Here is a 113550-nt window from a genome sequence, read left to right on the forward strand (position 1 = left end):
CACGCCACAGGGCCCGATGGCGCTGCTGCCGTTGCCCGGCCAGGCCATGGAACTGGTCTGGACCCACCCGGCAGGGGCCGAGCAGCAACGCCTGGCGCTGTCCGACCGGGCCTTCCTCGACCAGTTGCAAGAGGCCTTCGGTGATCGAGTGGGGGCCTTCCTCAAGGTCGGCAAACGCCATGCCTATCCGCTGTCGTTGATTACGGCCCGGGAGACGGTACGCCCTGGCTTGGCCGTGCTGGGCAATGCCGCCCACGCGCTGCACCCGGTGGCAGGCCAGGGCTTCAACCTCGCCCTGCGGGGCGTCATGGATCTGGTCGAGGCGATCGAGGCCGGCCTCGCCGAGGGGCGAGCCCCGGGAGATCGCGCGACCCTGGCCGACTTCGAGGCCCGCCGCGAGGCGGATCAGCGCAACGTCATTCGCTTCAGCGACGGGCTGATCCGCGTGTTCGGCATCGATCAGCCGCTGCTGTCTCGCGCCCGCGCCGCCGGCCTGATCGGGCTCAATCTGCTGGGGCCGTTGCGACGCTCGTTGGCGCGTCGAGCCATGGGCCGTCAGCGCTAGCCTCGCGATACATTACGTAAATGGCTTTGCCGGGAGTACCAGCGTCGCGCCGATGAGCGTCTCCTCGCCCTTGGCGTCGCGTTGGAGTCGGCCCGCGGTGACGCCAAGGGCAGCGTGAACGGGGCGGGAACGGTACACTTGTCGGTGAGGCAATTGACGCTGGGAAATGGAGCGGGTGACGGACTTGGTGACGCACACGGCGAGACACAACGACAGCAGCAAAGCCACCCTCGACGGCGAGGCGACAGGTACGCCCAGCGCCCATGACGTGGTGGTGGTTGGCATCGGCATGGTCGGGGCCACACTGGCGCTGTTGCTGGCCCGAGAAGGGCTCTCGGTGGCCATGGTCGATGCGCGTCCCGGCCCGCTGTGCTGGGACAGCGTCGGTGAGGGACTGCCGGCACCGCGAGTCAGCGCATTGACGCCGGTGTCCCAGCGACTGCTGCAGGGGCTCGGGGTCTGGCCGACGATCCGCCAGCGCCGCGCCACGCCCTACACCGCGATGCGGGTGTGGGACGCCGAAGGCTCCGGCGAGGTCGGGTTTCGTGCCGATCAGGCCGGAGTGCCGGTGCTGGGCCATATCGTCGAGAATGATGTGGTGCTCGGCGCCATGGAGCGACGCCTGGACGGCCTGGCCGAGGTCGCGCGCTGGTACGGTGGCCGGGTGACCGCTCTCGAGCGGTCGTTACCGTCACCCGGCCAGGGGGCGGGCCTGAACCCGGACGCCGGCGGCGGTTACACCCTGGTGCTGGAAGACGGTCGCCGGCTGACCGCGCCTCTGGTGGTGGCGGCGGATGGCGCACGCTCCCGTCTGCGGGAGCTGGCCGGCATCGTGGCTAGCGAGCGTGATACCGGCCACCATGCGCTGGTCACCACGGTGCACACCGCGAAGCCCCACGGCGATACGGCTCGCCAGGCCTTTCTCGGCAGCGGGCCGTTGGCTTTTCTGCCGCTGACGGTGGCCGGCGACCCCCACCACTGCTCGATCGTCTGGTCGACGTCCCCGCAGGATGCCGAGCGTCTGGCTGGCCTGTCCAGGGAGGGCCTCGGCGACGCCCTGACGCGGGCCTTCGACGGACGCCTGGGGGCGGTGACGGTGCTGGACGAGGCCCGCACCTTTCCCTTGGCCCAGCGCCACGCAGCCACCTATCACCGGCCCGGCCTGGTGCTGGTCGGCGATGCCGCTCACAGCATTCACCCCTTGGCCGGCCAGGGGGTGAACCTTGGGCTGATGGACGCCGCGGTGCTGGCGGAGGAGGTGCTGGCGGCACGCCGGCGCGGCATGGCGCTCGGCGACGATGGCCCGCTGGCGCGCTACGAGCGCCGCCGGCGCGGCGACAACGCCGCCATGTTGGGGCTGATGGACGCTTTTCGTGGTTTGTTCGGTGCCCGGCATCCGGCGTTGACGCTGCTCCGCAACGTCGGGCTTACCGGCGTCGACCGCCTGTCGCCGCTCAAGCACCTGATGATGCAGCAGGCCACCGGCGAGCGCGGGCGCCTGCCGCTATCGTGTCGTTAGGGAAGCGCTGACGAGATATCGAGCACAGCGATTTATGCAGTGCTTCCTTAGGGTATTCGAATTGTCGTGGTACCCGGGCGGGTTAAATGCGCAGGCGAGCCGTGCTCAGGCCAGCGCTTAGCCTGGTAGGTGCAAATGACGAAGGCCCCAATAGCGAGAGAGGCCCGCCCCTTGCGGGGCGGGCCTCTCTCGTTACCGGTACGACCGCGAGCGAAAGCCGTTGGTGCAAATCCCGCCGCTTACCGGTAAGGCCAACTGACCCGGAAGGACGGTGCAGCCTCGGCGACGGCTAGCGCGGGTCGCGCTGGCTGATCACGTTGAGGGCCTTGAGCAGGTTCAGGGCCTCGCCGAGCTGGTAGTCGTCGGCCAGCCGCTCATTGCGCGACATCGCCGTCGCTTCCTCGTCGCCGCCCAGGTGACCTTCGAGATCGGCCTCGCGGACGCGCAGGCCGCTGGTCTCGGCGACTTCCAGGCGGCCACGCACCACCTCGACGTCGGGTTCGATGCCTTGCGCCTGGATCGAGCGCCCATTGGGCGTGTAGTACAGCGCCGTGGTCAGCTTCAGGCCCTCGCCATTGCCGAGCGGCATGATCTGCTGCACCGACCCCTTGCCGAAGCTTTCGGTACCCATCACCACCCCACGGCGCTGGTCCTGCAGCGCACCGGCGACGATCTCCGCGGCGGAGGCGCTGCCGCCGTTGACCAGAATCACCAGGGGCACGTCCGGCGCGGCGGTGCGGCGACTGGCGGAAAAGCTCATCTTGCTGTCGGCCAGGCGTCCATCGGTGTACACGATCAGACCGCTGTCGAGAAACGCATCGGCCACGTCCACGGCGGCCTGCAGCACGCCGCCGGGGTTGTTGCGCAGGTCCAGCACGAGGCCGGACAGCGGGCCGTCTTCGGTGAGCTCAGCGAGGGCCGACAGGACCTGGTCACCGGTGCGGGACTGGAACTGGCTGACCCGCAGGTAGCCGTAGCCCGGCGACAGCAGCTCGCTCTTGACGCTCTCGGTGCGGATGATCTCGCGAGCGAGGGTCACCGTGCGCGGCGCGCCGTCGCCGGCGCTGATGACCGTCAACTCGATAGATGAGCCTGGCTCGCCTCGCATCATGTCCACCGCTTCTTGCAGTGACATGCGGTCGGTCGGTGTCTCGTCGATGCGCAGAATGGCATCCCTGGCACGCAGGCCGGCGCGTTCGGCCGGGGTATCGTCGATCGGGGTAATGACGGTGAGCTGGCCGTCTTCCAGGCCGACCTCGATGCCGATGCCGCCGAATTCGCCTTGAGTGGTTTCGCGCAGACTGTCGTAGGCGTCGCTGTCGAGATAGCTCGAGTGCGGGTCGAGCTCGCTGAGCATGCCGCGCATGGCATTCTTGAGCAGGGTGGCGTCATCCACCTCCTCGACGTAGCCCCGCTTGATACGCTCGAATACCTCCGAGAAGGCCTGGATCTCGGACACCGGCAAGTCGTCGTAGATGCCGGCGGACTGCGCCCCCGCCGTTGCCGGCCAGGCGATGGCGAAGGGCAGCGTCAGGCACAGTAGCAGCGCCGCCGATTGACGTCTCAGGGGCCCGGGAGGAGCGGCTAGGGGGTTGGGCATGCTGACTCCGCGTCGCGTTGGTCAAGGCCTCCAGCATAGCCTGAGGCTGTGAACGTTGAAAATGGTGGCCGCGCTCTGCGGGCGAAAAACCGGCAGTTGCGTTCGATGACCTGTGTCGTGCGTTGTCCTGTGCGGATGGCTCGCGCGCCACTGGCGGTCGGCGGTCGACGATCCGCGTCTAGCGGCGTGCGATCCAGCTTTGCGGGTTGATCGGGTCGCCACGCCGGCGAACCTCGAAATACAGCCCCGGCGTGTCGCGTCCGCCGCTGACACCGACCCGGCCGAGGGGCTGTCCGCTGGCTATTCGGCTGCCCACCGAGACGTCGAATTGTTGCAGATGGGCATACAGCGTCATGACCTGATCGCCGTGGTCGATGATCAGCAGATTGCCGAAGCCGCGCATCCAGTCGGCGAACACGACTCGGCCGGCGTGCACCGCCGCGACGGCGGTGCCGGCAGGGGCCTGGATGAGGATACCGTTCTTGTGCACCCCGCGGGACTGCTGGTAGCGCGACACCATCATGCCCTGCACCGGCCAGGGAAGGTCCCCCCGGGTGCGCTCGATGGCGGTGGAAGGAGGCGGTTCGGAGAGTCGCGCCATGGCCTCCTGGACCTCGCGCAGCACACGCTCGGCATGGGCGCGGTCCTGGTTCAGCGTTTCCAGGCGCGAGGCCTCGCTGTCATAGCGCTGATCCAGATCGGCGACCAGCGTCTGACGCTGGTGAGACTGCTGGGCCAGCGTCTGGCTGCGTTCTTCGAGCTCATCGGCCAGGGTGGTGAGGCGCTCACCGCGTGAGTCGAGCTCGCGGCGGTTGTCCACCAGGCGTCGATCGAGCTCGGCCAGGGCGTCGAGGCGAGCATTGCGCGCCTCGGCAAGCACGTTCAAGTAGGCCTGCATGCGGTCGAGGTGAGCGGGATCGTTCTGATTCAGCAGAAGCTTCAGCTGTGGCGTCGACCCGAGGCGGTAGAGGGCGTCCAGCTGGCGGCCGAGCGCTTCACGTTGGGCGCTGCGTTCTGCCTGCATAGCGGCGCGCCGGTCTTCCAGCTCGGCGACCTGCTGGGCCAGCTCGCGGCGCTCGCCTTGCAACTCGTCCAGCCGCTGGTGCGTGTCGGCAAGCTCTGTCTCGACTTCCCGCAGGGCCGCACTGGCCTCGTCCCGGGCGTCGCCCGTGGTGGCAAGTGACTGGCTCGCGGATTGAATGTCCTGACCGATGGCATCGAGCCGGGCCTGTGCCTCGTTCTCGCTGGGGGCCGCCCAGGCCGCGGTCACGCCACCGGCCCATAGCCCCGAGGCCAGGGCGAGACAGCGGGCAAGGCGCCTCGCCGGGCCGTGACGGCGGCTGTGAGCACGGTCGTGCGCCGGGCGGGGGGGCCGGGTCTGAGCATCCTCGTTCGGCGTGTCACTCAGGCCGCGGCGTGCCCGAAACCCCCGACCCCGGCTGGGCGGGGGCGGGCTGGCTTCAGGCGTGTGACCGGTAGCACTGGCCTGGATAAGGCGGCGAAGGACACTCACGACAGCGAGATCAGCACCTCGCCGGTCATGTCGCTTGGCACCTCCTGGCCCATCATGGTCAGCAGGGTCGGCGCCAGGTCGCACAGGCGGCCGTCGTCCTTGAGGCGGGCGCTTGGCTTGCCGATGTAGATCAGCGGCACCGGGAAGGTGGTGTGGGCGGTCTGGGGGTTGCCCGTCACCGGGTGCACCATCTGCTCGGCGTTGCCGTGGTCGGCGGTGACCAGGCATGAGCCTCCGGCGCGCTCGATGGCCTCGACGACACGGCCGACGCACTTGTCGACCGCCTCGATGGCGGCCTTGGCGGCGTTGAAGTCGCCGGTGTGGCCGACCATGTCACCGTTGGCGTAGTTGCACACGATCAGGTCGAAGCTGCCCGCGTCGATCGCCTCGACCAACCGGTCGGTGAGCTCGAAAGCGCTCATTTCCGGCTTCTCGTCGTAGGTCTTGACGTCCTGGGGGGAGGGCACCAGCAGCCGAGTCTCGCCGTCGAACTCTTCCTCGCGACCGCCGGAAAAGAAGAAGGTCACGTGGGCATACTTCTCGGTCTCGGCGATCCTAAGCTGCGTCAGGCCGCGCTGCTCCATGACCTCGCCCAGGGTATTGTGCAGCTCCACCGGGGGAAAGGCGGACGGCGCCGGGATGTCGGCGGCATACTGGGTCAGCATCACCAGGCCGTCGGCGGCAAGCGTCGGCGTGGCCGAGCGGGTGAAGCCCTGAAAGTCAGGCTCGGTGAAGGCGCGGGTCAGCTCTCGGGCGCGGTCGGCGCGGAAATTGAGAAACAGCGCCGCGTCGCCATCGGCCAGGGGCACGGCCTGGCCGTCGGGACGAATGCTGGTGGCGGCGACGAATTCATCGGTCTCGCCACGCTCGTAGGCGGCCTTGAGGCCTTCCGCGGCGCTGGCGGCGACATGCTCGCCGGCCCCTTCGCTGATCACGCGATAGGCTTTCTCGACGCGGTCCCAGCGGTTGTCACGATCCATGGCGAAATAGCGGCCGATGATCGAGGCAACGAAACCGTTCTCCGCGCCCACCAGATTGGCCAGGGCCGCGTCGGCGCGCTGAATCGAGGCCTCGGCGCTCTTCGGTGCGGTGTCGCGGCCATCGAGGAATCCGTGCAGATAGATCTTCTTGGCGCCGCGTGAAGCGGCCAGCTCGGCCACCGCGATCAGGTGGTCTTCATGGCTGTGCACGCCGCCCGGTGACAGCAGCCCCAGCAGATGAACGGCCTTGCCGGCCGCCACGGCGGCATCGATAGGTGCGGTGAGGGTGGCGTTGGTGGCCAGCTCGCCGTCTTCGATGGCTTTGGTGATGCGGGTGAAGTCCTGATAGACGATGCGCCCGGCGCCGAGGTTCATGTGGCCGACCTCGGAATTGCCCATCTGGCCGTCCGGCAGGCCCACGTAGCGGCCATCGGTATGAATCAGGGTGTGCGGGCGCTGTTGCCACAGCGTGTCCATGTTCGGAGTGTCGGCGGCGACGATGGCGTTGGAGGTCGCGTCCTCGTTGTGGCCGTAGCCATCGAGGATGATCAGCGCCACGGGGCGCGGAGCCTTCGCAGTATCCGGCATTGTTAGGGGCCTCTAGGTCAGAGTGACGTCGCCCGGCATCCTTCTCCCTCGCCTGGTGAGGACCCTGGCATCGCCCTGCCCTCGGGTACGGGGGCGATGCGGTCCTGGCGATACCGGCGCGGCGGGAGAAAGGAGCCTCTTGCCGCGCACGGGATGTCCTGGGGTGTCATGGGTTAACGCTGGTGCCTGGTCGTCCAGGCGCGTCGCGAGTAGGGTCGCGAGTCGCGTCTGCTTGCGGCATCATATCGCACGGCGGCGCCAAGCGTCATTGCTCGCCATCGGCTCCTGGCAGCGTCGGTCGCTTCGGCTGACTTTCGGGGCGGGCTTGACCCGCTCGTTTATGCCATGTCGTGTATACTAGGCGCCCGGAGTGGAACGCTCGCCGCGACCAAGGCCGCGGCGGCCCGACCCGTTATTTCAGCACCCGACGAGAGTTTGCCGACCCCATGATCGATCAGCTGTTCGAATTTGTGCAGAATCACCCGCTTCTGGTGGCCGCCTTTGCTGTGGTGCTGACCGCCTGGCTCATCTACGAACTGCGCAGCGCCAACACCGGCGGCGTCACCGCCAGCGAAGCGACCACGCTGATCAACCGCGAAGATGCGGTAATCGTGGATATTCGCGACAAGAACGACTTCAAGGCGGGCCATATCGCAGGCGCCCGCAACATCCCGCAGAGCAGCATCGACAGCCGTCTCAATGAGCTCGACAAGTTCAAGTCGACGCCCATCATCGTGGTCTGCAAGCATGGCCAGAGCGCCGGTGCCGTTCACGCCAAGCTGGTCAAGGCCGGCTTCGAGCGCGTGCTCAAGCTCAAGGGCGGCATGACCCAGTGGCAGGCCGACAGCTTGCCCGTGGTGAAGAAGTGAGCCACATACGGTAAGCGCTTGAAAGTCAGCGCTCACCAACGCCAAGACCCCTAAATATTCGTCCTTTATCTACATCGACCCAAGGATTTTCTACCATGGCGGAAGACAACAACCAGAACGCCGGCGCCCAGGCGGCCGGAGAGCAGGAGAAGCCGCAACTGCAGTTCTCCCTGCAGCGCATCTACGTCAAGGATATCTCATTCGAGGCGCCCAACTCGCCCAGCGTCTTCGGCCAGCCGTTCAAGCCCAAGGTCGGCCTCGACCTGGACACCCGCAGCGCGAAAGTCGGCGAGGACATGTTCGAGGTCGTCATCAAGGTCACCGCTCAGGTCACCCACAGCGAGTCCGGCACCACCTGCTTCCTGGCCGAGATCGAGCAGGCTGGCCTGTTCCGCATCGCCGGCATCGAAGGCGACCAGTTGGATCACACCCTGGGTGCCTTCTGCCCCAACGTGCTGTTCCCCTATGCCCGCGAGTGCATCGACAACCTGGTCAATCGCGGTGGTTTCCCGCCGCTGATGCTGGCGCCGGTCAACTTCGAGGCGCTCTACGCCCAGAAGAAGCGGCGTGCCGCCGAGCAGGCGCAAGGTGAGCAGGCCCAGGGCGAAGCCGCCTCGGGCGAGCAGGCCCAGACCTCTCACTGATGGCCGTGGCCTTTACCGGTCCTCGCATCCACGTCGCCGCCGCGCTTGTCGCCGGCGGCGACGTCGTTCTGCCAGAGGGGCCGGCGCGTCATGTTGGTCGCGTGTTGCGGCTCAAGGTGGGTGACGCCCTGACCCTGTTCGATGGTCAGGGCTGCGAAGCCGCCGCCGAGCTGGTCGAGGTCGAGCGCAAGCAGGTGATGGCGCGGGTCATCGAGGTCCGCGCCGGGCGCGCCGAATCGACGCTCGCGGTGCACCTCGGCCAGGCGATCTCCAAGGGCGACCGCATGGACTACGCCATCCAGAAATCCGTCGAGCTGGGCGTCGCCGCGATCACGCCGCTGTACACCGAGCACGGTGACGTGCGCCTCAAGGGCGAGCGCGAGGCCAAGAAGCTGGCTCATTGGCAGGCCGTGGCGGTGAGTGCCTGTGAGCAGTGTGGCCGAGCCAGCGTGCCCGTCGTACATGCCCCCATGGTGCTCGGCGACTGGCTCGCCGCCCGCGAGGAGCCCCTACGCCTGGTGCTGCACCCCGGCACCCCGGGCATTCTCGAGCGGGTCGAAAGCGTCACCGCGGCCAGCGTGCTGATCGGCCCCGAGGGCGGGCTTTCGCCTCGCGAGATCGAGGGTGCCGAGGCTGCTGGTTTCGCCGCCCTGACCCTGGGGCCGCGAATCTTGCGTACCGAAACGGCGCCGGTGGTGGCACTGACGCTTCTACAGCAGCGTTTCGGAGACATGTGAGCGCTCACTGACGCTGGCGCCCGGGCGTCTGGCCACGGCACGCTCCTGGCGAGCCCTCAGACCTTCTCCCGACAAGGCCCGCCCCGTGACATGGATTACCGGGCGGGCCTTGTTGGTTGGGCTTCTCCCTGCGTCTGTCTCCGGTGACCTAGCCAGCGGCGCCTGAGCCTGACGCAGACAACGGCGCTATGCCGACCGGCATGGACTTGATCCAGCCGTGCAAGTCGAGATACACCGACCTCTGAGTGTCGACGGTGACCGGTCGACCCCGCTCCACATGACGGTAGTCGCCCAGCGGATAGCGCAGGGTGCTTTCGGCCCCGGCCCTTGCTGCCAGTGATGGCGTCTGCCAGTCCTTGGCCAGCAGCGTTGCCGTATCGATGACGCTTTCCTGCGCGGCAGCGCGCAAGGTGGCGGCGTTATCTTGGGTCCAGATTCGAGTGCACTCGGTACAGATCTGCGGCGTGGCGAAGGATTCTATTCGTCCGGCATACAGCAGCGTCGAGCCCCGGCCCAGCCTGGCCTCCGTTACCAGGCGCAGGCTCGAAAGGTCAGCGCTGAAGCGCAGCCAGGGCTTGATCCACAGCGTGGTTTCGCCATCGGGTGCCAGGCGAAACCCGGCATCGGCGAGGGAGCTTTCGAAGCGCGAGCGATAGAAATCTTGCCAGTCGTAAGCACTCAAGGCCGCACGCAGCGGTTCGACCCGTCGTCGGGCCTCCTCGAGTGCTGCCTGCTCTGCCGCGGTGGGTCCTGTGCCGGCGGCCAGCGCTGAGCCAATCGCCGCCCCCGCGAGGACGCTGCTGGCGCCAGCACCACTGTTGGCGGCCCCCTGGAGGGCACTGCTCATGCCCAGTGAGGCCCGCTCTCCGGCGCGGATCAGGGCATCGCCGTCGAGACGAGACGCGGCGCTTAGCCACCCCAGTTCTGACTCCTCGATACGCAGGCTGGTGCCCTGAGCAAGCGCTTGATTCAGGTCGCCAGTCCGCATCGGAGACAGCGAGCGAGTCGTGGAACAGCCGCTGGCTAGCACCAGCAACAGCAGCGTGGCGAGCAGCCGGTGGGGCGTCGAGAGCGGATGGCTACCCATGCTCAGTTGCTTGACAGGTGGTGGGCGATAAAGGGGGCCAGGGTGATCTGCTGTGACTCATCAAGCGCCTGGTAGAACGCGTTGGTCAGATTGGGGTAGTCCGGGGCCTCGTCCCAATCACCGCTGGCAGGTTTGATAACCTGGGTCGGTTCGAAATAGACCAGGCGGTTGTCGTCCAGGTCGACAACGACGGTGGAAACGCTGGAAAGGGCTACGGGATCACTCGTCGGTATCATGCCGTAGTAGGAGCGAGATGTACCGGCGCTGGATGACAAAATAATCAGCTTGTCGATATTGTAGCGCTGCTTGAGCGGCGTCACGTCTATCTCGAGATACCCCTCTTTCGCTCCACGATTCTTTTCGTAGTCGTTGTAGTTGAACGGCTTTTGTATGGTGACGACAGAAAACCCCTGTTGCTCGAGGTCACTGACGACTCTTTCCTTGAGTCCGTCCATGCTGCTCGCATCCCAGGTGGCGACCTTGGCCTTGAGCTCTTCTGCCATGGCGTTATTGAAGGCAATGTCCAGAAAGCCCTGCTGCCCCACCATCCGGACGCTTGGTGTGGGTGTTTCGTCCATGGCGACGCCGATGGTGTCATTCTTCTCGTTCCAGAAATTCTGGTCCATGGCGACCGGGGGCTGATTCGTTGCGCAGCCGGCCAATAACCCCACGGCGAGCATTGCCAGAAAGCGTAGTCCCCACTGCAGATTGATCATGATAGCGTTCCCTGCCTTTTGATGATTGAATCCCTCTTTAATTCAGAGGGCATGCTGCCAGGAAAATTTACGATAATTGTCGACTATCTAACATCATGAGAAGGCGGGTGTTGTCTTTTTAGCACAAAGTTATTCTTCGTTTTTGGTGGGTGGGTGTTGTTCTCAAATTAAGAGTTTTTAATGCGTTTTTATACGAATATTTTCTTGTAATGGTTCAGGGGACAATATTGTTCATCGCAACCAGTATATTGCCGAGTAGGCGGGGCAGGGGCTTGCGAAGACCTCTCGACAGGTGCCTTTGTCGGGTGGCGTGAAGCGTTGCGCCAGGTCAAGAAGGCAGGCGTTGGTGTCACGAGGCGGGACTGCTCGCCACGGCGCAGAATGGCGAGACGACCTGGTGATGCCGAAGCGCACATGGCGATGATGCGTGTCCGTCGAGGGCGCAACTCAACGCAGCCGGCGGCCCGCGTGGTCGATCGGGTGATGAAGGCGACTAGCCGGAGCGATCGTTCTCTTACGTCGCCGACGTACCCAGCTTGGCCCGGGTGGTGCGATAGACGCTGTCCAGGTGGGCGAGCATGGCGCGCTCGGCGGCGTCCGGGTCGCGGCGCTTCAGCGCCTCGACAATATGCACGTGCTCTCGGTAGCTGTGCTCGATGGCGCCTTCCTGCAGCATTACCTGACGGCGAACCTTCAGGCCGTAGGCGTACAGCTCCTCACAGTAGCCGGCCAGGATCTCGTTGTTGGCGTACTCCGAGATCAGCTTGTGGAAGTTCTGGTCCGACAGCTGGAAGGGCACCGGGGCATGGAACATGTCGGCCTGGGCCTCGAGCAGGCGTTCGAGTTTGCCGATGCCGTCATCATCGATATTGATCGCGGCGCGGCGCGCGATGGCGGCTTCGACCACGATGCGGCTCTCGAACACGCTGTCGATATCGAAGTGGTTGACCTCATGGCTGTCGCCTCGAGCGTGGTAGCGGCGGAAGGCCTTCAGATCTTCGTCGCCGGCGCGAATGCGCGTCTTGCTGCCATGGGACACGCTGATCAGTCCATACCCACCGACCTGAGAGATGGCGCCACGCACGGTTTCCCGGCTGACGCCGAACAGCTGCGCCAGATCGCGCTCGCTGGGCAACTCGTCGCCGTCGCGCAGTAGACCATCCAGAATCATCCCCACCAGCTTGTCGGCCAGAATGTCTTTCTTGGTCTTGTTCTTCAGCGTTTTCTCGAAGGCGAAAGCCGAGCTTTCCATGAGGATTCTCCGTTGCCTGACTGGTATGAATGCTAGACCAGAAGATGAGAATCACCAACATCTGTTTCGACAACTGTCTCTTTTTCTCAGACAAAGGTCTAATTTTTTGCCGATTCAGTTGACTGGTCTGGACTCTACTGCCTAGATCTTACTCCAACTGGTCTGGTAGGCCAACCACTAGACCAGCTAGGCGTCCAGCCGAATGTCGCCAGCGGCATCCTGGCTGGTAGTGCCGAGAGCCCCCCCTCGAAAAAGGGCAACCCAGTTCGCCGCTATAACAACGACACAGGAGAACCTCCATGAAAAAGCGCACGCTCGCCCTCTCCGCCCTGGTGTTGGCCATGGCTTCCAGTGTGGCCCAGGCCGACAAGATCGTCTTCGCCATCGGCGGCCCGCCCGGAAGCTTGCAGGGCCTGACGTCCCAGCACTTCGCCGATGCCTTGCAGGAGCGCCTCGGTGACGCCCATCAGGTCGAGTACTACCACAGCGGCCAACTCGGCGATGAGCGCCAGCTGATTCAGAAGATGCGTCTGGGCACCGTAGACCTGGCGGCGATTTCTTCGATCATGTCGTCGGTGGCGCCGAGCTTTGCCTTGTTCGATATGCCGTTTCTGGTCAAGGATCGCGACCACCTCAAGCGCATCGATGAACAGATCGTGATGACCGATCTGGCCGACGATGCCGAGGACAAGGGCCTGCACATCGTTTCCACCTGGGAGAACGGCTTCCGTCAGATCAGCAATAACGAGCGTCCCATCGATGTGCCCGCGGATCTCGATGGACTGAAGCTGCGTACTCCTCAGAGCGAATGGCGCACCCTGATGTTCAATACCTGGGGCGCCAATCCCACCCCGATGGCGTTTTCCGAGGTCTTCGTGGCGCTGCAGACCGGTGTCGTCGACGGCCAGGAGAACCCGCTCTCCAACATCGATGGCGCCAAGTTCCAGGAGGTCCAGGATTACCTGTCGCTGTCGAATCATGTCTATTCGCCGATCTGGCTGACCGCCGGCTCCAGCGGCTGGGCATCGCTCCCGGAAGAGGTCCAGAGCGCCATCGCGGAAGTCGCCGCCGAGACCCAGACCTGGGCCCTGGCCAAGGGCCTGGAGCTCGACAACGAGCTGGTGTCGACCCTGGAAGAGGGGGGCATGGCGGTGAATAGCGTCGACCGTGCCGCCTTCGTCGAGGCAAGCGCTCCGGTCTACACCGCCTTTGCCGAGAAGGTCGACAACGGCCAGGAACTGGTCGATCGCGCCATGGCGCTGGCCGAGGAGTGAGCGCGATGACCACTCAGACGGGCGCCACGGCGGCGCCCCTCTTAGCGTCGGTCTCAGCGTCGGTCTCAGCGTCGGCTACGGCGTCGCCCTCATCGCCCACCTCCTGCGTGTCGGGATCCCCCAACCATGAGGCTATCTGCATGAATTCCCTGGACCGTCTTCGCGTCCCCCTCGAACGCCTGCTCGAGGTCTTCACCGTCGGCCTGTTGCTGGCGCTGACCGTGATCGTGCTGGCGGCGGTGGCGCTCAGGACCTTCGGTGGGGCGCTTCCCTGGTATGACGAAGTGGCCTCGATCAACCTCGCCTGGCTGAGCTTCTACGGCGCCAGCCTGGCAGCGCTCAAGCGTGCCCATATGGGCTTCCCGGGCCTGGTCGCGAGGGCGCCGGCGGGCCTTAGAAGTGCGCTGTTTGCGGTCTCGGAACTGATCGTCATCGGCTTCTTCCTGGTGGTCGGCTGGTACGGCTATCGGGTCCTCGAGGTACTGGCCTGGGACAGCCTGGTGGCGCTGCCGTCGGTGGGGCTGGACGTCACCCAGTCGGTGATTCCGATCAGCGCAGCGCTATTCATCCTGTGCGAGTTGCTCAGCCTGCCGCTGGCCTGGCGCAAGATGCGCGCCGGCGTCGATAGCGAAGAGGAAGCCATCGAAGAGGCGATTCGCATCGCCGAACAAGATCTCAAGGAGCATCGCACATGACGCTTTTGATCGTGATCGCTGCGCTGTTTGCCCTGGTGTTGATCAATGTGCCCATCGCGGTCGCCATCGGTACCGTCGGTGTTGTCGGCGTGGTGGTCTACATGGGCGTCGATGCCCTGGTCAATGTGCCGCTGACGCTGTTCAACGGCGCCACCAAGTTTCCGCTGATTGCCATTCCACTGTTTATCTTCGCCGGCGCCTTGATGAACACCTCCGGGATCTCCCTGCGCCTGATCAACCTGGTCTCGGCCATGGTCGGCTTCGTGCGCGGTGGGCTTGCGATGGTCAATGTCGGGGTGTCGATGTTCTTCGCCGAAATCTCGGGCTCGGCGGTGGCCGACGTGGCCGCCACCGGTTCGGTACTGATTCCGGAGATGAAGCGGCGCAAGTACGACCCCAATTTCTCGGCGGCCATCACCTCATCGTCGGCGTCGCTGGCGATCATCATCCCGCCGTCATTGTCGATGATTCTCTACGGCGCCATCGCCGATACCTCCATCGTCAAGCTGTTCGTGGCGGGCATCATTCCCGGCATTCTCGGCGGCATCGGCCTGGCGCTGGCCTGCTACTACTACGCGGTGAAGTACGACCTGCCGCGGGAAGAGGCCTTTTCCCTGGCGCGGCTCGGCAAGGCGTTCAAGGAGGCGTTCTGGGCGCTGTTGCTGCCGGTGATCATCCTCGGCGGCATCTTCGGGGGGTTCGTCACCGCGACCGAAGGCGCCGGCATCGCGGTGCTGGCGGCGCTGTTGATCGGTGGCCTGGTCTATCGCGAGCTGAATCTCAAGATTCTCTACCGTGCGGTGATCGAGGGTGTTATCCAGACGGCGGTGGTGATGCTGCTGGTGGCCACGTCCGCGGTGCTTGGCCTGTTTCTGACCGAGATGCAACTGCCCCAGCAACTGGCGCGTGAGATCACCGCCATCACCAGCGACCCCGTCGCGGTGCTGGCGCTGCTCAACATCCTGCTGCTGTTGCTCGGCATGTTCTTGCACGGAGCCGCGGCGATCATTCTGGTGGTTCCCATCGTCATGCCGCTGGTCCAGCAGATCGGCATCGATCCGATTCACTTCGGCCTGATCCTGACCCTGAATCTCGCTATCGGTCAGCAGACCCCGCCGGTGGCCTCGGTGCTGGCGACGTCCTGCTCTATCGCCAAGACCGACATGTGGGCGACCACCAAGGTCAATCTACCGATGATCTTCGTGCTCTTTGTGGTGCTGATGCTGGTGACCTACGTCCCGGCGATCCCGATGAGCCTCGTCAATGTCTTCTACGGCTGATTCAAACCATTACGTAAGGAATCGAACATGAGTGCTAATCGTCCCGTTATCGCCCTGACCCTCGGGGATCCCGCCGGCATCGGTCCGGAACTCGTCGCCAAGCTCTTGGCCGAGAACGACGCCGTCAAGGACACCCATACCGTGCTGATCGGTGATCGCTGGCTGTGGGACGAGGGCCAGCGCGTGGCGGGGACCTCCCTCGAGCTGCCCGAGGTGGCAAGCTTCAGCGAGGCTCGCCAGCATGACTGCCCGGTGTTTCTGGCAATGGACACCGTGTCCCCCGATCAGGTGCGCTACGCCGAGGCCAACGCCGCCGGTGGTGCCTCGGTGCTGGCGGTGCTCGGCCGCTGCATCGAGGCCAACAAGGCTGGCGAGGTCGACGGCATCTGCTTCGCTCCGCTCAACAAGTACGCCATGAAGCTCGGCGGACTGGGCCACGAGGACGAACTGCACTGGTTCGTCGAGAAACTGGGAGTGACGACATTTTTCAGTGAATTCAACACCCTTGGCACTCTGTGGACGTCGCGAATCTCATCGCATATTCCGCTCAAGGACGCCCACAGCTACGTGACGGAAGAGCGCATCATTGCCGCCGCCAGCCTGATCTACGACACCCTGAAGAAGGCCGGTTTCGCCGAGCCTCGGGTCGGGGTGGCGGGCTTCAACCCCCACGCGGGAGAAGGCGGCACCTGTGGTCGCGAGGAAGTCGAGATCATCGCTCCTGCGGTGGAAAAATGCCGGGCTCAGGGCTATCCCATCGTCGGCCCCTATCCTGCCGATACCATCTTCCTCAAGGCCCGCGACGGTGAGCTCGACGCCGTGGTCACGATGTTCCACGACCAGGGCCAGATCGCCATCAAGATGCTCGGCTTCGATCGCGGCGTGACCATCCTCGGCGGCCTGCCGATGCCGGTGGGCTCCCCGGCCCACGGTACCGCCTTCGATATCGCCGGTCAGGGCAAGGCCAACCTGCCCCCGACGCGCAACGCCTTCAACCTGGTCAAGGCCATGTGTTCGCAGTAAATGGGCCTCCATACCGCGTGCTCGACGAGCGCGCCCGGCCGATAGGCGAATAACGATAACGACCTTTAGGAAACTGACACGATGAAGATCACCAAGGTTCGCACCCGCGTATTCGAGTGGAACGGCCACACCGTGGCGCCGCAGGCGCATTTTTGCGCCAACGCCATGGATGAGCTGTGGGACAAGGGCGACTCCATGGGCACCTTTCGCTTTCATGGCTGGACCACGGTCGAGGTGGAGACCGACACCGGCCTCGTTGGACTGGGCAACGTGGCGCTGGCCCCGCGCATCGCCAAGGCCATTATCGATCAGTATCTGGCGCCACTGGTGATGGGGCAGGACCCCTTCGACTACGAGTATCTGTGGCAGCGCATGTACCGCTCGACCCACGCCTGGGGCCGCAAGGGCATCGGCATGGCGGCGATCTCCGGCGTCGATATCGCGATCTGGGATCTGATGGGCAAGGCCGTCGGCAAGCCGGTCTTCAAGCTGCTCGGCGGGCGTACCAAGGAGAAGATTCCCTGCTACGCGTCCAAGCTCTACCGCACCGACCTTGGCGAGATGCAGCGCGAGGCCCAGTCCTATCTCGACCAGGGCTTCAAGGCGATGAAGATGCGCTTCGGCTACGGTCCCAAGGATGGCCCCGACGGCGTGCGCAAGAATCTTGATAGCGTCGCCGCGGTACGCGAAGTCATCGGCGAGGATATCGACCTGATGCTCGAGTGCTACATGGGCTGGAACCTGGAGTACACCAAGCGCATCTTGCCAAAGCTCGAGCGCTTCGAGCCGCGCTGGCTCGAAGAGCCGGTACTGGCCGATGACATCGATGGCTACGCCGAGCTCAATGCGTTGACCAGCATCCCGATCTCCGGCGGTGAACACGAGTTCACCCACTATGGCTTTCGCCAGCTGCTCGAGAAGCGTGCGGTGTCGGTGGTGCAGTACGACACCAACCGGGTCGGCGGCATCACGGCCGCGCGCAAGATCAACGCCATCGCCGAGTCCTTCAGCGTGCCGGTGATTCCCCACGCCGGACAGATGCACAACTATCACCTGACCATGTCGACGCTGGCCTCGCCGATGGCGGAGTTCTTCCCGGTTCACGACGTCGAAATCGGCAACGAGCTGTTCTATTACCTGTTCAAGGGAGATCCCGAGCCGGTCGATGGCTTCCTCGACCTGGACGATGATCAGCCGGGGCTAGGGTTGGAACTCAACGACGCCTATTTCGACCAGTTCACCATCATCGAGTGAGATCGCCATGCGCGTGATTCAGTATTTGCACGAGGGCATGCTGCGGGTGGCCCTGGTCGAAGGCCACGATACCGTGCGCCCGATCCGCGTCGAGGGCGGCCTCTATGCGCTTGCCCAGATCGCCATCGACAGCGACCAGTCGCTCGCGGCGGTTATCGAGATGCGACTCGATGACGAGCTGATCGATTATCAGCCGCTGGTCGACGAGCAGCGCCTGTTACCGCCGCTGACCCACCCCGACGCGGCCCATTGTCTGATCACCGGCACCGGCCTGACCCATCTGGGCAGCGCCGACGCCCGTAGCGCCATGCACGCCAAGCTAGAAGACAGCGACGAGCAGGAACTCACCGACTCGATGCGCATGTTTCGGCTCGGCGTGGAGGGCGGCAAGCCCGAGGACGGTGGTATCGGCACCCAGCCGGAATGGTTCTACAAGGGCGATGGCAGCTGGGTGGTGGCGCCGGAGTCGCCGCTGTCGTCGCCGTCCTTTGCCGAGGATGCCGGGGAAGAGCCGGAGCTGGTCGGACTCTACCTGATCGGCCAGGACGGTCGGCCATGGCGGGTCGGTTTCGCCATCGGCAACGAATTCTCGGACCACGTGACCGAGCGCCATAACTATCTGTGGCTGGCCCACTCCAAGTTGAGGCCCTGCAGCTTCGGTCCCGAACTCGTCATCGGAGAACTGCCCGATCACCTGGAAGGCGTGAGCCGCATTACCCGCCAGGGCGAGACGCGCTGGGAAAAGGCGTTTTTGACCGGCGAAGCGAACATGTCCCACAGCATCGCCAACCTCGAGCACCACCACTTCAAGTACGCGGGCTTCCGTCGCCCCGGCGACGTCCACGTGCACTTCTTCGGCACCGCCACCTTGAGCTTCGCCGATGGCATTCGGGTGGAAGAGGGCGATCGCTTCGAGATCGAATTACCGGCCTTCGGCCGCGCACTGCGCAATCCGCTGACTCAGGAAGAGGGTGCAGGCTCCGACGAGTGTCGGGTCACGGCGATCTGATCGCCAGGTCCGCCTTGCCCGGCTCGGGAAGAGCAGGGCATGGCTACTTCCGCTAGAGGAAAAAATAATGATAAGCCCCTATGTCCGCTCAACTGTCTGTTCGATTGGCCGCGCCGCCACGGCACGCTCCCGGGCCATCGCCGGTATTCCGCAGGGGATGGCCCTCGGCGCCATGCTGCTGCTTGCTCCGTGGTCAGCGTCGGCGGCGACCCAGTTGACCTTCGCTCATACCCATCCGGTGGAGGATGCCCAACATAAGGCTGCCGAGCACTTCGCCGAGCGCGTCGAGGCCGGCAGCAATGGCGAGATCAAGGTGCGCCTCTTTCCGAGCGGCCAACTCGGTAGCGATACCGCCATCGTCTCGGGGGTGCGTAGTGGTACCATCGATATCGCTCTGACCGGCAACCCCTACTACACGGGCCTGGTCGGTGAGCTCAACGTGCTCGATCTCCCATTCTTGTTCGATGATTATGAACACGCCTACGCGGCACTCGATGGCGACGTCGGACAGTCGCTGCTGGACATGCTCGGCCAGCACGACCTCAAGGGGCTGGCGTTCTGGGAAATCGGCTTTCGCAACCTGACCAACTCGCGGCGAGCGGTCGAAACCGCAAGCGATATCGAAGGCCTGAAACTACGCACTACGCCGAACCCGGCGCATATCGCGGCCTTCCAGGCACTCGGGGCCAACCCCACACCCATGCCGTTCACTGAGCTCTTCACTGCGCTCGAGACCCGCACCGTAGATGGCCAGGAGAATCCGGTCAGCCTGATTCGCTCGGCGGCCTTCTATGACGTCCAGGACTACCTGTCGTTGACCGCCCACGCCTACACGGCAGCACCGTTGGTGATGAATCAGGCCAAATTCGAGGGACTCTCGGCCGAGCACCAGCAACTGTTGGTCGATGAGGCCCGGGAGGCGGCACGCTTCGAGCGAGAACTGCTTGCCGAACGCCTGGCCGGAGACCTCGGCTTTCTCAAGGAGCAGGGCATGCAGATCGTCGAGTCGCCGGACCGCGAGTCGATGCGGGAGGTGGTTTCCGGCCCCGTGCTTGCGTCTTTTACCGAGCAGTATGGCAGTGAGCTGATCGATGCCATCGAAGCGGCAAGACCGTCTGCCGAATGAGCGTCGCCTCCTTCGCCTCCTCGCCGGGAGATTGAGCATGCCGTATACGTCAACTTCGTCAGATGGGCTTGGCTGCGTGCTGGAGTCGCTGCGTCAGCGCTTTCTCGATAGCAGTGACGATCGCGATCTGCCGATCATCGATGCCCATCTGCACTTCTGGGACCCGACGTGCAACTACCACCCGTGGCTGTGCGACGAGCCGATGATTGCCTTTCGCTATGGCGATTACAGCGCCATCCGCCGGCCCTTCCTGCCCGGCGACTACCGGGCGCTGTGCACCGCTGAGCATCGAGTCGTCGGTTGCGTCTACATGGAGGCCGAGTGGCATGGCGAGGGCGCAGAAGATGAAGCGGCCTGGATTCACGAGCTGGCGACGACCAGTGGTTGGCCGAACGCGATGATCGCCCAGGCTTGGCTCGACCACGATGATGTCGATGAACAACTGGCCAGGCTTGCCTCTTGGTCACGGGTTCGGGGCGTGCGCCACAAGCCAGCAAGCCTTGCTCGCGAGGACTATCGGCCGGACCACGGACTGGCCGGCTCTCTGACCTGTCCGAACTACTGGCGTGGCGTCGAGGCGCTGGAGCGGCAAGGCTTGATCTTTGAACTGCAGGTGCCGTGGTGGCACCTGCACGAGCTTGTGCCCTTGCTCGAGGCACATCCTCGTGTCGCCGTGGTGATCAACCACGCCGGCGTACCCGGTGACCGCGATCGGGCAACGCTGGCCGGGTGGCGCAGGGCTCTTGGCGAAGTGGCAAGGTTCCCCCAGGTGATGCTCAAGCTGTCGGGTATCGGCCTGCCCGGGGTGCCTTGGCGCATCGAGGACAACCGCGAGCTGATCGCGACGGCTGTCGAGCTGATGGGGCCGGAGCGCTGCATGTTCGCCAGCAACTTCCCGGTCGACAGCCTGGTCACGGACCTCGACGAGCTGTGGACGGCGTTCAAGACCCTCAGCGCCGGCTTGTCGCCGCGAGAGCGTTTGGCGTTGTTCTGTGACAACGCTGTGCGCTGCTATGGCCTGTTGCCGAGTGATGCTTCGCAGGCCCTTGAACCATGATCGGCAAGATGAGGGTCGCTCTTGGCAGGGGGCCGCAGAACGGCAGGTGACGCCTCTTTAAAATGGCAGGTGACGCCTCTTTAAAATGGCAGGTGATGCCTCTTTAAAATGACAGGTGACGCCTCCTCCTCAGGATCTTTAAAACACAAATAAAACAAAGGATTACTCTGATGAAACTCGTATCTCGATGGTTTCGCTCTCGTGCCCTGCTGGCCTGTTTCGGCGTCGGTATCGGCCTGAGTTCTGGTCTTGTTGTCGGTACGGCCCAGGCCGAGGTCAAGGCGCGTATGGGCACTAGTTTGCCCGATACCCACCCCCAGACCCTCGGCGCCAACAAGTTCGCCGAACTCGTCGCCGAGAAAACCGGGGGGGAGGTGACGGTGCAGGTGTTCGCCAATGGCATCCTCGGTAATGACGTCAACATGACCTCGATGCTGCAGGCGGGCACCCTCGATTTCACCGCACCCTCCACCGCGACCCTGGCTAGCCTCAACCCCGACTTCAGCATCATCAGCCTGCCGTTTATGTTCGATGACAGCGCTCATGCCGATGCCGTGCTGGATGGACCGGCGGGACAAGCCCTGCTGGCTAGCCTCGACGACAAGGGCCTCGATGGTCTCGAATTTTGGGAGAACGGGTTCCGTCATATCACCAATAGTCGCCGCCCGGTGACCAGCGTGGAAGACATCGAAGGGCTCAAGATCCGCACCATGCAGAACGAGCTGTACATCGACATGTTTAATGGCCTCGAGGCTAATGCCATTCCCATGCCGGTGAACGAGCTGTTCACGGCGCTGGAGACGCGCACAGTGGATGGCCAGGAAAACCCCTACACCGTGATCGACTCCAAGCGGTTCTTCGAGGTGCAGCGTTACCTATCCCAGACCGCCCATGCCTACGACGCCCAGGTGCTCATCGCTTCGCGGAAATTTATCCAGCGTCTGGATCCTGACCAGCGTGATGCGGTGAGAGAGGCAGCCCGTGAGGCGACGCTGTATCAGCGCGAGGCCAGCCGCGAGCTCAATGACAGCCTGCTGGCCGGGCTTGAAGACAAGATGGAGGTCAACAGTGTGGCGCCGGAGGAGCGTCAGCGCATGCGCGAGCGCTTGGCTCCGGTGATCGAAGCACATCGCTCGGCACTGGACGCGGACTTCGTCGCCAGCTTCGAGCTGGCGCTGTCAGACGCGCGCTAACCCTCAGTCGGTGGTGCCGAGCCCCTGGTGATTCACCCGATCCGCGGCGTCGATGCATTCGGCGCCGCGGTGAGCGAGAGAGGATTCTTGCCATGCCCCATTCGCCTCAACGGCCAACGACCGAGGCCATCGATGCCTCGAAGACGGCGCAAACACAGGCCTCCACGGTACCGACTTCGGAGGCGCCAGACTGGGTTCCGACGACGCTCGACCGCGTGGCCCTGGTGCTGGAGACGTTGCTCAATGCGCTGATGGTCGTGGCTCTGGTGGCCATGAACGCGCTGGTGTTTACCAATGTGGTGCTGCGCTATGGCTTCAACAGCGGTATCTCGGTCAGCGTGGAGTTGTCTCGCTTCCTGTTTGTCTGGGTGACATTTCTTGGTGCCGTGGTGTGTCTGCTGCGCCATGAGCACCTAAGCGTCACTACCTTCACCGATCGTATGCCGGCGCCGGTGCAGGCTCTGATCGGCCGCCTGGTCACGCTGACCATGCTGGGGTGTTGCCTGATGCTGCTCAAGGGTAGCTACGCCCAGACGGTTCTGAACTGGCAAAACCTGTCGCCGATCAGCGGTATTCCGGTGGGAGTCTTCTACCTGGCGGGTCTGGTGGCCGGTGTGCTGATGTCGCTGGTGCTGGTGCTGCGGCTAGTGTCGCCACGGGCGCTGACGGTCACTCCGACAGTGGAGGTGCTGCCATGACGATTGGTCTGTTTCTGGCGTCGTTGCTGGCGTCCATCGGCCTGAGCCTGCCGATCGCTTTCGCCCTGTTGGTCAGCGCCGTGGTGCTGATGCTGCACCTGGACCTGTTCGACTCTCAGATCCTGGCCCAGAACCTGGTCAACGGCGCAGACAGCTATACCTTGCTGGCCATTCCGTTCTTCCTGGTGGCGGGCGAGGTGATGTCCCGTGGCGGACTGTCCAAGCGTATCGTGGTGCTGGCCATGAGCATGGTCGGGCATCGCAAGGGAGGGCTTGGCTTCGTCGCCATCTTCGCCGCCATCGTCATGGCCAGCCTGTCGGGCTCGGCGGTGGCCGATACCGCGGCGCTTGCCAGCATGCTGCTGCCGATGATGCGAGAGGCCGGCTATCCGCTAGGGCGCTCGTCGGGGCTGATGGCAGCCGGTGGCATCATTGCGCCGATCATTCCGCCCTCGATTCCGCTGATCATCATCGGCGTGGCTGGGAGTATCTCGATCACCAAGCTGTTTCTCGCGGGGATCGTGCCGGGCTTGATCATGGGCGTGACGCTGGTGGTGATGTGGCTATTCATGACGCGTAAGGAAGACCTGGTAGTTGCCAAGAAGGCCACGAGCGGCGAGCGTCTTAAGGCCCTGCGCCAGAGCTTCTGGGCGATCATGTTGCCGGTGATCATCATCGGCGGTATCAAGACCGGTATCTTCACGCCCACCGAGGCCGGCGTGGTCGCCGCCGTCTACGCCATTATCGTCTCTACCCTGGTCTATCGTGAACTTAGCCTGGCGCAGCTTTATCAGGTGTTGGTCCAGGCGGCACGCAGCACCGCGGTGGTGATGTTCCTGATCGCCGCGGCAACGGTGGCGTCTTGGCTGATCAGCATCGCCCAACTGCCGCTGATGGTGGCCGATCTGCTGGCGCCGCTGGCCGATGATCCGCGCTTGCTGATGCTGGCGATCATGGCGGTGGTGCTGGTCGTCGGCATGGTGATGGATCTGACGCCGACCATTCTGGTGTTGACCCCTATCCTGATGCCTATCGTCAAGATGGCAGGGATCGACCCTGTCTATTTCGGCATCATGTTTGTGCTCAACTGCGCCATCGGGCTGATCACGCCGCCGGTGGGCAACGTGCTCAACGTCATCACCAGTGTCGGCCAGCTCAAGTTCGAAAAGGCGGTAGCGGGTGTCATGCCCTTCGCCTTGGCCTACGTGGTGATCCTGCTGCTGTTCGTGGCCTTCCCCCAGATCATCACCGCACCGCTGTACTGGATGGTGGGCTCCTGACCCCTGGCCCCCACGCGGGGGCCCGCACCGACTGCTATTGCGAGGCAACCGATGGAACAACCACAAGCGCTGATCGACTGTCACCACCACCTCTGGGCGCTGGATGGCAGCGTGCACTACCCCTGGCTCGAGGACGAGATCCTTGAGGACTTCTTTCTCGGCGACTACTCGGCTTTTCGGCGCCCGTTTCTGGCGACCGACCTCAAGGCCCTGGTGCCAGCAGGCTATCGGCTGGCGGGCAGTGTGCACTGCGAAGCCGAAGCGGCGCGCGCGGCGCCAGAAGTCGAGTCCGACTGGTTGACGGCCCACTCGGCGGCCCACGGGCTGCCGACGGCGCTGGTCGGCTGGGCCGCTTTCGGCACCCCCGACTGTGAGGCCCAACTGGAACGTCAGATGCGCTCGGCACTGTTTCGCGGCGTACGGGCCAAGCCGCGTACCGTACGACACGCCCAGCAATGTGCTGACCTTCATGGCCAGCCCGGCACGCTGCAGGACCCCACCTGGACCCGAGGCCTGCATCTGCTGGCCGAGCGCGAGCTATCCTGGGACCTGCGCGTGCCCGCCTGGCATCTGGAAGACGCTGCCGAGGCCCTGGAGGCGGTACCCGGGCTCGACGTCATCCTCAACCACACGGGGCTGCCCTGGGACCGCAGCGCGGCCGGGTTGGCGCTGTGGCGCCGGGGCATGTGTCGACTGGCTGAAAATCCCAGGGTGGTCGTCAAGCTGTCGGAGCTAGGTAGCCCCATGGCGGCCTGGGACAGGGCGCAGAACATCGAGGTGCTGAGCGAGGCGATCGGCATCTTCGACCCGTCGCGCTGTCTGTTCGCCAGCAACTTCCCGGTGACAGGGCTCAACGCCAGCTACGGCGAATGGCTATGCATGGTGGAAGAGGCCATCGCGGACGCCGCACCCCAAGCCCGCCAGGCGATCCTGCATGACAATGCGGCGCGCTGCTATCGCTTGCCGGTAGACGGCATTGGTGCTTGACGCTCGGGTCCAGCGGCCGCTCATACAGGGTCACGATAGCGTCCACTGGCACGCCTCGGCGTTGTCGAGGCCCGGGTCGACAAGATCGCAGCCAGCGGTGATGAGCTGCCCATTCGTGCCGTACAGGAAGGACGGCTTGGGAAAAACCGGCGCCACGCCATTGGCCTGCTAAGCTCGAAGAGGCACCTTCGCCTCTTGATGCAAGGAATCTGACCATGGCGCGACGCCGCACGGCCAACTTCGGAACTCCGGTTGGCTATTGGATGATGGGGATGAACCTGACGCGGATGATGGTCGAGACGCAGATGGTCATCGCGATGCGTTTGATGGGCATGCAAGGCGCCTGGTCCGTTGCCCCCAACGAGAACGTGCGCATGGTCAGCGAGAAGATGACCGCCTTCGCCCAGTCGATGATGGCCACCCAGCGCGCTGTGATAAGCGGCAAAAGCCCGGATCAGGTGCTCGGTGCGGCCATGCGTCCGCTGAGTCGCAAGACGGCGTCGAACCATCGACGATTGGGCCGTGCGGGGCCTAAGTAGCCTGACTCGACGGTCTGACGGAGGTGACCCGGTGACAGTACGGATCCGACACGAGATGCCGGGCGATGAACCGGCGATCTCGGACGTCACGACGGCGGCGTTCGCAGCGGTGCCCTACAGCGACGGAGCCGAGGCTTCGATCATTGCCGGCTTGCGTGCGGACGGCGATCTCGCCGTGTCTCTGGTCGCCACGGAGGGCTCTCAGATCGTCGGCCACATCGCGTTTTCGCCGGTCACGGTCGGCCAGGAGAAGGACAGCTGGTATGGGCTGGGGCCGGTTGCCGTGAGTCCCGAGCGGCAGCGTCGAGGGGTTGGCCGTCTGTTGATCGAGGCAGGAATCGCGCGGCTCGAATCCCTGGCGGCGAAAGGGTGCGTGTTGGTCGGAGACCCAGCGTTTTACCACCGGTTCGGCTTCGTCGGTGATGGCCGGCTGCGCTATGGGGACCTGCCTCCGGCCTACGTTCAATGGCTCGCCTTCGGCGCCGAGCCTGAGGGTGGCGAAGTGACGTTTCGTCCGGCCTTTGGCGCCTAGCGCCTGATGGTGGCCAGGGGGCTACCACGGTGCTGCCATGGCCTTTGGGGCTGAGCGCTCAGAGGCGCTGCGATGCACTCGGCTGCAGCCTGGCTGACGTCGGACGAGGGTGGCTCGGGTGGCGTGTTCACCAAGGCGGTTTCTTCCCCCGCCCGGCGGCGCCATAATGGGCGCCTTTCCTACCGGGAGCCGACCATGTCCGATACTCGCCGCCGCAGTGGCCCGCCGCCCTCCCGTGATCGCCGAGGCCCTCAGGGCGCCGACCGGCGTTCGGCCAGTCCGCGCCGCCACGCGTCACCCGTGGCCAATGTCGGTGACGTGGCCGATCTGACCGTGGTCACGGTCAATGACACCGGGGCCTTTCTCGACTGGGGACACCCCCGCGACCTGCTGCTGCCCTATGGCGAACAGCGCCTGCGTCCCGTCGAGGGGCGTCGGGTGCTGGTCATGATCACCGAGGATCGTGAAGGCCGGCCGGTGGCCTCTCAGCGCCTGGAGCGGTTTCTCGCCGACACCAGCGACGAGCATCGCGCCGGCGATGAAGTGGCCCTGGTGATCAGCGAGACCACGGATCTTGGCATCAAGGCGGTGGTCGACAGTCGCTGCTGGGGGCTGTTGTACCACGATGACCTGAGCCGCCCGCTGCGCCGTGGCCAGCGCCTGACGGGCTATGTGAAGCGGGTACGTGAGGACGGCCGCCTCGACCTGTCATTGTTGCCGCCAGGCGAGGCCAAGCTCGATGTCGTTGGCGAGCAGGTGCTCAAGGCGCTGCGCGAGTCCGGCGGCTACCTGGGGCTGTCCGACAAGAGCCCGGCACCCGAGATCAAGGCGCGGCTCAAGGTCAGCAAAAACGCCTTCAAGCAGGCCATTGGCCGGCTCTACAAGCGCCGCCTGATCGTCATCGAAGAGGCCGGTATCCGTCTGGCGCCGCGTGAGGGGGCTGCCCAAACCGGCGGCGCCGACTAGTGGCCTTGGTGGCCCGGGTTGCCCTCGGGCATACTGGCGTCATCATTTGACACTGCGGACGACGCCTCGATGAGCAATCGCCCCCTCCGGGTCGGCGTGGTGATGGACCCCATCGCCGAGCTGGCCTACAAGAAGGACACCAGTCTTGCCATGCTGTGGTCGGCCCAGGATCGCGGCTGGCAGCTTTCCTACATGGAGCAGGAAGACCTGTTCCTGCGCGATGGCAAGGCCTACGCCCGCCAGCGCGCGTTGACCGTCCACCGCGATCCAGACCACTGGTTCGATCTGGGCGACAGCGAGGCTCGCCCGCTCGCCGAGCTCGATGTGATCCTGATGCGCAAGGACCCGCCGGTGGATGGCCACTTCCTCAATGCCGTGCACCTGTTGGGCTTCGCCGAGCGGGAGGGCGTGCTGGTGGTCAATCCGACCCGGGCGCTGTTCGAGTGCAATGAAAAACTCTTCGCCCAGCAGTTCCCGCAGTGCTGCGCCCCGACGCTGGTGTCCTGCCGGGACGCCGAGATTCGCGCCTTCCAGGTCGAGCACGGCGATATCATCCTCAAGCCGCTGGATGGCATGGGCGGCAGCGGCATCTTTCATGTCGGGCCCGAGGGCCGCAATCTCGGCGCGGTCATCGAGACCCTGACCGAACGCGGCCAGCGCCAGATCATGGTTCAGCGCTATCTGCCGGAGATCAAGGACGGCGATACCCGCATCCTGCTGGTCGATGGCGAGCCGGTGCCCTTTGGTCTGGCGCGGATCCCTTCCGCCGGCGAGACACGCGGCAATCTGGCCGCCGGTGGGCGCGGCGTCAGCCGTGAATTGACCGACCGCGACTATTGGCTGGTCGAGCAGGTCAAGCCGATGGTGAAGGACAAGGGCCTGATGTTCGTCGGCCTCGATGTTATCGGTGACTACATCACCGAGATCAACGTCACGAGCCCCACCTGCGTGCGCGAGATCGACGACCAGCGCGGCACCGACATCGCCGGACAGTTGATGGACGCCGTCGAGCGTCGGCTCGCCGGCCGCTGAGGACCAGCGCCCTCGGTGTTACACTAGCGTCATCCCGCCGGGGGCGGCGTCGGGGTTGTCTCGAGGTGTTCAGGAGACGCCCTGGCGCCGCCCTGGCGATGGCCTCACGGCCGTACCGCCCGTGTCCGGTAACGAATCATCTTGGCGTTTGCTACCGCCCAGGAGTCCCATGGAAAGTTTGAAGAACCATTTCTTGATGGCGATGCCGCACCTCGAGGATCCGAACTTCGCCGGGTCCTTGAGCTATCTGTGTGACCATGACGACAACGGCACCATGGGTGTCATCGTCAACAAGCCCACCGAGTTGACGCTCGATGCGTTGTTCGAACAGCTCGAACTCGAGGCCATCGACGGGCCCAATCGCAACGCACCGGTGTACTACGGCGGTCCGGTGCACAAGGATCGCGGATTTATCCTGCATCGCGGCGACGCCGAGGTGTGGGATTCGAGCATCCAGGTGACCGACGATATTGCCCTGACCACCTCCATGGATGTGCTGCAGGCCCTCGCTGCCGGCAATGGTCCGGACGAGTTCCTGGTGTGCCTCGGCTGTGCCGGCTGGGAGTCGGGTCAGCTCGAAAGCGAGCTGCTCGACAACGCCTGGCTGACCGTCGAAGGACGCTCCAACGTGCTGTTCGACGTCCCCCCGGAGCAGCGCCTGTCGGCCAGTGCCGGCATTCTCGGGGTCGACCTGAACCTGATGACCCGCGAGGCCGGACACGGCTGATGGCAGCGACGAAGACAGCGCCGGGCTCGCGGTTAATCCTGGCCTTTGATTTTGGCACCAAACGCATCGGCGTCTCGGTGGGCAATGAACTGCTGGCCAGCGCTCGCGAACTCGAGCCGTTGGCCGCCCGGGACGGCATTCCCGACTGGCGAGTGATCTCGGCGCTGGTCGAGGAGTGGCGCCCGGACCTGTTCGTGGTCGGCCTGCCGCTAAACATGGACGGCAGCGAGAGCGAGATGAGCACCCGGGCGCGCAAGTTCGGCAACCGCCTGTTCGGTCGTTACGGGGTCGTCTGCGAGATGTTCGATGAGCGCGGCACCACCCGCGAGGCCAAGACCATCGCCCGGGACCAGGGCCATGCCGGCAACTACCGCCAGCAGAGCGTCGATGGTATCGCCGCGGTGCTGATTCTCGAAGGCTGGTTCGCCCAGCGCGAGGGCCTGCCCTCGCGTTAGCCCGCTCGTCGCTTCAGCGCCGCTACCTCCCGTATAACCACAGCGCCCGGCACCGAGGTTTTTTCGGTACCGGGCGCTGTCGTGTTGCGGGAGACGGATGCCGCGAGTCTTAGAACACCGCGTCGTCCACGCCGACCTTCGCAGGCACGAACCAGGGCACGTCGCGCAGGTCCTTGGCGATCAGGTCCTCGACCTTGAGCAGGGTGGCGAAGATCGCCATGCGCACCGGGATGCCGTTGTCGGTCTGGCGGAAGATGGCGAGTCGCGGATCACCGTTCAAGTCCACGTCCAGGTCGTTGGCCTCGGGGCGGCTGTCTCGGGGCAGCGGGTGCATGATGATGGTCGAAGGGTTGCAGCGGCTGTCCATGAAGGCGCGATGGACGGTGAAGTCTCGCGACAGGTTGAAGCCCTCGCTCATTTCCGCGGTGAAGCGTTCCTTTTGAATCCGGGTGGTGTAGACCACGTCGACGTCGGAGAAGTCGCCGGCGAGGCTTTCACGTACCTGGACGTCGAGTCCCTGGCGGCTGACGCGTTCGATCAGGTGGGCCGGCATCTCGAGCCCGGGGGGCGCCACCAGGGTGACGCGCATCGGGGCGTAGAGCGACAGCAGCTTGATCAACGAGTGCACGGTGCGGCCAAACTTCAGATCACCGGTCATCAGCACATGGGCGCCATTGAGGGACTTGCCCTGGCGGGTGAACTCCTTGTCGATGGTATAGAAGTCCAGCAGCGCCTGGCTCGGGTGCTCCCCGGGGCCGTCGCCGGCGTTGATCACCGGCACCTGGGTGGCGCTGGCGAACTCCGCCACCGAGCCCTGGTCGGGGTGGCGCATGACGATGGCGTCGCAGTAGCCGGCCATGACCCGGCTGGTGTCGTAGATCGACTCGCCCTTGGCCATGGAGGAAAAGGTGAAGCCGGTGGTGTCGCAGACGCTGCCGCCGAGTCGCGAGAAGGCGGTGTGGAAGCTGACCCGGGTACGGGTGCTGGCCTCGAAGAACAGATTGCCGAGCACCGCGCCTTCCAGCACCCGCGTGATCTTGCGCCGCTGGGCGATGGGCTCCATCTGCGCGGCGACGCGCATCAGGTGGTCGATGTCATCGCGGGACAGGGAGTCGATGGAGAGCAGGTGGGACATCACGGCGGCCTCGGCAATGAATACGGGCGAAGATTGGCGCGCCAGCGAGCGCGCGGGTTCGGGCGCTAGTGTAACGCTGCGGCACATCGGGATCAGCCCGAAAATGCTCGCTCGCCTGTGGCCAGTTGTCCTGGCGGGCGGTGTCACGGCGCTGCCACGGCGTTGTCACGGCGCTGCCACGGCGTTGTCACGGCGCTGCCACGGCGTTGTCACGGCGCTGCCGAGGGCTCTTCAAGCGGGCGTCGACGCCCGTGGTTCGCGGCGTTGAAGCTGCTCGCCGGCGAGCCGGCCGATGGTGCGTACCGCCGTTTCGATGCTATCGCTCATCGGGCTTGAAAAGTTGAGCCGCAGGCAATGGCCGTACTTGCCGCTCGCCGAGAACAGCGGACCGGGGGCGACGCCGAGGCCATGCTCCTGCAGGTGCGCGTTGAGCGCCAGGCTGTCGAACGCCTCGGGCAATTCTACCCACAGCATGAAGCCGCCGCGGGGGTCGCTGACCCGGGTGCCGGGGGGAAACGCCTGCTGCACCCAGCACCGCATGTGCCCGGCCTGGCGACGATACTGGCGACGCATGGCCGCCAGGTGGCGGGCATGGTGGCCGCGGACGATGAACTCGGCCACCGCGGCCTGGGCCAGGGTGGCGCTGCAGCCGGTCGACACGTACTTCTCGTGCAGCGCGCGGTCGCGATAGCGTCCCGGCGCCAGCCACCCCAGACGCAGGCCCGGCAACAGGGTCTTCGAGAAGCTGCTGCAGGTCAGCACTCGTCCGTCGCTGTCCTCGCTCGCCAGCAGTCTCGGTCGCGGGGCGTCGTAGGCCAGGTCGCCGTAGACGTCGTCTTCGATGATTGCCACGTCATGGCGCCGGGCCAGGGCCAGCAAGGCCCGCTTGCGCTCCTCGGGCATGCTGTAGCCGAGGGGGTTGTTGCAGGTGGGCGTGATCAGAATGGCCTTCACCGGCCAGCGCTCCAGCGCCAGCTCCAGTGCCTCCAGGCTGATGCCTCGCTGGGCGTCGGTGGGAATCTCCAGCGCCTGGAGTCCGCGGGCCTCCAGCATCTGCATGGCGCCGTAGAAGGCCGGAGAGTCCACCGCGATGACATCGCCGGGCTGACACAGGATGCGCAATGCGATGGCCAGCGCCTCCTGGGCGCCGGTGGTGACGATCACGTCGTCGGCCTGGCGCAGGGCGCCGCCCTGGCTCATCAGGTGAGTGATCTGCTGGCGCAGGGCGGGGTCCCCCGCCAGGCGGTCATAGCCAAAGGTGGCCGACGCCGAGTCGCGCTGGTGAGTGGCCAGCAGGCGCCTGAGCGGGCGCAGGGTCGGGGCGCGCAGGTCCGGCATGCCGTGGGCGATGACATGGTGTGAGGCGCCGCCGACGACCAGCGACTGCACCTGCTCCCAGCGTGAGACCCGAACCGGTCGCTGCTCGGGGCGAGAGACCCGCGGCGCTGGCGCGGCGGCTCTGGCCTCGGCGACAAAGTAGCCGGAACGAGGCCGCGCTTCGATCAGGCCATCGGCCTCCAGCGCCGCGAAGCTCGCCTGGGCAGTGGTCATGCTAACGCCTTGCTCACGACACCACTGGCGCACCGAGGGCAGGCGGTCGCCGGGGCGGTAGACGCCCTGGGCGATGCGCGCGGCGAGTAGGTCCTTCAGCCGTTCGTAGCGTTTTTCCCGGGTCATGGTGGGGCTTCCGATGTGGGAGGAACAGTTGGCTCGCCGTGGTAGCGGTACAGAGAGCCATGGCTTGCCACTGTACCGCATAAAATCTCGGTTTCTGAATCTGTATCGTATTTGTGCTTGGCGCGATGCTGGTCTCCTCGCTCAATCCTGTGAGGAGTTCGTCATGCCACGCCTTCTTCGTCGTATTGCTGCCCGAGCACTCCGCGCCTGTCGTCGCCGGCGTCGCTATCGCTGCGACTGGCATCACCTCGCCGAAATGGATGATCATTTGCTCAAGGATATCGGCTTGCACCGGCAGCAGTTGCGCCACGGCTGGCGCAGCTTGCGCCGTCGCGACGACTAGCCGTGCGCCCGACGCTTTGCTGAAAACACCTCGCGGGGTGCCGGTGATGGCGTCGGGTTGGCCTGTGCCTCTATGCTGAAAGTCGTTGCCGATGGCTGTGACGCGCAAGAAGCTGTCCGGTGCTTTCTTGCCCGGTCCTTCCCTCGGCGTTATCTGTGTGTCGTATCTTTGACTCGGAGTCACCATGCTGCCCTCGCTCAAGCGCTACTACCTGCTGGACGTGTTTACCGCTACGCCCTTGGCTGGCAACCAGCTGGCGGTATTTCTCGACGCCGATGGCATGGAGACCGAACGCATGCAGGCCCTGGCCTGTGAGTTGAACCTGGCCGAGACCGTGTTCGTCGGGCGGGCCCAAGGCGAGCATCGCTTTTCGATGCGGATTTTTACCCGCGAGCGTGAGCTGCCCTTCGCCGGTCATCCGACCGTGGGCGCGGCCCAGCTATTGGCGGCTCAGGGACTGGTTGACGCCAGTCAGATCAGCGCCGAGAAACCGCTGATCCTGCAGGTGCCCGCCGGGGCGCTGGCGGTCACCTTCGAAGGGCCTCTGGCCCGCTTTCGTGCCGCGCAGCCCGTCGAGGTCGGGGCGAGTTCCCTGGGGCATGCCGCCGCCGCGGGACTTGCCGGGCTTGAACTTGACGAGATCGCCAGTGATCCGGTGCAGGCCTCCTGTGGCCTGGCGTTTCACCTGGTGCCCCTGGCCTCGCGCCAGGCGCTCGCCCGCCTGACGCTGGACAGCGCCGAGTGGGCCCGGCACGTCTCGCCCAGCGGCATCGAACAGGCCTACTTCTATGTTCAGGACGGCGGCACCATCGAGGCGCGAATGTTCTCGCACCATCGCGGTGCCTTCTGTGAGGATCCGGCCACCGGCAGCGCCGCCGTGGCGCTGGCGGGTTATCTGGGCAGTGAGGCCAAGGCCAATCGCAATGACTGGCGCATTCGCCAGGGTGAGGCGATGGGCCGCCCCAGTGAGATTCACGCCCGGGCCAGCCGCGACGAGAACGGCAAGGTAACGGTGGAAATCGCCGGGCAGGCCGTGCTGGTCGGTGAAGGGGCCTTCTATCCGAATGCTTCCCGGGGCGAGGCCTGATCTGGCACCCTGAGCCTCTTTGACTGGCCTTGCGTCTGAGACGCAGCCACCACCATGGAACCAGGGAGTGACGCCATGAGTCGCCAGATACTGCTCGCCTTCGTTGCCGGTTTTCTCGCCGTGCTGTGCTTTCACCAGCCGGTCGTCGGGCTGCTCAACGCCTATGGGGTCATTCCCTTTGCCCCCTATTCGACCAGCCCGGTGGCTCCGCTGGGCGTGCCGGCCTGGTTCTCGGCGAGCTTCTGGGGCGGCGTCTGGGGACTGGTCATGGTGCTACTGTTCGCCATGCGCCGCATCACCACCGGCGGCTGGTGGAAGGCCGGGCTGTTCGGTGGGCTGGCGCTGACCCTGGTCGCCATGCTGGTGGTTTTTCCGCTCAAGGGGCGAGGCATCGATCCGGCCGTTTTCCCCATCGGCTTCCTGGTCAACGGTGCCTGGGGGATCGGCACCTGGATGTTCGTCCGCGCCTGGCGGCGCTGAGCCGGCCAGCGGCGTGTGGTGGTCGACGCGGTGGGCCAAGGATGCGCCATCGCCTGCCGACGAAGGGGTGGTAGATTCGACGAGCAAGGGCCCCGCGAAGGCGGGGCCCTTGCTTGTGTTGGGCGCGTCGTCTCATTCGAACACGTCGCCGTCCTGGGCCAGTTCCACCGCGCCATCGTAGGCGGCTGAAATCTCCTCCAACAGGGTATCTTCCGATGCGCCCAGCAGCAGCGGGTGAATCATCACCAGGAGCGTTGGGTCGACCTGGTCGGCGATGTCTGCCAATTGGGTCGGCGACGTGTGGGCGCCCAGCATGTACTCCTGCCAGTCTTCGGGCAGTGTCTTGAGCCCCTGTTCGGACATCACCTCATGCAGAAGAATGTCGGCGCCCTGGGCATGCTCGATCAGGTTGTCGCTGAAGCGGGTATCGCCGGAGATGACGATGGTCTTGTCGGGCGCCTCGATGCGATAGCCGAAGGCGTGCCCGGGCCCCCAGCTACCATGGGGCACATCGAAGGCGCTGATGCGCACGTATTCATCCTCGAAAACGAGCCCGGGCTCGGAGCCGAGCTCGGTGACGACACCGGTATAGGGGGCCGCCTTGTCGATCGGCAGGCTGCCCAGGCGGTGCTGGATATCCGGCTGATAGGCCGCCACCACGCCATCGACCACCGTGGCAGTGCCTGCGGGGCCCCAGATCCGGACTGGCACGCTGCGCTCCAGCACCCAGCCGCGCAGCAATAGCTCGGGAACGCCGAGGATATGGTCGGAGTCCAGGTGGGTCAGGAACAGCTTGTCGAGGAAGGTCGGGTACATGAACTCGGGGTAGGAGGGCGAGTCGGGAAACAGCCCGGCCTTGTCACCGGTCTGGAACTGGCTGAGCGTCTCCATGAAACCGGCGCCGGCGTCGAACAGGTAGACCTCGGCCTCGTCGACGATGACCGCCGTGGCGGTGCCGGCGCGGCCGGGAAGAATATTCGGGGTGCCGGTGCCCAGCGTAACCACCCGAGTGGGAGCGGTGAGCGCCTCGGCGGTGATCTTGATCGGTGGCGGTGCTTCGCCCCTGGCCACGGGCGCCTGAGCCGCCTGAGCCGGCGCTGTCGCCAGGGCTGCGGCTATGGCTATGGCAATCGGGGCTATGGCGATGGTAACCGGGGCGATGGCAACCGGGGATATGACGACGGCTAGGGTTTTGGCTCGGGGACTGGTCAGGCTCCCAGGCGTCGCCAAGAGATTAAGGGCCCAGGCCAAGCCAAGTCGGGCAGGGCGCAAGCGGCTGGGGCGAACAAGACGGCGATGAGAGCGGGCCATGGGGCACCTCCTGATGTCGGCGTGTTGTTGTTGATGTTGATGTTGTTGATGTTGTTGATGTTGTCGATGGTGCGATCGGCGGTTGCCTGGCGTGATGTCGTCGGGCAGGGAGCCGATGGCGCCCGGCGCTCCCAGGCTCGCAACGCAAGGAACGCCGCCGCCACAAGCGCCATGACGGTCAGCTTCGAGGCTAACCGCGAGGGGGCACTTGGGCTGCAGCGAAAGGCAGCGAAACGTTGCGGTAAGCGGCATGCGAAGGTTGGCAATGCGCGCTGGGGAGCCCTGCACACGAGATGCCTTGGCGGGCCCAGTTCTGGCCTGATGGTTGGCGGGGCGGGGGCAGGTGAACGGCAGCGGTCAGCCATTGCACAGAGCAACCAGCCCCGCCTTGGTGGAAACCCCCAGTTTGGCATAGGCGCGCTTGCGATAGGTATCGGCGGTGGATGGGGCGATGTCCAGCGCTTGGGCCGCGCCTTTCAGGGTGTGGCCACGCAGCAGGTACAAGCACAGCGTACGCTCGCGCTGCGACAGTGGGCTCAGGGCGCGGGCCTCGCGAGGCCCAGGCGTCAGCGGTGTGGGGCGGGCGAGTCCGTAGTGACGTCGTACCAGCGCGCCCAGGGTCGGCCTGAGTGCCTCCACGGCATCGAGTTCGGCGTCGCTGTAGCGCCCCCGGGCTTCACCCCGGTACAGGTTGAGATAGGCCACGCCATCTTCTATTGGCACCGCCAGCGACACCTTGTCGACCAGCTCCGGAAAGGCGAACAGATGACGTCGGTAGGCTGGCGACATGGCGTCTTCGTGCATCTGCGCGAGGGTCGCACCACCGGCACCGTGCGTGGCCAGCCGTTTGAGGCTCGGGTAGTTGGGGTCCTCGCGGTAGAGCCCCGCGGTGTAGAGCCGGGCCAGTCGCCCGGCCAGACGTGGCTGACGCTCGTTGGCCGCCAGCAGGCAGGTCAGACGGTCATCGCGGTCGAGGGCGAAGATCATGCACTGCTCGATGCCGAACGCCGCGCGCAGCAGCGCCAACAGCGCCGTTTCGAAGTCATCGTCGCCGAGGGCGTCCAGGCAGGTGGCAAGAGGCGCCATCAGGGCCGGCCAATCCAGGCCCCGGGGCCAGTGTCGCGCGTTGTTCACGTCACACTCGTTCCTTCATCGTGGGGCCCGGGCGAGGCGTTGCGAGGAGGCGCCGTCGCTGGAGCGCGGGGCATTGGCTGGCGACCTTCGACCTTGGTCGTCCCGTACAAAGGGGGACAAGCGCCCTCGGGCCGGCATGCCAGGATGGCTCCTCGATACCCTTGATCGTGCCGTTGGCACCTTGTCGCCCAGGAGACAACCATGCGCCCCGCCGGCCGTCGCGAGACCGACTCGTTGTACTTCGACTATCCCCACTATCCCTACGTCACGCCAGCAGAGGCTCGCGGAGAACCGCGCCGACACCGAGTGGCCATCGTCGGTGCCGGGCCGGTAGGCGTCACCGCGGCCCTGGAGCTTGCGCGTCATGGCGTGGCCTCGGTGGTGCTGGACGACAAGGACAGCGTCAACGACGGTTCTCGGGCCATCTGCCTGTCGCGCCACAGCCTCGAGATTCTTCAGCAGCTCGGTGTCGAGGGCTCCTTCGTGGCCAAGGGATTGGGCTGGACGCGGGGACGCACCTACTACCGCGATCGCGAGATCCTGCGCTTTTCCATGCCCCATGATGAGCATGAACGGTTTGCGCCGATGATCAACCTTCAGCAGCAGTACATCGAGCAGTACCTGATCGATGCGGCCACGGCCTCGCCGCTGATCGAGATGCGCTGGCAACAGCCGGTCACATCGGTCGAGCACGACGACCACGGTATCACCCTCGGCGTCGCCACGCCCGAGGGTGGCTACCGACTGCAGGCCGATTACCTGCTCGCCGCCGACGGCGCTCGCAGCGTGGTGCGTCGAGCGCTCGGTCTGAGACTGCATGGCGAGGCCTACGAAGGCCGCTACGTGATCGCCGATATCCGCCTGCGCTCGGACTTCCCTACCGAGCGCCGAGCGCTGTTTCATTGCTCGGGGCTGCCGGACTCCACGGTGCTGGTCCATCGTCAGCCCGATGATATCTGGCGAATTGACTATCAACTGAAGCCGGATGACGACGCCGACACCGCGGTGGATGAAGCCGTTGTCCGCGCGCGGGTCGGGGCCATCGTGGCTTCTCTCGGCGAGGACAGTCCCTGGGAGCTTGAGTGGTGGAGCCTGTACAAGGCACACACCCTGGCCCTCGATGACTATCGCCACGGGCGCATCATGTTCATCGGTGACAGCGCTCACTTGGTGCCGATCTTCGGCGTGCGCGGACTCAACAACGGCCTGGCCGATGCGGTCAACGCCGGCTGGAAGCTGGCCTGGGTGATCGCCGGGCGCGCCACGGACCACCTGCTGGACAGCTACACGCCCGAGCGCCGCGGCGCGACCCTCGATGTGTTCGCTAATGCCGGCAAGAGCACCCGCTTCATGACGCCACCAACCCGCGGGCACCGGCGCCTGCGCGATGCGGCTCTGGCCCTGGCGCTGGACAATGCCTACGTGCGCGATTTTGCCAATCCGCGTCAGGTCACCCCCTATACCTACGCCGAGAGCCCGCTGACCGTGGCCGATGACCCGGGGTTCGCGACGGGCCCCGTCCCCGGAGCGCCACTGATCAATCGGCGCCTGGGCACGAATGCGTATCTGCTCGATCATCTGGGAAGCGGTTTTCAGCTGCTGTGGTTTTCCCCGACACCGGAGCGGGTCGAACGCTTCGCCGACGCCATTGCCGCCATGCTCGAGCATGACCCGGCGCTTGTGGTGTTGGCGGTGGCGTCGTCGGGCGAGTCGGCGGGCGAGTCGTCGGGAGGGCATCAGGGGGGCGCCGGAGCAGACATCGCACGCACTCGCTGGATCGACGATAGCGATGGCAGCCTGCTGCAGGCCTATGGCGCCGCGCCGGGCAGTCTGTATCTGGTGCGTCCGGATCGCCATGTCGTCGCTCGTTGGCGCCAGCCCACCGCCGAGGCGGTGGCCCAGGCATTGGCCACCGCTCTGGGCGAGCCCAAGGGCGACACTGCCCGGGCCAGCGGTCGCCAACCCCTCACTCAGCCCCTCACTCGGCCTCTTACTCGGCCTCTTACTCAGCCCCGCGCCGCGGCTCCAGGCGGCATGGATCAGCCGGCCCCAATAAGCTTGCCCGGTATCGCCTTTGCCGATCTTGAAGTGGTCTACGACCGCCTCGCCGACGCCCTCGATGGCCTTCCCGAGGCCGAAGAAGCGGACTTTCTCACGCGGTTGGCGCTGGCGCTGGCACACCGCGTCGGCGACCGTGAAAGGGTCTGCTCCGCTATCGAAGAAGCGCGTAGCGTATCGGGCCGTTTGCGGCCCGGCGAGTGAGCAGCAGTCGCCGAGCCTGGAGTGGGGGGCGCTGTGGCGGCGTACCGTCTTGCAGGAGTCGGTAATGAAGCAGCAACGGAAGAGTCATCATGGGGTCTTTTATCGTTTCACATAAAGCCACGATGACAACTCCATAGCGCCAATCTTTCGTCTTTGGACTACCTTGATTCGTTGAAGTCTAATTGTGCCGATTTGACGAGCGGCGTGGTGCCCCAACCGCTTGTTGTCGGCCGTTCATCCGGTTTCGATGCTTCACGACAGGGAGAGCACGATGAAACGACAGTATGCCCTTGCCACCAGTTGCGCCATGCTAGCGCTAACGCTGGGATTGCCCGCCAGCGCCGAAGAGGAATCTGCACCGACGTCTCCGCTGGTGGAGAAGATTAATAATGGCAATTGGTTGTCACAGGAAGAAGCCGAATCCCTGCAACAGGAAATGTTTTATCAGCGGGCCGTATACGCGTACATGACCATGTTGCCTGCCTTGAATGTCATTGGCATGCGCGATGGCTCCGAGGCCGCCTTTGGCGAAGGCTACAACGTGCTGCCGGTGTGGAAGGACCGCATGGATAGCCGTGCCTGGGTGCCGACTCCGAATGCCGACGTCATCTATTCGATGAACTATCTGGACCTGAAGGAAACCGGTCCCCTGGTCGTGAAAGCACCGCCCAACGTCATCGGCATGTTCACCGATTTCTTCCAGCGCACCATCACGGATGTGGGCGCGGTTGGGCCGGATCGCGCCCGTGGCGGGCTGTATTTACTCTTGCCTCCGGGGTATGACGGGCATGTGCCCTCGAGCTACTTTGCTGTCGAGTCCTCGACCTATAACGTTTTCCTGTTTTTCCGCACGGTCATGGGACAAGGTGACGGCGAACCTGACCCGGCTCCCGCCGTTGCGACCGCCGAGCAGACTCGGATCTACCCTCTCTGGGCCGAGGAGAAAGAGATTCCTCCCATGGAGTTTCCGAACGCCAGCGGTCAGCGGGTCGACATGATGTATCCCACGGACTTCGCCTATTGGACCAAGCTTAAGGCGTTCGTCGACTACGAGCCCATTGAAGCCATCACCCCCGAGCTGCGCGGCGTCCTGGCCTCGATCGGTATCGTCAAGGACCAGCCCTTCGAGCCCAACGACTGGCAACGGGGTGCCCTGGAGCGCGCGCTGGAGGACGCGCCGAAAATGATCCTCGCCTCGGCCCAGCTCGGCCGTGCGGACGAGCGCAACAAGTACTACGAGGATCGGCAGTGGGAGCGTGCCTGGGCGGGCGGCACCGCGGAATGGATGCAGCAGAGCTACCTCGATATCGGTGCGCGCTCCCGCTTCTTCCAGTATGCCTATTCCTCGGCCCCCGCGATGGTCATGCGCACCACCGGGGCGGGGTCGAAATATCCCTTCACGATCCGCGATGGCGACGGGAATCTCCTCGAGGGTGGCAATACCTACCGGCTGACGCTGCCGCCCGACCCGCCGGCCGCGCTGTTCTGGGCCGTGACCGCCTATAACGTGACCGATGGCACGATGCCGGAAACCGACCAGCTTCTGCCGTCGACCAACGGCTACTATGACATCCCGCAGAACGATGATGGTTCCATCGACATCTGGTTTGGGCCGGAGCAGCCGGAGGGCGTGGATGATGCCGCCTTCATCAAGACGGTGCCAGGGAGAAACTTTGTGGCTTGCCTGCGGCTCTACGGGGCCGAGGATGCCTTCTACGACCAGACCTGGAAGCCAAGCGATTTGACCAAGGTCGAGTAAAGTGGCTGTCAGCCGCTCACGTCGAGGCGAGCTTCGCGCCTGCCGTGCCCCGTATAGCCAAGGAAGGCTGGGACGAGAGGCAGGCCCAAGGCTTGCCGACGGGGATAAGGAGTGAAAGGAGCAAGGAAGAAAAGGATGACAGGATGACAGGGGACGTCGTGCAGAGCTGGGGCACGAAGTGCACGGATAAGCAGGGCTTGTATCGGCCGGGCTTACATCTTCTGGGCTTACATCTTCTGGGCTAGGGCCGACTCTGTAGCTCATCGCGCAGCTGACGGATCTGCTCGACGTCGAGTTCTGCCAGGTCGGCGATCGTCTGATCATCCATGGAGGTTCGCTCGAGCATATTCCGAGCGGTCTCCCGACGGCCTTCTTGACGCCCGGCTTCAATGCCTTCTTGACGCCCGGCTTCAATGCCTTCTTGGCGCCCGGCTTCAATGCCTTCCTGCTTCCACCTGTCCGGCCACTGCTTCGCACGTTCGGATAACATATTGTGCACCTCGTTCAGGTCGTTAAGCGGCTGCCACTCGGCTCCTTCGTTCTCGGGCACCCAGCTAGGCAGCAGTATGCGTCTGACCCAGAGGGCGAAGTGTCGGCGTAGCCGGGTCTGTTCCGGCGCTTGTAACCAGTGTACCAGCAAACCGATCAGGTCAATGGCATCCTGCAGGTTGCGGTGATGCTCCAGCCGGAAGATGGCCGACACCACGTTCTGGGTCTCTATCGACCACTGCTCGCTGGCCACGATGGCGCCCTCGTCCAGCAGCAAGTAGGGGAGGTCAGGTCGGTAGTGCTCCAGGCCCCCCGGTACGGATTGAACCAGGCTAGACACGTTGAGTGCGGCATTCCACCGTCTTTCGCCGTTGTAGAGCACGATTGGCAGCACCGGGGGCAGCTTGTTGTTACTGGTTAGTTTTTTCTGCTTTACCAACTCCTGATACAAAAGCCCCACGTAGGTCATGATGCGAAGCGCCATGAAGGGATCGACTGTGCTCTGGAACTCGATCAGCAGATAGACGTATACCCAGTCGTCGCCAAAGCGCACGCGCCAGATGACATCGCCTTCTCGGTCGCGAAGGTCATCTGTGACGAAGGTGCTGCTGACCTTCTCCAGTGATTCAAGATCCAGGCGATCGATCCACTCTTCCTTGACGAAGCCTGTCAGCAGATCTCGGACGACCCTCGGCTCGCTGAACAGCAGCTTATAGCTGTGATCGTGCTGGTGGTTCATGCCCCCTCCTACCCGTATCGGCTTCCTGTCGCGACGATGGCGAGCGCCTCGGGGGCGTCCTTGAGGGGATGCTCCTGGCAGCGGGTGGTACGTCGAGCAACCGGACTGGCAAGGACAGGCTACGAGCATCGGGTACGGACAGATATCGCGGATCTCTCACAGATGCCGCCTAAGCTTGCATCGGCGGGCGGGGTGAGGTGGGCGGAGTGTCGGGGCGATGCTCTCTCAGGATACGGCGGCGGTACTCCCCCCGCTGGTGCGGGGTTCGACCCTCACGATGAGGCGATAGCAGAGCAGCGCACCGATGCCGGAAAGCCCGATGGCGATGGCCATGCTGTGGGAGGTGCCGTCGTCGAAGTGGCCGACCAGGGCCCCGGCCCCGGCGGCCACGCTCATCTGGATAAAGCCGAACAGCGCCGATGCCGAGCCGGCGCAGTGGGGGTTGGGGGCCAACGCGCCGCCCATGGTCTGGGGCATGATGATGCCGAAGCCGATCATGAACAGCATGTGCGGGATGATCACCGCCCAGACGTGGTAGATCCCGACCAGGGCCAGCAGTGCCATAGCCGCGCCGCCGATGGCCGACAGCAGGGTGGCGATGATTAGCAGTCGGTGGCGCGAGCGACGCCGGCTGAGCTTGGCGCTTAACAGCGAGCCGATGAAGAACCCGAGCACGATCAGGGCGAACAGGTACCCGTACTCATCAGGGCTCACCCCGAGAAAGTCGATCAGCACGAAGGATGATCCTGAAAGAAAGGCGAACAGGCCCGAGAAGGCCACCGCGTTGGTCAGGGTGTAGCCGATGAAGTCGCGCTGGCCGAGTAGCCCGCGGAAGGTGGTGGCGAGCGCCGACGGCTTGATCGACTGACGCCCTTCGACGGGCAGTGATTCCGGCATCAGGGCGATCAGACCGAGCATGGCGGCGGCGTAGATCGCCAGGGTGGTAAAGATGGCATCCCAGCCAAACCACACCAGTAGCCCGGCGCCCAGCACCGGCGCCAGGGCCGGCGCAAGCGCCATGACGCTTGCCATGTAAGAGAGAATACGGCTGGCCTCGAAGGGGCCGTAGATATCGCGCACCGCGGCGCGGCCAAGCACCGGCCCGGCGGCGCCCCCCAGTGCCTGGAAGAAACGCGCCACCAGCAGCGTCTCGATGTTGGGTGCCCAGGCACAAGCCAGGCTCGCCAGCAAGAAGATGCCCATCCCGATGGCCAGTATCGGCTTGCGGCCGAAACGATCGGACAGCGGTCCGCACAGTAGTTGCGCCATGGCGAAGCCGATCAGGTACAGCGACAGCGTCAGCTGGATCTGGTCGGCCCCGGTACCCAGCGCCTCGCGCATGGCAGGCATCGCCGGCAGGTACATGTCGGTGGCCAGCGGGCCGAGGGCGGTCAGGGCCGCCAGCAGGGCCACGGTGGTGCGGGATGTCGGGTTCAGCACGCGTAATTCCTCGTCTCGTGGTGACGTCAGGCCAGCACGGGCAGCCTCGGGGGTGCGGCTTGGTACGCCCCGGTCAAAAAGAGCGCGGCATGGCCGCGCTCTTTTTGCTGTCTGCCTGCTGGTGTCTGTTGTTAGGGAAGCGCTGAATAACTGTCGCGAGCGATGATGGCCGGATATCGGTGGAGCGGAAAAGCCGGAATTTACATGAGGTTAAATGAGAATCCTGAGCACCGCCGGCGGCAGAAATGTCGAGCACAGCAATGTATGCAGCGTTTCCTTAGCGAGCTCATTGTAGCCGAAGTCAGGTTGCGTCGGGCTGAACATCCGGTGCCGCCTTGGCGAAGGCAGGCAGCGCCCGGCAGCGCTCGGTGATGGCGCGAATCCGCGGGTAGGGCACGAGATCGCAGTCGAAACGCTCGGCGTTGAACACCTGGGGAACCAGGCAGACGTCGGCGAGGGTCGGCCTATCGCCGACGCAGAAGTCTGTGCTGAATCCATCGAGCATGGTCTCGAAGGCGTCGAAGCCGACCGTCACCCAGTGGCGGTACCAGGCGAGCTTGGCCGCTTCGTCGAGGCCGAGCTCACCGGTCAGGTGCTTGAGTACCCTGAGGTTATTAAGCGGATGCATGTCGCAGGCGATGAGCTGGGACAGGGCCCGCGCCCGGGCGCGTCCGGCGGCGTCGGCCGGCAGAATGGGAGGGCTCGGATAGCGCTCCTCCAGGTATTCACAGATGGCCAGGGACTGGGTCAGGTCGAGGCCATCGTCGGTGACAAGGGTGGGGACCAGGTGCTGGGGATTACGCTTGGCATAGGCATCGCCGCGCTGCTCTCCCTTGACCAGGTTGACCGTCAGGTGTTCGAGTTCGATGCCCTTGAGATTGGCGACGATACGTACCCGGTAGGCCGCCGATGAGCGAAAATAGCCGTGCAGTTGCATGGTGGGGGTCCAGTCGTCAGGTGATGTCCATCGAGCGGGCGCTGCCCTTGCACAGGGGCGCTTGTGGTCTGCGGGGCAAGGCGATGGCCCCGGCGGCGGGCAGTGGTGCTGGGGCGCCGCCGGGGCGCGTCTGGTGTCAGGCTGATTCGCCGTCCTCGTATCGGGCCTTTTAGCTACCCTTGGGCGAGGCCTTGACCACCTGCTGGTCGATGGCGCCGAAGATGCTGTTGCCGCTCTTGTCGAACATCTCGATGCGCACCCGATCGCCGAAGCGCATGAACGGTGTCTTGCTGTCGCCGTGGAGGATCTTCTCGACCATGCGCACCTCGGCCAGGCAGCTATAGCCGACGCCGCCGTCGGACACCGGCTTGCCGGGGCCGCCGTTGGGGTCCGGGTTTGACACGGTGCCAGAGCCGATCACGGCGCCGGCGCCGAGATAGCGAGTGCGTGCGGCGTGGGCCACCAACTGCGGGAAGGTGAAGATCATGTCCGGGCCGGCCTCGGGCTCGCCGAACTTGTCGCCGTTCAGGTGCACGGTCAGTGGCAGGTGCACGCGGCCTTCCTTCCAGGCCTCACCGAGTTCGTCCGGGGTGACGCAGATCGGCGAGAAGCTCGAGGCCGGCTTGGCCTGGAAGAAGCCGAAGCCCTTGGCCAGCTCGCCAGGAATCAGGCCGCGCAGGCTGACGTCGTTGACCAGCATGACCAGCTTGATGTGGCCCTCGGCCTGCTCGGGGGTCACCGCCATGGGCACATCGTCGGTGATCACCGCGATTTCGCCCTCGAAGTCGATGCCGTGTTCCTCGCTGACGGCCTCGATATCGTCATACGGGCCGATGAAGCTGTCGCCACCGCCCTGGTACATCAACGGGTCGGTCCAGAAGGTCTCGGGCATCTCGGCGTTGCGCGCCTGGCGTACCAGCTGCACGTGGTTCAGGTAGGCCGAACCATCTGCCCAGTGGTAGGTGCGCGGCAGCGGCGAGTGCAGGGTGTCCATGTCGAGGGCGAAGGCGCCTTCGAGGGTGCCGGCGTTGAGGGCCTGGTAGACCTCGTCGAGTTTCGGCGCCAGCGTGTCCCAGGCCTCCACCGCCTGCTGCAGCGTGGTGGCGATCTGGGGCACGCGAATGGCCCGGCTCAGGTCGCGGGAGACAACGACCAGTACACCGTCGCGGCCGCTTTTGTAGGTGGCGAGTTTCATTCGGGTCATCCTTATTGCTGAATCGGTGTGTTCGACGTGATGTCGTGGCGTTTCTGGTGGTGTTGTCGGTGGCGCTAGCGCCGAGTGGGATCGAAGTGTGAGTCCAGCCCCTGCCACACATCGACGTAGTCGCGCTGACGGAAATCGGCGGCAAGTGCCTGTTCGGTCGGCTGAAAGACGTAGCGGCTCTCGAACATGAAGGCCAGCGTCGCACCCTGGTACTGGGGCTTGAGGTCGGCGTTGGAGGCCTTCTCGAAGGTGCTGGCATCGGGCCCGTGGGGCGACATGCAGTTGTGCAGGCTGGCGCCGCCGGGCAGAAAGCCGTCGGCCTTGGCGTCGTATTCGCCGTGGATCAGGCCCATGAACTCGCTCATCAGGTTGCGATGGAAGTAGGGCGGGCGGAAGGTCTTGTCGGCCACCATCCAGCGCGGCGGGAAGATCACGAAGTCGATGTTGGCCATGCCTGCGGTGTCCGAGGGCGAGGTCAGCACGGTGAAGATCGAGGGATCGGGGTGGTCGAAGCTGACGGTATTGATGGTGTTGAAGTGCGCCAGGTCGTACTTGTAGGGCGCATAGTTGCCGTGCCAGGCGACCACGTTCAGCGGCGAGTGGTCGAGCTGGGCGGCCCACAGGCGCCCGGAGAATTTGGCCACCAGCTCGAAGTCCCCGCTGATGTCCTCATAGGCCGCCACCGGGGACAGGAAGTCGCGCGGGTTGGCCAGGCCGTTGGCGCCGATGGGGCCGAGCCCCGGCAGTTCCAGCGGGCTGGCGTAGTTCTCGCAGATGTAACCCCGGGCGGCCTTGCTGCCGTCGGCCAGACGCACCTGGAACTTGATGCCGCGAGGAATCACGGCGATCTCGCCATTGCCGACGGCGAGGTCACCGAACTCGGTGCGCAGGTGCAGGGTGCCGAGCTGGGGCACGAACAGCATCTCGCCGTCGGCGTTGTAGAAGAAGCGCTCGGTCATGTCCTGGTTGAAGGCGTAGACGTGCACGCCGCAGCCGGTCTGGGCGCCGGCATCGCCATTGACGGCGATGGTGGTCAGGCCATCGACGAAGTCGGTGGCGCCGTCTGGCAGCGGCGCCGGGTCCCAGCGCATCTGATTGGGGTCGGCGGCGGGCCTGGCGAGCGGCGCGGTGGCGAAACCGATCTCGTCGAGGGGACGGTAGGCGCTCTGGGCCACCGACGGGCGGATGCGATACAGCCAGGCGCGCAGGTTGTGGCTGCGCGGAGCGGTGAAAGCCGAGCCGGTCACTTGCTCGGCGTAGAGTCCATAGGCGCAGCGCTGGGGCGAATTCTGGCCCTCGGGCAGGGCGCCGGGCAGCGCCTCGCTGGCGAAGTGGTTGCGAAACCCGCACTGGTAGTCGAGCGGTTGGGTCATGGTCGATGTCCTCGGATCAGCAGGAGGGGGACGAGGTGTCGGGTAGACGCCCGGCGATGGCGAGGGCCTCGGCGAGTACCTCGCCATCGCCGATATGGTTGGCCAGCAACAGGATCAGGCGGGCATTGATGCGCTCGCTGTCGCTCTCGCTGACGTCGCGATGCAGGTCGGTGAGGCCGGCATAGAAGCGATCCGGATCGCTGAAATTCGGGGCGAGTTCAAGCGCGGGCACGCGGCACCTCCTGGGCGTTGGCGTCGGCGGACGAGTGGGCGACGCTGCCTCGGACTTCGTTTGACCCCGACGCGTAAGTGGCGGCGAGCTCGTGACCGAGGGCGCGCTTCATGCAGGCCTCGACGCGACCGGTGTCGATCCGACGCCAGCGGGCGCTGATGTGCTGGTCGGGACGGATCAGGTAGCCGACGTCGCGGGCCAGGCCATAGCGCTCGGCGACCAGGCCTTGGCTGTCTTCGATGACGCGCGTGCGGGGCAGGCGCGTCAGGGCCGGTGGGGCTTGCTGGCCGGGGGAGGAGACGATAAGCAGGTCCAGGTCGGCGCAGCGTTCGAGCACGCCGGCGAGCTCATCAAGCGGCTGGCTCTGGCACCCACTGATCATCAGCACGAAGCGGTTTCCGAGCCGGTTGAGCAGCCAGCCAGGCGTGCCCGAGAGGCGGATCGGGGCATCCTTGGCCACTGCCCCCGGGGCTTGCGCCGCCGGCAGGGTCGGGTCGTCATCGCCGTTGAGCGGCGAGTCGTCGTAGCGGCTCGGCAGCGACAGGCGGCCGCTGTTGACCAGGCTGCGGGCGAAGGGGAAGGCTTCGGCCAGCTCAAGCGTGGTGTCACGGAACAGGCGGCTGACGCGGCTCTTGGGGGTGATGAAATCCGTCGAACGAGTCGAGTTCAGGAGGTTCTCGCTGGCGCCGTGCTGGCGCTCGTCGTTGTAGGTCGCGAGCAACGCAAGCGGCGCCTCGCCCTTGATCACCCGGGCGAGCTTCCAGGTCAGGTTCTCGATGCTCTGGATGGCACCATTGGCCCCACGGGCACCGAAGGGCGACACCTGATGGGCGGCATCGCCGATGAACAGCACCCGGCGATGGATGAAGTTGTCCATCTTGCGACAACGGAAGGTGTAGACGCTGGCCCACTCGAGTTCGAACTCCACGTCGTCGCCGAGCATGGCCTGGACCCGCGGGCGAATGTTGTGTTCTTTCTTTTCTTCGTCGGGGTCGGCATCCCAGCCGAGCTGGAAGTCGATGCGCCAGACGTTGTCCGGCTGCTTGTGCAGCAGTACCGACTGGTTGGGATGGAAGGGCGGGTCGAACCAGAACCAGCGCTCGGTGGGAAACTCCGCCTTCATCACCACGTCGGCGATCAGGAAGCGGTCCTGAAACACCTGGCCGCGGCTCTCAAGGCCGAGCATGTCGCGGATACGCGAGTTGGCACCGTCGGCGACCAACAGGTGGTCGCAGCGCAGTTGGTACTCGCCGTCCTCGGTCTCGACGCTGATCAGGGTCGAGTCGTCGAAGCTCTCCACCGCGCTGACCTTGTGCTTCCAGCGTAGGTCGATGTGGTCGTTGAGGTCCCGGGCGCGATCGACCAGGTATTCCTCGAAGTAATACTGCTGCAGGTTGATAAAGGCCGGCACCCGGTGGCCTTGCTCCGGCAGCAGGTTGAACTCGTAGACCTGGCGCTCGTGGAAGAACACCTTGCCGAGCTGCCAGGTGACGCCCTTGTCGAGCATCGGCTGGGCGCAGCCCAGGCGGTCCATGACCTCCAGGGTACGCTTGGCGAAACAGATGGCCCGGGACCCGACGCTGACGGTGTTGTTGTCATCGAGCAGGATGCTGGCCACGCCTTGCTGGGCCAGATCCACCGCCGCCGCCAGGCCGCTGGGCCCGCCGCCGACGATCACCACCGGGCAATGGCGGACGTCGGCAGCGCCGAGCTCCGGTGCACGATGATAGGGATACACGGGATTTTTGTACGTATTGGACATGCAAAAGACTCCCTGTCCGCCGAGGTGCGGCTGACTGCGTGGCACCGAGGCGGACGGCTGGCGAGGCGCGTTACTGGGTGCTGACGACGTCCTGCAGCGAATGCCACATCTCGTTGTCGCGCTGTGCGGTCCAGATGCGCGGGTCCGGGTGTTCCCCACCGGCCTCGTCATAGCAGCGGGTGATGTCGAAGGGCAGGCAGTGGTCAAAAATCACCCAGTGGCCGTACTTGGGCTTGAGCGTGGCGTAGGTCTCGGCGTAGCACTCGGAGAGCGACTTGCCGGCGGCCTTGCCGGCCTTCACCGAGCCGTACATGTCGGCCAGAAAGCTGCGCGTGCCCTCGATGGCCGAGCGGCATTCCTGCGGGCTCTGAAGCGCCTCACCGCGACCCGGGACCAGCTTCTGCGGGTCGAATTCGAGCAGCGCATCGAGGGTGGTGGGCCAGTGCTCGTGGTAGGCATCGCCGGTGTAGGGTGTCGCACCGAACTCGACCAGATCGCCGGCGAACATGACCTTTTCCTTGGGCAGCCAGACGATGGTGTCGCCCTTGGTGTGGCCGCGCCCAACGTGAATCAGCTGGACCTCGCGCTCGCCCATGAACAGGGTCAGCCTGGTTTCGAAGACGATGGTCGGCCAGGTCAGGCCGGGCACGGAATCGACGCCCTGGAACAGGCGCGGGAAGCGGCCGACCTCGGACTCGTAGTCCTGCTGGCCGCGCTCCTTGATCAGCTCGTAGGTATGGCGACTGGCGTAGATATGCTCGGCGTTGTAGGCCGAGGCGCCGAGCACACGCACGGCGTGATAGTGGCTCATGACCACGTGCTTGATCGGCTTGTCGGTGATTTCGCGGATCCGGCGGATGACATCCTGGGCCATGATCGGCGTGGCCTGGGTGTCGATGACCATGACGCTGTCGTCACCGATGATCACGCCGGTGTTGGGGTCACCCTCGGCGGTGTAGGCGTATAGGCCGTCGCCGAGCTTGACGAAGCTGACCTGCTTTTCTTCGGTATCGGCGTGAGAGGCGAACTGCTTGGTCATGGGTCCTCCGGAGCATCATGGTCGTGGGGCCCACCGGGGGAGGGCGAGCCTGCTGAACCGAGAATAGTTTCTTGTGAAACTAAAAGTCCAGCCCGTCTTGACCGAGATCAAGGCGAGATCGCATAATTTTTCGGATTTGGAATTGAAAAACAGCAAGTTGTTACAACTTTATACTTAAGTCTAGGAGGTTTGATCCGTTTATTTGGTTTCAAGGGAGACTAATTGAGTGGCGTGCCATGGGCCGTTACAACTGGTCATATCACTCGACAAAGCCGCACAAACTTCGGGTAACAGGTTTACATCGATGCCCTAGGCTGAGGGGCATTGGTGCTCGACCCGCCTGGCTTGCCAGCGGTGGCCATCGTCAAGCATCGCCATCGTCAAGCATCGCCATCGTCGGGCATCGCCATCGTCAGGCATCGGCGGCAGGTCGAGCGTCGCCCGTCTCAGGTCTCGGCCGCCTGGCTCGACGGTCTGCTTAGCCAAGCCGCCCCGTGCGTTCGGTACGCGCGTGACGTCATCGCTACCCACCCGGTTTCCACGTGAGGCTCATCCATGGAACGCTCCTTCTCCCTCTCGATCGGAGGCCAGTCGGTCCCCGGCGATCGCGGCACCTTCGCCGTCATCAACCCGGCCACCGGCGAGTCTTTTGCCGAGTGTCCGGCGGCGACCCCGGACCAGGTCAATCAAGCCGTGGCTGCGGCCGGGGTGGCTTTCCGCAGTTGGCAGCACCTGGCCGATGGCGAGCGCCAGGCCATGCTCGAGGCGATCGCCGAGAAGATCGAGGCCAATAGCGAAGAGTTGGCGACGCTGGTCACCCTGGAACAGGGTAAACCGCTGGACCTGGCGCGCTTCGAGGTCGGCGCGGCCGTCGCCTGGACCCGGGCCACGGCCGCGTTGGCGATACCGGTCAAGGTGATCGAGGATACCGCGCACAAGCTGATCGAGTTGCATCACCGCCCGGTGGGAGTGGTGGGGTCCATCACGCCCTGGAACTGGCCGCTGATGATCGCGGTGTGGCACATCATGCCGGCGCTACGCAGCGGCAACACGGTGGTGATCAAGCCGTCGTCGCTGACGCCCTTCAACACCCTGCGCCTGGTCGAGTTGATCAATGAGGTCGTGCCACCTGGTGTGGCCAATTGCGTCACCGGCGAAGGGGGCACGGGACGTGCCATCACCGCCAACCCCGGGGTTCAGAAGGTCGTGTTCACCGGCTCCACGCCCACCGGGCAGGACATCATGCGGGCCGCCGCCGACAACTTGAAGCGCCTGACCCTGGAGCTGGGGGGCAACGATGCCGGTATCGTGCTGCCAGACGCCGACCCGGCGGTGGTGGCGCCCAAGCTGTTCCAGAGCGCCTTTCTCAACATGGGCCAGACCTGCGCGGCGTTAAAGCGCCTGTACGTGCATGAAAGCCAATATGACGACCTGTGCGAGCGGCTGGCGCAGATCGCCCGAGAGCAGAAGATCGGTCCGGGCCTGGAGGCCGGTGTGACCTTCGGTCCGGTGCAGAACCCGGAGCAGTTGGCGCTGGTAGAGGCGTTGGTGGAAGACGCTCGCCAACAGGGCGCGAAGGTGCTCTGCGGCGGCGCCCGTCTCAACGGCTCCGGCTACTTCTACCCCCCGACGATCGTCGCCGGGCTGTCCAATGGCGTGCGCCTGGTCGATGAAGAACAGTTTGGCCCGGTACTGCCGGTCATCCCCTACGCCGACGTCGAGGACGCCTTGCGCATGGCCAACGACAACCCCAATGGCCTCGGGGGCTCGGTGTGGGGCAAGGATCTGACGCGCGCTCGGGCGCTCGCCCAGCGCCTGGAATGCGGCACCGCCTGGATCAATGGCCACGGTGAAGTGCTGCCCCATTGTCCCTTCGGCGGCCACAAGATGTCTGGTTTCGGTGTCGAATTCGGCGAAGAAGGACTGCTCGAGTACACCAACCCCCAACTGGTGCACGTCTGTAAGTAGACGCGCCTGGTCTTGCCTCCCAGGGTGAGGAGTGAAAGGGGGGAGCAGTGAGCCTCGTGCTGCTGTCATGTTCCCCGCTCGCTGGCACCGGCAGGCGCGGCGGCCGGGGTCGGGTGGTGGTGCCCCGGGGTGATACTCGCGGGCTGATCTAGTGCCCGGTACGCCGGGGTGTCAGGCTCAAGGCGCCGTCGCCAGCCACGGCAGCCCCAGGATGACCGCCATCACCACCAGGCACTGGCCTGCCATGCACAGCAGTTGGCGGCGCAACAGCGCAAGGGCGCCTCGGCGTCTTTGTGACCAGGGCCGGGGGCTAGCCTCCGGCGACGTCAGCCCCAGCGATGCCAGCGCCTCATCTAGCTCGACCGTGTGCTCCGCTAGCCGATCGGCGTGTTCGCTCATCCAGGTGAAGAGCTCCGCATCCACCGCCACCCGCGCGGCCCAGACCTTCTCGGCCAGCCCCAGGGCGATGACCAGAGCGCAAACCAGCGCCTGGGTGATGCTGGCGGTGGCCCCGAACAGCGGTGCCCCGAACAGCGGTGCCCCGAACAGCGGTGCCCCGAACAGTGGCGCCCCGAACAGTGGTGAGAGCCCCACCAGGACCGCGAGCAGCGTCAGGGCGCTGGAGCCGTGGTCGATCATTCGGCCTCGGCGCAGCAGGGCGGCGCACAGTTCAAGAGCGGCGTTGGCGGGCATCGGCGTGGCCTTGAGTGTCACAGGAGGGTGGCCGTTGCGGCATGGCGTCCAGGGCTTGTTTCTGCGCCTCGTGCAGAACGACCTGGGGCCGCGCGCTGCGAATCTGGGCAAAGGCCTGGGCAGCGCTGGCGCAGCGTCCGGTGTAAAGCAGCCAGGCGGCCACGGCGGTCGCACTGCGCGAATAGCCGAGGGCGCAACACACCAACAGCGGTCCCGGTGACGACACCCGCAGCGCGTCGATGGCCTGAGCCGCCGCCAGGCAGGTCTCGGCGCTTGGCGCCGTCAGGTCCAGCACCGGCAGCGCTCGGTAGCCCGGCGTGCGAACATGCACCGGCAGCTCGGCGGACAGGTCGACGATCGCCTCGAAGCCGGCCTGCTCCCGCCGGCTCGGAAGGCGCCCGAGAAAGACGCCCTCGCAGACCTCGTCGGCCTGGGGATGGCGGCGCGTCCAGGCGCGTGAATTCAGCCAGGCGAGCGCCAGGTACGGGGCGTACAGCCAGGTGGCCGCGGTGCTCAGTCGCCCATTGGCCTGCTTCTGGAAGCCCTGTGGTCCGAGGACTGCATAGTTCAGGGCGACCAGGGCCAGCGATAGCGAAGGCCACCATAGCCACAGCCACCCGCCCGAGAACACGATCGCCACCGCCAGCGTTGCGGCGCTACCGGCCGCGTAGCGTAGCGCCAGGCGCAAGCGCTTGGCGTCTCCGTGCAGGCGCCAATGGCGCCAGGGCGCGGGGGCGTTGCTGGGCCAAAGCCAGACACACAGCCAGCCGGCCAACACGCCGGTGGGCAGGTCGATGAAGTGGTGCTGCCAGGTGGTCAGCACCGATAGCCCGATCAGTGTAAACCAGCCGTGCAGCAGCCAGCGCCAGCGGCCACGCAGGTGAGCGGCGAAACATGCCCAGAGCACGATCAGCAGGGTGATATGCAGCGATGGCGCCTGGTTGTAGGGCTTGTCGAAGCCCATCAGCACATCGAACATGGCGCCGAACACCCCGCCGAGTTCGGGGCGCTCGAAGGTGAACTGCAAGGGCCACAGCAAAAAGCCGGCGACGCACACGAGCTGTGCGCTCACCAGGCGCAGTGCGTGGCGGTCGAGCTCGCGGCGGCTCGTCGGGAGCAGAAACGACAGGCCGTAGAGCAGGTCGATGGACCAGTACGGGACGATGGTCCAGGGCCACAGCGGAATCAGCGTCTCCCAGGCGAAGACCAGGCTGCCCACATCGTCGCGCTGGGCGGTGTAGCCGTTGGCGAAGTTGTAGCTTATGAAAAACAGCGGAGCGAGCAGCGCAAGCCAGGCGAGCCTGCGCCACATCAGCCCGCCGCGGGAGGGTAGCAAGTCGGCCGCCATCAGTTGACTCGCTGCGCCAGGCAGACGCTGAAGATGCCCCACTCGTCGGTGCGCTGGGTCAGCTTGCGAAAGCCCGCCGCCACGACCAGCTGATCCATCTCCGCCTGGGTGCGGCGGCGCATGACCCAGGGCTCACCGTCGCGATGGCTGGTCAGTGCCCGGGCGATCAGCTTAAGTTGCGGATGCCACGGTTGGCCGGTGTAGACCAGGTAGCCGCCCGGCGCGATGGCGTCGGCGAGCCCGGCCAGGGAAGCGCCGACCATGGCGTTGTCGCCGAAGAGCTCGTAGAGCCCGGAGACCACCGCGAGGGTCGGCGTGACGTCAAGGCGTGCCAGGTCCTCGCGATCGAAGGCATCGCCCTTGACGAAGCGGGCAATGTCGCCAAGCCCCTTGGCCTCGATCAGCGCTGCGCCGTCGCGCACGTTGATGTCGCTGTAGTCGCGCAGCAGGACCGCCTCGGGCCTGGGCGAGGCGCGCTCGACCGCCTCGAGAATGTAGCGGCCATGGCCCGCGGCGATATCGACGATACGCACCTCGTTGCCTTCGTCGCGCAGCCTGGCGATGCCGAGGCCCAGCAGTTCCTCGACGTGCACCTTGCGCTGGCGAATGCCGCGCCAGCCGATCGAGTTCAGATAGTTCTGGTCGATCAGGCGCCCGAGGCGAGAGCTTCCGGCGGGCGTGTTGCGATAGACATAGTCGAGGGTGCTGCCGGAATCGAAGCCGGTGTCGACGCCAAGCTTCACGCCGTCGGAGCGGGCACTCGCCCATGTCAGGCAGGCCCGGGTGACGCGCCAGTAGATCGCCGCCAGCGAGCGCCTTGGCAGTGGGGTGGCGAGGGCGTCGGACTCTGCGCAGGTGTCGCCGAAGCGGTCGGCGTCGAGCAGTGAAGGCCGCGCAGGCGGCGCATCGAAGCTGTGTCGGATGAAGCGGCGAACGCGCATCAGCGCCGGGCCGCGGTCCTTCTCGCCGAGGGTATCGTGGAACAACCCCGGCAGGATGTGCTTTTCCTTGTCGAGGCTGGCCAGGCGAGCGTGAAACTGCTCCTGGGGTTTACGGTGGACCACGAAATCGGCGCCGGAGATCAAGAGCTGGGTGGGCACCTGGATGGCGTTGGCGTCGGCCACCACGCGCTTGGCCGCGTCGTACAGCCCCAGCAGCATGTTGACCGAGATATCCCGGGTGATCAGCGGATCGGCGTCAAAGGAGCGAACGCGCTCTGGGTCGTGGCTGAGGTATCTCGCCTTGACGTAGCTCGAGACGAAAAAGTTGCCGCGCAGCGCCCGCAACAGCCTGAGCCCGGTACGGGCGAAGGGCACATAGAGCTTGACCTTGAAGGCCGGCGAGGCCAGCACCATCGAGCGAATCTGCGGGGCATAGTCGTGGGCCCAGGTGGCGACGATCACGGCCCCGACGCTCTGGGCGATGACCGAGATATTCGGCTCGGCGATGGCGTGGGCAGTCCCGATATGGTCGATGAAGGTCTGCACATCGCGCACGCTGGCCGAAAAGCTCGGGCTGTCGCCCCGGGCACCCGGCGAGTGGCCGTGGCCGCGGGCGTCCCAGGCGAAGAAATCGAACTCATCCAGGCCCAGTTCCTCGACCAGATGGGCCATACGCTCGCCGTGCTCGTGGCCGCGGTGGAACAGCACGATGGCCCGGCGCGGGGTAGCGGTGGCGCGCCGCTCGCTGTCGGCGGCCGGCCAGTGGCGATAGAACAGCTCGACGCCATCGTGGGTGGTGAAGGTGCCTTGCTGGGCTCGGCCCTGGGGGCGTCTTTCGGCGCTGCTGGGGGCGCTGCTGAGGGCGTTGCCCTCGCCGCCGTTGGGGGCGCCGTCTTCGATATCAGGCATCGGTGCGTCCTTGCTTCGAGGGCGGGCTGGCGGTGTCCACTCCACCTTCGGCCAATCCCTGCTTGATGCGGTTGACGGTGGTCAGGATCGAAAGCGCGGCGATCAGCAGCAGCACGATATCGATCCAGGCAAGCGGCAGCAGACCGCTGGCGACCCCGGCGCCGAGAACACCAAACACCAAGGCGCGGTCGCTCTTGCCCATGGGCCCATCGTAGCGCCGGGTGGCCGATACCATCGGCCCGAGCACCCCGGCGTACTCCGACACCAGCGCCAGCAACACGACGATCACGACCAGGGACGGGCTAACGCCCGGCAGCAAGGCGAAGGGCAGGAACAGGGCGCTATCGGCGATAACGTCGCAGAGCTCATTCAGGTAGGCGCCGAGCCGCGACTGCTGACCGAACTCTCGGGCCAGCATGCCGTCGATGGCGTTCAGCGCCATGCGCAGCAGCATCCACAAGGGCACCAGGGCGAACAGCCAGAGCTGGAGCGAGAACAGCGCGAGCACGGCGCCGAGGATGACGGAGACGATACCCGCCGCCAAGGTAACCTGGTTGGCGCTGATGCCACGCCGGTACATCCGTGTGACCAGGGGGCGAAGCAGAGCCTGAAAGCGCGGTTTGAGCTGATAGATCGACGGCATCGACGAAAATCCCTTTCCTGCAAGCGACGAGGTGGCGCGCACCAGCATAGCCGAGTTGGGCAAGTAAAGGGGGCTTCTCCCGCCAGGGCGCTGCATCGACGTTGGCGGTGCTGCGCTCGCGTCGGGTGGCGCCCAAGGCACTGGGCCGGGTAGTGCCCAAGGCACGGGGCCGCGTTTCGCTCGATGCCCGGAAAGCGAGCCTTGCTGGCAGCCCAAGGCCCGCGATGGCGTGGGCACCTGCCATTGCGGGGGCCTGCCATCGCGGGGGCAAGTGCGGCTACTCTTCGCCAAGCGTTTCTTTGCCAAGCGCCTCCTTGCCAAGTGCTTCTTCGCCAAGCGCCGGCACATCGCGCAGGTAAATCGTCGCGAGCAGGGCGAGCATCAGCACCAGGGCGCCGCTGACTGCCGCTGCCACGTTCAAGCCCGCGGCAAAGCTCTGCTGGGAGGCGGTCACCAGCGTCGTCGGTAGCTCATGCGCCAGCGTTGCCGTCTTCCATAGGCCCTGCTCGATCGCACTGGCGTGTTGCGCGCAAAGGTCACCAGGGATGTCCGCGGCGATCTGCTGGCGGTAGATGAGCGTCGCCAGGCTACCCATCAAGGCGATGCCGAGGGCAACGCCGAGTTCCTGAACCATTTCCGACAGCGCCGACGCGGCCCCTGCCTTCGCGACCGGCGCCGTCCCGATGACCAGCTCGGTGCCGAGCGCGGCGAGCGTGCCCAAGCCCATGTACACCAGGGAAAAGCCGGCCACGGCCCACCAGAGGGCGGACGGCGAGGTGTCCACCAAGGCCAGCAGCAGGTAACCCAGGGTCGACAGCAGCAGCACGCCCGCGACCACGTAGCCCGGTCGAATACGGCGGGCGACGAGGGGAGAGATGACGCCGGCGGCGACCATCATCAGCGCCGGCAGCCCCATCCACAGCCCCGCTCGCAGCGGCGTCAGCCCGGCGACCAACTGCAGGTACTGGGTCACGAGCAGCATCATGCCGGCCACGGCGATCAGGCCCAGCATCAAGACCAGCAGCGCGACACGAAAGGTGCGGCTGTCGAACAGGCTCAGGTCTATCAACGGCTGCGGGAGGCGGCGCTGGCGACGGATGAAGACGATGGCCATCGCGATGCCCAGGCCGATGGCCAGTGCGGGCATCACCGCTGGGCCCACCTTGGCCATGGCCTTCAGCCCGTACACCGTCGGCAGCACGGCGCCGAGCGACAGAAGGACGCTGACCAGATCCAGCCGGCCTGCGTGGTGCGAGCGGTACTCCGGCAGCAGCAGGGGTGCTGTCACCAGCAGCAGCCCGGTGATGGGAACGGCAATCAGAAAGGGCGCGCCCCACCAGAACTGGTTGAGCAGCCAGCCGCCCAGCACCGGCCCGGCCGCCATGCCCAGGGCGAAGGACGTGGCCCAGATGCCGATGGCGAGCGCGCGCTGATGGGCGTTCGCGAACAGGTTGGTGATCAAGGATAGCGTCGAAGGCATCAGGGTGGCCCCGGCAATGCCGAGCAGGGCACGAGCGATAAGCAGCATGTCGGCGCTGGTGGCGTAGGCCGCCATGATCGAGGTCGCACCGAAGGCCAGCATGCCCATCATCAGCAGGCGCCGCCGACCGATACGATCACCGAGGGTGCCCATGGTGATCAGAAAACCAGCGATCATGAAGCCGTAGACGTCCATGATCCACAGCGCCTGGGTGGCACTGGGCTGCAGGTCCATGGCCAGAGCCGGCAGCGCGAGGTAGAGGATGGTGACATCGAGGCCGAGCAGCATCGTGGGAAGTGCCAGCACGGCCAGGCCGAGCCAGGTCTTGCGCGTCGCCGTTGACGGCGCTGGGTACCCGCGCGAGACCGGCGCCTCGGCCATCGCCTGAGAAGTGCATGGAGTCGTCATATCGTCGCCTGTTTTCTCCGAGTGATGGCGACATACTCCGACTCGCATTATCCGGGTACAATATAGCCAGTTATCCTATTACCAGTGTTACCCGGCAGGGGAATATCACCGTGGTGGAGAAGAGCCTGACACGATCGCGCGGCGAACTGAGCGACTTCCTGGTCCAGCATCGCCATCAGCTCACCCCGGCCGATGTGGGGCTGCCCTCGACGACCAGGCGGCGAACCCCAGGGCTCCGGCGCGAGGAAGTGGCCACGCTCGCCGGGGTCGGCTTGACCTGGTACACCTGGTTCGAGCAGGGCCGGGAGATCAATGTCTCGGAGGCGTTCCTGCTCAACGTCGCTCGGGCCCTGAAGCTCGATGATGCCGACTGCTGCCACTTGTTCCTGCTGGCCCACCGGCGCCCGCCACCCGTCGATGTCTATCGGTGGCAGTCCATTCCCCCGCGCGTACAGGAGCTGATGGACGACATGACGCGTCCGGCCTACGTCATCAACCTGCGCTGGGACCTGATCGCCTGGAACGCCGCCGCCGATGCACTGTTCGACGTCTCGGCTCAGGCGGCCCAAGACCGCAACCTGATGAGGATGGTGTTCTCGAGCCCGTCGCTGCGCCGCCGGCTTCCCGAGTGGCGGGATGATGCGTTTCGGCTGCTGGCGCAGTTTCGCTGCACCATGGCCGCGACCCCCGACGACCCGGAGATACGCCGGCTGATCGACGACCTGTCTCGGCTATCGCCCGACTGGCGCCGCTGGTGGGACATGCCCGGGCTCGGCAAGGACTGCTTCGGCCTTGGCACGCTGCTCGATGAGAACGGCGAGCGCCGAGAGTTCGACCACGAGACGCTTATCGTCGATGAGCATCGCCACCTGAGAATGGTCATCTACTTCGATACCGCCGCAGACGCGAGTCAGTGAGACCACAGCATCCGGGTTTCGCCGTGTTTTTTTCTTGGAAAGCAGGAATAATATATTAACGATAAGTTTTTAGTTGGAAGGTTGGTCGTGGCATTATTATTGGTCTAGAAGGTTGTGGGTAATCGTTCTCATCTCCGTGAAAGGTCGTCGAAAAGTTGGTTTTCGGAATCATCGGAACTTGTTCCAAGGAAATAAGACATTGACACCTGTTGGCGACCATGTTGCATAACGATTTCTTTTCCACCCCAGAAGACGATGAGCACGCTCTGGGGTAGCCTTTCTTGATTGTCATTCTACTGAAGGTGGGTTGTCACTCCGCTGAAGGATGGGGGACTTTTGGACTGGCCGAGGCCTCGTTCCAGGCATGAGCAATGGTGATTTTCACACTCAGTCTCGCGACAAACGCTGCAATGATTGCACCGTAAGCGGTTTTGGTGATCAGTAGTACCGCGAACGCTATGGTATCCCCGGAGATAAGAAACAGTGCTGTCGTTGCCGCCAAACTTCCTACAGCGGTGGCTACGAGTGCTATCAAAAAACTACGTAGCACCGGTTGTTGAGGGAAGTACCAAGTTCTACCGGCCACCGCGTAGAACTGCTTGCGTGCCAGCTTTTTTCGTAGCAGGAGTGCGGGTACCAGAGCGCTCATCAGAGAGAACATGAAGGTTTGAGGGAGAAAGTCGATGGCGGCGCCTCCCGCGCCCCACAGCGAAATTTGGGGGGAGCCCGCGAAGATCGCAAACACAAAGCACACACTAATGCTGGCGCTGATGGCGGCAGCGGTGATCATTTCCTTTTTGATAAGCGGCTGGTGTTCTGTTTTCATGACACCCTCGGTTGTTGTTGTCAAAGGTTCGCTGTTATGAGCTTCGGGTCGGGTGATGGTGTTTACGAAGCCCTCGTCAGCAGATAAGAGGAGACACTGTCGGTTCAGCGATTGGCGACGGGAACGACCTGTTGCAGGATGGCGCCGAACAACGGGGAGTCGTCCGCCAGGCGGCACTCCATTCGCACTTCGTCGCCAAAGCTCAGGAAAGGAGTGCTGGCCAGGCCAGTGTCTGCGATTTCCATGGCGCGTCGTTCGGCAATGCACGCGGAACCAACTCGGCGAAAGTCGGCATTGGAGATGGTGCCAGATCCGATGACTGTGCCGGCTGGCAAATCTCTTGAGTAGGCGGCGTGGGCGATCAATTCGTGGAATCCCACCGACATGGCATGGCCATTGGGGTGCCCGAAGTGGGCGCCATTGACGGAAACATCGAGTGCCAGGTCGACGCGACTGTCTCGCCAAGCGTCGCCCAGTTCATCCGGTGTCAATGCCACGGGTGCCATGGAGCACCTGGGTTTGCATTGCAGCATACCGAAGCCGGTCTTCATTTCGATCGGGCCGAGATAGCGTAGGCTCCAGTCATTGACCTGCACTACCAGGCGGGTAGCTGTGGCGCAGGACTGCGCATCACGGCCCATTTCCACCGGACCGGTAATGACCGCGAACTCGCCCTCGAAGTCGATATTATCCTCCTCTGACGGGAACGGAGATGGCTCGGTAGGCCCCTGAAAGCGGTCGGATACACCCTGGTACATCAACGGTCTTCCCAGTGCATGGCGTGCCTGAAGCTTGAAGGCCTGCTCCATGAGCTGGCCATGGCTATCGAAGGCGGAGGCATCCAGCCATTGCCAGGCGCGCGGTAGAGGAGCCATGGCGCGATCGGCCTCGAAGGCGACACTGTCAACCGAACAACCGGCGTTCAACAGTCGATACTGGCGTTCGAGAAGTGGGGCAACATCGTCCCAGTGCTCGAGAGCCTCCAGCAGTGTCGCAACGGCTTGCGTTGGCACGGCAGCGCGGTTGCGCCGACAGACCAGATGTAGTCGTCCATCCGGATGTCCATTGGGTAGCGTGGCAAAGCGCATGCTGATCTCCTGTTATTGTGCGGGAACTAGGGCGATAGGGCGGCACCAGCCGGCCGATGCTCGTGCGATCTTGACCGGCAGGCATATGACGTCGAAGCCTGTATCCGGTAGCTGATTCAGGTTGGCGAGCTTTTCCATATGGCAGAACACGGTGTCGGCACCGGCCTTGTGGCCTTCCCAGAACAGCGATGGGTTTCCACTCTCGTGAACACGTGCTACTTGGGTGGCCAGTGGCGGATCCCAGCTCCAGGCATCGGTGCCCGCCACCTTCACCCCATGCCGCGTGAGGTACAGCGTGGCTTCGCGACCCATCCCGCAGCCAGAGGCAACATAGTCATCCTCGCCATAGCGTTCTCCGGCACGTGTATTGATCAGCACGATGTCACCCGATGTCAGATGGTGCCCGATGCGTTGCAGCTCGGCCTCCACTTCGACAGCTGTGACCAGGTGACCGTCGGGTAGTGCCCGAAAGTCGAGCTTGACGCCTGGGCCCACGCACCACTCAAGAGGGACTTCATCAATGGTCATGGCGCGCTTTCCACCATCCATGGTGGGGTGATAATGCCAGGGGGCATCCATATGGGTGCCTGTGTGAGTGCTCATCACACAGCGCTCAACAGCAGCGCCTTTGCCTTCTAGTTGCTGGTCCACGGGAATGCCGAAGATCTCTTCGAACTCCCTCGCGCCCTGGTCATGGTCTATGTAGTCGATCTGCGGACCTAGGCCCGGAGGATCTGAGGCGATGCCAGCGGTGAGGCTAACGGCGAGATCAATGATGGTCTTGTCTTCTTTCAGCATGACGTTCTCCGTCGTCGGGAAGGGGAGGTGAACGAGGGAACGACCTCGGGAGCCACCGAAATTCTGGCCGTTGATCGCTCAATAGCAGTCGAGGTCTCGGGCCAGGCTAACCGGACCATCAAACACATTGCTGACGCCATTGGTGTAGCTGTCCAGGCCCGTCTCGTTGTCCATACCCGGAACAATATGGGTTAGCACCACTTCGCCGACATTCGCAGCTACAGCGATATTGCCGACCTCCTCAGGGGTGAGATGGTTTTGTTGCATATGCTGGAGCATGGCGGGTAGAGCCTGAGCGGGAAGGTCCCCAGCGGAACGCAGGACATGCTCCATGCGTTCCAGGTCAATCACTTCACTGACCAGCACATCGGCACCTTCTGCGAGGGCGATCACGTTTTCGGAGGGGCCGGTATCACCGGTATACACATAGCTTCGTTCTGGCGTCTCGATGCGGAAGGCATAGGAACGAGCGTATTCCGCTTCTGCGCTGTGCTCGGGGAAGTGGTAGTGATCGTTGGTGATGGCAAGAACCCGGATCCGATCATCCCGGTAGACTTCGGTAGCTGTATTCATCTCCATGGGGAGATCACTCGCGCTGACGGTGTCTGCCAACTTTACCGTCTGCTCAGGCGATGTCTTGCCGATGGGCGCCATCGCGGTAGGGTGGAAGGCCTGAACCAGGTGGTTAACCATGTCGACCGTGCCGTGGGGGCCGATGATCGGCAGTGGCCTTGAGTGGTTGAAAAGCCAACGACTGGAGATCAACTGGCCAAGGTCGGCGTTGTGGTCGATATGGTGATGCGAAAGGAAGATGGCCTCGACGTCTGTCATCGAGATGCCAGCCTTGACCATCTGCCGCTCGGTACCTGAACCGGTGTCGAAGAGGTACGCCTTGCCGTCGATCAGCACCGCGTTGGCTGGCTCCATTCGTTGCTGCCTGATGACAGGGCCGCCGCCGGTTCCTAGGGTGATAAAGCTCACTGACGGGGTGGATTCCTGGGCCATGGCCTGGTTGCAAACAAACGGGCTGGACAGCAGGGAGCAGATAACGAGAGAGAAGCCCAGAACCAGCGTCTTGTGCATGTACTTTTCCTCTTGTTGCTTGGGTGATGGCTATAGAGCGCGACTGTTGTTGGATAGAACGCTTGAGCAGGGAAGGAATTGCTGTCGGATCGTCAGAAGGACAGCGTTACGCCGGCGACGAGGACGTTGTTCTCGCGGTCGCCCTGCAAGCCCTGGTAGCGCTTGTAGTCCAGGAACACACCGTGGCCTTGCATCGTGGCCGTGATACCAGCACCTAGCACGGCATAGGTATCCTCATTGTTCAGCTCATCCAGTGCATTTTCGTACTCGTACTCGACGCCGAGCGTTGCACTGGGGAGCCATTGAAGGCCGGGGGTGGGTTGCGGCGCCTTCTGCAGGCGGAAATGAGCCCAGGCAAGACCGAACTCCTCATCGGCACCATTCACTCCGGTCTCTTTCGGCAACTCGATATTTCCAAGCTGCGGGGAGGTCGGGCTCAGGGAGCTGTGGTGGTACAGGGCGCCGATGCGGGGATGAGCCAGGGTCCCTTGTGGAAGCCAACTGGTGTCATTGCCAAACCAGGAGCCGACCACATCGGCCTGCAGATAGTAGCGATCATCACCCTGCTTCTTGCGTAGTTCCGATGTGCCGTAGCGAGTAGGGATATCGTAGACACGATTCTCCGTCTCTCCCCAGACGTACAGGCCGCGGGCGGCCATACCCCAGTGATCACTGAACTTGTGCAGGTAATCGACGCGCAGACCAAGGCTGTCGCGAATGACTTCGGTTCCGCTGATCTGGTCTTCACTCTCGAAGTTGTTGGCGACCACACCGACCCCCCACATTACGTTTTCGTTGGGCAGGTGCAGGAACTCGATTTCACCGTGATACAGCTCGCCTTCAAGCTCCAGTGAGTGGGGGCTCGAGTCGCTGGCAGTGCGAGCGCCGTTGATGCGAAGGTAACTGGCGCCGACAGAGGAGGGCAGTTCCAGCATCAGATTTACCGGGGTGATCAGAATGTTGCTGTCTTCTCGAAAGTCGACCTTTTGTGGATCGCTGCTGTGCGCACCGTAAGCGAAGCGTGCCGATCCCATTCTGGCCTGAGCCGCACCAAACTTCTGATTGGAAAAGAACGGCTGTAGTAGGCCCGCATTGCCCAGATTGATCAGGGACCGTGCCCCGACAGAAGGGCCGGGATGGGGGAGTGACCTAAGAGACGATGTATCCTGAGCGAGGGCGTGGGGGCAGATAGCGGTGAAAAGAGCGCAAACTCCTGTCACTGCGAAGATCTTGATCATCGTGAGCTCTCTATCGTTGTTATGTGGAACACCTTGGGTGTTCTCAGGTGGGACTTGGCGACGAGAATGTCTTGTTGAAGATCACATGTTGGCGGTGAATAGTGATCTTTTTTCACGATAGCGCTCACAAGCTGGCAAGAAAAAACACTTATAATTATGTTGGTCATTTATGATTTAAATGACGGTTTAATACTAAAGTGGATGAATAGGGTAAAGTGGATGAATAGGGCCCTCTGATGTAGTGTCTAGAGGACCCAGGACGATCAGGACGTTCTTCCGCCAAGCGTATCGGCAAACCAATCCGCAATATAGTGTCGACCGTAGCTCATGTTGTCAGCGCCGACGTGCTCAACTCCACCTTCCCTCTCGGTAAATATTTTCAGTTTTCGGCGCGGAGAATTTTCTAGCTGATCATATGATTGGTGCGCATAATCCAGGCTGATCTGGCGGTCATGTTCACCATGTGTCACGAGGAAGGGAACACGAATTTTTTCCATGACGCCATCGAGGGTCATACCTTCCGCGCGCCGGAAGAAATCGTTGTTGTCGTTGGCTCCGAAGACCCACCGAACGTGATTCCAGTAGTGAGGAACCGGGTTTTCCCCTTCGCGTTTCAGTCGCTTCTGTTGTACCTCTGCCCAGTTGTGGTTGGCACCCCATACGGCGCCCGATGCGTAGCGAGGCTCCATGGCACAGACGCGAGGGGCGTAGTAGCCCCCGAGGGAAATGCCGGTGATGCCGATACGAGATGCATCTACATCCTCACGACTGGCCAGCCACTCGTAAACTGGGGTCCCCCATTCCTCGGCCCGCCAGGTGGCGGGCAGCTCCTGGAGGCGCAGGCTTTCACCTGTACCGGGTTGGTCGACACACAGGCAACTGACGCCGCGACGAGCGAGCTCCTCTGGCAGGCGCGACCACCACAGCATTTCCTTGCAGCTGTCGAGACCGTTCAGAAAGACCACTGCCGGAACGGGGCCTTCACCTCCCGTAGCGCGGCTGTACAACGCGGCGATGTGCTTGTCGCCATAGGGAATTTCGACACGCTGGACGTTGAGGCTTCCCAGTTTGGCTCCCGCATCGAATGCCTGGCGGCCTTTCACAAAGCTGTCCATACGTCCTTGAGACCCTTGGGCCTGCATACGTTCTGCGATGAGGTAATACAACGAGGCGCGCTGTAGTTTGTCGCTAGCCGAGAAGTCATGTCCCTTGGTCTGGTCTTCTTGCGCCAGTCCAGCCAAGCGGTCGGCGACTTTGACCCACTCGTGCATGAATGCTTCGGTGCCAACATCCTCGCCCCCTTGGGCCGCCTCCAGCAGGGGTTGGCACATGTCCATGATCTCACCCAGTTTCGCGCCGCTTTCCATGGCGATGGCAACGGACAAGTTCCAGACATAGTTGGGAAAATAGTTGAATAAGGCCAAGGTCCTGGTCTCCTGTGACAGACGCTTTCAAGTGTCTCAAATGGGTTCCGCCATGAGCGTCAGGCACTGGCGGTTGATCTCACCGGGGTCGACATCGTTCCTCGTGCCCATCTGCATGTCTCCAATGGCGCGAGAATTGATGTTGACGAAGCGGCAGCGTTCAAAACGCCGCTGGCGATAGCGGCTGAAGACCTCCTCGAGGTCACCCGAGCCCGAGAGTTCATCGGCCAGCACTATTGCGTCTTCGATGGCCATACCGGCCCCCTGCGCCAGGTGCGGCGTGGAGGCGTGTACGGCATCTCCCAGCAGCACCACACGGCCCTTGTGCCACGGTCCTTCGATGAAGATGACCTGGAGGGGTTTTGCGACCACCTCGAGGTCGTCATGAACGAATTTCATCAGTTGCTGGATTTGAGGGGCGGCGTCCCTGGAACGGCGATGCAACATTGCACAGGCTTGACGTTGATCCAGCCGAAAATCCTCGGGTTCTTCGCTGAGCATGAACAAGTACATCAGCCCACTGGATAAAGGAGTCAGACCGCCATTGACGCGGCCATAGAAAAGGTGGATACCCTTGATCTCCTCAGGGCGTGGCATGTTGTAGCGCCATACCCACTGGCCCGTATAGTGTGGTTCAGGGGCATGCGGGAAGATGGCGCGGCGAGTGCTTGAAAAAATCCCATCGGCGCCAATCATCAGTAGGAAGCTATCTCGACTACCATCACTGAAGACAGCGTCAATGCCGTCGGTTTTTTCCTGCCAGTGGTCGAGTACCGTTCCAAGGCGAATATCAGTGCCCAATTCAGTGGCCTTATTCGCTAGAATATTCTGGAGAGATATTCGACTAACACCGACGTTTGACGGAAGTTCTTCTCCTGCTAAACGTGGCGAAGAGAAGGAGAAAATGGACTCACCTTGGCTATTAAAACAGTGAGTCTCATCGAATCCGTACGAGTTAGCCAGATAGTCATCAAGAATATCCATGTCGGCCATCACGCGAAGTACGTTGAACTGCTGGATAATACCCACACCCGTGGCAGGCCATTCAGGCTCCCTTTCGATCAGCGTGACAGAGAAGCCCTTTCGCCGCAGCGCAATGGACACTGTCAACCCGCCGATGCCACCACCAACTACCAGAATGTTATCTTTGTTCATATAAATTACCTCCTATGTCTAGCCTAACGGCAGGACTTGGGCACGGGAAGTTGAGGAGTCAAATAGTAGGGATTTATAAGAGTGATATTTGGTCTATATCAACATCTTTGACGCACGCCGCATCAGGTCAGTGAGCCAGCGAATGCCGGGGTCTTGGTCGCGATAGGCGTGCCACTGAATACGCTCTTCTAGTACAGGAACGTCGAACGGAAGCGAGTGTATTTCGATAGGAAGGATGGACTGGTACTGCTGCGCAAGGTGCCGGTGTACCGTTGCGATACGATCACTGTTCACGACAAGGTGGGGGAGCGACGCAAAGGTATAGCTTTTCAGTGCGATGTCACGAAATATACCGAGGCCTTCCAGCCATTGTTGCTCGAAGGTCGCCGCACCCGTGGTCGGTATCATCTGCACGTGGCGCGCAGCCGTGTAGCGCTCTAGCGTCATGCTCTTGCCGTGATGCCTGCTTCTGGAGCAGGTGATGCAGACATAGGATTCGCTGAACAGATGCGCACTGGGGTGCTCGGGCGAGGTCAAGGGAGCAGGAGCGATCAGAACATCGGCATCACCTTTCTCGATGGCTTGATGGGGCGACTCGACTTGGGGAAGAAGCTGGAAGTTGAGTGAGGAAGATTCCGCATCGGCGAGTTCCAGGACCCTGGGCATCAGGGCGGTCATGGTGAAGTCCGAAAGAATGATGCGGAAGTCACGTGTCGACTGACTGGGATCGAACACGAGGTCGGTATCCACCGTGGCCTCGATACGCACAAGGATATCGCGTACCGAATGCTTCATGGCTTGGGCTCGAGGTGTCAGCTCCATGCGACGCCCCACCTGCACCAGAAGAGGGTCGTCGAAATAGCTTCGTAGCCGGGTGAGGGCGTTGGACATGGCCGACTGGGTCAGGTTCATGCGCTCGGCGGCGCGGCTGACCGATTTGAGTGTCAGCATATGATCGAGGGCGACCAGGAGGTTGAGGTCCAACTTATTGAAATGCATGGCATGAATCACGGTCGGTTGTCATAGTTGTGCATCCATTTGTGCCCTGAATTGGTGCGGTCATGAAAATGGAAAATGTAAATACTAAGTATTGATAGTATCAATATAAGTGGTGGTATGAATTCATTCACATGATCAATTTGTCGAATCACGAAGAATCATTTTTCTGTCAACAGCATTGCTCGTAGCGTTGCCTCATCGGGATGCGGGTTACTCGCCCCCACCACGCCAACAGCTCAGCCAATGAGGCAACTATGCAAATTATTGGGCCAGACGAGGTCGTATTCGGTGTCGACGATATCGGTGCATCAAGGTCATTCCTGCTGGACTTCGGTTTGACGGAACGACTGCAAGAGGATGGCAGTCTGCGTTTCGAGGCTCTGGATGGCACGGCGATCCGCGTTGACCATCGCGACTCGGCATTCTTGCCTGAGCCGCTGCCGACGGCCAACAGCCTGCGCCAGACCGTGTGGGGCGTAGAAGATCAGGCGGCCTTGGACATGATCAGAGCGGAGTTATCGACTGACAGGGAGGTTGCCGTCTCGCCGGAAGGCCGCCTGACGTGCACGGATGATGTAGGCTTCGAGATCGCCTTCCAAGTCACCAACCGTCGCCACCTCGATCTGCCTGCCGAGCAGATCAACTCGCCCGGAGCGGAACCCGGACGCGCGCTGAACGACATCGGGGCAGATGAGCAAGCACCTGCATTGCCACGAACGCTTTCCCACGTGGTGTATTTCACTCCGGACGTGGAGCGCATGCAGCGCTTTTACACCGAGAGGTTGGGATTCGTTGTCACCGATCGATTCACTAACACCGGCCCCTTCCTGCGTCCACAGGCCAACGATGATCATCATGTCCTGTTTCTTATTCAGACTCCGGAATATATGCAGGGCCTCGAGCATGTTGCCTTCCATATGCAGGGGCCATCCGAGTTGATGTCGGCGGGGACTCGCATGATTAACAAAGGCTACGAGAGCTTCTGGGGGCCAGGTAAACACAAATTCGGATCGAACTGGTTCTGGTATTTTAATTCACCGATGGGTGTGCATGTCGAGTACGACGCGGATATGGATAAGCATGATGAGAACTGGGTCGCCAGAGAAGCGGCTTCCAACGCCGAGAACTCTCAGGTGTTCCTGTTCCAGAGCACCCCGAAATGGGCCCCGATGGGGGGGCCGCCTCCGGGTGCCGGAAAATAGAGCCATGGCCGCAGGCTGGGTATACTTGGCAGCGCTGGAGGATATTCCGGAGGGGGAGTCACGCGGATTCGACCCACTCGGCATTGGCAGGGATAGCCTCTTCGTTGTGCGACGAGATGCAACGACGTTTCTCGCTTATCGTAATGCTTGCCCCCATATTCAAGGGGCACGCATGGCCTGGAAGAAGGATCACTTTCTGAGCAGCGACGGTAGATATATTACCTGCTTTGCACATGGCGCGTTGTTCCGAGTGTGGGATGGTCACTGTGTCTCCGGCCCCTGTCTGGGAGATAAGCTGGTCAGTCTCGACCTGAAGATCTGCAGCCACAAGATCTACGTTTGGCTGGAAGACCTCGTTGGCTAATCTCAGGGTAGTGGGGGTAGCCAAGTGATGTCGTGCATCGAGGCGACCTGGCTTAGCCAGCACTCGGGCGCGATAACATCATGGACGACGAGGGATGCTTCCAGCGAGAGGTTGAGCACGGCATTCATATCCGTAGGGCGAAAGGAACGAATGATCTACGAGGCCGCGATGCGTTGAATCGGTGCCGTTGTCTGCTCGGAAAGCAGAAGCGGCATTGGTGGTCTGTTTTAATTTAGTGGTGGATGGGTGTGTTATTGTTGGACTCGAAGGCTAAGTGTAGGGGGCAGCTTTCGGCCATAAGCGGTCTTTTAGGAACCATTGATATAGAGCTTTAATGCCTAGCTCTCGTGCCAGTTTGGAGCCGTGAAGCGGCGGAAAATTGGTTGCCGTGCAGCCGATTGTGAAATTTTGTTAGAACATCTGGTTGAGATGCAACATTGGCAAGTAGCCACGAACTTTGTCCCTCAAATCTTCTCTTAAGGCGGGCTTCAGCCGCTCTCTTTCCTTGGGATGCCAATGAACAACATAGAAACCAAGCGTGTTGCCCAAGTCAAAATCTCCCTTTGATCGCCACTCACGTTCGAAGGTCCAGTCAACCTTCCCGTGCTCGAAGCGCACGTGACGCCATTTTTCTGAACTGGGAATCCAATCACTTTCGTCATCTGGGAGATAGATAACTGGTCGAGCTCCCTGATTAAAAGCGGAGTTTTTGCTAACGGCAATGCCATAAAATCGATATCTGGCGTTTTCCTCATCGCTTTTTTGAGCGAAAAGCTTTACCGCTGACAATGGGCACTCGGAAAAGCATACGGCAGGTGTATTGCCTTTTATGAAACCGGAATTCGTGCTGCCGCGTAGTTTACCGTCGTTCAATACTTCACAGAGTACGTCAAGTGCAGAGTGCTCCGAGTTGTCGGCGGGCTTACCATCTTGCAATGGGGGGCCTATCCTCTCACGCGTGAGGTGGACAAGACTCTCAGTAAAATCAGCTCTAAATTCTTTCATACATCCTTAATTTAACATTTTGCAGCATTTGCGCCTACGGAATGTAGCCGAAGGCACAATGTAGTAGGCGTCTCTGATATAACGCTTGGCACAGGTGCCGGTTTGGAGCCGCAGTGCGTCGGAAAAGCAGTCACCATGCTACGACTTGTTAGGAGGATTAACGCCATAGTAAAAGCACCGCTATCCGCTGAGCGCATTAAGGAACTCCCAGTTTTCATGGAATGTGCCCAGGTCACGGCTGGCAGTATCATATTGCCTCGCCATAAAGGCCCGCTTATCAGCCTTCTGCAAACCTCGTCCTTCGATGCACCGCCCATCAGTAAACAACCATGGGTACAAGTGATAATTCTTTTGCTTCCCGTGTGTTTCGACCAAACAACGCAACAGTTCGTTTGGAGGGACATTGAGAAAAACTGGCTTCGACTTCCTTTCATGAGAAATCAGGATGATGCTCCAAATATCGGCAGGTGAGGACTCCAGGGCTGAGTGGTTAAAAACAAACCATCCTGCGGCTTTGAGGCTTTTATCAAACTCAGTAGTTGCTAATGACGGCCGATAATCACGAGACATCTTTACCTGTACTGAGACAGTCTTCCTACCAGCCGAATCAGTAACCAAAAAGTCTATTCCTGTGTCTTTCGTCGGCACCCAAAGCCGCAGCCCTTGGAAATTCTTTTCAACATGCTCGCCAAAAACAAACTCGCCAGCATGAACTGTAAAGATCGGCTTCAAAATCATTCTCCTAACGCTTCATTAAGTGGATTATCGCTCAGGATCAACATTAAACCAAGGCCTCCAGATCCCAATTAAGCGACTCTCCGTGTAAAACCGTTCCGCTGTTGAATTATCGGAAAAACGAGTTGTAAATGAAAGCCCCATCTTGTTGTTGATTATATTGATCGGTGCGCTGTGGCTGTTGAATACATGCTACGGTACCGTAGCGCACCTGGCAAGAAGTGGTTACTGTACGCTGTTTCTGATTGTCCCCCGGAATTTGGTGTTGGCGGGCAGGAAAACCTCGCATGATATGGAGAGAAAGTCGCTTCTTAATGTTTGTTGATTTACCCACATACAAACAGGGAAACTCCAGTTCAGGAGGCCACCAATCCTTGAATTCAACATCGACCAACCTGCCACTAGGCCCCTTCAAGACAATATGACAATTTGCCGCCAACAGCTCATCTCGATCTGCAATCCACCAAAAGGCATAGACTCCGGCCAACTCAGGAAGCGCAACCCTGTTACCTAGACATATCTCGGATATTTTTCTTATTGAAGATGCAGAGTGCACAACTTCTCCTTCTCACACTTAGCATAGATTATCATGTAAGCTGCATAACAAGGCTGAATCAGCATGCCGCTTTTGCCGGAAGGGCTGCTTTGGGTCGAAAGCGGCCATCGTATATAGATAACCAGAGCCCCTCGCACTCCAGGCCCCAACCTCCGATCAATATAGAACAAAAAAGCGGCCTATATGCAGGGCCGCTTTCAAAAAATCTTAACGTTGATGTTTCGTTTGCTTTTATCTCTGGCTCACATCCGAGGTTTCAGCCCCCACGGGGCTGCCTGTCACCACGGAATAATGCCGAAAAGGTCGCTTCGCGCCTACGACCCAGGGTCCGATATATACGCTACGCGCATGTCTGTGGTGGACATGTCGCCCGGTAGTTGAATGCTCTTGATCTTCTCCAGGGTGTCGGCGCGGTGGACGGAGATGTCGCTGCTAGTGCCGCCGGCGTAGACCGTCTTGCCGTCTCTTGAGACGTTGACGGTGTAATAGGTGTGGGGCAGGTCGTAGCGCTCGGTGATGGTCTGGTTGGCGATGTCGATCTTGTGCACGCCGTTGAAGACGCCGTACAGGGTATTGTCGTCGGTGGGGTCGGTGGCGAAGTTCATGATGACTTCGCTCAAGGGGGCGATTTCCATGCGCTCGGCCTCGCCGGTGGCAAGGTCCACCCGGGCGATGCCCCACCACCAGTTGGCGCTGGCCATGTCCTGGTTGTCGTCGGCAAACTCGGCGGTGGAGTACGGCATGATGTACTCGTGGGCCGGGCCGCCCTGGGTGTGCATGGCGAAGGCGTCCGGGGTCGACCAGCGGGGGCCGCGGTCCCAGTTCTGCAGTGCCATGACCAGGCGGGTGTCGCCGGTGTTCGGGTCGATGGCCTTCAAGTCGCCGCCGCCGAGGATGACGTCGCCGGTGTCGGTGGCGACGATCTTGGTGATGCGGCGGTCCACCGGGAAGGTGCGCACCGCCTTGGCGTCGAGGCCGTCGGCGACGTTGAACACGGCAAGCCGTGGCTCGAGTACCTCGAAGTGGTCGAGCTTGAGCTGGGTCGGGTTCTGCACCGTGTAGACCTCGGTGCCGTCGGCGCTGACGGCCACGGACTGAAAGGACTTCACGGTTTCGCCGGGGCTCGACTGGGCGGCGTGGAAGGTCACCTCGCAGCTTTGGATGTCGATGCCGATGATGTCCTGCCACAGGTTGCTGAGGATGTAGACCACCCTGCCGTCCGGGGCCGGGGACATGATGCCGGAGCCGAAGGGGCCTGGAATCTCGCAGCTACGCACCAATTCGTTGCTGGTCATGTCGATGACCTGCAGGTCGTTGGGCCGGGTGACCGTCAGCAGGTATTCCTTGCCGCCGGTGTGGGGGCCGTCGATCTCGGCGCCGCTGGCATCGACGCTGTGGGCGCTGGCCATCGTCGCGGCGCCGGCCAGGCTCACCAGGGCGGCCACGGCGATCAGCGCGGCGGTCGGCGGGTGGATCGCGCGTTGGGGTGGGGGGATGATGGTCGTCATCGTAACTCCCTGTTGCGTTTCAATATCGTCGAAGGCGCTTAAGCCCCTCGAGGGCGTGTCCGGTTACCTGTCGTCTTCGACGATGCCATCGATGCGCCGCCAGTCCTGGTCGACCTTGTCCACGCCGCTGCCCCACTCGGGGTAGCTATTCATGGTGTCCGGCACCTGGGCCGGCCACCAGCAGGCGTCGGCGCAGCCGTAGAGGTCCGATTCCATCGGCTGGCACAGCGAGGCCAGGCCGCCGAAGGCGTCGATCTCCCAGCCGGGGTCGGCGGTGGCGGTGCAGCCGACGATGGTCTGCATCGCGACCACTTCTTCGCGTTCGTCGGTGCCCTCCGCGGCGTCCAGCAGGCGGGCTTTGTTGTTCAGGGACTTGAGGTGTTTCATGGTCAGGCACTCCTTCTCGGCGACACGTGCGTGGCGAAGAAGCTCGGGTTGTCGTGCAGGATGCGGGAGTAGGCGGCGATGCCGAAGTCGACCCAGTCGCGCATCAGGTCGCAGTAGTGGTAGGTCGGCTGGGTGGCGTCGCCGACCTTGGCGTAGCTCTCGTGGTAGCAGCCTCCGGAGCACAGGTTGCGGATGCGGCAGGTTTCGCAGCCGGTGTCGCTGCGGTCCAGACGGGCCTCGACGAATTCGGCCAGGCGTGGTTTGTCGATGCCGTGGTCGACGTCGCCGAACAGCGGCATGTCGGAGCCGGTAAAGCGGTGGCACAGGTTGATGCCACCCTGGTGGTCCACCGCCAGCAGGCCGACGCCGGCGCCGCAGGGCAGCAGCTTCTTGTTGCCTTCGTGCATGTCGGTGAGCAACTGGTGCATGTTGCCGAAGCCGAGGCTACGCCCGGCGATGGCGCTGTCGATGTAGCGCTCGCCGAGCCGCTGCATGCCGGCGAAGACCTCCTTGAGCTCGCCGTCGGTGAGGTTGTAGGCGGCGATATCGCCGGCGGTCACCGGGCCGAAGCCGACCTCGGTGAAGCCGAGCTCGTGATAGAGGTGGTCGAAGATCGCCTCGACGTCGGTGATGCCCCGGGTCAGGGTCACGCGGCAGCCCACCGGGCGGGAGCGGTAACGCGCCAGCAGCATCTCGACCTTGCGCTTGACCACGTCGTAGGTGCCCTGGCCGCCGACGGTGATGCGGTTCTTGTCGTGCATGGCCTTGGGGCCATCCATGGACACCGTGATGCCGACGCGGTGCTCGTCGAGCCAGTCGACGAGCTTCTCGGTCAGCAGGGTGGCGTTGGTGGTCAGGGTGAAATCGACATCGGCGTCAAGGGTGGCGAAACGCTCTTCGCAGTAGCCCACCACGTCACGGATCAGGGCCATGTTCGACAGCGGCTCGCCGCCGAAGAACACCACGTTGTAGCGCGGCTGGCCGGGGGATTCCTTGAGCAGCATCTCGATCGACGATAGCGCGGTATTCAGCGCCATCTTCTGGCCCTTGGAGGGGGTGGTCAGGTCTTCCTTGTAGCAGTAGGTGCAGCTCAGGTTGCAGCCGGTGTTGACGTTGAGCACCACGGTCGTCAGCGGGAAGCGCTTGATCTTGACCGGGTCCGGGTTGATCTGGACCGCCTGGCCGGGGGCCTCGATGACCTCAAGCTGGCGCAGTTCTTCCACGGTATCGCGGATGTCGCCCTTGCTGTGGCGTGGCTCCAGCGTCTGCAGCGCCGTCTCGTCGACGCTGCCTTCGCGGTCGAACAGGGCCAGCAGGTCCCGGCTCAACGCGTCGAGCTCGAAGAGGCCGCTGGTCGGAATATGAAAGAGCATCTGCCGCGAGTGGACGTCTACCCGGTGCAGGTTGGGCTCGACTAGCCGCATGGCTCCCATGGTCACCTCGGTCTGAGTTGTCGTTGTCGTCAGTTGCGCTGGCGTCGGGGGCGGTCGCGCCGGCGTCGTCGTTCAGGGGCTGGGCGGCCCGGTGTCTCGGCGCCGCCCGGTGCTGCTTGCTGCTGTTGCGCTCACGGCTGTTTCGCTGAGGTTGGCCTGTGCTACTCGATCACGCGTTTGACGTAGTCCTGCACGGCGACGATCAGCCGGCCGCTGGCGGTGATGGTTTCGCCGCCTTCCTCTCGGGTGGCGATGGCCTTCAGGCGGCCGACGTTGTTGGCGCGCTTGGGCCGCTCCGGGTTGGGCCCGGCATCGCCAGGAACGAAGACGCCGTGCTCGTCGAAGCCGCCCGCAAACTGGGCGTCTTGTTCGTGTTCGGCGATCTCGTCGGCGGGGGCGATGGACCAGGTCACCGGCATATAGCCCAGGCGCAGGTCGTCGTCGCTGCCAGCCTTGCCGTCGGGGCCGGCGGCGTAGCCGATGGCGCGGTAGGGCACCGGCATCTTGGCCAAGGGGCCGGCGTTGCCGCCGATGCGTGCCACGGCGTTGGCCGGTTCTACCTCGAGTCGGGCGAGCTTGTCGTACACCACCAACGACTGGCCAAGGCTTGCCTCCCCCACGCCGACGTCACGCGGACCGAGGGTGGCATCGCTGGCGGCCTGGACCCGCAGGCGCAGGCCGTCCGCGTCGCGGTCGAGGATTTCCAGCACCGCGATGCCCGCGCCGAGGGACGGCTCGCCGTCCAGGTGTTGGCCGACGATGGTGATCTCGGTGCTGTCTCCGCGCTTGAGATAGCTCGGCGAGACGCTCAGCACCTCGGCCGCGGCATCCGCGCGAATGGCGCGCAGCGGGCCGCCCATCACGTCCATGTCGGCGCGGAACATGCGGCCCTGGAGGCGTTTGCCGTCGCCGTCGGTGGCCAGCACCTGACGCCAGGTAGTGCCGTCGATGTCGAGCTCGCCGCGCCACTCGTAGCCGCTGTAGATGCGCGCCGTTCCTTGCCCGGTCAGCACGCTTCCGTCCGCGCTGGTGCCGTCCAGGCGCAGCGCCAGGCTGCCGTCGTCCTGGGGAATGGCGCTCATGCGGGCATCGAAGTCGCCGCGGCGCGGCAGGTGGCCGACCAGGCGCCAGTCGCCCTCGAGTGCTGGCTTGTCGGCGTCGAGCCACTGCTGCCAGGCGGCGTTGTCGAAGCCGTAGCGCTCGGCGAGCCGCGGCGCCACCTCATCGTGGGCGATGCGATACCAGGGGCGGTCCCGGGCGAAGGCTTGAAGTTCGGTGGTGGGGAACTGGGCCATATGGAAGTTGACCAGGTACTGCCATTCCTGCTCGGTGCGACGCTGCAGGGCGACCCGGGCGCCGGAGTGACAGCGGGCGCACATGGTTTCGAGCTCGGGATCGAGGCCGCTTTCGGCTCGGTTGGTGTCCTGTTCCAGCAGGTAGCGATAGGGCGCCGCCTCGCTCGGGGCCAGGCCCTGGGTGTCGGCCAGGTACTGCACCAGCGGCGCGATGTCTGCCTCGGCCAGGGCCACGCCGCGCAGGTGGATCATGCGGTTGATGGTCATGCGCCAGCCTTCCGGCGTCTTGCGCTGGTCGGAGATGCGCGAGTAGCGGGTGCTGCCGTCGTCGCGCTGGGCGGGGAGGTGGCAGGCCTGGCAGCTCTGCTGAAGGATCTTCGCCCCGGGGGCTTGGCCCGTCTGCGCGGCGCTCGACACGGCAGCGTCGCTCTGGTCCTGGGCCTGGTCCTGGGCCTGGGCGATGGTGAGGGGGAGCAGGAGAACGCTGGCGGCGCACAGCCAACGTCTGGCGTTATGGGTGTTGTCGGGGCTCAAGACCATCACTCCTTGCTTAAGGCGGGCCTGGCGATGGCGGTTGGCCAACGGTCTGCCCGATTCTTGTCATCGTCGTCACGGTGGTTCCACTCTACGCGGCGTCGGTAAACGAGCTTGCCGGCAGTCGTACGAAGTTGTGCGAAGTTATGACCAGATGTAACGATCGGGGCTCATCGCGGTGATCTGGAACCCCGATCATTCGAAGACGTCGCCATCCTGGGCGAGGGTGAAGTTGCCATCGTAGTGCTCGGCCATCTCATCGATCACCGTCTGGTCGTTGACACCGAAGAACAACGGGTGAATCAGGATGAGCTGCTCGGGCTCAAGGGTATTGGCGATCTCGGCCAGTTGGGCCGTCGTGGTGTGGGCGTCAAGCATGTAGTCCTGCCACTTTTCTGGCAGTCGGGCCAGGCCGGTGGTCGACATGACCTCGTGCAGCAGCAGGTCGACGCCGGAGGAGGCCTCGACCAGGTCCTGGGAAGGGCGGGTGTCGCCGGAGATGACGATGGTCTTGTCCGGTGCCTCGATGCGATAGCCGAAGGCCTGTCCCTTTGGCCAGTTGCCGTGATCCACGGCGATGGCGGAAATGGTGACGTAGGCATCTCGATAGACGACCCCGGGGCCGGTCAGTTCCTCGACGATGCCCGCGTACGGTTGCCCTTCGGGCAGCGGCAGGCTTTGCAGCCGGTGGTCGATGTCGACCCGATACGCGCCTACGATACCGTCGACCAGCTCGCGGGTGCCTTGCGGCCCCCAGATGCGTACCGGCGTGTTGCGGCGCAGAACCCAGCCTCTAAGCAGTAGCTCGGGCAACCCGAGGATATGGTCAGAGTCGAGGTGCGTCAGGAATAACGTGTCGAGGTAAGTCGGATGCAGGGGCAGATCATAGCTTGCGCGAGAGGGAAATACGCCGCGCTTTTCCTCGCGTTCGCGGAACTGGCCGAGTTGGCTCATGAAGCCCGATCCTGCGTCGAACAGATAGACCTCCTTGCCGTCGACGATGACCGCCGTTGCGGTGCCGGACCTGCCGTCGATGATATTTGGTGTGCCGGTCCCCAAGGTAACAACGCGAGTGGGAATGCTGAGCTCGTCTTCGGTGATGAGGGCCGGATCATCAGCCACAGCGGCGGAGGCGTAGCCTCCGGCGAACGGGCTTGAAAGGAGAAGCACGCAGGAGAGGCATCGGGCAACGACAGACATGAGGAGTCCTCGGGGGCGATAGGGAGGTCGGTTGCTATAACTGCTAGTCGGCCGTTGGGGGACGGCGTCTGTGATCAGCGTTCTGGCCTGGCTATTTCAAGTAACGGTGTCAAGGCTCGGCCTCAAGGTGCCCCGCCAAAGGAGGGCAAGATTGTGGTCTGTATCGCCCAGTTGTCGCCGTAGCGGCGGCGAAACTCGTCGGGGTGCGACAGCGAGCCTTTCGCGGTGCCGCCGCTCCAGAGATCGTAACGGGGGCTAGTGTATTCATCGAAGAATGCCGTTAGGCGAGCGTCCAGATCCTGAACGACGTCGTTCAGGGTGGCGTCTGCGACGATATTGCGGCGTTGCTCGGGGTCTGCTCGCATGTCGTAGAGTTCGTTGCCGCCAAAATCGCTATCCAGGCGCTTCCAGTAGGCGTAGCGATCGGTGCGAATGCCGCGAGTCTCGGTCTGCTCGTAGAACACTGCGTCGTGGACGGAAGGGCTGTCAGCATCGTTGATCAGGCCCTTGAAGCTGCGACCCGGAGAGTTGGGTAGTGGCGTATCGATACCGGCCATTTCGAGGATTGTCACCGGGATATCGTACTGGCCAATCAGCGCTGGTTCGCGGTGATCCTTTAGGCCTTCGGGGGAGCGAATGATCAGCGGAATCTGAAAGGCCGTTTCCTGGAGCGTGGATGGAGAGCTCATCACGGTGTGAGTCCATAGCCCGTTCTGACCGTAATAGGTCCCCTGGTCTGAGCTGTAGATGACGATGGTGTTGTCGTTGAGGTCGCGTCGTTCGAGAGCGTCGAGCAGGCGTCCGACGTTGTCATCGACCAAGGTGTTTTGGGATGCCATGTTGGCTCGGGAGGCATGATCGCCGGCCATGCGGGTCAGTACGGTCTTGATCATGCGGTTGAGGAAGTGATCACTGTCGTTGCTGCGGGCGAAATCGATCAACTGATCCACATAGTTGGCATTGAACGGCTCCTGAGGAAAAGAGCTTAGAGGTTGATCTACGTAGCTCTGGTAGTGACGGTTGCGGGCAGGCCCCATATTGGTTGGCGGGTCCATGTAGGGCCCGTCGAAGGAGACGTTGAGAAAGAAGGGGTCGTCAGCGTTGACGTTGTCGATGTACGCCACCGCTCGGTCGCCGAAGTAATCCACCATATGCTGACCTTCCACGCGAATGACGTCACCGTTGTCGACGACGTCGTTACGCCAGAAATCGAGGGTATGGCCGCTGGTGAACGTGATCCAGTAGTCGAAGCCAAGCGAGGCTTCCCACGGCTGGCCCAAGTGCCATTTGCCGATCATCGCCGTTTGATAGCCATTCTCCTTGAGCGTGTACGGCAGGCTTCGAAATTCGGCAACCGCCGACCAGTCTCTCGGCCAATCCTCCATCTGTTCGTCGTTGAGCCAGTCGTGAAGGCCGTGCTGGGATGGCATCAGGCCGGTCATGAGTGTCGCCCGGGTCGGTGAACACATGCCGTTGACGGCGAAGGCACGAGTGAAGGTGACTCCCTCGTCGGCGAGCCTGTCGATGCTCGGTGTGCGAATGTCGGGATTGCCGTAAGCACCGAGCAGGCCGGCGTGTTGATTGTCGGAGACGATCAGCAGGATATTGGGCCGATCGAGTGCGAAGGCGCTGCCGGAGACAAGCCCCAGGGCGACGGTCATGACAAGTCGGGCTCGGTGTGATCCGGACATCGCGGGTCTCCATTGGTGAGAGCGAGTGGCATCGAGGCGCAGCGCCGTAGCGCCAGCCGCCAGCCCCGTGGGGGGAGTCTCAGCATAGGGTGTCGTGGTAAACGAGCTTGGCGCCAGTCGTACGAAGTTGTGCGAAGTTATGACCAGATGTAACGACCAGAATTAGCAACCGCGCCGTCGTGGCGAATCCGGCGTCTCGGCTCAGTCTGCCGCCCTGGTGGTCCTCTGCCCGGTGATCCTCTGATCGGCGATCTTCTGCTCGGCGATGGCGGCGTGAGAGGCGGCCAGGCAGGCGTCGATGGTGGCGTCGAGGTCTGCGAGGGCCTGCGGGTCGAGCTCGTCGGAGCCCAACTGCCGGCACTGGTGGGCGGCGGCGCTCAGGCCCAGGTTGGCGAGGCTGCCGGTGAGCTGGTGAAGCAGGCGCTTGCGCTCCTCCCTGGATGTCGCCAGCGCCAGAGACGTAAGCCTTGCACGGCGCTGGTCGTCGAACTGTGCAAGCAGGGTGGCAAGGCCCGGCGCGCCGAGGGCGTCGCGGTGCTGGCCGAGCAGCGCGCGGTCGATCACGTCGCTATCGTTCACACCGCCATCGTTCGAATCGCTGTCGTTTACACCGCCGTCGTTCAATCCACTGTCGTTCATACCGCTGTCGTTCAAACCGGTGGGCATCGGCGGGGGGGCGGTGGCGGGAGGAGACGTCGGTGCGGGGGGCAAGGCGCGCGGCCGCGGCGTTGCCGGGGATGCTGCCCTGCTGCCCAGCGCCGCGCTTGCCAGCTCGCGGTGCAGGGCCTCGACGTTCACCGGCTTGAGCTGGACGGCGTCGATGCCGGCGTCGCGATAGCTGTCTCCCGGGCCGGGGCGTCGGCCCGGGGGCGCGGTCGCGTTCGCCGCCGCGGTCAAGGCGACGATACGCACCCCGGCGCGGCGCGGGTCGGGGTGGGCGCGCAGGCGCTTGGCGACCTCGCGCCCATCGAGGTCGGGCAGCTGGATATCGAGCAGCACCAGGTCGACGGCTTCTGCGTTGTGCCGGGCGACGGCACTGGCGCCGTTCTCGGCCAGCAACACGCGGTGGCCGGCCTGCTCGAGCAGGCCCTTGGTGACGCGGCGATTGATCTCCTGATCCTCCACCAACAGTACCGTCAGGGGCGGGGTCGCCGTGGCGGCGATGCCTGGCACCGGTGCCACTGGGGCCGGCGAGGACGGGACTGGTGAGGACGGGGCTGATGAGGCGAGCGCCGATGAGGATGGGGCTGATGAGGCGAGCGCCGCGCCGCCTGGCACGGCGTAGCGTAGCGTGACGCAGAACCGGCTGCCCTGGTCGGGCTGGCTATGGAGCCGTATGTCGCCGCCCTGGAGCTCGGTCAGGTGGCGGCAGATCGATAGCCCGAGCCCGGTGCCGCCGAAGCGGCGCGCAATGCTCGGGTCGGCCTGGGTGAAGCGCTCGAAGATGCGTGCCTGGGCCTGGGGGGCGATGCCGATGCCGCTGTCGCTTACCTCGAAGGCGAGCGTCCAGCCGTGGTCATCGGCCTGGCGCACCGCGACGCACAGGCCCACCTCGCCGGTCTCGGTGAACTTGATGGCGTTGGTGGTGAGGTTGAGCAGCACCTGGTTGAGCGCCCGGGCGTCGCCGTGGACCTCTCGGGGGACCGTCGGCGCGATGGCCAGCGTAAAGGCCAGCCCCTTCTCGGCGGCGCTCGGCGCCAGTAGCGTCGCCAGGTTCTCCAGCACCTGGTGAAGGTCGAAGTCGCCGCCCTCTATCGCCATTTGCCCGGCTTCCAGCCGGGTCAGGTCGAGCACGTCGTTGAGGATCGCCAGCAGGGATTCCCCGGATTGCTGCAGGGCGGCGAGCTGGTCGCGCTGGGTCGGGTTGAGCGGTGAGCGCAGCAGCAGTTGGGCCATGCCGAGAATGCCGTTCATGGGGGTGCGTATCTCGTGGCTCATGACCGCGAGAAACTGGCTTTTGGCCTGGCTGGCCGCCTCGGCCTTGTTGCGCGCAAGCTCGGCGCGTACGCGGGCCTGGCGTTCGCCGATATCGATTACCGAGCCTTCGAACTCCTGCTCGCGCTCGCTGCCTTCGACCCGGCGGGCGGAAAGCGCCAGTTGCACCTGGCCGCCATCACGGTGGCGCCAGCGGGTCTCGATACCGTGGAGGTGGCCATGGCGGGCGAGCTGGGCCAGCACTCGGCGCCAGTCGCGCAGGGCCATGAAGCAGGTCTTGACCGTCGCCGGCCCCTCGCGCAGAAAGGCCTGGGGGGAGGCGTGGCCGAGCAGCCGCGCCAGGGCTGGATTGACCGCCAGGAAGCGTCCCCGTTCGTCGATGCGAAAGATGCCTTCGCTGGCGTTCTCGAACAGCGAGCGATACTCCAGTTCGGAGCGCTTCAGGCGCTGGTACAGCTTGGCGTTTTCGATCGAGATGGCCGCCTGGGTAGCGAGGATGCGCAGGGTCTCCAGGCGTTCGCGGTTGAACACGTGGCGGCTGTCGCGGTGCTCCAGATACAACACCGCGGTGAGGTCGCTGTGGTAGAGCACCGGAATGCACAGCAGCGACTTGGGGTGGTGCTGCCACAGGTAGCGATCCTGCTGGAACAACGGATGTTCCAGGGCGTCATCGAGGACCACCTGCTCGCGGGTGCGGGCGACGTAGCGCACGATGCTGGTGGCGAGCTGGTCGAAGGCGTCGGCCAGGTGCTGGGGCTCGGTGCGCACGCGGATCGGGGGCGCCTGGGGCGTTGCGCCGTCGTCCACCAGGTGCGCCGAGGCCTCGATGATCAGCGACTGGCCGTGGCTGAGGATCAGCGCCCCGCGCTGGGCCCCGGCGTTTTGCAGCGCCAAGGGCATCAAGCGCTCGAGCAGGCGCTCGAGCACGATTTCGTCGGAGATCGCCTGGGAGGCATCGATGACCGAGGCCAACTCCTCCCCCGGCGGTGCGCCGACCGCTGCCGACGTCGCCTCCCGCCAGGGTCGCCGGGCATCGCCAGCGGCCGGCGCTGCGTCCAGGTCGGCGCCGAGTATCGACGCCAGGGCGGGGTCCTGCTCGTGGCGGCGGCGCATCTGGGTCAGCTTGGCCTCGGCGCCGAGGGCGCGATAGCCGAGGTAGGCGGCGCGCAGGAAGGTCTGGGCGATCTCGATCTTGTTCCAGTGGCGATAGAAGTCGGCGGCAAATTGCCGAGCCATGGCCGCCTCGAAGTGAAAACCGTGAGACTCGGCGTGGCGGATGGCGTCGTCGTAGTGGGCCATGGCGCGGGTGTGGCGGGCGCAGCGGCGCTGCCACTCGGCGCGTATCAGGCTGACCCGGTGGCGATGGTTGGCGGGGCATTCCCTGACCAGGCGTCGCAGCACCACCAGGCGGCGATGGTGGGCGAGCCTCTCGCGAAGGTCCGGGCGGGCGCTGGACCGGCGCAACAGGGCGAGGGCGCGAAACATCAACAGGGTGGGCATGGTGAAGGTGCCGCGCACCGAGTCGCGCAGGCCATAGGCCCGTTCGATGTGGGCCACGGCGCGCTCGGGCTCGTCGAAGACCAGGGCAAGCTGGGCTCGGTAGAGGTAGTGCAGGCAGCGCGCGGTCTGATGGGAGGCGCCGCTGCGTGCAGTGTCCGGGGCTGCGTCTGGGGCGACGTCTGGGGCGGCACCTGAGTCGGTACCTGGGTCGGCATCTGAGCCGGCGGCGTTACCGGTCAGCGCGTCGAGCCAGATCAGCGCCTCGCGGGAGTACTCGACCGACTGCTGCTGACCCAAGCGCTCGAGGGTCTGGGCCTGCTCGGCGAGTTCACGCCGTGTTCGCGCCAGGTCCACGGCCAGGGGCAGGCGGTACTGGATATGGGCGGCCAGGGCGTAGGCGCCCCATTCGCGATCGCCGATGTCGATGGCCCGGTGGCCGAGGGTGACCAGATCGGCGCAGCAGGTGGCGAGGGGCTCGCGGTGGTGGCGCACATAGATGTTGTGGACGATGGGGGTGCGATAGCGCGACAGGGTTTGACCGTCGCGCGCCTCCAGGGCCAGCGCCAGGCGCCCGAGGCGATAGCCCTCGGCGATGTGGAGCAGGTCGCCGCACAGCACGCCGGCGTAGCCGGCCAGGGCCTGAGACACGCCGGGGCAGCGGCCGTGACGCAGGATCAGGTCGATCTGCCGCGCGGCGACCAATGGCCTTAGCCGCGGGTCGGACAGTTTCACGGCACCGAACATGCTCTCGAGGATCGGCATCGCCGCGAGCCGGCCGGGATCGGTCATCGCCGGCAGGGCCAGCCATTCGCGTTCGCCGTAGCGCGCCAGGCGTCGGCGGGTGCGCCACAACGCCATCCAGCGGCGCTGTGGGCTGGGTGCCTTGGGCATCGTCACCCCGAGTCCGGCGAGCAGCGTCAGGGACTCCTTGAGGGCGGCATCGAAGCGGTTGTGGGCGACTTCGGCGAGGATGCGTAGCCGATAGACCCGACCGCGATCCAGCAGGCTGCGGGCGTTGGCCTCGATGGCGGCGCACAGGGCTTCGCTGCGCTCGTCCTGACCCAGCACGCCGGCGACTTCGGCGGCGTTGATGTGCAGGGCCAGGGTCAGGTCGTAGTGCCTCGACCAAGCGTCGGCGCCGAGCAGTGACAGGCCGGTCGCCAGGTAGTCCAGGCCGGTGTCGAAGGCCGCGGCCTGCCGGGCGCGCAGGCCGGCCTGGAGGTTGTGGCCGGCCAAGGTGAGGCGCTCGTCGCCGTCGCTGAGCCGGTTGCGCCCGAGGTTGTAGTGGTCGACAACGTCGAACAGTCGGCTGTCGAGGACTTCAGCGGGCAGGCCGCGAATCAAGCGGCGGGCGATGGCGAGATGACGGTCGGCCAGCATCGTTGCATCGAGGGGCGCGCAGGCGGCCTGCTGAATCCGGTCGTGGGAAAAGCGATAGCGAGGGGAGGGCGTTGGCCACCCTGGGGCAACAGGCGTTAGTGGCGCTGGCGGCGCCGAGGCCGGGAGCGGTGCCTTGGCGATAGGTGCCTTGGCGATAGGTGCCGTGGGTCCGCGGTCGAGCGGCACGATCATGCCTTCGGCAAGTGCTGGCGCGAGGCGGTCGGCGAGCGCGTGCGGCGCGCTGCCGGTGATCATGCTCAGCAGGCCAAGGGTAAAGCTGCCGCCGAGGCATGCCCCGTCTATCAGCACCTCGCGCGAGGCCGGCGGTAGCCGCTCGAGGCGCTGGGCCATCAGCTTCGCGACGTTGTCGCTGATGTCGCGATTGTCGATGTCCGCCTGCTGCCACTGCCAGCGTTGGTTGCTGAAGTGAAACACCCCCTCGTCATGCAAAGAGGATAGAAACTGTTTCAGAAAGAAGGGGTTGCCGCGCGTCTTGCGATGGCAGGCCGTGGCCAGCGCCGTGCACTGCGCGGGGGTGTGGTGGAGCGTATCGGCCAGCAGCAGGCGGATCTCGTCCTGGCTCAGCGCCCCGAGGGTCAGCTCGAGCGGGCCCTGGGACTTGGCTCTCATCTGTTCTCCCCGCCGCTCTCTCAACCGTTCTCTCAGCCGCTCGAGGCTTCGGCTCAGCGGCGAGCCGGCGGTCACTTCGTCGCCGCGATAGCTGCCGATCAGCAGCAGGCGCGGTAGCGCCGGACGACCGGCCAGGGTGTCGAACAGGGCCAGGGAGGCGGGGTCCGCCCAATGCAAGTCGTCGAGAAACACCACCAGCGGGCCGCGCTGTTCGCTGAAGACGCGCAGCAGCGCCATGACGGCGCGCGGGAAGCGCTCGTGGTCATCGACGAGTGGCGGGAGGGTATCGGCCAGCGCCGCTTTTTCGGTCACTGGCATGATGGCGCCAAGCTCCGGCACCAGCTTGCCCATCAAGGCGGCGTGGGGGCCCAGGGCCTCGGCGATGGCGTGTCGCCACTGGGTCAACAAGGCGTCGGGTTCGGTCAACAGTGGGCGCACCAGTTCGCGCAGCGCCTGGCTGATGGCCGCGTAGGGGCGATTGCGGCGAAACTGCTCGAACTTGCCGCCGATGAGCCGTCCGCCGCCGATGGTGACGTCGCGGCGCAGCTCCTGAACCAGGCTCGACTTCCCTACGCCGGCCGCCCCTTCGATCAGCACCACGCCGCCACGACCCTCGGCCGAGTGCGCCAAGGCGCTGCGCAGGGCGTCAAGCGGCTCGCGCCGGCCGTACAGACGATGGGACAGCCGGAAGTGCGGCGAGCGATCTTCTCGGCCGAGGCGAAAGCTCGGCACGTAGCCGAGCTCGAGAACGCTCCGCTGGCAGTGGCGCAGGTCGTGAACCAGGCCGGCGCTGGACTGATAGCGCTCGCTGGCGTCCTTGGCCAACAGCTTGTCGATTAGCCGCGAGACCATCTCCGGCAGCGCCGGACGCAGGCGCCCGGCGGGTATCGGCGACTTGGCGATCTGGCTGTGGGTGAGCGTGGCCCCGGCCTCGCCGGCGAAGGGCGTCTGACCGGTCAGCACCTCGTAGAGGGTGGCGCCGAGCCCATAGTAGTCGCTGCGATAGTCGATGCTGCGGTGGATGCGGCCGGTCTGCTCGGGGGCAAGGTAGGGTGACTCAAGCGCCATCGGTCGAGGCGCTTCGGCCTCTTCACGTCCCAGGCGTGACGCCTGGGTGAAGTCGATCAGGGTCGGTTCGCCACGCTCGGGATGTATCAACAGATGGTCTGGGGTGATCTGCTTGTGGATAACACCGGCGTCATGCAGGCGCCCGAGCAGTTCGGCCAGGGCAATGGCCTGGGCCAGCCAGTCGGCCCACGGCGGCGGTGGCGAGGCGATCGACTGGCGCAGGGGCACACTGGCGGTGTCATCGAAGACGCTGATCAGGCCATCGTCGACGGCATGGCTGTCGCGTAGGCGAATGACACCCGGCAGGTGCAGCGTCGCGAGCAGGCGCTGCTCGTTTAGCGCCGCTTCCAGCACCGCCCTGGGCGTCGCCGCCGGCCAGTGCTTGATGATCACCCGACGCTCATCGTCGAGGCGGCGTGCCCGCAGAACGCGGCAGTGGGGACCGGACGACAGCGTCTGTTCGATGCGGTAGCCCCAGGCGATCATGAGCAGCTCAGCTCACCGGCGAAGACGTAGCCTGCGCCATGGGCGGTCAGGATCAGGCGGGGGTCGTGGGAGGGGTCCTGAAGCTTGCGCCGCAGGCGACCGATCAGCACATCGATGGTGCGGTCATTGGGGGTCCATTCGCGCTGACGAATGGCGTCCATCAACTGGTCGCGTGACAGCACCTGCCCGGGGTGGGAGAGCAGCGCCAGCAACAGCTTGAACTCACCCTCGGGGAGGCGATGGCTATGCTGGTCGGGGCCGGTCAGTTCACGCTTGCGGGCCTTGAGCGACCAGCCCTCGAAGCGCCACAGCGAGGCATCAGGCGACGACTGGCCGGCATCCTCGGCGAGCACCCGCCACAGCAGATTCTTGACCCTGACCAGCAGTTCGCGGGGGTTGAAGGGCTTGGTGACGTAGTCATCGGCGCCCATCTCCAGGCCGACGATGCGGTCGATGTCGTCGCCTGCGCCGGTCACCAGGATGATGCCGATACGCGACTGTGCGCGCAGCTCTCGGGTCACGCTGAGACCGTCGCGGCCGGGTAGGCTGATATCGAGCAGCACCAGATCGACGCCGGTATCGTGAATCAGGGGCTCCAGCGCATCGGCGCTGTCGCGGGCGCTGACGCGATAACCGGCCTTCTCGAAGTAGCCGACCAGCAGGTGACGAGAGGTGGGATCATCCTCGACGATCAGGATATGGGCATTGGCAGGATCGTTCGGCATGCAGGCTCGGTGTTGGTGGGACATGGACACTACCTCCCTGAAGGCACGCGTTCGCGGCTTGATGGCGTGCCTCGCTGGGCGAATGGGGCTTTCGATAGCTTCAGCATGGGTGAGTCGCGCCGCCTGCGCCCGCCGCATCTATGCTCGGTCGATGGCGGGAGCGCGGAGGGCCGTTGCGCAAAAAGATAGTTTCTTTTGCAACAAAAAGTCCAGAATGCAAGGACGTATATCAAGGTAGAGCGGGATTCATGGTTGCAAATATTCGTTGTTAATCATCCGGATGAAAGATTTATAGACCTATGTCTAAGCGTGTTGCGTCGCTCGTTTAGTTGCCAGGGAGACTAATCAGCAGGCAAGGTTGAGCCACCCTGTAACGCTCGCGAGGCGCAGGTGCGACTAGGGCGTTTGTGGTGGCTTCTCGGGCCTTATGGCGTCCGTTGGCGAGCCGCCCGTCGCCGTCATCGCCCTCGCGGTGCTAACGACAATGATAACGGCGGCTGTTGCCGCCCCGTGACGACGGAGAAACGCCCATGAAGACCGCCCACGCCTTGGTCGGTGCTGCACTCACGACCCTGACCCTGGCGGCCCCGAGCCAAGCCCAGGCCGCCGAGACCCTGACCGTCAGCAGTTGGGGTGGCCCCAACCATGGCATCAACACCATCGTCTGGCCGACCTGGAAGGCCTGGATCGAGGATGCCACCGAGGGCCGCGTGACCCTGGAGGTGGTTCACGACCTGGGGCCGCCCGCCGCCCAGATGGCGCTGGTGGCCGATGGCGTGGCGGATGCCAGCTGGATCTTCCATGGACACATGGCGGGGCGCTTCGAGCTGACCCAACTGGCCGAGTTTCCGACCTTCGAGCCGTTCTCGTCGGAGACCGCTTCGGCGGCGTATTGGCGTACCTATCAGGACTATCTCGCCCAGGCCAGTGAGCACCGCGGCGTCGATGTCATGGCCGTGGGGGTGCATGGCCCGGGACAGATATTCACCGCCGAGAAAGCGGAGACCTTCGCCGATCTCGACGGCCGTCGCCTGCGGGTGGGGGGCGGCGTGATGAGTGACCTGGCCAGTGCCATCGGCGTGACGGGCGTGGCGCTGCCGCCTACGGGTGTCTACGAGGCCGCCTCCCAAGGGGTCATCGACGGCGCCATGCTGACCCTCGAGGGCTTGCGCAGCTTCCGGGTGGCCGAGGTCGCGCCCTACACCCTGACCGTGGACGGCGGTTTCTATCGCGGAAGCTTCGCGATCGTCGTCAATCCGTACTTCTGGGATCGCGTTTCCGCCGACGACAAGGCCGCCATCGAGTCGGTCTCGGGGGAGTCCCTGTCGCGCCTGTTCGGCTACATGATGGATGTGTCCGACGAGCGCGGCGTCGAGTTCGCCAAGGAGATGGGCCACACCTTCACCCAGGCCAGCGCCGAGGACATCGCGATGCTCAAGGCGGTCAACGAGGAGCTGATCGTCGACTGGGCCGACAAGGTCTCCAACGGTGATCTCGATGCCCGCGAGGCCCTCGATTTCTTCCGTGAGCAGCTTGCCGTGGCCGATGGCGACGACAGCATCGCGCCGCGCGTTGTCGGCGAATAAGGCGGAGGGCGGCGTGTCTCATTCTTCCTCTACTCCCTCGGGCCAGGGGCCGTCATCCAGGCCGAGCCTGGCCCGGCGCCTGGACAAGGGCGTCCAGGTGACGCTCGAGTCCATGGCCGGCGTCATTCTGTTCGCCTTGATGGCCGTCACCACGGTCGATGTCGTGGGGCGCTTCTTCTTCAATTCGCCGCTCACCGGCAGCGTCGAGTTGACCCAGCTGATGCTGGCGGCGGTGGTCTTCCTGGCCATGCCGGTGGTGAGCTGGCGCGAGGAACACGTCAGCGTCGACCTGCTGGATACGGTGTTTCCCGCGCGCTGGGTGTGGCTGCGTCAGCTCGCCATCAACCTGCTGGTGGCCGCGGCGCTGTGGATCGTTGCAGGCCGTGTCTGGGGGCTTGGTGTGCGCTCGCTGGAGTGGGGCGATGTCACCGAGTTCCTGCGTCTTCCGATCGGTTATCTGATCTACCTGATCGCGGCGATGCTGTTTGTTTCCGCAGTGCTGGCGGCCCTGCGCGGCCTTGGCTACCTGCTCGAGGGCGTCGGGGTGATTCCCCGCGGTGGCCCCTTGAGCGTGGCGCGCCCGTCCTCACCAGCGTCCACGGCCACCCCGGGAGAGCCGCATGACTGAGTCCCTTTACGGCTTTGCCGCCCTGTTGGCCCTGGCCTTTCTGAGGGTGCCGCTGGCGTTTGCCATGGGCATCGTCGGTACCGTCGGCTTCTATTTCTTGACCGGTAACCCGATGGCCGCCGAATCCATGGCCGCACGACGGGTGGTCGACACCGCCATGGACTATGGGCTGTCGGTGATTCCGCTGTTCATTCTGATGGGCAACTTCGTCTCCCGGGCGGGGCTCTCTGATGCGCTGTTTCGGGCCTCCAACGGCTTTCTTGGGCATCGCAAGGGCGGCCAGGCCATGGCCACCATCGTCGCCTGCGGCGGCTTCAGTGCCATCTGCGGCTCGAGCCTTGCCACCGCTGCGACCATGGGCCGGGTGGCGATGCCCCAGATGCGCAAGTACGGCTACAAGGATAGTCTGGCCAGTGCTTCCATCGCCGCCGGCGGCACCCTCGGTATCCTGATTCCCCCCAGCGTGATGCTGGTGATCTACGGCATTCTGACCGAGACCAGCATTCGCGAGCTGTTCGCCGCCGGCTTCATTCCCGGCATGCTCGGCATCGTGCTCTATCTGGTCGCGGTCAAGTGGGTGATGTGGCGCGACCCCGAGGCCGGCCCTGCCGGCGAGCGGGTGCCCTGGAGCGAACGTATCGACGCCCTGAAGAGCGTCGGCAGTACCCTGGCGCTGTTCGTGCTGGTCATCGGTGGGATTTACCTTGGCGTCTTCACCCCGACCGAGGCGGCCGGCATCGGCGCCATGGGGGCCTTCGTCATCGCCCTGATGCGGCGTGCGCTGTCGTTCAAGCTATTGATGGAAGTGCTGATGGACAGCGCCCGCACCACGGCCATGCTGTTCGCCGTGGTGCTGACGGCGCTGATCTTCGCCAACTTCATCAACCGGGCGGGGTTGCCGAGCGACCTGCTGGGCTTCGTCAATGGGCTCGAGATGGCGCCGTTTCTGGTCATTCTGGTGATCCTGGCCATTTACGTCCTGCTCGGCTGCGTGTTCGAGAGCATGTCGATGCTGCTGCTCACGGTGCCGGTGTTCTTTCCGGTGGTGGCGGGGCTCGGCTTCGACCTGGTGTGGTTCGGCATCCTGGTGGTCATCGTCATCGAGATCAGCCTCATCACGCCACCGGTGGGCATGAACGTGTTCGTGTTGAGGGCAGTATTGCCGGATCTCGCGACCGGTACGATCTTCCGCGGCGTCACGCCGTTCTGGGTGGCGGGCATGGTCCGGGCGTTGCTGGTGCTGGTGTTCCCGGGTATTGTGCTGTTCCTTCCAGAACTGCTCTATTAGGGACGGAGTGTCAACGCCATGGCCAACCTCGAGCACGATGCCACGCCCGCTGCCAAGCCGGAACTCGACCTGCAGCAGTTCCTGCCGTACCGGCTCAATAGCCTGGCGGATCGCCTCAGTCAGGCCCTGGCGCGGCTGTATGCCGAGCGCTACGATCTCAATATCGCCCAGTGGCGAGTGCTCGCCTGGCTCAGCCATCTCGATGAACTCACCGCCAAGCAGATCTGCCAGGCCACGCGCATGGACAAGGCGCGCATTTCTCGGGCGGTGCAGTCCCTGGAGGATCGCGGACTGATCCTGCGTCGGCCGTCCAGCCGCGATCAGCGCGTGCATGACCTGCGCCTGACCCCGGCTGGCCAGGCGCTGCTGTCCAAGCTGATTCCCGAAGCCCAGCAGTGGGAGGCGGAACTGGTGGCGACGCTGAGCGTCGGCGAGTATCGCGACCTGATGAACGTGATGGGCAAGCTCGAGCGACAGCTCGAACGCCTGGAGAAGACCCACGACGACTGGTCACAGGATCGCTCCGGCGACCCGATGGAGACCCCCGGCACCGCCGAGCTCGACGGTGACAGATAGCCGCGAGGCTCATTCGTCGCCTGCAAGAAATGCCGTCTTTTCGGCCATGTCCCGCGGGGTCAGTCCCGGCTGAGGCCGTTATTGATCTTTAGCTGAGGCCGTTATTGATCCTTAGCGCTGGCCAATGGGATAGCCAGTTCTTGTCCACGATCCTGCGCTGGAAGGCATCAGCCTTGCCGCTCTTCGGGTTGAGTGTAATCGTGCCGGCGAAAAGCCGTGCTAGCCCGCAAGGCGCGAGCAATTCGATGCTGTGGTCGTGGGACAGCCTGACGCCAATGGCGGTTTCCAGTTCCACCCAGTAGCTCATGGCGTGAAGGGTCGAGGTGTAGGGGGCGTCATGGTTGCGGATATGCATCCGCGCCTGGTTCTTGACCGACCACGGCAGGCGTGACCGCTGCTTCAGGACCCGTTCGAGGGCCTCGTCTTTCGCCCGACGGGGCTCGAAAGGGTCGAAGTAGATCAGGTCAATGTCCGTGAGAGGGGTGCGCTCGGCTTTCTCGTGGAGCTTGTCCCAGACCAGGTTGCGCACGAATCCTGCCGCGATGCACCAGTCGTCGAGCCGCAGCGCCGATGCCAGGTGCAGCGCTCGCATGCTTTCCTCGTCGCTACGTATCCAGTCCTTGATCGTCGTGGCGTAGTCCATGTGTTGCGTAGTCCATCATTTTTAGCCGATGGATGCCGTCGGCAGGCTCATTCCCCGATCACCCACCAGCCTTCGACTTCCACCAGTGGCACCGGGTCGAGGGCTTCGCCCTGGCCGGGTCCGGAGACGCCTTCGCCGGTGTCGGTGCGGAACGTGGCCTGGTGAGCGGAGCAGATCAGCAGGCCGCCATCGCGGCTTAAGATGTTGCTACCGCGGCTGTCCAGTGGCAGGTACTGATGCGGGCAGGCGTTGACGTAGGCATGCAGGATGTCGGCGTCGCTACGCACCAGCACCAGCGGGAAACGTCCGTTCTCGGTCACCACGGTGGTGCAGTGGCTCGCGCCGGGTATCAGGGCATCGGCCGGCACCACGCGCGTACCGGCGGGAGGGGCGCTCTTGTAGCTGCGCCAGGCGTCAGTCATGGTCGGCTCCTGGGACTCTGCCACCGCTGTGGTGTGGCTGTCGCTTGGCGGTTGCATGGGCTCAGGGCTGAAAGTCGGCGGCGTCGGGCACCTTGCCGCCCATCAAGGCGGTGATCTCGGCAGCGGTCTCGCGGATGAGCTCGCCGAGCTCGGCGAGTCGGGCGTCGGGGATGCGCGCCACAGGTCCCGACACCGAGATGGCCCCGAGTGGGGTGCCGAGTTCGTCGTGAAGGCAGGCGGCGACGCAGTGCAGGCCGATGGCGTGCTCTTCGATGTCGCAGGCATAGCCGCGCTCGCGGATCTCGGCCATGGCGCGGCGCAGGTCGGCGGGGGTGGACAGGGTGTTCTCGGTGACCCGCTCCAGGCCACGCTCGGCCAGTACCCGATCGAGCTCATCGTCGGGCAGCCAGGCCATCAGTGCCTTGCCGACGCCGGAGGCGTGCAGCGGCGCGCGCGAGCCAAGGCGAGTGATCATGCGCATCATCTGCGGTGACTCGCTCTGGGCCAGGAATACCGCCGTGGCACCGTCGCGCACGCCGAGGTTGGCGGTTTCACCGGTCAGGTAGGTCAGGCGGCGCAGGTAAGGGCGGCTGGCGGCGACGAAGTCGCGGGCCTCGAGGAAGCTGTTGCCGATGCGGAAGGTCTTGACGTCGATCTTCCACACGCCGATGTCTTCGTCCTGGGTAATGAAGCCCTGGCTCTGCAGGGCCTGCAGCAGCCGATGGGTGGTCGACGGCGCCAGGTCGGCTTGTTCGGCGATGTCGGACAGAGCCAGTCCTTCGGGGTGGGCGGACAGGCGCTCGAGCAGGTTGAGCCCTCTCACCAGCGACTGGCTGTGCCCACCGCTGGCCTTACCCGTTGCCGGGCGTCCCGCCGTCCTGCGTTTGACTTCCGTCACCTGTACGTCTCCTGGTGCTGGTCTAAAGCCTTTAGCATACCCGTTGGTCGCTGCGCTGTCGCGTTTTCGGAAAACCATTCCACGGATGCTTTCGTGAGGCGATTCAACGTCCTTTTCGGACCCGATGGCGGCGCTCAGGTGGCCGCCGTGGTGGCTGAGCCAGGCGCCGGTTCGGCGTGTCGGACCGCGCCGAGTGCCTCGCGCTGTCCCGTTCTGGCCGGGCTCGCTTGTCGCCTAGCGGTGTTTCCACTCGGGCTTGCGCTTGGCGATGAAGGCGTCGATGCCCTCGGCCACGTCCTCGGCCATCATGTTGGCGGCCATGACTTCGCTGGCGAAGGCATAGGCCTGGCCCAGCGGCAGGCTGCGCTGGCGGCCGAGCATGGCCTTGCCGGTCCGCAGGGCCACCTGGCTCTTGGCGCGCAGGTTGTCGAGCAGGGTCTCGAGGGTGGCGTCGAGGGCATCATCGTCGGCGACACGGTTGATCAGCCCCCAGTCTCGGGCCTGCTCGGCGTCGATGAACTCACCGCTGAAGAGCATCTCGGCGGCGTGCTTGGGAGCGATGGTGCGTGACAGCGCCACCGCCGGGGTAGAGCAGAACAGGCCCACATTGATGCCCGACACCGCGAAGCGTGCCGAGCTGGTCGCCACCGCCATGTCGCAGCTCGCGACCAGCTGGCAGCCTGCCGCGGTGGCGAGGCCCTGGACCCGGGCGATGACCGGTACCGGAAAGTCCTGGAGGCGCTGCATCAACCGGCTGCAGCGGGTGAACAGGGCGCGATAGTCGTCTTCATCGCCGAGGGCACGCATTTGCTTGAGGTCGTGGCCGGCGCAGAAGGCGCGTCCCTTGGCGGCGATGACCAGCGCGTGCAGGTGCGGTTCGTCGGCGAGGGCCTCCAGGGCAGCGTCGAGGGCGTCGAGCATTTCGTCGGAGAGCGCGTTGAAGCTCGCCGGACGATTCAGCACGAGAGTGACGATGCCGCGGTCCTCGAAGCGCTCGACAGGCGCATCTGGTTCGACAGGCGCATCTGGCTCGGCGGCGGTGGCCGCTGCAGCGGGCTGGGGGCGGGACATGGCGACTCTCCATCGTGGGCGAACGACGCAAGCCTAGCGCGAGCGGCGGTGTTTTCGTCCCCCTCTGCGACCAAAGGGGGACGAAAACGAGTCGAGGATCCCTTGCCGGGACCGTACGCTCGATACGCAAAGTCGCCTGATCGCCAGTTGTCCCCCATCACGAAGCCAGTGATCTGCTCGTAGACGAAGCGGGAGTAGGGATGGAGTAGGGATACAGCCGCGCGTTGAGGGCCAGCAGGGCTAAGGCCGCCAGGGGCCTTGAGTCGGCCCCTCCTTGAGTCGCCGCGAAGTAGCGCAACGCCGAGAGGCCAGTTCCGAATACGAACTGGTGAGCGTACGTAGTTGACGGATAGGCCGCCAAAGGTATCGGTAAGAATGGCGGCGTGAGCGCTCCTCCTTCCATGGAGGTTAAAAACGCTGGGAGTCGTGTCGCACCTGGCTCACTGGGGCCGCGACAGCTTATCACATCGGTGAGCCAGGCTAAGTCGCGTTTGAGCCGTGTCCGGCCCTCTCGTTACCCGTGGCCATGCTCTCGGATGTACTGCTTTAGCGCTTGGTCAATGCGGCGCTGCCAGCCGTCGCCCTCTTCCTTGAAGTGTTCTATCACCTCCTGAGAGAGGCGTATCGACGTTTTTACCTTCGTCGGCGCATGCTGCTTGCCACGCTGGCCGATGGTGCGTTGCAGGCCGGTCGGCAGGATCTCCGACATGGAGCCCATGCGCTTTACGTCAGCATCGGTCAGTTCGCGGACTTCGCCGTCCTTATCCGTGAGTCGTGTTTTCATAGCGGCGTACCTCCCGTGGGTTGGCCTTTCTCAGGCTAATGATTCGAATCCCCTCCTCAATCGGCGTGAAGCACACCACATGGACGCGCTGGCCGATCTTCCCCAAGGCGATGAAGCGGCGCTCAGGATACGTGAAGCGGTTGTCTTCCGTGAATATCGCGTTCTCCCAATCGAAGCGCTCTACCGCCGTGAAAGGTAGATCGCGCTTCCGCTCGTTCCAAGCGCTCTTGTTGGGGTCGAAGTCGATGATCATGCGCCTAATTGTATGGACAAAAAGTAAGAAGGGGAAGGGATGGGATGGGAAGGGAAGGGGGGCGCGGGACATTCACCGGTTGCGCAGTGCGCCCCAATCATCCACGTCGACCGGCTTGAACGGTTCAATCGATTCTTCGACGCTGCCGCTCGCCGCACTCGGCATTGTTGTACTGCACGCGTTCGGCGTTGCCTGTGTGGATGGAGCGCGTCGGCAGTCGCTGCCACTTGCGCGTACCGCCGGAGGCCACGGGGTGCTGGTCGAGGGGCGCTGGTCAAGAGGGTAGGCCTGGGCAATGCTGGCGTTGGTGCAGGCCGCCGAGCTCCATGGCGAGCCATTTCTGGGCGATGCCCGGCGAGCGTGCGAGTATTGGTCGATATCACGCACTCAGCCTATTCCTGATAGCCATCAAGAGTGGCATCGCGACGGAAAGGACCCCTGTGCCGCCATCATCGCGGCCATTGCCATTGCCATTGCCATGCTTGGGTTGGCCAATCAGCCGGGTCAGTCGGGTGTTTGGAGGACGCGGGCCGAGAGCATCTTGGCGGCGGTGGTGCGTAGTCGGTATTTCGTTTCAGAAGGCGATCTGGCAGGTGTATTTGCCGGCATGCGTTATCGCACTCGTGGTGGCGAAGAGCGGGTGGAGAGCGCCTGTTCGCGTTTTTTCCTGCTGAGCCTGTTGCTGACTGTCGAGGGCCGCATTGGAGCATTGGAATTGTAGAGGAGAATGCGTGCTCGGGAACCTCGACCTCGACCTCGACCCCGGAAGAGGCGACGGAGGCAGGAAAGCGAGTAGGCGCAATGCTGTAGCGCTGGCGCTATCGTTGCCCTGGCTTCGATACTGACGTCACGACATGCAAGAGGCGGCGAGGTAGGAACGCCGGAACGCCGCAAGACCTGAATGCCAGGAGGAAAGCATGGATCATGGCGGCTTGGCGCCGTTGCGCCTTCCTGGGGAGGTGCTCGCCACGCGACGCACTCGGCTGCGTCGCTTGCAGCGCGACGATGTGCCCGCGCTGTGCGCCATCCTGTCTGACCGTCGGGTGATGCGGTATTCCCTACGCGGCCCCTGTGACGAGGCCGCCACGTCGGCCTTCGTCGAGGAGTGCCTGGCGATTTACGAGCGCTTTGGCTATGGCCCCTGGGCGGTGGTCCACCCGGTGTCGCTGTCGCTGATGGGATTCTGTGGTATTGGCCCCGAGCGGGTCGGTGGCGACGAAGAGATGTCGCTTGGCTATCGCTTCGCGGTGCGTCACTGGAGCCGGGGTATCGCCACCGAGGTGGCCGGCGCGGTGACCGCCTATGCCTTTTCCGCGACCTCGTTGGCGTCTCTGGTTGCCGTGGTCGAGCCCGGTAATATCGCCTCCTGGCGCGTGCTTGAGAAGATCGGCTTCCTGTTTGAAGGCGAGACCGAGTTTCATCGTCGCCGGGTCAGCGTCTACCGGCGCCATCGCTATCAAGATGTCACCTGCCAGTAGGCTGTCCTGACACCAGAGCCCGCCCCGGTGCGGTGACAGGGGCGGGCTCTGGTCGGGTAGGGCGTTGCCCGCTGGGTCTCCCTAGCGGCGTAGAACGTCCAGCCTATGCGGTCTATACGTCATCGCGGAAGGTGCGGTCGGCCTTCGGCAGCACCAGATTCAGCACGATGGCGAACAGGGCGCCGGGGATCAGGCCCGACTCGATGATCGACTGCAGGTTCTCGCCGAGATTGCTGTACAGCCCTTCCTGAGCCGGCAGGCCGACGGCGGCAGACAGCGAGACGCCGATGATCACCATGTTGCGCTTGTTGAAGTCGATGTGGGACAGCATCTTGATGCCGGCGCTGGCGATCATGCCGAACATGATCAGCACCGCGCCGCCGAGCACCGAGTTGGGGATGCTCGAGATGATCGCGCCGAGCTTCGGCACCAGGCCAGCCAGCAGCAGGAAGGCGCCGCCGATGGCGACCACGTAGCGGCTGACGACCCCGGTCAAGGCCACCATGCCGACGTTCTGACTGAAGCTGATCTGGGGGAAGGCGTTGAAGATGGCGGCGAAGACGCTGGACAGGCCATCGGCCATGACCCCGCCAGACAGCTCCTTGGCGGTGGGTTCACGGTCCAGGCCACCGGCGGTGGTGCCGACGATGTCGCCGATCGATTCGGCGCAGGTGACGATGGCCAGCAGCACCACCGGCAGAATGGCGGCGAGGTGGAATTCCAGGCCGATGGTCAGCGGCACCGGCAGCGACAGCCAGTCGGCGCTGCCGATGGTGCCGAAGTTGATGTACCCGAACAGGGTGGCGGTGACGTAGCCGATCACCAGGCCGATCAGCGGTGCCGCCTCGGACCAGATGCCGCGCCCGTACTGGTGCAGGCCGAGGGTGACGACCAGCACCAACGCGCCGAGCAGCAGGTGATGGGTGGCCCCGAAGTCTTCTGCGCCGAAGCCACCGCCCCAGTAGGCGAAGCCGACCGGCATCAGCAGGGTGCCGAGCATGACCACGAAGGTGCCGGTGACCACCGGTGGAAACAGGAAGCGGAAGACCGGCAGGAACAGCCCGACGATGGCCATGGCGATACCGCCGCAGAGTGCGGCCCCGAGGGCGGCGGGAAGCCCCATGCCGACGGCGATGGGGATCAGTACCGGCACGAAACCGAAGCTGGTGCCCATGACGATGGGCAGGCGAGCGCCGATGGGACCAAGGCCCAGGGACTGGACCAGCGTTGCGACGCCGGCGACGAACATCGCGGCCTGGATCATGAAGGCGGTCTGGTCCGGCGGTAGGTCGGCGGCCCCGGCGATGATGATCGGCACCGTCACGTTGCCGACAAACATCGCCAGTACGTGCTGCAGTCCCAGCGGAATGGCCCGCGCCAGGGGCGGCATCGCGTTGACGTCGTGGGTGCTGCGCACCGCCTGGCTTGCCGGGCTGTCTGCGGTCGACTCGTGGTTTGGCATGGGGTGGGTTCTCCTGTCGTCGTTGTCGTTGTTGCTATTTAGCGTAGAAACCCCGGAGACCGAGCCATGTGCCAGGGTGGGCGTTCCAGCCCTGGCTCCAGTGGCCACGGTGACCGTTTGCGTGTTGTTTTCGACCGCCTTGCGGCGGGTGCCGTGCTGTCGTGTCGTCAGGCCCTCTGCGATTGCTGTGGTGTCAGGTGGTCTGCGTCGACGGCGGACCCGGCTCGGCGGTTCGGGCCACGTGGCCGTGAGGGCTATAGGGTTACAGGGCTACAGCGCCGAGCGCAGGGCTCGTGCCGCCTGGTCGTGGCGTGCCAGCAGGGCATCGAGATCGACGTCCTGCGGTTGTCCATCCACCACCCGCCAGTCGCCGGCGACCATCACCCGGTCGGCGCGGTGGGCGCCGCACAGCAAGAGGGCGGCAAGCGGGTTCTCGGCGCCGGAGAAGCGCGCCTCATCGAGCTTGAACAGGGCGATGTCCGCCTGCTGGCCGGGCTTCAGGCCGCCGATGTCGCTGCGCCCGAGGCACCCGGCGGAGCCTTCGGTGGCCCAGCGAATGACGTGCTGGTGGGTGACCTGGCTCGGCGAGTAGCGCAGTCGGCCGAGCAGCATGGCCTGGCGCATCTCCTCGGCCAGATTCGAATGATCGGCGGAGGCCGAACCATCCACCGCCAGGCCCACCGGGCAGCCAGCGGCTTCGAGTTCCAGGGTGCGGCACATGCCGGAGCCCAGCACCATGTTGGATGACGGGCAGTGGGCGATGCCGGTGCCGGCGCGGCCAAGCCGCGTGACTTCGTCGTCGTTGAAGTGGATGCCGTGGGCAAGCCAGGTGCGATTCGACAGCCAGCCGGTGGCCTCCAGATAGTCCAGCGGGCGCATGCCGAAGAGCTTCTGACAGTACGCGGTCTCATCCTCGGTCTCGGCCAGGTGGGTGTGCAGGCGCACGTCCTTTTCCTCGGCCAGGCGCGCGCTTTCCTGCATCAGCTCGCGGCTGACCGAAAACGGCGAGCAGGGCGCCAGCGCCAGGGTCACCATCGCGCCTTCACCGCGCTGGTGATAGGCATCGATCAGGCGTGCGCTCTCGTCGAGGATGGTGGTCTCATCCTGCACCACCGACTGCGGCGGCAGGCCGCCATCGTCCCGCCCGACGCTCATCGAGCCGCGGGTCAGGGCCGCCCGCACCTTGAGCCGTCTGGCGGTGTCGACCTGAACGTCGATGGCGCTCTCGAGCGCGCCGGAAAACACATAGTGATGGTCGGCCACGGTCGTGCAGCCGCTCATCAGCAGCTCGACCATGGCCAGCTCGCTGGCCAGCGCCAGCTGGTCCTCGGTGAGGTTCGCCCAGACGTCATAGAGCGTGGTCAGCCACGGAAACAGCTCCTTGTTGAGCGCCGGCGAGTAGGCGCGCGTCAGGGTCTGATAGAAGTGATGGTGGGTGTTGACCAGGCCGGGCATCAGCACATGACGCGACGCGTCGAAGGTGCGGTCGATGGCGACAGTGGGGGAGGCGCCGGCGGCCACGGCCTCGACGATGCGGTCGCCACGAATCACGATGCCACCCGCGGCGTCGGGGTCGCTGACGGCGAGCGGCTGACGAATCCACAGCGTGGCTTGGTCGGGAGTCGGGGATGAGGCTTGGTCGGGGCTCATGGATGAGGCTGCGTGGGACATGGTGTCCTCCTGGGTGGCTTCGCGGGGGCGAAGGGTTACCCAAGCATCGTGACCTGCCAGCGTGACGCATTGGCGGATACCTGGTTCAGGTGCCTTCAGGGCGGCGACGGACGCACCGATGCGGTGCCTTGCCGCCTAGCTGTGTACCGAACTGGTGCGCAATAAGATGTCGTTATTGTGTACAAAATGCGAGGGCGACGACGAGATGTCAAGCACCCCGTCGCGACAACGATCGCTCAGGGTTGGGATTGCTCGTCCAGCGCTGCCAGCCGTGCCTTGCGTCGGCTGAGCCGGTCGCCGAACAGATAGGCCCCCAGGGCGATGAGAATGAGGCCGGCGCCGGCCAGCATCGAGCTCGACGGCGTTTCCTGGTTGAGCAGCATGCCCAGGGTCAGCGCCAGTACCGGGGTGATGAGGGTGACCAGCGCAACGGTAGCGGCGTGCAGGCGCGACAGGATCAGGTAATAACACAGAAAGCCGATCAGGGAGCCGAACAGGGCCAGGTAGAGCACCGCCCACAGGCCGCGGGGAGACAGCGGTACCGTCAGCGGCTCGCCGCTGGTGAGCCACAAGAGCAGGAAGCACGGCATCGACATGGCGAGTGCGCCCACCGTCTGGGTCAGCGGCGGCAGGCCGGCGGCGACGCGCTGTACGGCGATGCCGCTGCCACTGAAGAGCGTCACCGCGGCGAGCATCATGGCCAGGGCCAGGAGCTGGTCGCTACCGCCGAGGGCCAGGCTGTCGGCGAACACCACGCCGAGACCCGCAACGCCGAGGGCGCAGCCGATCCAGTGCCAGCGGCGCAGCCTGACGGCGCCGGGCAGGGCCTGGAGAATCAGCCCCGAGATCAGCGGGGCCATGCCGAAGATCACCGACAGGATGCCGGAGGGCAGGAACTGTGAGGCGTGGTAGCTCAGCGCCATGGCACCGAAGACTCCGGGCACCGCGGCGCCATAGCTGATCAGCGCGCGACGATCCAGGCGCGGCGGGCGGCGCAGTATCAGCAGAATCAGCGCGCCGGCGGCCAGCGCCAGGCCCATGCGCAGCATCACGCTGCCAACCGGGGCGCCGGCCTCCGCGCTCCACTTGATCCCCAGCGGGGTGGAAGCCCACACCAGAATAACGATGAAATAGGCCAGTCCGGTCGGCATTGCGGCATCCTTGCGAGTGTAGTGAGCGTAGCGTGTGTCGACGCGCTGGCGTCGTCGTTGAGCGGTGACGTCGGGGCGAGATCTAGTCAGGGGATCTAGTCCGGAGATCTGGCCCGGCGGTCAAGTCCGGCGATCTGGTCCGGCGATCTGGTCGGGTGATCTGAGCGAGGGCGAAGGTGCGGCCAACCGCCCCAGACGCTGCAATGGCCCCGGCGCGAATCGAGCCAGACCCTCAAGCATAGCCCGCTCGGGGCGAGAAGTTGAGCCGCCTAACGACAATCGCCGCCGATTCCCGAAGGAAGCGGCGGCGATTCGCCCTGGGAAGGCCCCACGGGAGTGGAGCTCAAGTCCTCAAGGGTCCGGCACGGCGGCGGTGGCTAGCCCTGGTAGTTGGTCTCGGAGTAGAGCACCCGAGTGCGCAGGGTATGGTTGACCTGACGCAGCGCGTCCAGCGCCTGGGCACCATAGGCCTTGTCGACGTCGATGACGACGTAGCCGACCTCGGCGTTGGTCTGCAGGTACTGACCCGAGATGTTGATATCGTTCTCCGACAGGACCCGGTTGATCTCGGACAGTACGCCGGGCACGTTCTCGTGGATGTGCAACAGGCGGTGCTTGTCCGGGTGTGCCGGCAGGGCCACTTCGGGAAAGTTCACCGAGGTCACGGTGGTGCCGTTGTCGGAGAAGGTGATCAGCTTCTCGGAGACCTCGACGCCGATGTTCTCCTGGGCTTCCAGGGTCGAGCCGCCGATGTGCGGGGTCAGGATGACATTGGCCAGGCCGCGCAGCGGGCTGACGAACTCCTCGTTGCTACCCTTGGGCTCGACCGGGAAGACGTCGATGGCCGCACCGTTCAGGCGGCCTTCCTGGATCGCCTCGGCCAGGGCCTCGATGACCACCACGCTGCCGCGGGCGGCGTTGATCAGGATGGCGCCGGGCTTCATCAGGCTGATCTGCTCCTCGCCCATCAGCCAGCGGGTGGAAGGCAGGTCCGGTACGTGCAGGCTGACCACGTCGGAACGCGCCAGCAGCTCTTCGAGGCTGGCGACCTGGCGGGCGTTGCCCATGCCGAGCTTGGTGATGACGTCGTAGTAGATGACGTCGAAGCCGAGCGCTTCGGCCAGCACCGAGAGCTGCGAGCCGATGCTGCCGTAGCCGACGATGCCCAGGGTCTTGCCGCGGGCTTCGTGGCTGTTCTTGGCGTGCTTCAGCCAGCCACCTTCATGGGCACGGGCATTCTTCTCCGGGATGCCGCGCAGCAGCATGATGGCCTCTGCGAGCACCAGTTCGGCCACCGAGCGGGTGTTGGAGAAGGGCGCGTTGAACACCGGAATGCCACGGGACAGAGCGGCGGTGAGGTCGACCTGGTTGGTGCCGATGCAGAAACAGCCGACCGCCACCAGTTTTTCGGCCGCCGCGAACACCCGTTCATTGAGCTGGGTGCGAGAGCGCAGCCCGACGAAGTGAACGTCGCGGATCTTCTCGATCAGCGTCTCCTCGTCGAGGGAGGTCGGCACGTGCTCGATGGTGGTGTAACCGGCATTGAGAAAGTTGTCCACTGCGCTCTGGTGGACGCCCTCGAGCAGCAGGATCTTGATCTTGCTCTTGTCCAGGGACGTTTTGGCCATGGTCGAATCAACCCCTTGGTTGGCGGCAGCCGTGCATCAAACGGTGGCTTGGATGGTGGTCGGGAGGTGGCTGGGTGTCGCTGAGCCCCACCGCGCAAGGCGGCACAATCGGCTCGAAACAGGGGCCATAGCGTACCACAGACGCCGCTTTTCAGGATGAAAATGCTTGCACTGCAGCATGAGCGTCGTGCATGTCGGAGGCGCGGGCGGCGTTGGGGCAGACGACCCCCGGGGCAGAGCGTGTATACTGTCGCCCGCGAATGCATAAACAGGCATGACCGCAAGCCCGCACCACCGCCAAGGTGGCGAGCCACCGGTCAGCGTAGCGAGGGGGGGCGAATGGCTCCGCACGACACAGCCCAGGACAAGGAACGCGAGTCGGATGACTTCGCGGCGACCATGCAACGCCTCGAGACCCTGGTCGACCGACTGGAGTCTGGCGATTTGGCGCTGGAAGATTCGCTCAAGGCGTTCGAGCAGGGCGTGGCGCTGACCCGAGACGCTCAGCGGCGCCTCGATGAGGCGGAACTCAAGGTACGCACCCTGACCGAGGGCGCCGACGGCGGCATGGCGCTGTCGTCGTTTCAGGCGCCAGGGCCATCGTCGTCGACGGAGGATGCCGGTGAACGCTGACGTACTGGCGGCTCGTCTGGCCGCCGATCGAGCCCGCGTCGACCGGCGCCTGGCGGCGCTGTTCGATGATCGACGCGCGGTCGAGCCGCGTCTCGAGGCGGCCATGCGCCACGGCCTGTTGGTCGGCGGCAAACGCCTGCGCCCGGTGCTGGTCTACGCCGCCGGGCGTGCCCTGGGTGCCGACGATGACGCCCTGGACGCCCCGGCCGCGGCCATCGAGCTGATCCACGCCTACTCCCTGGTCCACGATGATCTGCCGGCGATGGACGATGACGACCTGCGTCGCGGTGAGCCCACGGTGCACCGAGCCTTCGACGAGGCCTCGGCCATTCTGGCCGGTGACGCGCTGCAGACCCTGGCCTTCGAGGTCCTGGCCGCCTCTGGCGCGCCGCGGCTCGCGGCGTTGGTGACGACGCTGGCCACGGCCTCCGGGCGCGATGGCATGGCCGCGGGGCAGGCGCTGGACCTGGCCGCCGTCGGCATCCGCCCCGACCTTGCGGCACTGGAGACCATGCATCGCCACAAGACCGGCGCCCTGATCCGCGCCGCGGTGCGCCTGGGCGGCTTGATGGCGGTGGCCGAGGATGATCCGAGACTCGGTGCACTGGATGCCTATGCCGCCGCCATGGGGCTGGCCTTCCAGGTCCATGACGACGTGCTGGATGTGACCGGCGATACCGCCACCCTGGGCAAGGCTTCCGGCGCCGATGCCGCCCGCGATAAACCGACCTACCCGGCATTGCTCGGCCTGGACGGGGCCCGGCGCAAGGCCGGCGCGCTGATCGAGGAGGCGTTGAACGCCCTCGTGCCACTGGGCGAGCCTGCCGCGCCGCTGGCCGAGCTTGCCCGCTACATGATCGAGCGCGATCACTGACGACCACAGGGCCACCATGAAGCTGTTCGATACCATTCCCACCGAGCGGCCGGCCACGCCGCTGCTCGATACCCTGGACACGCCGGCCGGGCTGCGCGCGATGTCGGCGTCGCAGTTGAAGCGGGTGGCCGACGAATTGCGGGCCTACCTGCTCTACAGCGTAGGGGTTTCCGGGGGACACTTCGGCGCCGGGCTCGGCGTCGTCGAGCTCACCGTAGCGCTGCACCACGCCTTCCATACGCCCCATGACCGGGTCGTCTGGGACGTGGGCCATCAGGCCTACCCGCACAAGATTCTCACCGGGCGCCGTGAAAGCATGACCAGTATTCGCCGCTATGGCGGCCTGGCTGCCTTTCCGCGGCGCGCCGAATCGGAGTACGACACCTTCGGCGTCGGCCATTCCAGCACCTCGATCTCCGCGGCGCTGGGCATGGCGCTGGCCGCCCGCACCCGGGGCGACGAGCGTCGGGTGTGCGCGGTGATCGGCGACGGCGCCCTGACCGCAGGCATGGCCTTCGAGGCTTTGGCCCATGCCGGCCACGTCGACGCCAACCTGCTGGTGGTGCTTAACGACAACGAGATGTCGATCTCCGAAAATGTCGGCGGCATGGCCAGCTACCTGGCGCGCATCCTGGTCAGCAAGCCCTACCTCAGCATGCGCGAGAACGGCAAGAAGGTGCTGTCGCACCTGCCGGGGGCGCTGGAGCTCGCGCGGCGCACCGAGGAGCACGTCAAGGGCATGGTCAGCCCGGCGACGCTGTTCGAGGAAATGGGGTTCAACTACGTTGGCCCCATCGACGGCCATGACCTCGATGCCCTGACCGAGGCGCTGGACAGCATGCGTGATCTCGACGGCCCGCAGTTCCTGCACGTCAAGACGTGCAAGGGCCGGGGCTTTCTGCCCGCCGAGTCCGATCCGATCGGCTATCACGCCATCACCAAGCTCGAGCCGCCGAACGAGGCCAGGGCCAAGCCCGCGCCAGTGCCGTCGTCCCTGCCTAAGCCGAAAAAGTACTGCAGCGTGTTCGGCGACTGGATCTGCGACATGGCCGCCGCCGACGAGCGCCTGATCGGCGTCACCCCGGCCATGCGCGAGGGCTCGGACCTGGTGCGCTTCTCCCGGGAATACAGCGAGCGTTACTACGATGTGGCGATCGCCGAGCAGCACGCGGTCACCCTGGCCGCGGGCATGGCCTGCGAGGGCATGAAGCCGGTGGTGGCGATCTACTCGACCTTCCTCCAGCGCGGCTATGATCAGCTGATTCACGATGTCGCGGTGCAGGGCCTCGATGTGACCTTCGCCATCGACCGTGCCGGCCTGGTCGGCGAGGATGGCCCCACCCACCATGGCGCCATGGACCTGTCCTTCCTGCGCTGCGTGCCAGGCCTGGTGATACTGGCCCCGGCCGACGAGGCCGAGTGTCGGGCGATGCTGTCCGCGGCCTATTACCACCCGGGCCCGGCGGCGGTGCGCTACCCGCGTGGCACCGGGCCGGGCTGTGACATTCCGGTGCACCTCGAGCCGCTGGCCATCGGCGTGGCGGAGCCTCGGCGGCGGGGAAGCAAGGTCGCCCTGCTGGCCTTTGGCAGTCTCAATACGGCGGCGGCCGAGGTCGCCGAGCGCCTCGATGCCACCCATATCAACATGCGCAGCGTGAAGCCGCTGGATGTGACCGCCGTGCTCGAGGCGGCCCGTGGCCACGACCTTCTGGTGACCCTGGAAGAGAACGTGGTAGCCGGTGGCGCCGGCAGTGCGGTGCTCGAGGCCCTGGCCGCCGAAGGCGAGTCGGTGGCGGTGCTGAATCTCGGTTTGCCCGACGCCTTCGCCGAGCACGGCAAGCCCGCCGAGTTGCTGCGCGACTGCGCCCTAGACGCCGCGGGCATCGAGGCGGCGATCCAGGCCCGGCTGACGCGCCTGGCAGGCTAGGCCGCCCAGGCATGTGGCATGGCCGCCAGGCTGACGCCCTCACCGGATACGGTGGGGGCGTCGTGGTTTGGGGCTGGCCCACTCGGGTACAGGTTGCGCTGAATCGCTCGCTTCGCACCGATGCCGGGCGCGGTGATATCCTTCTCCCAGCGGGGCGCTGAGACGGCGTCGTGGAACGAATCTATCGAGAGGACGGCATGCTGACCATCATCGTGATCGGGGCAGTACTGGGACTAATGATCGGCGGACCCCTGGGGATGCTGATCGGTGGGGGGCTCGGCTGGTGGCTCGGCGGACGCCTTCGGGGCGGGCTGATGATGGGGCGGGGGCTGGCCGAGATGCAGCGCCAGTTTCTCGACGCCACCTTCGCGGTCATGGGGGCCATGTGCCAGGCCGATGGCCAGGTCAGCGGCGACGAGCGCCAGGTTCTCGAGCAGCTGTTCGTGCGCCTGCGCCTGCCCGAGAGCGGCAAGGCCAACGCGCGAGCGGCCTTCGAGCGTGGTCGGGCGAGCGACTTCGATCTGGACGCGGAGCTGGCCCGCATCTCGCGCCTGACCCGTGGCCAGCCGGCGCTGCGTCAGGTCTTCCTGCAGGTGCAGCTGTCGGCCATCGCCGCCGATGGCGTGCTGCATCCCGCCGAGCACGACATGATCATGCGCGTGGCCCGCGGACTTGGCTGCAGCGAGGCGGAAATCGCCCAGATCGAGGCCATGCTGCGCGGCGCGGCCCAAGGCGGCGGCACCGCCGAATCGCAAAGCTCACTGGATGACGCCTACAAGGTGCTGGGCGTGTCCTCGGAGGCTAGCGACAGCGAGATCAAGCGCGCCTATCGCAAGCTGATGAGCCAGAACCATCCGGACAAGCTCGCCGCTCGCGGGTTGCCCGAGAGCATGCGCGACGTCGCCGAGGCGCGCACGGTGGAAATCGGCAACGCCTATCAGCGCATCCGCGGCGCTCGGGGTCAGGCCTGATCGTGGCCTTGATTCAGCGCGGCCAAGACGGAGGCGGCGAGGGTGTCGTCGTCGCTGCGCCAGGCCACCGCAATGGCGATGGCGAGTCCCTGCCAGGCACTGGTCAATGGCCGCGTCACCACGCCGCTGCGGCGAGTCGCAAGGAAGCTCGCCGGAATCAGCGCAGCGCCCTCTGCGGCGGCCACCGACGCCAATAGCTGGTGATGATCCTGGGGCTCTTCGCGCCGCGCTGGCTGGTAGCCGCCGCGGCGAAAGTGGCGCTCGCAGTGATCGAAGTAGGCCGGGTTGTCGCGCCGGGCAAACCACAGCAGCGGCGTGTCGTTGAGCCGCTTGAGATCGATGACGCTCTGGGCGGCCAGGGGATGAGCTTCAGCCAGCGCGACCCACACCGGGTCGTGGCCGATCACGGCCGTGGCAAGGCCGCCGGGGACCTCGCAGGGCAGGCCGATGAAGGCGAGCTGCAGGCGACGGCCCTGTTCCCAGCTGGTGAGCCGCGCGAGCAATTCGCGCGAGGGCTCGCGTACCAGGTGCACCGGCGCTTCCAGGGTCGCCTCCAGCCAGTCGGCGCCGGGTAGTGCCGAGCGGTCGACGGCCGGCGTCATGCCTACCGCCAGCGCCGACGGTGGGGTGCCGGACTGGCGCACGGCGTCGCAGGCGGCCTCGATCTCGGCAAAGCACGGACGCAGGCGTGCCGCCAGGCACTCGCCGGCCGGCGTCAAGGCGACGCGGCGGGTGGTGCGTTCGAACAGCTTGACGCCCAGGTCTGCTTCCAGCGCCTGGATTCGCCGCGTCAGGGGCGGCTGGGAGAGGTGCAGCTTGGCCGCCGCCTGGCGGAAGCTGCCGGTGTGGGCGACCGCCAGAAAGCTGATCAGCCGCTCGGCGTGGAAACGATAGGTCATCGGCGCTCCATTGATACGCTGAGGGTATCAAAGTATCGGCAATTCTCCTGTCGGGCGCGACAGATCAAGATGCGTGGGTCCCGTTGAGGGTCCTTTTCTCTGATCTGCATGGAGTCACACGATGATGACCTCGGCTGTCTCGTCTACCCGGCGCCGCCTCGGCACCTCCAATATGTCGGTATTTCCTCTAGGCCTCGGCTGCATGGGCATGTCCGAGTTCTACGGGCCGAGCGACGACGAGGCGTCACGGCGTCTTATCCACTCGGCACTGGAGGCCGGTCTTACGCTATTCGACAGTGCCGACACCTACGGTCTCGGCCACAATGAGGAGCTGTTGGGGCGGGCACTCGAGGGACGCCGGGAGAACGCCATCATTGCCACCAAGTTCGGCATCGTGCGGGAGCCGGGCGCCTACGCGCGCTCGCTCAACACCGATCCGGACTATGTCCGCAAGGCCTGTGAAGCGTCGCTTCGGCGCCTCGGCGTCGACACCATCGACCTGTATTACGCCCACCGCCTCAACCCGGAGGTGCCGGTCGAGGACACCGTCGGCGCCATGGCCGCGCTCGTCGCCGAGGGCAAGGTACGGGCGCTGGGCCTTTGTGAGGTGTCGGCGGCGACCCTCGAGCGTGCCGCCAAGGTCCATCCCATCGCCGCGGTGCAAAGCGAGTACTCGCTGTGGAGCCGGGGAGTGGAGACGCAGGTGTTGCCCGCCTGTCGCCGGCTGGGGACGACACTGGTGCCCTATTCACCCCTCGGGAGGGGGTTTCTGAGCGGCGCCATCGGCTCTCCGGCGGACCTGTCCGATGACGATTTTCGCCGCCAGGCGCCGCGTTTTTCGCCCGCCAACATGGCCGCCAACCGTGCGCTGCTGACGCGACTCGTTGACTTTGCCGCCGCGAAGCAGGCCACGCCGGCTCAGATCGCCCTGGCCTGGCTGCTGGCTCAGGGCAACGACATCGTGCCGATTCCTGGTACACGGTCGCTGTCGCGTCTCGAGGAAAATCTGGCAGCCACCCGGGTGACCCTGGACGACGCGGATGTCGCACGCTTATCGGCGTGGTTTCCCCCTGGGGTGGCTCAGGGAGAGCGCTACACTGAGGAGGGCATGAAGGGCGTCGAGGTCGATACCCGCCTGCCAGGCCGGGCACGGCCAGAGCGCTGACCGCGATCGGCCTGGGGCTGGCGTGGAGGGGGAAGCGAGGCGCGTAAGGGGAGCGGATGACGGCGCCGCGGGAGTGTCGTGCCGTCAGGGCCGCAGGGTGTGGAGGGGACCGGCGCTTGCGCCTCGGGAACGGGGCTTGCGTCGATGGGACATCGGCGGTTGCCGTTTGCCGGTGGAGCGCCTAGGATGCCCCGCTGCTCGCGTGATGGCCTCGATCCCCCTCCCCTCGACAAGGCGTCGCGTGAAGACCGACAAGAACCCAGGAGACTCCCGATGTCCTTCGGAATCTTTTCCCTGTTGCCCCCGTTGCTGGCGATCTTGCTGGCGTTGGCGACGCGTAACGTCATCCCCGCCCTGTTCTGTGGGGTGTGGCTCGGTGCCACCATGCTAGCCGGGTACAACCCCGCCGCCGGCCTCTATAACAGTTTTTCCGATTTCATCGTGCCGAGCATCGGTGACGAGTGGAATGCCACGGTGTTGATCTATTGCGGTCTGTTCGGCGTGCTGATCAGCGTCCTGCAGCGTACCGGCGGCGCCCACGCCATCGCTCGGGCGATTTCACGCAAGGTGTCCACGGCTCGCGGTGCCCAGGGCGCGTCTCTCGGGCTCGGCATGCTGATCTTCTTCGAGGACTACTTCAATGCCTTGACGGTCGGCAGCGTGATGCGCCCGATCACCGATCGCATGCGCGTGTCCCGGGAGAAGCTCGCCTACATCGTCGACTCGACCTCGGCGCCGATGTGCCTGCTCGGGCCGGTATCGACCTGGGTGGTGTTCGTGATGGGGCTGATCGGCACTCAGTTAGCCCAGATGGGCATCAGCGGGTCGGAGTACCTGATCTACCTGGCCTCGATTCCGCTGAACTTCTACGCCTGGCTGGCGCTCGGCATGATCTTCTTTATCGTCATCACCCAGTGGGACTTTGGCCCCATGGCGCGGGCCGAGCGTCGCGCAAGGGAGACCGGCAAGCTGATGGAAGACGGGGCCAAGCCACCGTCCGACACCGAGGCCATGGAGCTGCACGCGCCGACGGAAACCGCCAAGAAGCGCAACATGCTGGTCCCCATCGCGGTGTTGCTGGCGATGATTCCGCCGTTGTTCCTGTGGACCGGCAACTACCCCGAGAATGACCTGGTCACCGCGGTCGGCAACGCCGATGGCGGCCAGTCGATCCTGATCGCCACCCTGATCGCGGTGATGGTGGGCCTGGGGCTCGGCATGAGCCAGCGCCTCTTCGATTTCCGTGAGGCGATGGATATCGTTGTCGAGGGCATCAAGAGCATGACCCTGGTGTACATCATCCTGGCGCTGGCCTGGTCGATTGGCAGCGTCACCTCGGAGCTCGGCACCGCCGATTATCTGGTGACCCTGACCGAGGCCAATATCCCGACCACGCTGGTGCCGGTGCTGCTGTTCTTGATCGGCGCCCTGGTGGCGTTCACCACCGGGACCTCCTACGGCACCTTCGCCATCATGATCCCCATCGCCATGCCGGTGGCGGCGGCCATGGACCTGCCTATGGCGCTTGCCATCGCGTCGGTCCTCAGCGGTGGCATCTTCGGCGATCATTGCTCGCCGATTTCGGACACTACGATCCTGTCGTCGGCAGGCTCGAGCTGTGACCATATCGATCACGTGCGGACCCAACTGCCCTACGCCATCACCGCAGGCGTTGCCGCGATCGTGGCATTCTTCATCGCCGGCGTCAGCGGCGCGACCTGGGTCGGTGCGCTCGCCGGGCTCGCCACCTTGTTGGTTCTGGCGCTGGTGATGCGGCGCCTATGGCAGCCTGAGGTGGGGAAATCGGTGCATCAGCCCGGTTGAGGGTAGCGTCGTTCCCCATGCCAGCACGCAAACAGCCCCGCCTAGGCGGGGCTGTTTGCGTATCGGGTTCCGAGGGACTTAGCCGGTGGTGGCGTCTCGGGCCAGGTCGAGGTCGTGTTCGGTCATGGCGAAGTCGGTGCCGCGAGCCTGCTTGTCGAGGAGCTGCAGGCGGGCCTTGGCCATGGCGTCGCTGCCGCTGACGCGGACATGGGCCACGTTGCGTGCGGCCGTGACGGCGTCGGCGGTGACGCTGGCCAGGGGCTCGGTGTTGAGCGCCTGGGCGCGATCGGTGGCCGGGTCGGCGCTGGCGGTCAGCGGCACCGCCGCGATCAACAGGGCGCCGAACAGCAGGGCGGACGGGGCGGTAATGGTCTTGAGCGTGCTTTTCATGGTCGTCTCTCCAGTCAGGGCGGCCCCCGTCTCGTGGGCGGGGTACCTTTCTCTAGGGTCTGTTCTTTACGGTCTGTGCCGAAGGCGTCTTGTGGTCGGGTGATGCGAGCACAAGACGTCGAAGCGCCAGAAACGATGCTCGGGGCTCAATTAGCCGGTCGTCGCCTGACGAGCGAATTCGAGATCGTGTTCGGTCATGGCGAAGTCGGTGCTGCGAGCCTGCTTGTCGAGGAGCTGCAGGCGAGCCTTGGCCAGGGCCTCGCTGCCGCTAGCGATGTGCCTGTTGGCCACGTCCTGGGCGGCGCCGACGGCATCATGGCTGACGCTTGCCAGGGGCTCGGCGTTGAGCGCCTGGGCGCGATCGGTGGCCGGGTCGGCGTTGGCGGTCAGCGGCAGTGCGGCGATTAGCAGGGCGCCGACGAGCAGGGTGGAACGGGCGACGGTGCTGTTGAGGATGGTCTTCATGGCAGTTTCTCCAATTCGGTTCGTCTATGGGGTCTAGGGCTGAGATTCTTGTGGGAATTTCTGGTCGTGGTTCGGAGCTTAAAATAAAACGGTCGTTTTAATTTGTTGAGCAATCTTTCCCCTGTTCCTGGGCTGTGGGCGAAGGGTAGGGGGAACGCCGTCGTGCCAAGGCCGCGTGCGGCGATCTGTCAGTGAGTCTGTTGGCGCCTGGTTGAGCCGTCGGGCCTGCTCGATGCTGTCGTCGGGTCACCAGGCGCCCGGTATGTCTCGTTTAGCCGGTCGTGGCCATGCGGGCCAGGGCCAGGTCATCGTCACTCATGGCGAAGTTGGTGGCCCGGACCGTCTCGGTCTGCAGGTTCAGCCGAGCGGCGGCGAGCGCTGCGCTGGCATTGTCGGCAATGTGCGCATTGGCGACCTGGTGTGCCGAAGCCATGGCGTCCTGGCTGACGGCAGACAGCGGTTCGGCGTTGAGCGCCAGCGCGCGCTGGGAGGCGGGGTCGGCCTGGGCGGTGAGCGGCAGGGCGACCGCGATCAGCAAGGCGGACAGAGATAGTGAGGCCTTCAGGTGATGCGTAGTGCGAGTGTTCATGGTCGATCTCCTCGATGCCAATCGGCGCTCCGCTCGGCACTCCGGGTGCGCTAGCCAGGGCGGGTGACATCGTATTTGATAGGCGACAGTTTATTACTCTGCTAATTAATCGTCAAGCCTAACATGCGCCTAAAGTCGATGTTTCCAAGGCGACGATGGTGCCGTCGCCGGGGTCAAGCGCCGCTGGCCTTCGTGGCCTTGCCAATGGGGCGCTGTCAGATAGAGTTACGCAGTCGCGACGGCAACGGATGCGTCGTTAGCCGGTGGTCGCTTGGCGAGCGAGGCCCAGGTCATCGTCGGTCATGGCGAAGGCCGTCGCACGGGCTTGTTCGGCGTGGAGGCGCAAGCGAGCGTTGGCCTGGGCTTCGCTGCCGTTGTCGGCGATATGGGTACGCGGCACGACCTTGCGGGTGTCGCCATGGGCGACTCGTTGATCGTCGGTGCTCACCGCCGACAGCGGCTCGGTATTCAGTACCAGCGCGCGCTCGGTGGCGGGGCCTGCCTGTGCGGTCAGCGGCAGGGCGGCAATCAGCAGTGCGGACAGGGTCAGTTTGGTGTTCATGGGTCTCTCCTCGATGCTTGGCGGTGGGCGCTGTGTGGCGCCCTCGGTATGGGATCTATTTTGTTAGCTAGCTAGTAATTGTGCCAGCTATCGATTTCTATGACTGCGATTGACGCTCACTATTCAAACGGTCGTATTAATTTTATTCTCGTCCATCGCCATTGAAATTTCGGCTTTTCTTCAGGAGATCTCTGCACCAGAGATGGGCAGTCGAACGGGTGGCGCCAGGGTCATCGGCTCGCCACCGCGTCGAGGGCGAGCAACCTTACTTGGTCGACTCACGCGCCAACTCGAGGTTGGACATGAAGTTGGTGGTGGCGACGCGTCGCGTCTGCAACCGCAGTCGGGCCGAGGCAAGTGCTGCGCTGCGATCGCTGGCGATATGGGCATTGATGACTTCGGTGCCATAGGCCGGAGCGCCGCTGTTCATCGACAGCGGTTGGCTGTTGAGGTTGCGCGCACGATCGGTTGCCCGAGAGTCGGCCAGCAGGGGGGCTGACACGGCGGCCAGCGACAGCGCCGCCAGCAGGGAGACGCAGAGTAGGGGGGTGAGTTTCATG

102 protein-coding genes (1 of these 102 cut by a window edge) are annotated in these 113550 nt (G+C 64.5%); 44 read left to right on the forward strand and 58 right to left on the reverse strand.

The genetic code is table 11. From position 1 onward, the window contains the following. On the forward strand, positions 1–565 hold the end of the coding sequence (gene ubiH / locus ACUN9Y_RS02935) for a 2-octaprenyl-6-methoxyphenyl hydroxylase (RefSeq protein WP_445459479.1). 674 nt of this gene lie to the left of the window's left edge; 565 of the gene's 1239 nt are visible here — the last part of the coding sequence; its start codon lies beyond the left edge, outside the window; it ends in the stop codon at positions 563–565. 184 nt (positions 566–749) lie between these two features. Then, positions 750–2084 (forward strand): UbiH/UbiF/VisC/COQ6 family ubiquinone biosynthesis hydroxylase, encoded by a 1335-nt coding sequence (locus ACUN9Y_RS02940; protein WP_445459183.1) that lies wholly within the window; start codon positions 750–752, stop codon positions 2082–2084. Positions 2085–2373: 289 nt separating this feature from the next. Here ACUN9Y_RS02940 and ACUN9Y_RS02945 read toward each other — a convergent pair whose 3' ends face one another. From ACUN9Y_RS02945 to gpmI, 3 genes are all read right to left on the reverse strand, one after another. Beyond that, on the reverse strand, positions 2374–3684 hold the full coding sequence (locus ACUN9Y_RS02945; protein WP_445459184.1) for a S41 family peptidase: 1311 nt from the start codon (positions 3682–3684) through the stop codon (positions 2374–2376). A 178-nt stretch (positions 3685–3862) separates the two neighbouring features. After that, entirely contained in the window at positions 3863–4954 is a 1092-nt protein-coding gene (locus ACUN9Y_RS02950; RefSeq protein ID WP_445459185.1) for a murein hydrolase activator EnvC family protein, read from the reverse strand. A 239-nt stretch (positions 4955–5193) separates the two neighbouring features. After that, positions 5194–6765 (reverse strand): 2,3-bisphosphoglycerate-independent phosphoglycerate mutase, encoded by a 1572-nt coding sequence (gene gpmI / locus ACUN9Y_RS02955; protein ID WP_445459186.1) that lies wholly within the window; start codon positions 6763–6765, stop codon positions 5194–5196. A 446-nt stretch (positions 6766–7211) separates the two neighbouring features. On the opposite strand from gpmI, the gene ACUN9Y_RS02960 reads away from it, so the two are divergent. From ACUN9Y_RS02960 to ACUN9Y_RS02970, 3 genes are all read left to right on the forward strand, one after another. Then, a complete protein-coding gene (locus ACUN9Y_RS02960) occupies positions 7212–7634 on the forward strand; it encodes a rhodanese-like domain-containing protein (RefSeq protein WP_445459187.1) in 423 nt (140 codons plus the stop codon). A gap of 95 nt (positions 7635–7729) precedes the next feature. After that, entirely contained in the window at positions 7730–8278 is a 549-nt protein-coding gene (gene secB, locus ACUN9Y_RS02965; protein ID WP_445459188.1) for a protein-export chaperone SecB, read from the forward strand. Beyond that, the gene (locus tag ACUN9Y_RS02970; RefSeq protein ID WP_445459189.1) at positions 8278–9015 is read left to right on the forward strand and encodes a 16S rRNA (uracil(1498)-N(3))-methyltransferase; all 738 of its coding nucleotides are present in this window, start codon (positions 8278–8280) and stop codon (positions 9013–9015) included. Before secB ends, ACUN9Y_RS02970 begins: the two co-directional genes overlap by 1 nt. A 148-nt stretch (positions 9016–9163) precedes the next feature. Here the strand turns inward: ACUN9Y_RS02970 and ACUN9Y_RS02975 are convergent, their stop codons facing one another. The 3 genes from ACUN9Y_RS02975 to ACUN9Y_RS02985 form a co-directional block, all read right to left on the reverse strand. Continuing rightward, positions 9164–10102 (reverse strand): hypothetical protein, encoded by a 939-nt coding sequence (locus ACUN9Y_RS02975; RefSeq protein ID WP_445459190.1) that lies wholly within the window; start codon positions 10100–10102, stop codon positions 9164–9166. Between the two features lie 2 nt (positions 10103–10104). After that, a complete protein-coding gene (locus tag ACUN9Y_RS02980; RefSeq protein ID WP_445459191.1) occupies positions 10105–10818 on the reverse strand; it encodes a hypothetical protein in 714 nt (237 codons plus the stop codon). Between the two features lie 514 nt (positions 10819–11332). Further along, positions 11333–12070, reverse strand: a complete 738-nt coding sequence (locus ACUN9Y_RS02985; RefSeq protein ID WP_445459192.1) for a FadR/GntR family transcriptional regulator — start codon at positions 12068–12070, stop codon at positions 11333–11335. Positions 12071–12369: 299 nt separating this feature from the next. Here ACUN9Y_RS02985 and ACUN9Y_RS02990 point away from each other — a divergent pair, with 299 nt between their 5' ends. From ACUN9Y_RS02990 to ruvX, 18 genes are all read left to right on the forward strand, one after another. Beyond that, positions 12370–13344: a TRAP transporter substrate-binding protein gene (locus ACUN9Y_RS02990; protein WP_445459193.1), complete on the forward strand. Its 975-nt coding sequence runs from the start codon at positions 12370–12372 to the stop codon at positions 13342–13344. Between the two features lie 140 nt (positions 13345–13484). Beyond that, the gene (locus ACUN9Y_RS02995; protein ID WP_445459194.1) at positions 13485–14039 is read left to right on the forward strand and encodes a TRAP transporter small permease; all 555 of its coding nucleotides are present in this window, start codon (positions 13485–13487) and stop codon (positions 14037–14039) included. Further along, entirely contained in the window at positions 14036–15319 is a 1284-nt protein-coding gene (locus ACUN9Y_RS03000; protein WP_445459195.1) for a TRAP transporter large permease, read from the forward strand. Before ACUN9Y_RS02995 ends, ACUN9Y_RS03000 begins: the two co-directional genes overlap by 4 nt. Before the next feature lie 27 nt (positions 15320–15346). Next, a complete protein-coding gene (locus ACUN9Y_RS03005; RefSeq protein WP_445459196.1) occupies positions 15347–16342 on the forward strand; it encodes a 4-hydroxythreonine-4-phosphate dehydrogenase PdxA in 996 nt (331 codons plus the stop codon). Positions 16343–16423: 81 nt separating this feature from the next. Then, positions 16424–17596 carry an L-rhamnonate dehydratase gene (locus ACUN9Y_RS03010; RefSeq protein ID WP_445459197.1) on the forward strand — a complete coding sequence of 391 codons (1173 nt, stop codon included), beginning with the start codon at positions 16424–16426 and terminating at the stop codon, positions 17594–17596. A gap of 7 nt (positions 17597–17603) precedes the next feature. Beyond that, on the forward strand, positions 17604–18605 hold the full coding sequence (araD1, locus tag ACUN9Y_RS03015) for an AraD1 family protein (protein WP_445459198.1): 1002 nt from the start codon (positions 17604–17606) through the stop codon (positions 18603–18605). Between the two features lie 67 nt (positions 18606–18672). Continuing rightward, the gene (locus tag ACUN9Y_RS03020) at positions 18673–19731 is read left to right on the forward strand and encodes a TRAP transporter substrate-binding protein (protein ID WP_445459199.1); all 1059 of its coding nucleotides are present in this window, start codon (positions 18673–18675) and stop codon (positions 19729–19731) included. A 37-nt stretch (positions 19732–19768) separates the two neighbouring features. Next, positions 19769–20788, forward strand: coding sequence for an amidohydrolase family protein (locus ACUN9Y_RS03025; RefSeq protein WP_445459200.1), 1020 nt, complete (start codon positions 19769–19771; stop codon positions 20786–20788). 170 nt (positions 20789–20958) lie between these two features. Next, positions 20959–21981, forward strand: a complete 1023-nt coding sequence (locus ACUN9Y_RS03030; RefSeq protein WP_445459201.1) for a TRAP transporter substrate-binding protein — start codon at positions 20959–20961, stop codon at positions 21979–21981. 92 nt (positions 21982–22073) lie between these two features. Continuing rightward, a complete protein-coding gene (locus ACUN9Y_RS03035) occupies positions 22074–22679 on the forward strand; it encodes a TRAP transporter small permease (protein WP_445459202.1) in 606 nt (201 codons plus the stop codon). Then, positions 22676–23959 (forward strand): TRAP transporter large permease subunit, encoded by a 1284-nt coding sequence (locus ACUN9Y_RS03040; RefSeq protein ID WP_445459203.1) that lies wholly within the window; start codon positions 22676–22678, stop codon positions 23957–23959. Before ACUN9Y_RS03035 ends, ACUN9Y_RS03040 begins: the two co-directional genes overlap by 4 nt. A 51-nt stretch (positions 23960–24010) precedes the next feature. Further along, positions 24011–24946 carry an amidohydrolase family protein gene (locus ACUN9Y_RS03045; RefSeq protein WP_445459204.1) on the forward strand — a complete coding sequence of 312 codons (936 nt, stop codon included), beginning with the start codon at positions 24011–24013 and terminating at the stop codon, positions 24944–24946. Positions 24947–25161: 215 nt separating this feature from the next. After that, complete coding sequence (locus tag ACUN9Y_RS03050; RefSeq protein ID WP_445459205.1) at positions 25162–25485, forward strand: hypothetical protein; 324 nt, start codon at positions 25162–25164, stop codon at positions 25483–25485. A gap of 31 nt (positions 25486–25516) precedes the next feature. After that, complete coding sequence (locus tag ACUN9Y_RS03055) at positions 25517–26017, forward strand: GNAT family N-acetyltransferase (RefSeq protein ID WP_445459206.1); 501 nt, start codon at positions 25517–25519, stop codon at positions 26015–26017. Positions 26018–26212: 195 nt separating this feature from the next. Continuing rightward, positions 26213–26983, forward strand: coding sequence for a CvfB family protein (locus ACUN9Y_RS03060; protein ID WP_445459207.1), 771 nt, complete (start codon positions 26213–26215; stop codon positions 26981–26983). Positions 26984–27052: 69 nt separating this feature from the next. Next, positions 27053–28015, forward strand: coding sequence for a glutathione synthase (gshB, locus tag ACUN9Y_RS03065; protein ID WP_445459208.1), 963 nt, complete (start codon positions 27053–27055; stop codon positions 28013–28015). Between the two features lie 169 nt (positions 28016–28184). Beyond that, a complete protein-coding gene (locus ACUN9Y_RS03070) occupies positions 28185–28742 on the forward strand; it encodes a YqgE/AlgH family protein (protein ID WP_445459209.1) in 558 nt (185 codons plus the stop codon). Next, positions 28742–29197: a Holliday junction resolvase RuvX gene (gene ruvX, locus ACUN9Y_RS03075; protein WP_445459210.1), complete on the forward strand. Its 456-nt coding sequence runs from the start codon at positions 28742–28744 to the stop codon at positions 29195–29197. Before ACUN9Y_RS03070 ends, ruvX begins: the two co-directional genes overlap by 1 nt. Positions 29198–29306: 109 nt before the next feature. Here ruvX and pyrB read toward each other — a convergent pair whose 3' ends face one another. Both pyrB and ACUN9Y_RS03085 read right to left on the reverse strand, forming a co-directional pair. Next, entirely contained in the window at positions 29307–30335 is a 1029-nt protein-coding gene (gene pyrB, locus ACUN9Y_RS03080) for an aspartate carbamoyltransferase (protein ID WP_445459211.1), read from the reverse strand. A 228-nt stretch (positions 30336–30563) separates the two neighbouring features. Then, complete coding sequence (locus tag ACUN9Y_RS03085; protein WP_445459212.1) at positions 30564–32009, reverse strand: aminotransferase-like domain-containing protein; 1446 nt, start codon at positions 32007–32009, stop codon at positions 30564–30566. 163 nt (positions 32010–32172) lie between these two features. Between ACUN9Y_RS03085 and ACUN9Y_RS03090 the strand changes: the two genes are divergently transcribed. The 3 genes from ACUN9Y_RS03090 (at position 32173) to ACUN9Y_RS03100 (ending at position 33919) form a co-directional block, all read left to right on the forward strand. Beyond that, positions 32173–32352, forward strand: a complete 180-nt coding sequence (locus ACUN9Y_RS03090) for a DUF1127 domain-containing protein (RefSeq protein WP_445459213.1) — start codon at positions 32173–32175, stop codon at positions 32350–32352. A 184-nt stretch (positions 32353–32536) separates the two neighbouring features. Beyond that, positions 32537–33439: a PhzF family phenazine biosynthesis protein gene (locus ACUN9Y_RS03095; protein ID WP_445459214.1), complete on the forward strand. Its 903-nt coding sequence runs from the start codon at positions 32537–32539 to the stop codon at positions 33437–33439. Between the two features lie 75 nt (positions 33440–33514). Continuing rightward, complete coding sequence (locus ACUN9Y_RS03100; protein WP_445459215.1) at positions 33515–33919, forward strand: hypothetical protein; 405 nt, start codon at positions 33515–33517, stop codon at positions 33917–33919. Between the two features lie 132 nt (positions 33920–34051). On the opposite strand, the gene ACUN9Y_RS03105 is transcribed toward ACUN9Y_RS03100, so the two are convergent. Continuing rightward, complete coding sequence (locus ACUN9Y_RS03105) at positions 34052–34990, reverse strand: MBL fold metallo-hydrolase (protein WP_445459216.1); 939 nt, start codon at positions 34988–34990, stop codon at positions 34052–34054. Positions 34991–35587: 597 nt separating this feature from the next. Continuing rightward, a complete protein-coding gene (locus ACUN9Y_RS03110; RefSeq protein WP_445459217.1) occupies positions 35588–36364 on the reverse strand; it encodes a helix-turn-helix transcriptional regulator in 777 nt (258 codons plus the stop codon). A 201-nt stretch (positions 36365–36565) separates the two neighbouring features. Here ACUN9Y_RS03110 and ACUN9Y_RS03115 point away from each other — a divergent pair, with 201 nt between their 5' ends. Next, positions 36566–38626: an FAD-dependent monooxygenase gene (locus ACUN9Y_RS03115; protein ID WP_445459218.1), complete on the forward strand. Its 2061-nt coding sequence runs from the start codon at positions 36566–36568 to the stop codon at positions 38624–38626. 271 nt (positions 38627–38897) lie between these two features. After that, positions 38898–40385, forward strand: a complete 1488-nt coding sequence (locus ACUN9Y_RS03120) for a DUF1254 domain-containing protein (protein ID WP_445459219.1) — start codon at positions 38898–38900, stop codon at positions 40383–40385. Positions 40386–40626: 241 nt separating this feature from the next. Here the strand turns inward: ACUN9Y_RS03120 and ACUN9Y_RS03125 are convergent, their stop codons facing one another. From ACUN9Y_RS03125 to ACUN9Y_RS03160, 8 genes are all read right to left on the reverse strand, one after another. Then, entirely contained in the window at positions 40627–41613 is a 987-nt protein-coding gene (locus tag ACUN9Y_RS03125; protein WP_445459220.1) for an Rpn family recombination-promoting nuclease/putative transposase, read from the reverse strand. A 225-nt stretch (positions 41614–41838) separates the two neighbouring features. After that, positions 41839–43053 (reverse strand): multidrug effflux MFS transporter, encoded by a 1215-nt coding sequence (locus ACUN9Y_RS03130; RefSeq protein WP_445459221.1) that lies wholly within the window; start codon positions 43051–43053, stop codon positions 41839–41841. 301 nt (positions 43054–43354) lie between these two features. Continuing rightward, positions 43355–43990 (reverse strand): maleylacetoacetate isomerase, encoded by a 636-nt coding sequence (maiA, locus tag ACUN9Y_RS03135; RefSeq protein ID WP_445459222.1) that lies wholly within the window; start codon positions 43988–43990, stop codon positions 43355–43357. A 169-nt stretch (positions 43991–44159) separates the two neighbouring features. Beyond that, on the reverse strand, positions 44160–45185 hold the full coding sequence (locus ACUN9Y_RS03140; protein ID WP_445459223.1) for a fumarylacetoacetate hydrolase family protein: 1026 nt from the start codon (positions 45183–45185) through the stop codon (positions 44160–44162). A 74-nt stretch (positions 45186–45259) separates the two neighbouring features. Then, the gene (gene hmgA, locus ACUN9Y_RS03145) at positions 45260–46567 is read right to left on the reverse strand and encodes a homogentisate 1,2-dioxygenase (protein ID WP_445459224.1); all 1308 of its coding nucleotides are present in this window, start codon (positions 46565–46567) and stop codon (positions 45260–45262) included. 16 nt (positions 46568–46583) lie between these two features. After that, positions 46584–46799, reverse strand: coding sequence for a DUF2783 domain-containing protein (locus tag ACUN9Y_RS03150; protein ID WP_445459225.1), 216 nt, complete (start codon positions 46797–46799; stop codon positions 46584–46586). Next, the gene (locus tag ACUN9Y_RS03155; protein ID WP_445459226.1) at positions 46786–48561 is read right to left on the reverse strand and encodes an FAD-dependent oxidoreductase; all 1776 of its coding nucleotides are present in this window, start codon (positions 48559–48561) and stop codon (positions 46786–46788) included. Before ACUN9Y_RS03155 ends, ACUN9Y_RS03150 begins: the two co-directional genes overlap by 14 nt. Positions 48562–48631: 70 nt before the next feature. Next, positions 48632–49600, reverse strand: coding sequence for an MBL fold metallo-hydrolase (locus ACUN9Y_RS03160; RefSeq protein WP_445459227.1), 969 nt, complete (start codon positions 49598–49600; stop codon positions 48632–48634). 555 nt (positions 49601–50155) lie between these two features. Between ACUN9Y_RS03160 and ACUN9Y_RS03165 the strand changes: the two genes are divergently transcribed. Beyond that, positions 50156–51568, forward strand: coding sequence for an aldehyde dehydrogenase family protein (locus ACUN9Y_RS03165; RefSeq protein WP_445459228.1), 1413 nt, complete (start codon positions 50156–50158; stop codon positions 51566–51568). A gap of 177 nt (positions 51569–51745) precedes the next feature. Here ACUN9Y_RS03165 and ACUN9Y_RS03170 read toward each other — a convergent pair whose 3' ends face one another. From ACUN9Y_RS03170 to ACUN9Y_RS03190, 5 genes are all read right to left on the reverse strand, one after another. Beyond that, complete coding sequence (locus ACUN9Y_RS03170; protein WP_445459229.1) at positions 51746–52261, reverse strand: hypothetical protein; 516 nt, start codon at positions 52259–52261, stop codon at positions 51746–51748. After that, on the reverse strand, positions 52239–53609 hold the full coding sequence (locus tag ACUN9Y_RS03175) for a phosphatase PAP2/dual specificity phosphatase family protein (protein WP_445459230.1): 1371 nt from the start codon (positions 53607–53609) through the stop codon (positions 52239–52241). The genes ACUN9Y_RS03170 and ACUN9Y_RS03175 overlap by 23 nt, the downstream gene beginning before the upstream one ends. Beyond that, positions 53609–55459, reverse strand: a complete 1851-nt coding sequence (locus ACUN9Y_RS03180) for a bifunctional alpha/beta hydrolase/class I SAM-dependent methyltransferase (RefSeq protein WP_445459231.1) — start codon at positions 55457–55459, stop codon at positions 53609–53611. Before ACUN9Y_RS03180 ends, ACUN9Y_RS03175 begins: the two co-directional genes overlap by 1 nt. After that, entirely contained in the window at positions 55452–56102 is a 651-nt protein-coding gene (locus ACUN9Y_RS03185) for a CDP-alcohol phosphatidyltransferase family protein (protein WP_445459232.1), read from the reverse strand. Before ACUN9Y_RS03185 ends, ACUN9Y_RS03180 begins: the two co-directional genes overlap by 8 nt. Before the next feature lie 277 nt (positions 56103–56379). Further along, positions 56380–57990, reverse strand: a complete 1611-nt coding sequence (locus ACUN9Y_RS03190; RefSeq protein WP_445459233.1) for an MFS transporter — start codon at positions 57988–57990, stop codon at positions 56380–56382. Positions 57991–58100: 110 nt separating this feature from the next. Here ACUN9Y_RS03190 and ACUN9Y_RS03195 point away from each other — a divergent pair, with 110 nt between their 5' ends. After that, positions 58101–58907: a helix-turn-helix transcriptional regulator gene (locus tag ACUN9Y_RS03195; protein WP_445459234.1), complete on the forward strand. Its 807-nt coding sequence runs from the start codon at positions 58101–58103 to the stop codon at positions 58905–58907. 310 nt (positions 58908–59217) lie between these two features. Here the strand turns inward: ACUN9Y_RS03195 and ACUN9Y_RS03200 are convergent, their stop codons facing one another. The 8 genes from ACUN9Y_RS03200 to ACUN9Y_RS03235 all read right to left on the reverse strand — a co-directional run bounded on the left by ACUN9Y_RS03200 (position 59218) and on the right by ACUN9Y_RS03235 (position 67530). Further along, a complete protein-coding gene (locus ACUN9Y_RS03200; protein WP_445459235.1) occupies positions 59218–59733 on the reverse strand; it encodes a hypothetical protein in 516 nt (171 codons plus the stop codon). A 104-nt stretch (positions 59734–59837) separates the two neighbouring features. After that, positions 59838–60821 (reverse strand): fumarylacetoacetate hydrolase family protein, encoded by a 984-nt coding sequence (locus ACUN9Y_RS03205; protein ID WP_445459236.1) that lies wholly within the window; start codon positions 60819–60821, stop codon positions 59838–59840. A gap of 12 nt (positions 60822–60833) precedes the next feature. Continuing rightward, positions 60834–61619, reverse strand: coding sequence for a cyclase family protein (locus ACUN9Y_RS03210; protein WP_445459237.1), 786 nt, complete (start codon positions 61617–61619; stop codon positions 60834–60836). A gap of 78 nt (positions 61620–61697) precedes the next feature. Continuing rightward, complete coding sequence (locus ACUN9Y_RS03215; protein ID WP_445459238.1) at positions 61698–62702, reverse strand: MBL fold metallo-hydrolase; 1005 nt, start codon at positions 62700–62702, stop codon at positions 61698–61700. 92 nt (positions 62703–62794) lie between these two features. Beyond that, entirely contained in the window at positions 62795–63940 is a 1146-nt protein-coding gene (locus tag ACUN9Y_RS03220; protein WP_445459239.1) for a hypothetical protein, read from the reverse strand. Between the two features lie 263 nt (positions 63941–64203). Then, a complete protein-coding gene (locus ACUN9Y_RS03225; RefSeq protein ID WP_445459240.1) occupies positions 64204–65364 on the reverse strand; it encodes an alpha/beta hydrolase family protein in 1161 nt (386 codons plus the stop codon). Positions 65365–65400: 36 nt separating this feature from the next. Next, a complete protein-coding gene (locus ACUN9Y_RS03230; RefSeq protein WP_445459241.1) occupies positions 65401–66519 on the reverse strand; it encodes an FAD-dependent monooxygenase in 1119 nt (372 codons plus the stop codon). Positions 66520–66612: 93 nt separating this feature from the next. Continuing rightward, the gene (locus tag ACUN9Y_RS03235) at positions 66613–67530 is read right to left on the reverse strand and encodes a LysR family transcriptional regulator (RefSeq protein WP_445459242.1); all 918 of its coding nucleotides are present in this window, start codon (positions 67528–67530) and stop codon (positions 66613–66615) included. A 242-nt stretch (positions 67531–67772) separates the two neighbouring features. On the opposite strand from ACUN9Y_RS03235, the gene ACUN9Y_RS03240 reads away from it, so the two are divergent. Then, complete coding sequence (locus ACUN9Y_RS03240; RefSeq protein WP_445459243.1) at positions 67773–68720, forward strand: VOC family protein; 948 nt, start codon at positions 67773–67775, stop codon at positions 68718–68720. A gap of 4 nt (positions 68721–68724) precedes the next feature. Further along, positions 68725–69084 (forward strand): Rieske (2Fe-2S) protein, encoded by a 360-nt coding sequence (locus ACUN9Y_RS03245; RefSeq protein WP_445459244.1) that lies wholly within the window; start codon positions 68725–68727, stop codon positions 69082–69084. 411 nt (positions 69085–69495) lie between these two features. On the opposite strand, the gene ACUN9Y_RS03250 is transcribed toward ACUN9Y_RS03245, so the two are convergent. The 11 genes from ACUN9Y_RS03250 to ACUN9Y_RS03300 all read right to left on the reverse strand — a co-directional run bounded on the left by ACUN9Y_RS03250 (position 69496) and on the right by ACUN9Y_RS03300 (position 87176). Next, positions 69496–70020, reverse strand: coding sequence for a hypothetical protein (locus ACUN9Y_RS03250; protein WP_445459245.1), 525 nt, complete (start codon positions 70018–70020; stop codon positions 69496–69498). 249 nt (positions 70021–70269) lie between these two features. After that, a complete protein-coding gene (locus ACUN9Y_RS03255; protein ID WP_445459246.1) occupies positions 70270–70821 on the reverse strand; it encodes a hypothetical protein in 552 nt (183 codons plus the stop codon). A gap of 112 nt (positions 70822–70933) precedes the next feature. Further along, positions 70934–71380 carry a hypothetical protein gene (locus ACUN9Y_RS03260; protein ID WP_445459247.1) on the reverse strand — a complete coding sequence of 149 codons (447 nt, stop codon included), beginning with the start codon at positions 71378–71380 and terminating at the stop codon, positions 70934–70936. A 314-nt stretch (positions 71381–71694) separates the two neighbouring features. Beyond that, a complete protein-coding gene (gene peaD / locus ACUN9Y_RS03265) occupies positions 71695–72888 on the reverse strand; it encodes a quinohemoprotein amine dehydrogenase subunit beta (RefSeq protein ID WP_445459248.1) in 1194 nt (397 codons plus the stop codon). A 63-nt stretch (positions 72889–72951) separates the two neighbouring features. Beyond that, positions 72952–73275 carry a quinohemoprotein amine dehydrogenase subunit gamma gene (gene qhpC, locus ACUN9Y_RS03270; protein WP_445459249.1) on the reverse strand — a complete coding sequence of 108 codons (324 nt, stop codon included), beginning with the start codon at positions 73273–73275 and terminating at the stop codon, positions 72952–72954. A 2-nt stretch (positions 73276–73277) separates the two neighbouring features. Beyond that, positions 73278–74708, reverse strand: coding sequence for a quinohemoprotein amine dehydrogenase maturation protein (gene peaB / locus ACUN9Y_RS03275; RefSeq protein WP_445459250.1), 1431 nt, complete (start codon positions 74706–74708; stop codon positions 73278–73280). A gap of 161 nt (positions 74709–74869) precedes the next feature. Beyond that, positions 74870–76537, reverse strand: coding sequence for a quinohemoprotein amine dehydrogenase subunit alpha (gene peaA / locus ACUN9Y_RS03280; RefSeq protein WP_445459251.1), 1668 nt, complete (start codon positions 76535–76537; stop codon positions 74870–74872). 195 nt (positions 76538–76732) lie between these two features. Next, the gene (locus ACUN9Y_RS03285; RefSeq protein ID WP_445459252.1) at positions 76733–77737 is read right to left on the reverse strand and encodes an MBL fold metallo-hydrolase; all 1005 of its coding nucleotides are present in this window, start codon (positions 77735–77737) and stop codon (positions 76733–76735) included. Between the two features lie 122 nt (positions 77738–77859). After that, positions 77860–79428, reverse strand: a complete 1569-nt coding sequence (locus ACUN9Y_RS03290) for a sulfatase family protein (RefSeq protein ID WP_445459253.1) — start codon at positions 79426–79428, stop codon at positions 77860–77862. Between the two features lie 201 nt (positions 79429–79629). Then, entirely contained in the window at positions 79630–86427 is a 6798-nt protein-coding gene (locus ACUN9Y_RS03295) for an AAA family ATPase (protein ID WP_445459254.1), read from the reverse strand. After that, entirely contained in the window at positions 86424–87176 is a 753-nt protein-coding gene (locus ACUN9Y_RS03300) for a response regulator (protein ID WP_445459255.1), read from the reverse strand. The genes ACUN9Y_RS03295 and ACUN9Y_RS03300 overlap by 4 nt, the downstream gene beginning before the upstream one ends. A 506-nt stretch (positions 87177–87682) precedes the next feature. Here ACUN9Y_RS03300 and ACUN9Y_RS03305 point away from each other — a divergent pair. Genes ACUN9Y_RS03305 through ACUN9Y_RS03320 form a run of 4 tightly spaced genes read left to right on the forward strand, consistent with a single transcriptional unit; the run spans position 87683 to position 91230 of the window. After that, the gene (locus ACUN9Y_RS03305; protein WP_445459256.1) at positions 87683–88738 is read left to right on the forward strand and encodes a TRAP transporter substrate-binding protein; all 1056 of its coding nucleotides are present in this window, start codon (positions 87683–87685) and stop codon (positions 88736–88738) included. 13 nt (positions 88739–88751) lie between these two features. Next, positions 88752–89366: a TRAP transporter small permease gene (locus tag ACUN9Y_RS03310; RefSeq protein WP_445459257.1), complete on the forward strand. Its 615-nt coding sequence runs from the start codon at positions 88752–88754 to the stop codon at positions 89364–89366. Beyond that, on the forward strand, positions 89359–90654 hold the full coding sequence (locus ACUN9Y_RS03315; RefSeq protein ID WP_445459258.1) for a TRAP transporter large permease: 1296 nt from the start codon (positions 89359–89361) through the stop codon (positions 90652–90654). The genes ACUN9Y_RS03310 and ACUN9Y_RS03315 overlap by 8 nt, the downstream gene beginning before the upstream one ends. A gap of 18 nt (positions 90655–90672) precedes the next feature. Then, positions 90673–91230, forward strand: coding sequence for a MarR family winged helix-turn-helix transcriptional regulator (locus tag ACUN9Y_RS03320; RefSeq protein ID WP_445459259.1), 558 nt, complete (start codon positions 90673–90675; stop codon positions 91228–91230). Between the two features lie 88 nt (positions 91231–91318). Here the strand turns inward: ACUN9Y_RS03320 and ACUN9Y_RS03325 are convergent, their stop codons facing one another. The 6 genes from ACUN9Y_RS03325 to ACUN9Y_RS03350 all read right to left on the reverse strand — a co-directional run bounded on the left by ACUN9Y_RS03325 (position 91319) and on the right by ACUN9Y_RS03350 (position 95301). Continuing rightward, a complete protein-coding gene (locus ACUN9Y_RS03325) occupies positions 91319–91873 on the reverse strand; it encodes a nucleotidyltransferase family protein (protein ID WP_445459260.1) in 555 nt (184 codons plus the stop codon). Positions 91874–91920: 47 nt separating this feature from the next. Then, positions 91921–92295: a Rieske (2Fe-2S) protein gene (locus tag ACUN9Y_RS03330; protein WP_445459261.1), complete on the reverse strand. Its 375-nt coding sequence runs from the start codon at positions 92293–92295 to the stop codon at positions 91921–91923. Between the two features lie 61 nt (positions 92296–92356). Then, the gene (locus tag ACUN9Y_RS03335) at positions 92357–93193 is read right to left on the reverse strand and encodes an IclR family transcriptional regulator (RefSeq protein WP_445459262.1); all 837 of its coding nucleotides are present in this window, start codon (positions 93191–93193) and stop codon (positions 92357–92359) included. Between the two features lie 234 nt (positions 93194–93427). Next, positions 93428–94264, reverse strand: coding sequence for an enoyl-CoA hydratase (locus ACUN9Y_RS03340; RefSeq protein WP_445459263.1), 837 nt, complete (start codon positions 94262–94264; stop codon positions 93428–93430). 514 nt (positions 94265–94778) lie between these two features. Continuing rightward, positions 94779–95048, reverse strand: a complete 270-nt coding sequence (locus ACUN9Y_RS03345) for a BrnA antitoxin family protein (protein ID WP_445459264.1) — start codon at positions 95046–95048, stop codon at positions 94779–94781. Then, positions 95026–95301 carry a BrnT family toxin gene (locus ACUN9Y_RS03350; protein ID WP_445459265.1) on the reverse strand — a complete coding sequence of 92 codons (276 nt, stop codon included), beginning with the start codon at positions 95299–95301 and terminating at the stop codon, positions 95026–95028. The genes ACUN9Y_RS03345 and ACUN9Y_RS03350 overlap by 23 nt, the downstream gene beginning before the upstream one ends. Positions 95302–95596: 295 nt before the next feature. Here ACUN9Y_RS03350 and ACUN9Y_RS03355 point away from each other — a divergent pair, with 295 nt between their 5' ends. Next, on the forward strand, positions 95597–96022 hold the full coding sequence (locus tag ACUN9Y_RS03355) for a hypothetical protein (protein ID WP_445459266.1): 426 nt from the start codon (positions 95597–95599) through the stop codon (positions 96020–96022). 196 nt (positions 96023–96218) lie between these two features. Next, positions 96219–96779 carry a GNAT family N-acetyltransferase gene (locus tag ACUN9Y_RS03360; protein WP_445459267.1) on the forward strand — a complete coding sequence of 187 codons (561 nt, stop codon included), beginning with the start codon at positions 96219–96221 and terminating at the stop codon, positions 96777–96779. Between the two features lie 112 nt (positions 96780–96891). Here ACUN9Y_RS03360 and ACUN9Y_RS03365 read toward each other — a convergent pair whose 3' ends face one another. From ACUN9Y_RS03365 to serA, 4 genes are all read right to left on the reverse strand, one after another. After that, positions 96892–98241 carry a uracil-xanthine permease family protein gene (locus tag ACUN9Y_RS03365; RefSeq protein ID WP_445459268.1) on the reverse strand — a complete coding sequence of 450 codons (1350 nt, stop codon included), beginning with the start codon at positions 98239–98241 and terminating at the stop codon, positions 96892–96894. Between the two features lie 270 nt (positions 98242–98511). Further along, positions 98512–99912, reverse strand: coding sequence for an 8-oxoguanine deaminase (locus ACUN9Y_RS03370; RefSeq protein WP_445459269.1), 1401 nt, complete (start codon positions 99910–99912; stop codon positions 98512–98514). A 236-nt stretch (positions 99913–100148) separates the two neighbouring features. After that, positions 100149–101063: a DMT family transporter gene (locus tag ACUN9Y_RS03375; RefSeq protein WP_445459270.1), complete on the reverse strand. Its 915-nt coding sequence runs from the start codon at positions 101061–101063 to the stop codon at positions 100149–100151. A 377-nt stretch (positions 101064–101440) separates the two neighbouring features. After that, positions 101441–102691, reverse strand: coding sequence for a phosphoglycerate dehydrogenase (serA, locus tag ACUN9Y_RS03380; protein WP_445459271.1), 1251 nt, complete (start codon positions 102689–102691; stop codon positions 101441–101443). Positions 102692–103030: 339 nt separating this feature from the next. Here serA and ACUN9Y_RS03385 point away from each other — a divergent pair, with 339 nt between their 5' ends. The 4 genes from ACUN9Y_RS03385 (at position 103031) to djlA (ending at position 107096) form a co-directional block, all read left to right on the forward strand. Then, entirely contained in the window at positions 103031–103324 is a 294-nt protein-coding gene (locus ACUN9Y_RS03385; RefSeq protein ID WP_445459272.1) for an exodeoxyribonuclease VII small subunit, read from the forward strand. After that, the gene (gene ispA / locus ACUN9Y_RS03390; protein ID WP_445459273.1) at positions 103308–104198 is read left to right on the forward strand and encodes a (2E,6E)-farnesyl diphosphate synthase; all 891 of its coding nucleotides are present in this window, start codon (positions 103308–103310) and stop codon (positions 104196–104198) included. Before ACUN9Y_RS03385 ends, ispA begins: the two co-directional genes overlap by 17 nt. A gap of 16 nt (positions 104199–104214) precedes the next feature. Next, positions 104215–106125 carry a 1-deoxy-D-xylulose-5-phosphate synthase gene (dxs, locus tag ACUN9Y_RS03395; protein ID WP_445459274.1) on the forward strand — a complete coding sequence of 637 codons (1911 nt, stop codon included), beginning with the start codon at positions 104215–104217 and terminating at the stop codon, positions 106123–106125. 197 nt (positions 106126–106322) lie between these two features. Next, the gene (gene djlA / locus ACUN9Y_RS03400; protein ID WP_445459480.1) at positions 106323–107096 is read left to right on the forward strand and encodes a co-chaperone DjlA; all 774 of its coding nucleotides are present in this window, start codon (positions 106323–106325) and stop codon (positions 107094–107096) included. Here djlA and ACUN9Y_RS03405 read toward each other — a convergent pair. Next, complete coding sequence (locus ACUN9Y_RS03405; RefSeq protein ID WP_445459275.1) at positions 107087–107995, reverse strand: LysR family transcriptional regulator; 909 nt, start codon at positions 107993–107995, stop codon at positions 107087–107089. The genes djlA and ACUN9Y_RS03405 overlap by 10 nt on opposite strands. A gap of 121 nt (positions 107996–108116) precedes the next feature. On the opposite strand from ACUN9Y_RS03405, the gene ACUN9Y_RS03410 reads away from it, so the two are divergent. Both ACUN9Y_RS03410 and ACUN9Y_RS03415 read left to right on the forward strand, forming a co-directional pair. Beyond that, a complete protein-coding gene (locus tag ACUN9Y_RS03410; protein WP_445459276.1) occupies positions 108117–109160 on the forward strand; it encodes an aldo/keto reductase in 1044 nt (347 codons plus the stop codon). A gap of 273 nt (positions 109161–109433) precedes the next feature. Beyond that, complete coding sequence (locus ACUN9Y_RS03415) at positions 109434–110984, forward strand: Na+/H+ antiporter NhaC family protein (RefSeq protein ID WP_445459277.1); 1551 nt, start codon at positions 109434–109436, stop codon at positions 110982–110984. 78 nt (positions 110985–111062) lie between these two features. Here ACUN9Y_RS03415 and ACUN9Y_RS03420 read toward each other — a convergent pair whose 3' ends face one another. From ACUN9Y_RS03420 to ACUN9Y_RS03440, 5 genes are all read right to left on the reverse strand, one after another. After that, positions 111063–111374, reverse strand: coding sequence for a hypothetical protein (locus ACUN9Y_RS03420; protein ID WP_445459278.1), 312 nt, complete (start codon positions 111372–111374; stop codon positions 111063–111065). Between the two features lie 150 nt (positions 111375–111524). Continuing rightward, entirely contained in the window at positions 111525–111839 is a 315-nt protein-coding gene (locus ACUN9Y_RS03425; RefSeq protein WP_445459279.1) for a hypothetical protein, read from the reverse strand. 271 nt (positions 111840–112110) lie between these two features. Further along, positions 112111–112428 (reverse strand): hypothetical protein, encoded by a 318-nt coding sequence (locus ACUN9Y_RS03430; RefSeq protein ID WP_445459280.1) that lies wholly within the window; start codon positions 112426–112428, stop codon positions 112111–112113. A gap of 256 nt (positions 112429–112684) precedes the next feature. After that, on the reverse strand, positions 112685–112990 hold the full coding sequence (locus tag ACUN9Y_RS03435) for a hypothetical protein (RefSeq protein ID WP_445459281.1): 306 nt from the start codon (positions 112988–112990) through the stop codon (positions 112685–112687). A gap of 265 nt (positions 112991–113255) precedes the next feature. After that, complete coding sequence (locus ACUN9Y_RS03440; protein ID WP_445459282.1) at positions 113256–113549, reverse strand: hypothetical protein; 294 nt, start codon at positions 113547–113549, stop codon at positions 113256–113258. Position 113550 lies beyond the last annotated feature (1 nt).

The sequence above is a fragment of the Halomonas sp. V046 genome, assembly GCF_052645355.1.

What these genes read in the sequence shown, in the direction of transcription:
- ACUN9Y_RS02945 (WP_445459184.1), bottom strand. Translation starts at nt 3,684, where the DNA reads ATGCCCAACCCCCTAGCCGCTCCTCCCGGGCCCCTGAGACGTCAATCG.
- gpmI (WP_445459186.1), bottom strand. Translation starts at nt 6,765, where the DNA reads ATGCCGGATACTGCGAAGGCTCCGCGCCCCGTGGCGCTGATCATCCTC.
- ACUN9Y_RS02960 (WP_445459187.1), top strand. Translation starts at nt 7,212, where the DNA reads ATGATCGATCAGCTGTTCGAATTTGTGCAGAATCACCCGCTTCTGGTG.
- secB (WP_445459188.1), top strand. Translation starts at nt 7,730, where the DNA reads ATGGCGGAAGACAACAACCAGAACGCCGGCGCCCAGGCGGCCGGAGAG.
- ACUN9Y_RS02970 (WP_445459189.1), top strand. Translation starts at nt 8,278, where the DNA reads ATGGCCGTGGCCTTTACCGGTCCTCGCATCCACGTCGCCGCCGCGCTT.
- ACUN9Y_RS02975 (WP_445459190.1), bottom strand. Translation starts at nt 10,102, where the DNA reads ATGGGTAGCCATCCGCTCTCGACGCCCCACCGGCTGCTCGCCACGCTG.
- ACUN9Y_RS02980 (WP_445459191.1), bottom strand. Translation starts at nt 10,818, where the DNA reads ATGATCAATCTGCAGTGGGGACTACGCTTTCTGGCAATGCTCGCCGTG.
- ACUN9Y_RS02985 (WP_445459192.1), bottom strand. Translation starts at nt 12,070, where the DNA reads ATGGAAAGCTCGGCTTTCGCCTTCGAGAAAACGCTGAAGAACAAGACC.
- ACUN9Y_RS02990 (WP_445459193.1), top strand. Translation starts at nt 12,370, where the DNA reads ATGAAAAAGCGCACGCTCGCCCTCTCCGCCCTGGTGTTGGCCATGGCT.
- ACUN9Y_RS02995 (WP_445459194.1), top strand. Translation starts at nt 13,485, where the DNA reads ATGAATTCCCTGGACCGTCTTCGCGTCCCCCTCGAACGCCTGCTCGAG.
- ACUN9Y_RS03000 (WP_445459195.1), top strand. Translation starts at nt 14,036, where the DNA reads ATGACGCTTTTGATCGTGATCGCTGCGCTGTTTGCCCTGGTGTTGATC.
- ACUN9Y_RS03005 (WP_445459196.1), top strand. Translation starts at nt 15,347, where the DNA reads ATGAGTGCTAATCGTCCCGTTATCGCCCTGACCCTCGGGGATCCCGCC.
- ACUN9Y_RS03010 (WP_445459197.1), top strand. Translation starts at nt 16,424, where the DNA reads ATGAAGATCACCAAGGTTCGCACCCGCGTATTCGAGTGGAACGGCCAC.
- araD1 (WP_445459198.1), top strand. Translation starts at nt 17,604, where the DNA reads ATGCGCGTGATTCAGTATTTGCACGAGGGCATGCTGCGGGTGGCCCTG.
- ACUN9Y_RS03020 (WP_445459199.1), top strand. Translation starts at nt 18,673, where the DNA reads ATGATAAGCCCCTATGTCCGCTCAACTGTCTGTTCGATTGGCCGCGCC.
- ACUN9Y_RS03025 (WP_445459200.1), top strand. Translation starts at nt 19,769, where the DNA reads ATGCCGTATACGTCAACTTCGTCAGATGGGCTTGGCTGCGTGCTGGAG.
- ACUN9Y_RS03030 (WP_445459201.1), top strand. Translation starts at nt 20,959, where the DNA reads ATGAAACTCGTATCTCGATGGTTTCGCTCTCGTGCCCTGCTGGCCTGT.
- ACUN9Y_RS03035 (WP_445459202.1), top strand. Translation starts at nt 22,074, where the DNA reads ATGCCCCATTCGCCTCAACGGCCAACGACCGAGGCCATCGATGCCTCG.
- ACUN9Y_RS03040 (WP_445459203.1), top strand. Translation starts at nt 22,676, where the DNA reads ATGACGATTGGTCTGTTTCTGGCGTCGTTGCTGGCGTCCATCGGCCTG.
- ACUN9Y_RS03045 (WP_445459204.1), top strand. Translation starts at nt 24,011, where the DNA reads ATGGAACAACCACAAGCGCTGATCGACTGTCACCACCACCTCTGGGCG.
- ACUN9Y_RS03050 (WP_445459205.1), top strand. Translation starts at nt 25,162, where the DNA reads ATGGCGCGACGCCGCACGGCCAACTTCGGAACTCCGGTTGGCTATTGG.
- ACUN9Y_RS03060 (WP_445459207.1), top strand. Translation starts at nt 26,213, where the DNA reads ATGTCCGATACTCGCCGCCGCAGTGGCCCGCCGCCCTCCCGTGATCGC.
- gshB (WP_445459208.1), top strand. Translation starts at nt 27,053, where the DNA reads ATGAGCAATCGCCCCCTCCGGGTCGGCGTGGTGATGGACCCCATCGCC.
- ACUN9Y_RS03070 (WP_445459209.1), top strand. Translation starts at nt 28,185, where the DNA reads ATGGAAAGTTTGAAGAACCATTTCTTGATGGCGATGCCGCACCTCGAG.
- ruvX (WP_445459210.1), top strand. Translation starts at nt 28,742, where the DNA reads ATGGCAGCGACGAAGACAGCGCCGGGCTCGCGGTTAATCCTGGCCTTT.
- ACUN9Y_RS03085 (WP_445459212.1), bottom strand. Translation starts at nt 32,009, where the DNA reads ATGACCCGGGAAAAACGCTACGAACGGCTGAAGGACCTACTCGCCGCG.
- ACUN9Y_RS03090 (WP_445459213.1), top strand. Translation starts at nt 32,173, where the DNA reads ATGCCACGCCTTCTTCGTCGTATTGCTGCCCGAGCACTCCGCGCCTGT.
- ACUN9Y_RS03095 (WP_445459214.1), top strand. Translation starts at nt 32,537, where the DNA reads ATGCTGCCCTCGCTCAAGCGCTACTACCTGCTGGACGTGTTTACCGCT.
- ACUN9Y_RS03100 (WP_445459215.1), top strand. Translation starts at nt 33,515, where the DNA reads ATGAGTCGCCAGATACTGCTCGCCTTCGTTGCCGGTTTTCTCGCCGTG.
- ACUN9Y_RS03115 (WP_445459218.1), top strand. Translation starts at nt 36,566, where the DNA reads ATGCGCCCCGCCGGCCGTCGCGAGACCGACTCGTTGTACTTCGACTAT.
- ACUN9Y_RS03120 (WP_445459219.1), top strand. Translation starts at nt 38,898, where the DNA reads ATGAAACGACAGTATGCCCTTGCCACCAGTTGCGCCATGCTAGCGCTA.
- ACUN9Y_RS03125 (WP_445459220.1), bottom strand. Translation starts at nt 41,613, where the DNA reads ATGAACCACCAGCACGATCACAGCTATAAGCTGCTGTTCAGCGAGCCG.
- maiA (WP_445459222.1), bottom strand. Translation starts at nt 43,990, where the DNA reads ATGCAACTGCACGGCTATTTTCGCTCATCGGCGGCCTACCGGGTACGT.
- ACUN9Y_RS03140 (WP_445459223.1), bottom strand. Translation starts at nt 45,185, where the DNA reads ATGAAACTCGCCACCTACAAAAGCGGCCGCGACGGTGTACTGGTCGTT.
- hmgA (WP_445459224.1), bottom strand. Translation starts at nt 46,567, where the DNA reads ATGACCCAACCGCTCGACTACCAGTGCGGGTTTCGCAACCACTTCGCC.
- ACUN9Y_RS03155 (WP_445459226.1), bottom strand. Translation starts at nt 48,561, where the DNA reads ATGTCCAATACGTACAAAAATCCCGTGTATCCCTATCATCGTGCACCG.
- ACUN9Y_RS03160 (WP_445459227.1), bottom strand. Translation starts at nt 49,600, where the DNA reads ATGACCAAGCAGTTCGCCTCTCACGCCGATACCGAAGAAAAGCAGGTC.
- ACUN9Y_RS03165 (WP_445459228.1), top strand. Translation starts at nt 50,156, where the DNA reads ATGGAACGCTCCTTCTCCCTCTCGATCGGAGGCCAGTCGGTCCCCGGC.
- ACUN9Y_RS03170 (WP_445459229.1), bottom strand. Translation starts at nt 52,261, where the DNA reads ATGCCCGCCAACGCCGCTCTTGAACTGTGCGCCGCCCTGCTGCGCCGA.
- ACUN9Y_RS03175 (WP_445459230.1), bottom strand. Translation starts at nt 53,609, where the DNA reads ATGGCGGCCGACTTGCTACCCTCCCGCGGCGGGCTGATGTGGCGCAGG.
- ACUN9Y_RS03180 (WP_445459231.1), bottom strand. Translation starts at nt 55,459, where the DNA reads ATGCCTGATATCGAAGACGGCGCCCCCAACGGCGGCGAGGGCAACGCC.
- ACUN9Y_RS03185 (WP_445459232.1), bottom strand. Translation starts at nt 56,102, where the DNA reads ATGCCGTCGATCTATCAGCTCAAACCGCGCTTTCAGGCTCTGCTTCGC.
- ACUN9Y_RS03190 (WP_445459233.1), bottom strand. Translation starts at nt 57,990, where the DNA reads ATGACGACTCCATGCACTTCTCAGGCGATGGCCGAGGCGCCGGTCTCG.
- ACUN9Y_RS03200 (WP_445459235.1), bottom strand. Translation starts at nt 59,733, where the DNA reads ATGAAAACAGAACACCAGCCGCTTATCAAAAAGGAAATGATCACCGCT.
- ACUN9Y_RS03205 (WP_445459236.1), bottom strand. Translation starts at nt 60,821, where the DNA reads ATGCGCTTTGCCACGCTACCCAATGGACATCCGGATGGACGACTACAT.
- ACUN9Y_RS03210 (WP_445459237.1), bottom strand. Translation starts at nt 61,619, where the DNA reads ATGCTGAAAGAAGACAAGACCATCATTGATCTCGCCGTTAGCCTCACC.
- ACUN9Y_RS03215 (WP_445459238.1), bottom strand. Translation starts at nt 62,702, where the DNA reads ATGCACAAGACGCTGGTTCTGGGCTTCTCTCTCGTTATCTGCTCCCTG.
- ACUN9Y_RS03220 (WP_445459239.1), bottom strand. Translation starts at nt 63,940, where the DNA reads ATGATCAAGATCTTCGCAGTGACAGGAGTTTGCGCTCTTTTCACCGCT.
- ACUN9Y_RS03230 (WP_445459241.1), bottom strand. Translation starts at nt 66,519, where the DNA reads ATGAACAAAGATAACATTCTGGTAGTTGGTGGTGGCATCGGCGGGTTG.
- ACUN9Y_RS03240 (WP_445459243.1), top strand. Translation starts at nt 67,773, where the DNA reads ATGCAAATTATTGGGCCAGACGAGGTCGTATTCGGTGTCGACGATATC.
- ACUN9Y_RS03245 (WP_445459244.1), top strand. Translation starts at nt 68,725, where the DNA reads ATGGCCGCAGGCTGGGTATACTTGGCAGCGCTGGAGGATATTCCGGAG.
- peaD (WP_445459248.1), bottom strand. Translation starts at nt 72,888, where the DNA reads ATGACGACCATCATCCCCCCACCCCAACGCGCGATCCACCCGCCGACC.
- qhpC (WP_445459249.1), bottom strand. Translation starts at nt 73,275, where the DNA reads ATGAAACACCTCAAGTCCCTGAACAACAAAGCCCGCCTGCTGGACGCC.
- peaB (WP_445459250.1), bottom strand. Translation starts at nt 74,708, where the DNA reads ATGGGAGCCATGCGGCTAGTCGAGCCCAACCTGCACCGGGTAGACGTC.
- ACUN9Y_RS03285 (WP_445459252.1), bottom strand. Translation starts at nt 77,737, where the DNA reads ATGTCTGTCGTTGCCCGATGCCTCTCCTGCGTGCTTCTCCTTTCAAGC.
- ACUN9Y_RS03290 (WP_445459253.1), bottom strand. Translation starts at nt 79,428, where the DNA reads ATGTCCGGATCACACCGAGCCCGACTTGTCATGACCGTCGCCCTGGGG.
- ACUN9Y_RS03295 (WP_445459254.1), bottom strand. Translation starts at nt 86,427, where the DNA reads ATGATCGCCTGGGGCTACCGCATCGAACAGACGCTGTCGTCCGGTCCC.
- ACUN9Y_RS03300 (WP_445459255.1), bottom strand. Translation starts at nt 87,176, where the DNA reads ATGTCCCACCAACACCGAGCCTGCATGCCGAACGATCCTGCCAATGCC.
- ACUN9Y_RS03305 (WP_445459256.1), top strand. Translation starts at nt 87,683, where the DNA reads ATGAAGACCGCCCACGCCTTGGTCGGTGCTGCACTCACGACCCTGACC.
- ACUN9Y_RS03315 (WP_445459258.1), top strand. Translation starts at nt 89,359, where the DNA reads ATGACTGAGTCCCTTTACGGCTTTGCCGCCCTGTTGGCCCTGGCCTTT.
- ACUN9Y_RS03320 (WP_445459259.1), top strand. Translation starts at nt 90,673, where the DNA reads ATGGCCAACCTCGAGCACGATGCCACGCCCGCTGCCAAGCCGGAACTC.
- ACUN9Y_RS03325 (WP_445459260.1), bottom strand. Translation starts at nt 91,873, where the DNA reads ATGGACTACGCCACGACGATCAAGGACTGGATACGTAGCGACGAGGAA.
- ACUN9Y_RS03330 (WP_445459261.1), bottom strand. Translation starts at nt 92,295, where the DNA reads ATGACTGACGCCTGGCGCAGCTACAAGAGCGCCCCTCCCGCCGGTACG.
- ACUN9Y_RS03340 (WP_445459263.1), bottom strand. Translation starts at nt 94,264, where the DNA reads ATGTCCCGCCCCCAGCCCGCTGCAGCGGCCACCGCCGCCGAGCCAGAT.
- ACUN9Y_RS03345 (WP_445459264.1), bottom strand. Translation starts at nt 95,048, where the DNA reads ATGAAAACACGACTCACGGATAAGGACGGCGAAGTCCGCGAACTGACC.
- ACUN9Y_RS03350 (WP_445459265.1), bottom strand. Translation starts at nt 95,301, where the DNA reads ATGATCATCGACTTCGACCCCAACAAGAGCGCTTGGAACGAGCGGAAG.
- ACUN9Y_RS03355 (WP_445459266.1), top strand. Translation starts at nt 95,597, where the DNA reads ATGCTGGCGTTGGTGCAGGCCGCCGAGCTCCATGGCGAGCCATTTCTG.
- ACUN9Y_RS03360 (WP_445459267.1), top strand. Translation starts at nt 96,219, where the DNA reads ATGGATCATGGCGGCTTGGCGCCGTTGCGCCTTCCTGGGGAGGTGCTC.
- ACUN9Y_RS03365 (WP_445459268.1), bottom strand. Translation starts at nt 98,241, where the DNA reads ATGCCAAACCACGAGTCGACCGCAGACAGCCCGGCAAGCCAGGCGGTG.
- ACUN9Y_RS03370 (WP_445459269.1), bottom strand. Translation starts at nt 99,912, where the DNA reads ATGTCCCACGCAGCCTCATCCATGAGCCCCGACCAAGCCTCATCCCCG.
- ACUN9Y_RS03375 (WP_445459270.1), bottom strand. Translation starts at nt 101,063, where the DNA reads ATGCCGACCGGACTGGCCTATTTCATCGTTATTCTGGTGTGGGCTTCC.
- serA (WP_445459271.1), bottom strand. Translation starts at nt 102,691, where the DNA reads ATGGCCAAAACGTCCCTGGACAAGAGCAAGATCAAGATCCTGCTGCTC.
- ACUN9Y_RS03385 (WP_445459272.1), top strand. Translation starts at nt 103,031, where the DNA reads ATGGCTCCGCACGACACAGCCCAGGACAAGGAACGCGAGTCGGATGAC.
- ispA (WP_445459273.1), top strand. Translation starts at nt 103,308, where the DNA reads ATGCCGGTGAACGCTGACGTACTGGCGGCTCGTCTGGCCGCCGATCGA.
- dxs (WP_445459274.1), top strand. Translation starts at nt 104,215, where the DNA reads ATGAAGCTGTTCGATACCATTCCCACCGAGCGGCCGGCCACGCCGCTG.
- djlA (WP_445459480.1), top strand. Translation starts at nt 106,323, where the DNA reads ATGCTGACCATCATCGTGATCGGGGCAGTACTGGGACTAATGATCGGC.
- ACUN9Y_RS03405 (WP_445459275.1), bottom strand. Translation starts at nt 107,995, where the DNA reads ATGACCTATCGTTTCCACGCCGAGCGGCTGATCAGCTTTCTGGCGGTC.
- ACUN9Y_RS03410 (WP_445459276.1), top strand. Translation starts at nt 108,117, where the DNA reads ATGATGACCTCGGCTGTCTCGTCTACCCGGCGCCGCCTCGGCACCTCC.
- ACUN9Y_RS03415 (WP_445459277.1), top strand. Translation starts at nt 109,434, where the DNA reads ATGTCCTTCGGAATCTTTTCCCTGTTGCCCCCGTTGCTGGCGATCTTG.
- ACUN9Y_RS03420 (WP_445459278.1), bottom strand. Translation starts at nt 111,374, where the DNA reads ATGAAAAGCACGCTCAAGACCATTACCGCCCCGTCCGCCCTGCTGTTC.
- ACUN9Y_RS03425 (WP_445459279.1), bottom strand. Translation starts at nt 111,839, where the DNA reads ATGAAGACCATCCTCAACAGCACCGTCGCCCGTTCCACCCTGCTCGTC.
- ACUN9Y_RS03430 (WP_445459280.1), bottom strand. Translation starts at nt 112,428, where the DNA reads ATGAACACTCGCACTACGCATCACCTGAAGGCCTCACTATCTCTGTCC.
- ACUN9Y_RS03435 (WP_445459281.1), bottom strand. Translation starts at nt 112,990, where the DNA reads ATGAACACCAAACTGACCCTGTCCGCACTGCTGATTGCCGCCCTGCCG.
- ACUN9Y_RS03440 (WP_445459282.1), bottom strand. Translation starts at nt 113,549, where the DNA reads ATGAAACTCACCCCCCTACTCTGCGTCTCCCTGCTGGCGGCGCTGTCG.